Origin of the sequence: Streptosporangium longisporum, from assembly GCF_039534895.1 — a bacterium.
Classification (GTDB): domain Bacteria; phylum Actinomycetota; class Actinomycetes; order Streptosporangiales; family Streptosporangiaceae; genus Streptosporangium; species Streptosporangium longisporum.
This window is the reverse complement of record NZ_BAAAWD010000014.1, coordinates 402,404-517,746: the sequence shown is the minus strand read 5'-3', so window position 1 is coordinate 517,746 and position 115,343 is coordinate 402,404. Positions and strand designations below refer to the sequence as shown.

86 protein-coding genes, 3 rRNA genes and 1 riboswitch (2 of these 90 running past the window's edge) are annotated in these 115,343 nt (G+C 71.4%); of the genes, 44 read left to right on the top strand and 45 right to left on the bottom strand.

Annotated elements, in window-relative coordinates:
• On the bottom strand, nucleotides 1-1,303 hold the 5' portion of the coding sequence (locus ABD832_RS25640) for an acyl-CoA dehydrogenase (protein WP_344899762.1). The gene continues 548 nt to the left of window position 1, outside the view; 1,303 of the gene's 1,851 nt are visible here — the first part of the coding sequence; the start codon lies at nucleotides 1,301-1,303; its stop codon lies off the left edge, out of view.
• 189 nt (nucleotides 1,304-1,492) lie between these two features.
• On the opposite strand from ABD832_RS25640, the gene ABD832_RS25635 reads away from it, so the two are divergent.
• Both ABD832_RS25635 and ABD832_RS25630 read left to right on the top strand, forming a co-directional pair.
• A complete protein-coding gene (locus ABD832_RS25635; protein ID WP_344899760.1) occupies nucleotides 1,493-2,296 on the top strand; it encodes a class I SAM-dependent methyltransferase in 804 nt (267 codons plus the stop codon).
• 52 nt (nucleotides 2,297-2,348) lie between these two features.
• Entirely contained in the window at nucleotides 2,349-2,723 is a 375-nt protein-coding gene (locus tag ABD832_RS25630) for a VOC family protein (protein WP_344899758.1), read from the top strand.
• A gap of 151 nt (nucleotides 2,724-2,874) precedes the next feature.
• On the opposite strand, the gene ABD832_RS25625 is transcribed toward ABD832_RS25630, so the two are convergent.
• Complete coding sequence (locus ABD832_RS25625) at nucleotides 2,875-3,339, bottom strand: hypothetical protein (RefSeq protein ID WP_344899756.1); 465 nt, start codon at nucleotides 3,337-3,339, stop codon at nucleotides 2,875-2,877.
• 235 nt (nucleotides 3,340-3,574) lie between these two features.
• On the opposite strand from ABD832_RS25625, the gene ABD832_RS25620 reads away from it, so the two are divergent.
• A complete protein-coding gene (locus ABD832_RS25620) occupies nucleotides 3,575-4,024 on the top strand; it encodes a GNAT family N-acetyltransferase (protein WP_344899754.1) in 450 nt (149 codons plus the stop codon).
• Between the two features lie 154 nt (nucleotides 4,025-4,178).
• Here the strand turns inward: ABD832_RS25620 and ABD832_RS25615 are convergent, their stop codons facing one another.
• The gene (locus ABD832_RS25615) at nucleotides 4,179-6,194 is read right to left on the bottom strand and encodes a molybdopterin-containing oxidoreductase family protein (RefSeq protein ID WP_344899752.1); all 2,016 of its coding nucleotides are present in this window, start codon (nucleotides 6,192-6,194) and stop codon (nucleotides 4,179-4,181) included.
• 37 nt (nucleotides 6,195-6,231) lie between these two features.
• Nucleotides 6,232-7,986: a M20/M25/M40 family metallo-hydrolase gene (locus ABD832_RS25610; RefSeq protein ID WP_344899750.1), complete on the bottom strand. Its 1,755-nt coding sequence runs from the start codon at nucleotides 7,984-7,986 to the stop codon at nucleotides 6,232-6,234.
• A gap of 1,055 nt (nucleotides 7,987-9,041) precedes the next feature.
• Here ABD832_RS25610 and ABD832_RS25605 point away from each other — a divergent pair.
• Nucleotides 9,042-11,468, top strand: coding sequence for a lysylphosphatidylglycerol synthase transmembrane domain-containing protein (locus tag ABD832_RS25605; protein WP_344899748.1), 2,427 nt, complete (start codon nucleotides 9,042-9,044; stop codon nucleotides 11,466-11,468).
• A gap of 107 nt (nucleotides 11,469-11,575) precedes the next feature.
• On the opposite strand, the gene mgrA is transcribed toward ABD832_RS25605, so the two are convergent.
• Together mgrA and ABD832_RS25595 are read right to left on the bottom strand one after the other, a co-directional pair.
• The gene (gene mgrA / locus ABD832_RS25600; protein ID WP_344899746.1) at nucleotides 11,576-12,604 is read right to left on the bottom strand and encodes an L-glyceraldehyde 3-phosphate reductase; all 1,029 of its coding nucleotides are present in this window, start codon (nucleotides 12,602-12,604) and stop codon (nucleotides 11,576-11,578) included.
• Nucleotides 12,601-14,661 carry a S9 family peptidase gene (locus ABD832_RS25595; RefSeq protein WP_344899744.1) on the bottom strand — a complete coding sequence of 687 codons (2,061 nt, stop codon included), beginning with the start codon at nucleotides 14,659-14,661 and terminating at the stop codon, nucleotides 12,601-12,603. The genes mgrA and ABD832_RS25595 overlap by 4 nt, the downstream gene beginning before the upstream one ends.
• 933 nt (nucleotides 14,662-15,594) lie before the next feature.
• Between ABD832_RS25595 and ABD832_RS25590 the strand changes: the two genes are divergently transcribed.
• From ABD832_RS25590 to rrf, 3 genes are all read left to right on the top strand, one after another.
• Nucleotides 15,595-17,119: ribosomal RNA gene (locus ABD832_RS25590) — 16S ribosomal RNA — on the top strand.
• A gap of 410 nt (nucleotides 17,120-17,529) precedes the next feature.
• Nucleotides 17,530-20,660 (top strand): 23S ribosomal RNA (locus ABD832_RS25585).
• Nucleotides 20,661-20,727: 67 nt separating this feature from the next.
• A 5S ribosomal RNA gene (gene rrf, locus ABD832_RS25580) occupies nucleotides 20,728-20,844 on the top strand.
• The 16S, 23S and 5S rRNA genes sit together here, the layout of an rRNA operon.
• A 404-nt stretch (nucleotides 20,845-21,248) precedes the next feature.
• Here the strand turns inward: rrf and ABD832_RS25575 are convergent.
• Nucleotides 21,249-22,043, bottom strand: coding sequence for a PhzF family phenazine biosynthesis protein (locus ABD832_RS25575; RefSeq protein WP_344899742.1), 795 nt, complete (start codon nucleotides 22,041-22,043; stop codon nucleotides 21,249-21,251).
• 206 nt (nucleotides 22,044-22,249) lie between these two features.
• Here ABD832_RS25575 and ABD832_RS25570 point away from each other — a divergent pair, with 206 nt between their 5' ends.
• Nucleotides 22,250-22,642 carry a cell division protein SepF gene (locus ABD832_RS25570; protein WP_344899740.1) on the top strand — a complete coding sequence of 131 codons (393 nt, stop codon included), beginning with the start codon at nucleotides 22,250-22,252 and terminating at the stop codon, nucleotides 22,640-22,642.
• A 180-nt stretch (nucleotides 22,643-22,822) separates the two neighbouring features.
• Here the strand turns inward: ABD832_RS25570 and ABD832_RS25565 are convergent, their stop codons facing one another.
• From ABD832_RS25565 to ABD832_RS25525, 9 genes are all read right to left on the bottom strand, one after another.
• Complete coding sequence (locus tag ABD832_RS25565) at nucleotides 22,823-24,352, bottom strand: hypothetical protein (protein WP_344899738.1); 1,530 nt, start codon at nucleotides 24,350-24,352, stop codon at nucleotides 22,823-22,825.
• Between the two features lie 143 nt (nucleotides 24,353-24,495).
• Complete coding sequence (gene argS / locus ABD832_RS25560) at nucleotides 24,496-26,250, bottom strand: arginine--tRNA ligase (protein ID WP_344899736.1); 1,755 nt, start codon at nucleotides 26,248-26,250, stop codon at nucleotides 24,496-24,498.
• Between the two features lie 43 nt (nucleotides 26,251-26,293).
• A complete protein-coding gene (locus ABD832_RS25555; RefSeq protein ID WP_344899733.1) occupies nucleotides 26,294-28,627 on the bottom strand; it encodes an HAD-IC family P-type ATPase in 2,334 nt (777 codons plus the stop codon).
• 233 nt (nucleotides 28,628-28,860) lie between these two features.
• Nucleotides 28,861-29,868, bottom strand: coding sequence for a phosphate acyltransferase PlsX (gene plsX, locus ABD832_RS25550; RefSeq protein ID WP_344900080.1), 1,008 nt, complete (start codon nucleotides 29,866-29,868; stop codon nucleotides 28,861-28,863).
• A gap of 99 nt (nucleotides 29,869-29,967) precedes the next feature.
• Nucleotides 29,968-30,633, bottom strand: a complete 666-nt coding sequence (locus ABD832_RS25545) for a DUF1707 SHOCT-like domain-containing protein (RefSeq protein WP_344899731.1) — start codon at nucleotides 30,631-30,633, stop codon at nucleotides 29,968-29,970.
• Between the two features lie 268 nt (nucleotides 30,634-30,901).
• On the bottom strand, nucleotides 30,902-31,081 hold the full coding sequence (locus ABD832_RS25540; RefSeq protein WP_344899729.1) for a hypothetical protein: 180 nt from the start codon (nucleotides 31,079-31,081) through the stop codon (nucleotides 30,902-30,904).
• A 365-nt stretch (nucleotides 31,082-31,446) separates the two neighbouring features.
• Nucleotides 31,447-31,968, bottom strand: a complete 522-nt coding sequence (locus ABD832_RS25535) for a YbhB/YbcL family Raf kinase inhibitor-like protein (protein ID WP_344899727.1) — start codon at nucleotides 31,966-31,968, stop codon at nucleotides 31,447-31,449.
• 162 nt (nucleotides 31,969-32,130) lie between these two features.
• Nucleotides 32,131-32,994: an ABC transporter ATP-binding protein gene (locus ABD832_RS25530; protein ID WP_344899725.1), complete on the bottom strand. Its 864-nt coding sequence runs from the start codon at nucleotides 32,992-32,994 to the stop codon at nucleotides 32,131-32,133.
• The gene (locus ABD832_RS25525) at nucleotides 32,987-33,928 is read right to left on the bottom strand and encodes an ABC transporter permease (protein ID WP_344899723.1); all 942 of its coding nucleotides are present in this window, start codon (nucleotides 33,926-33,928) and stop codon (nucleotides 32,987-32,989) included. The genes ABD832_RS25530 and ABD832_RS25525 overlap by 8 nt, the downstream gene beginning before the upstream one ends.
• 502 nt (nucleotides 33,929-34,430) lie before the next feature.
• Here ABD832_RS25525 and ABD832_RS25520 point away from each other — a divergent pair.
• The 5 genes from ABD832_RS25520 to ABD832_RS25500 all read left to right on the top strand — a co-directional run bounded on the left by ABD832_RS25520 (nucleotide 34,431) and on the right by ABD832_RS25500 (nucleotide 40,147).
• Nucleotides 34,431-36,065, top strand: coding sequence for a peptide ABC transporter substrate-binding protein (locus tag ABD832_RS25520; RefSeq protein ID WP_344899721.1), 1,635 nt, complete (start codon nucleotides 34,431-34,433; stop codon nucleotides 36,063-36,065).
• A 112-nt stretch (nucleotides 36,066-36,177) separates the two neighbouring features.
• Complete coding sequence (locus tag ABD832_RS25515) at nucleotides 36,178-37,116, top strand: ABC transporter permease (RefSeq protein WP_344899719.1); 939 nt, start codon at nucleotides 36,178-36,180, stop codon at nucleotides 37,114-37,116.
• The gene (locus ABD832_RS25510; RefSeq protein WP_344899717.1) at nucleotides 37,109-38,041 is read left to right on the top strand and encodes an ABC transporter permease; all 933 of its coding nucleotides are present in this window, start codon (nucleotides 37,109-37,111) and stop codon (nucleotides 38,039-38,041) included. Before ABD832_RS25515 ends, ABD832_RS25510 begins: the two co-directional genes overlap by 8 nt.
• A 95-nt stretch (nucleotides 38,042-38,136) precedes the next feature.
• Nucleotides 38,137-39,150 carry an ABC transporter ATP-binding protein gene (locus ABD832_RS25505; RefSeq protein ID WP_344900078.1) on the top strand — a complete coding sequence of 338 codons (1,014 nt, stop codon included), beginning with the start codon at nucleotides 38,137-38,139 and terminating at the stop codon, nucleotides 39,148-39,150.
• Nucleotides 39,134-40,147: an ABC transporter ATP-binding protein gene (locus ABD832_RS25500; RefSeq protein ID WP_344899715.1), complete on the top strand. Its 1,014-nt coding sequence runs from the start codon at nucleotides 39,134-39,136 to the stop codon at nucleotides 40,145-40,147. The genes ABD832_RS25505 and ABD832_RS25500 overlap by 17 nt, the downstream gene beginning before the upstream one ends.
• 295 nt (nucleotides 40,148-40,442) lie before the next feature.
• On the opposite strand, the gene ABD832_RS25495 is transcribed toward ABD832_RS25500, so the two are convergent.
• The 3 genes from ABD832_RS25495 to ABD832_RS25485 form a co-directional block, all read right to left on the bottom strand.
• Nucleotides 40,443-40,988 carry a hypothetical protein gene (locus ABD832_RS25495; protein WP_344899713.1) on the bottom strand — a complete coding sequence of 182 codons (546 nt, stop codon included), beginning with the start codon at nucleotides 40,986-40,988 and terminating at the stop codon, nucleotides 40,443-40,445.
• Nucleotides 40,989-41,406: 418 nt separating this feature from the next.
• Complete coding sequence (locus tag ABD832_RS25490; RefSeq protein ID WP_344899711.1) at nucleotides 41,407-42,081, bottom strand: hypothetical protein; 675 nt, start codon at nucleotides 42,079-42,081, stop codon at nucleotides 41,407-41,409.
• Between the two features lie 359 nt (nucleotides 42,082-42,440).
• Complete coding sequence (locus tag ABD832_RS25485) at nucleotides 42,441-43,256, bottom strand: SAM hydrolase/SAM-dependent halogenase family protein (protein WP_344899709.1); 816 nt, start codon at nucleotides 43,254-43,256, stop codon at nucleotides 42,441-42,443.
• Between the two features lie 114 nt (nucleotides 43,257-43,370).
• Between ABD832_RS25485 and ABD832_RS25480 the strand changes: the two genes are divergently transcribed.
• Together ABD832_RS25480 and otsB are read left to right on the top strand one after the other, a co-directional pair.
• Nucleotides 43,371-43,673: a DUF3263 domain-containing protein gene (locus tag ABD832_RS25480; RefSeq protein WP_344899707.1), complete on the top strand. Its 303-nt coding sequence runs from the start codon at nucleotides 43,371-43,373 to the stop codon at nucleotides 43,671-43,673.
• A 137-nt stretch (nucleotides 43,674-43,810) separates the two neighbouring features.
• Nucleotides 43,811-44,596 (top strand): trehalose-phosphatase, encoded by a 786-nt coding sequence (otsB, locus tag ABD832_RS25475; RefSeq protein WP_344899705.1) that lies wholly within the window; start codon nucleotides 43,811-43,813, stop codon nucleotides 44,594-44,596.
• Here otsB and ABD832_RS25470 read toward each other — a convergent pair.
• Both ABD832_RS25470 and ABD832_RS25465 read right to left on the bottom strand, forming a co-directional pair.
• Nucleotides 44,553-45,812 (bottom strand): MFS transporter, encoded by a 1,260-nt coding sequence (locus tag ABD832_RS25470; RefSeq protein WP_344899703.1) that lies wholly within the window; start codon nucleotides 45,810-45,812, stop codon nucleotides 44,553-44,555. The two genes, otsB and ABD832_RS25470, sit on opposite strands and share 44 nt — an antisense overlap.
• Before the next feature lie 73 nt (nucleotides 45,813-45,885).
• The gene (locus ABD832_RS25465; protein WP_413224614.1) at nucleotides 45,886-47,310 is read right to left on the bottom strand and encodes an alpha,alpha-trehalose-phosphate synthase (UDP-forming); all 1,425 of its coding nucleotides are present in this window, start codon (nucleotides 47,308-47,310) and stop codon (nucleotides 45,886-45,888) included.
• Between the two features lie 234 nt (nucleotides 47,311-47,544).
• Between ABD832_RS25465 and ABD832_RS25460 the strand changes: the two genes are divergently transcribed.
• The 6 genes from ABD832_RS25460 to groL all read left to right on the top strand — a co-directional run bounded on the left by ABD832_RS25460 (nucleotide 47,545) and on the right by groL (nucleotide 54,883).
• On the top strand, nucleotides 47,545-48,102 hold the full coding sequence (locus tag ABD832_RS25460; RefSeq protein WP_344899701.1) for an RNA polymerase sigma factor: 558 nt from the start codon (nucleotides 47,545-47,547) through the stop codon (nucleotides 48,100-48,102).
• 252 nt (nucleotides 48,103-48,354) lie between these two features.
• Nucleotides 48,355-49,974, top strand: a complete 1,620-nt coding sequence (locus tag ABD832_RS25455; RefSeq protein WP_344899699.1) for a S1 family peptidase — start codon at nucleotides 48,355-48,357, stop codon at nucleotides 49,972-49,974.
• Nucleotides 49,975-50,208: 234 nt separating this feature from the next.
• Nucleotides 50,209-50,349: riboswitch (SAM riboswitch) on the top strand.
• A gap of 14 nt (nucleotides 50,350-50,363) precedes the next feature.
• Nucleotides 50,364-51,647, top strand: coding sequence for a threonine synthase (gene thrC, locus ABD832_RS25450; RefSeq protein ID WP_344899697.1), 1,284 nt, complete (start codon nucleotides 50,364-50,366; stop codon nucleotides 51,645-51,647).
• 22 nt (nucleotides 51,648-51,669) lie between these two features.
• A complete protein-coding gene (locus ABD832_RS25445) occupies nucleotides 51,670-51,945 on the top strand; it encodes a MoaD/ThiS family protein (RefSeq protein ID WP_344899695.1) in 276 nt (91 codons plus the stop codon).
• Between the two features lie 426 nt (nucleotides 51,946-52,371).
• Nucleotides 52,372-52,572, top strand: coding sequence for a cold-shock protein (locus ABD832_RS25440; RefSeq protein ID WP_344899693.1), 201 nt, complete (start codon nucleotides 52,372-52,374; stop codon nucleotides 52,570-52,572).
• Nucleotides 52,573-53,254: 682 nt separating this feature from the next.
• Complete coding sequence (gene groL, locus ABD832_RS25435) at nucleotides 53,255-54,883, top strand: chaperonin GroEL (protein WP_344899691.1); 1,629 nt, start codon at nucleotides 53,255-53,257, stop codon at nucleotides 54,881-54,883.
• Between the two features lie 112 nt (nucleotides 54,884-54,995).
• Here groL and ABD832_RS25430 read toward each other — a convergent pair whose 3' ends face one another.
• From ABD832_RS25430 to ABD832_RS25415, 4 genes are all read right to left on the bottom strand, one after another.
• Entirely contained in the window at nucleotides 54,996-57,017 is a 2,022-nt protein-coding gene (locus ABD832_RS25430; protein WP_344899689.1) for a HelD family protein, read from the bottom strand.
• Nucleotides 57,018-57,464: 447 nt separating this feature from the next.
• On the bottom strand, nucleotides 57,465-59,108 hold the full coding sequence (locus ABD832_RS25425; RefSeq protein ID WP_344899687.1) for a DNA repair helicase XPB: 1,644 nt from the start codon (nucleotides 59,106-59,108) through the stop codon (nucleotides 57,465-57,467).
• Between the two features lie 410 nt (nucleotides 59,109-59,518).
• Nucleotides 59,519-60,202, bottom strand: a complete 684-nt coding sequence (locus ABD832_RS25420) for a hypothetical protein (protein ID WP_344899685.1) — start codon at nucleotides 60,200-60,202, stop codon at nucleotides 59,519-59,521.
• A 291-nt stretch (nucleotides 60,203-60,493) separates the two neighbouring features.
• Complete coding sequence (locus ABD832_RS25415) at nucleotides 60,494-62,986, bottom strand: helicase-associated domain-containing protein (RefSeq protein ID WP_344899683.1); 2,493 nt, start codon at nucleotides 62,984-62,986, stop codon at nucleotides 60,494-60,496.
• A gap of 144 nt (nucleotides 62,987-63,130) precedes the next feature.
• Here ABD832_RS25415 and ABD832_RS25410 point away from each other — a divergent pair, with 144 nt between their 5' ends.
• Entirely contained in the window at nucleotides 63,131-64,576 is a 1,446-nt protein-coding gene (locus ABD832_RS25410) for a hypothetical protein (protein WP_344899681.1), read from the top strand.
• 8 nt (nucleotides 64,577-64,584) lie between these two features.
• On the opposite strand, the gene ABD832_RS25405 is transcribed toward ABD832_RS25410, so the two are convergent.
• Nucleotides 64,585-65,208, bottom strand: a complete 624-nt coding sequence (locus ABD832_RS25405) for a TetR/AcrR family transcriptional regulator (protein ID WP_344899679.1) — start codon at nucleotides 65,206-65,208, stop codon at nucleotides 64,585-64,587.
• A gap of 375 nt (nucleotides 65,209-65,583) precedes the next feature.
• Here ABD832_RS25405 and ABD832_RS25400 point away from each other — a divergent pair, with 375 nt between their 5' ends.
• Together ABD832_RS25400 and ABD832_RS25395 are read left to right on the top strand one after the other, a co-directional pair.
• Complete coding sequence (locus ABD832_RS25400; RefSeq protein WP_344899677.1) at nucleotides 65,584-66,213, top strand: HAD family hydrolase; 630 nt, start codon at nucleotides 65,584-65,586, stop codon at nucleotides 66,211-66,213.
• Between the two features lie 90 nt (nucleotides 66,214-66,303).
• The gene (locus tag ABD832_RS25395) at nucleotides 66,304-66,702 is read left to right on the top strand and encodes a cold-shock protein (RefSeq protein ID WP_344899675.1); all 399 of its coding nucleotides are present in this window, start codon (nucleotides 66,304-66,306) and stop codon (nucleotides 66,700-66,702) included.
• Nucleotides 66,703-66,755: 53 nt separating this feature from the next.
• On the opposite strand, the gene ABD832_RS25390 is transcribed toward ABD832_RS25395, so the two are convergent.
• Nucleotides 66,756-68,348: an MFS transporter gene (locus tag ABD832_RS25390; protein WP_344899673.1), complete on the bottom strand. Its 1,593-nt coding sequence runs from the start codon at nucleotides 68,346-68,348 to the stop codon at nucleotides 66,756-66,758.
• Nucleotides 68,349-68,529: 181 nt separating this feature from the next.
• Here ABD832_RS25390 and ABD832_RS25385 point away from each other — a divergent pair, with 181 nt between their 5' ends.
• Both ABD832_RS25385 and ABD832_RS25380 read left to right on the top strand, forming a co-directional pair.
• Nucleotides 68,530-69,348, top strand: coding sequence for a DUF3027 domain-containing protein (locus ABD832_RS25385; RefSeq protein ID WP_344899671.1), 819 nt, complete (start codon nucleotides 68,530-68,532; stop codon nucleotides 69,346-69,348).
• A gap of 294 nt (nucleotides 69,349-69,642) precedes the next feature.
• Nucleotides 69,643-72,915: a sacsin N-terminal ATP-binding-like domain-containing protein gene (locus ABD832_RS25380; RefSeq protein WP_344899669.1), complete on the top strand. Its 3,273-nt coding sequence runs from the start codon at nucleotides 69,643-69,645 to the stop codon at nucleotides 72,913-72,915.
• Between the two features lie 107 nt (nucleotides 72,916-73,022).
• Here the strand turns inward: ABD832_RS25380 and ABD832_RS25375 are convergent, their stop codons facing one another.
• The gene (locus ABD832_RS25375; RefSeq protein WP_344899666.1) at nucleotides 73,023-73,283 is read right to left on the bottom strand and encodes a DUF2530 domain-containing protein; all 261 of its coding nucleotides are present in this window, start codon (nucleotides 73,281-73,283) and stop codon (nucleotides 73,023-73,025) included.
• 215 nt (nucleotides 73,284-73,498) lie between these two features.
• On the opposite strand from ABD832_RS25375, the gene ABD832_RS25370 reads away from it, so the two are divergent.
• Nucleotides 73,499-74,884, top strand: coding sequence for an NCS2 family permease (locus ABD832_RS25370; protein ID WP_344899664.1), 1,386 nt, complete (start codon nucleotides 73,499-73,501; stop codon nucleotides 74,882-74,884).
• A gap of 72 nt (nucleotides 74,885-74,956) precedes the next feature.
• Here the strand turns inward: ABD832_RS25370 and ABD832_RS25365 are convergent, their stop codons facing one another.
• On the bottom strand, nucleotides 74,957-75,829 hold the full coding sequence (locus tag ABD832_RS25365; RefSeq protein ID WP_344899663.1) for a hypothetical protein: 873 nt from the start codon (nucleotides 75,827-75,829) through the stop codon (nucleotides 74,957-74,959).
• A gap of 107 nt (nucleotides 75,830-75,936) precedes the next feature.
• Nucleotides 75,937-76,221: a hypothetical protein gene (locus ABD832_RS25360; protein ID WP_344899661.1), complete on the bottom strand. Its 285-nt coding sequence runs from the start codon at nucleotides 76,219-76,221 to the stop codon at nucleotides 75,937-75,939.
• Between the two features lie 285 nt (nucleotides 76,222-76,506).
• Here ABD832_RS25360 and ABD832_RS25355 point away from each other — a divergent pair, with 285 nt between their 5' ends.
• Genes ABD832_RS25355 through thpR form a run of 3 tightly spaced genes read left to right on the top strand, consistent with a single transcriptional unit; the run spans nucleotide 76,507 to nucleotide 78,990 of the window.
• Nucleotides 76,507-76,968: a MarR family winged helix-turn-helix transcriptional regulator gene (locus ABD832_RS25355; protein ID WP_344899659.1), complete on the top strand. Its 462-nt coding sequence runs from the start codon at nucleotides 76,507-76,509 to the stop codon at nucleotides 76,966-76,968.
• 44 nt (nucleotides 76,969-77,012) lie between these two features.
• A complete protein-coding gene (locus ABD832_RS25350) occupies nucleotides 77,013-78,416 on the top strand; it encodes an MFS transporter (protein ID WP_344899657.1) in 1,404 nt (467 codons plus the stop codon).
• Nucleotides 78,373-78,990 carry an RNA 2',3'-cyclic phosphodiesterase gene (gene thpR / locus ABD832_RS25345; RefSeq protein ID WP_344899655.1) on the top strand — a complete coding sequence of 206 codons (618 nt, stop codon included), beginning with the start codon at nucleotides 78,373-78,375 and terminating at the stop codon, nucleotides 78,988-78,990. The genes ABD832_RS25350 and thpR overlap by 44 nt, the downstream gene beginning before the upstream one ends.
• 149 nt (nucleotides 78,991-79,139) lie before the next feature.
• Here thpR and ABD832_RS25340 read toward each other — a convergent pair whose 3' ends face one another.
• Nucleotides 79,140-80,108, bottom strand: a complete 969-nt coding sequence (locus tag ABD832_RS25340; protein ID WP_344899653.1) for an aldo/keto reductase — start codon at nucleotides 80,106-80,108, stop codon at nucleotides 79,140-79,142.
• A gap of 116 nt (nucleotides 80,109-80,224) precedes the next feature.
• On the opposite strand from ABD832_RS25340, the gene ABD832_RS25335 reads away from it, so the two are divergent.
• Entirely contained in the window at nucleotides 80,225-81,385 is a 1,161-nt protein-coding gene (locus tag ABD832_RS25335; protein ID WP_344899651.1) for a hypothetical protein, read from the top strand.
• Between the two features lie 70 nt (nucleotides 81,386-81,455).
• Entirely contained in the window at nucleotides 81,456-85,079 is a 3,624-nt protein-coding gene (locus ABD832_RS25330; protein WP_344899649.1) for an SCO7613 C-terminal domain-containing membrane protein, read from the top strand.
• A 73-nt stretch (nucleotides 85,080-85,152) separates the two neighbouring features.
• Here the strand turns inward: ABD832_RS25330 and ABD832_RS25325 are convergent, their stop codons facing one another.
• Entirely contained in the window at nucleotides 85,153-85,518 is a 366-nt protein-coding gene (locus ABD832_RS25325) for an STAS domain-containing protein (RefSeq protein WP_344899647.1), read from the bottom strand.
• Nucleotides 85,519-85,867: 349 nt separating this feature from the next.
• Here ABD832_RS25325 and ABD832_RS25320 point away from each other — a divergent pair, with 349 nt between their 5' ends.
• The 9 genes from ABD832_RS25320 to ABD832_RS25280 all read left to right on the top strand — a co-directional run bounded on the left by ABD832_RS25320 (nucleotide 85,868) and on the right by ABD832_RS25280 (nucleotide 97,987).
• Entirely contained in the window at nucleotides 85,868-86,893 is a 1,026-nt protein-coding gene (locus ABD832_RS25320) for an NAD-dependent epimerase/dehydratase family protein (protein WP_344899645.1), read from the top strand.
• A 95-nt stretch (nucleotides 86,894-86,988) separates the two neighbouring features.
• A complete protein-coding gene (gene lhgO, locus ABD832_RS25315; protein ID WP_344899643.1) occupies nucleotides 86,989-88,179 on the top strand; it encodes an L-2-hydroxyglutarate oxidase in 1,191 nt (396 codons plus the stop codon).
• A 34-nt stretch (nucleotides 88,180-88,213) separates the two neighbouring features.
• On the top strand, nucleotides 88,214-88,921 hold the full coding sequence (locus ABD832_RS25310) for a response regulator transcription factor (protein WP_344899641.1): 708 nt from the start codon (nucleotides 88,214-88,216) through the stop codon (nucleotides 88,919-88,921).
• The gene (locus ABD832_RS25305; RefSeq protein ID WP_344899639.1) at nucleotides 88,921-90,300 is read left to right on the top strand and encodes a sensor histidine kinase; all 1,380 of its coding nucleotides are present in this window, start codon (nucleotides 88,921-88,923) and stop codon (nucleotides 90,298-90,300) included. The genes ABD832_RS25310 and ABD832_RS25305 overlap by 1 nt, the downstream gene beginning before the upstream one ends.
• 129 nt (nucleotides 90,301-90,429) lie before the next feature.
• On the top strand, nucleotides 90,430-91,116 hold the full coding sequence (locus ABD832_RS25300; protein ID WP_344899637.1) for a response regulator transcription factor: 687 nt from the start codon (nucleotides 90,430-90,432) through the stop codon (nucleotides 91,114-91,116).
• 260 nt (nucleotides 91,117-91,376) lie between these two features.
• Nucleotides 91,377-93,365, top strand: a complete 1,989-nt coding sequence (locus tag ABD832_RS25295) for a GTPase family protein (protein WP_344899635.1) — start codon at nucleotides 91,377-91,379, stop codon at nucleotides 93,363-93,365.
• Entirely contained in the window at nucleotides 93,362-95,224 is a 1,863-nt protein-coding gene (locus ABD832_RS25290; protein WP_344899633.1) for a GTPase family protein, read from the top strand. The genes ABD832_RS25295 and ABD832_RS25290 overlap by 4 nt, the downstream gene beginning before the upstream one ends.
• A 214-nt stretch (nucleotides 95,225-95,438) precedes the next feature.
• Complete coding sequence (locus ABD832_RS25285) at nucleotides 95,439-96,194, top strand: ABC transporter ATP-binding protein (RefSeq protein ID WP_344899631.1); 756 nt, start codon at nucleotides 95,439-95,441, stop codon at nucleotides 96,192-96,194.
• Nucleotides 96,179-97,987, top strand: a complete 1,809-nt coding sequence (locus ABD832_RS25280; RefSeq protein WP_344899629.1) for a hypothetical protein — start codon at nucleotides 96,179-96,181, stop codon at nucleotides 97,985-97,987. The genes ABD832_RS25285 and ABD832_RS25280 overlap by 16 nt, the downstream gene beginning before the upstream one ends.
• A gap of 145 nt (nucleotides 97,988-98,132) precedes the next feature.
• Here the strand turns inward: ABD832_RS25280 and ABD832_RS25275 are convergent, their stop codons facing one another.
• Both ABD832_RS25275 and ABD832_RS25270 read right to left on the bottom strand, forming a co-directional pair.
• The gene (locus ABD832_RS25275; protein WP_344899627.1) at nucleotides 98,133-98,477 is read right to left on the bottom strand and encodes a DUF1036 domain-containing protein; all 345 of its coding nucleotides are present in this window, start codon (nucleotides 98,475-98,477) and stop codon (nucleotides 98,133-98,135) included.
• A 2-nt stretch (nucleotides 98,478-98,479) separates the two neighbouring features.
• On the bottom strand, nucleotides 98,480-98,695 hold the full coding sequence (locus tag ABD832_RS25270; protein ID WP_344899625.1) for a hypothetical protein: 216 nt from the start codon (nucleotides 98,693-98,695) through the stop codon (nucleotides 98,480-98,482).
• Between the two features lie 175 nt (nucleotides 98,696-98,870).
• On the opposite strand from ABD832_RS25270, the gene ABD832_RS25265 reads away from it, so the two are divergent.
• A complete protein-coding gene (locus ABD832_RS25265; protein WP_344899623.1) occupies nucleotides 98,871-100,313 on the top strand; it encodes an MFS transporter in 1,443 nt (480 codons plus the stop codon).
• Here the strand turns inward: ABD832_RS25265 and ABD832_RS25260 are convergent.
• The 5 genes from ABD832_RS25260 to ABD832_RS25240 form a co-directional block, all read right to left on the bottom strand.
• Nucleotides 100,298-101,767, bottom strand: a complete 1,470-nt coding sequence (locus tag ABD832_RS25260; protein ID WP_344899621.1) for an AAA family ATPase — start codon at nucleotides 101,765-101,767, stop codon at nucleotides 100,298-100,300. The two genes, ABD832_RS25265 and ABD832_RS25260, sit on opposite strands and share 16 nt — an antisense overlap.
• 174 nt (nucleotides 101,768-101,941) lie before the next feature.
• Nucleotides 101,942-102,856, bottom strand: coding sequence for a LysR family transcriptional regulator (locus ABD832_RS25255; RefSeq protein ID WP_344899619.1), 915 nt, complete (start codon nucleotides 102,854-102,856; stop codon nucleotides 101,942-101,944).
• 83 nt (nucleotides 102,857-102,939) lie between these two features.
• Complete coding sequence (locus ABD832_RS25250) at nucleotides 102,940-104,112, bottom strand: glycine C-acetyltransferase (protein WP_344899617.1); 1,173 nt, start codon at nucleotides 104,110-104,112, stop codon at nucleotides 102,940-102,942.
• Nucleotides 104,112-105,140, bottom strand: a complete 1,029-nt coding sequence (tdh, locus tag ABD832_RS25245; RefSeq protein ID WP_344899615.1) for an L-threonine 3-dehydrogenase — start codon at nucleotides 105,138-105,140, stop codon at nucleotides 104,112-104,114. The genes ABD832_RS25250 and tdh overlap by 1 nt, the downstream gene beginning before the upstream one ends.
• Before the next feature lie 171 nt (nucleotides 105,141-105,311).
• Entirely contained in the window at nucleotides 105,312-106,373 is a 1,062-nt protein-coding gene (locus tag ABD832_RS25240; RefSeq protein WP_344899613.1) for a TetR/AcrR family transcriptional regulator C-terminal domain-containing protein, read from the bottom strand.
• 152 nt (nucleotides 106,374-106,525) lie between these two features.
• Between ABD832_RS25240 and ABD832_RS25235 the strand changes: the two genes are divergently transcribed.
• Nucleotides 106,526-107,668, top strand: a complete 1,143-nt coding sequence (locus ABD832_RS25235; RefSeq protein ID WP_344899611.1) for an FAD-dependent monooxygenase — start codon at nucleotides 106,526-106,528, stop codon at nucleotides 107,666-107,668.
• Nucleotides 107,669-107,755: 87 nt separating this feature from the next.
• Here ABD832_RS25235 and ABD832_RS25230 read toward each other — a convergent pair whose 3' ends face one another.
• The 6 genes from ABD832_RS25230 to ABD832_RS25205 form a co-directional block, all read right to left on the bottom strand.
• Nucleotides 107,756-108,898 (bottom strand): SPFH domain-containing protein, encoded by a 1,143-nt coding sequence (locus ABD832_RS25230; protein WP_344899609.1) that lies wholly within the window; start codon nucleotides 108,896-108,898, stop codon nucleotides 107,756-107,758.
• Between the two features lie 3 nt (nucleotides 108,899-108,901).
• Nucleotides 108,902-109,336, bottom strand: a complete 435-nt coding sequence (locus ABD832_RS25225) for an NfeD family protein (RefSeq protein WP_344899607.1) — start codon at nucleotides 109,334-109,336, stop codon at nucleotides 108,902-108,904.
• Nucleotides 109,337-109,497: 161 nt separating this feature from the next.
• Nucleotides 109,498-110,634 carry a fumarylacetoacetase gene (gene fahA, locus ABD832_RS25220; RefSeq protein WP_344899605.1) on the bottom strand — a complete coding sequence of 379 codons (1,137 nt, stop codon included), beginning with the start codon at nucleotides 110,632-110,634 and terminating at the stop codon, nucleotides 109,498-109,500.
• Entirely contained in the window at nucleotides 110,634-111,542 is a 909-nt protein-coding gene (locus ABD832_RS25215; protein ID WP_344899603.1) for a hypothetical protein, read from the bottom strand. The genes fahA and ABD832_RS25215 overlap by 1 nt, the downstream gene beginning before the upstream one ends.
• A gap of 154 nt (nucleotides 111,543-111,696) precedes the next feature.
• Complete coding sequence (locus tag ABD832_RS25210; protein ID WP_344899601.1) at nucleotides 111,697-112,866, bottom strand: homogentisate 1,2-dioxygenase; 1,170 nt, start codon at nucleotides 112,864-112,866, stop codon at nucleotides 111,697-111,699.
• 266 nt (nucleotides 112,867-113,132) lie between these two features.
• Nucleotides 113,133-114,545, bottom strand: a complete 1,413-nt coding sequence (locus tag ABD832_RS25205; protein WP_344899599.1) for an amidase — start codon at nucleotides 114,543-114,545, stop codon at nucleotides 113,133-113,135.
• A 270-nt stretch (nucleotides 114,546-114,815) separates the two neighbouring features.
• Between ABD832_RS25205 and ABD832_RS25200 the strand changes: the two genes are divergently transcribed.
• Nucleotides 114,816-115,343, top strand: partial view of a helix-turn-helix transcriptional regulator gene (locus ABD832_RS25200; RefSeq protein WP_344899597.1) — the 5' end (the start) only. It continues 2,577 nt past the right edge of the window; 528 of the gene's 3,105 nt are visible here — the first part of the coding sequence; the start codon lies at nucleotides 114,816-114,818; the stop codon falls past the right edge of the window.

Genomic DNA, 115,343 nt, shown 5'->3' with positions numbered 1-115,343 from the left:
TGTACTGCTCGATCGGGTAGTCCTGCAGGTAGCCCGAGCCGCCCAGGGTCTGCAGCGACCGCGACAGCATCTCGTACGAGCGCTCCGAGCCCACGCCCTTGACCAGCGGCAGCAGCAGGTCGTTCATGGCCTCGGCGTGCGGGTCCCTGCGGCCCTCGTGCTCGGCGATCAGCACGTCGTCCTGGTAGGTGGCGGTGAGCATGACCAGGGCCCGCATGCCCTCGGCGTAGGACTTCTGGAGCATCAGCTCCCGGCGTACGTCCGGGTGGTGGGTGATGGTCACCCGCGGGGCGGCCTTGTCGGCCATCTGGGTGAGGTCGGAACCCTGCACCCGCTCCTTGGCGTAGGCCAGCGCGTTGAGGTACCCGGTGGAGAGGGTGGCGATCGCCTTGGAGCCGACCATCATCCGGGCGTGCTCGATGATCATGAACATCTGCTTGATGCCCTCGTGCACCTCGCCGACCAGCGTGCCCACCGCCGGGTGCTCGCCGCCGAAGGTGAGCTCGCAGGTCGTGGAGACCTTCAGGCCCATCTTCTTCTCGACGTTGGTGACGTAGACGCCGTTGCGCTCGCCGAGCTCGCCGGTCTCCAGGTCCACGTGGTACTTCGAGACCAGGAACATCGACAGCCCCTTGGTGCCGACGCCGTGCCCCTCGGGGCGGGCCAGCACCAGGTGGAAGATGTTGTCGGCCATGTCGTGCTCGGCGCTGGTGATGAAGCGCTTGACGCCCTCGATGTGCCAGGTGCCGTCGTCCTGCCGTACGGCCTTGGCGCGCCCGGCGCCCACGTCGGAACCGGCGTCGGGCTCGGTGAGCACCATGGTGGCGCCCCACTGGTTCTCGATGGCCAGCTCGGCGTAGCGCCTCTGCTCCTCGGTGCCGATGGTGTGCAGCACGTGGGCGAAGGCCGGGCCGCTGGAGTACATCCACACGGCGGGGTTGGCGCCGAGGACCATCTCGGCCAGGGCCCAGTTCACGCTGCTGGGCAGGCCGGGGCCGCCCAGCTCGGCGGGGAGCCCGAGGTTGGTCCAACCGGCGTCGCGGTAGGCGGCGAAGGACTTCTTGAAGCCCTCCGGCATCGTCACCGTCGCGGTCTTGGGGTCGAACACGGGAGGCGTGCGGTCGCCCTCCTCGAAGGAGTCGGCGAGCACCCCGGTGGCGAGGCGGTCGACCTCCTTCAGGATGCTCCGCACCACGTCCTCGTCCAGGTCGGCGAACAGGCCGGTGCCCAGAACGTCCCGGCGCCCGAAGACCTCGAAGAGGTTGAACTCCAGGTCACGGACATTGCTCTTGTAGTGGCCCATGGGGTCTTCTCCTTGAAACCGGGGGAACCGGAACTCACGTACTCACCGGTAACGTTACCGGTAATGCTACCCGCGAGTAACCCCTAGAAAACAGTCCAAGGTAGGACGTGCATCACGTCATTTTCCGAAAATCTCCGTGGCGGCCCGGGCGGGGCCGCGGTCCCCGCCGCGTTCTCGTAGGCTCCCCGCATGGACGAGCGGTGGCGGGCCGACCTGGAGCGGTGGGGCATCCCCGAGGAGATCGCGGCCAGGGCTCCGGCCGACCCCTGGGGGCACTCGGCGGCCCGGTTCGCCGGGCGTACCGACCGTGCCCTCGCGGCCCCCGGGGGGCCGACCCTGGCCAGGGCGGGCGAGGCGCTGCCGCCGGGCGGGAGCGTGCTGGACGTGGGCGCCGGAACCGGCGCGGCCTCGCTGCCGCTCGCCCCCGCGCCGGGCGAGCTGATCGCGGTCGACGTCTCCGCCGAGATGCTCGCCGACCTGACCTCCCGGGCCGCCGCGCTGGGCGTCCCGCTGCGGACCGTACGGGGCCGCTGGCCCGACGTCGCGGACCGGACCCCGGTGGCGGACGTCGCCGTCGCCGCCCACGTCGTCTACAACGTGCCGGACCTGGCCGCCTTCCTGACGGCGCTCACCGGTCACGCCCGCCACCGGGTGGTGCTGGAGCTCACCGAACGGCACCCGATGAGCTGGCTCAACCCGCTGTGGCGGCGTTTCCACGGCATCACCCGCCCGCTGCGGCCCACGGCCCACGACGTGATCGCCATCGCCGAGGGGCTCGGCCACCGGGTCCGCCACGAGTCGCGCCCGGCCCCGCTGCCCCGCTTCGACCGGCTGGAGGATCTCGCCGAGAGTGCCTGCCGGAGGCTCTGTCTCGGCCGCGAGCGCGCCGGCGAGGTCATCGCCGCGGTCGTCGAGCTGGACATGTGGCCGGTCCCCCGCGACCGGTGGTTCACCCTCTGGTGGGAGCCTGCGTCCGGTCCGGACCCCCGGTAGAGCAGGCGAAAACCTGCTTGACGGCTTTGGTGGTGACGGCTTGGGTGGGCCCATGATTGAGGTTCACTACGTGACATTCGACTGTGCCCGGCCCTACGAGGTGGCGACCTTCTGGCGCGACGCCCTCGGCCTGCGGTTCCACCCCGAGACGGACAAGGACGAGGACGACGAGTTCCTCCTCCAGGGCGACACCCTGAATCTTCTGTTCATGACGGTCCCCGAGGGCAAGACGGTCAAGAACCGCCTTCACCTGGACGTCACGGCCTCGCCGGACAGCACCCGCGAGAAGGAGGTCGAACGCCTGCTCGGACTCGGCGCCACGATCTTCGACGACCTGCGCAAGCCCGACGGCAGCGGCTGGGTCACGATGCTCGACCCCGAGGGCAACGAGTTCTGCGTCTGCCGCGCCGAACACGAGAGGAAATAGCGCCGGGCACCACGCGACCGGCACCGAGGACCACGGGAACCCGCACCGGGCACCGGACAGGGGCGCCGAGGGCCCACGACCGGGCGTGCCGCGGGACCCCGCGGGCCCCGAGGGGCCGCGCGGGTCACCACCGGGGCCGCGGCCGTACGGTTCATCGACCGTCCGGCAGCGACCGCTGGCCGCGTCCCTTGAGGGCGACGGCCAGGACCGCCGTGATCAGGTAGACCGCCAGGCCGCCCTGGAGGGCGTCCAGCGCCGCGCCGAACACGCCCTCGCCGTCGAGGATGAGCTGCACCGGGTACAGGAGCGTCGCGGCGCCGAGCGCGGGGTAGAGCGAGAATCTCCAGGGGTGGCGCAGCGCCCACAGGCGGGCCTGCCGGGTCACCCGGTCCCCGATCTCGGGCTTGCTGATCGCGCCGATGGCCGCGATCAGCGAGAACACGCCGATGCCGACCGCCAGGGACCAGGCCAGGCTGTCCCCTCCGCCCAATATGCTCACCCCGAAGCTGGTGACCGCCAGCGCGCCACCGGCCACCGCGGCGGTCTTCCAGGGAGCGCCGCGCAGCGCCGCTCCGGCGAGGGACATCTCGTCACGTCGAGTCAGTTCGTCGTTCATGTCATCAGCGTGCCTGTCGTGCCCCTGTGTTCACATCGGGGAGCGACCCTGGTTGTTCCCGGGGTCACCGTGCCGGGGACGCCGCTCGTACCGGTGACGTGACCGGTACGTTCGCGCGGCAAGCGAGGACGTGTCCGAGGTGCCCGCGCGGGAGCCGGGATGTGACCCGGGCGCCGCGCGGGAGGCGGACGCCCCGGGTACGGGAGGCTCCGCCGTTCCGGATAGTTTGATCGTCATGCCGGTGGAGTTCCGTATCGCCCGTGCCGAGGACGTCCCGATCATCGTGGCCATGCTCGCCGACGACGTCGTCGCGGCCGGTCGCCAGGGCGATTTCGGCGACGAGCACCGCGCCGCCTTCGAGCTCGTCGACGCCGACCCCGGCAACGAGCTGATCGTCGCCGAGCTGGACGGCGAGGTCGTGGGCACCATGCAGCTCACCTACATCCCCGGCATCTCCCGTCGCGGCGCGCTCCGGATGCAGATCGAGGCGGTCAGGATCGCCTCCGGCCTGCGAGGACGGGGACTGGGCCGCACGATGATGGAGTGGGCCCTCGACCGCGCTCGCGCCCGTGGCTGCACCCTGGTCCAGCTCACCACCGACAAGAGCCGCACGGACGCCCACCGCTTCTACGACTCCCTCGGCTTCGTGGCCTCCCACGAGGGGTACAAGCTCTCCCTGACCTGACCCCGGGGACGCCCCGGCCGTGATCCCCCGGGCTCGCGGAGCCCGCGGCCGTGCTTCGAGGGCCGTGATCCCCGCGGCCGTGCCGTGACGGTCGTGCCCCCCGCACCCCGGGGCCTGCGGACATCACCGACACCCCTGCCGGGACGCGGTGCCGTCACCCCGCGTCGCAGGGGCCGATCTCGACGAGGTTGTCGTGGTAGACGGCGCCGCGTCCCATGTCGGCGTCGCGCGCGCCCACCACGGCGTTCGCCGTGGCACCCCCCGGGCTCAGCTTGCGCCAGTGCCCCTTGGTGGACGCGACCACGCCGGGCCGTACCTTCTCGCTGATCTCGACGACCGCCTCGAACGCGCCCGCGTCGTTGAAGACCCGGGCCCGCTGCCCGTCGCTCAGCCCCCGCGGCGAGGCATCCTCGGGGTTGACCAGGACCCGCGGGCCCTTCGAGCGCCGCAGCAGCTCCGGGTTGTTGCCGAACGTGGAGTTGAGGAACGTGTGCGAGGCGGGCGTGACGAGCGCCAGCGGGTACGGCCCGAGTGCGGCCGAGGCCGTCCGCGGGGGGACGTAGGCCGGTCCCGGGGCGAACCGCATCCGGCCCGAGGGCGTCGGGAAGCCGTCGGCGAACGGCGCGAAGGGCCGGGGCACGTTGAGCCGGACCCAGCCCTCCTTGCGCAGCCGGTCGACCGTGATCCCGTCCAGCGACGGGTGGCCCGAGGAGAGCAGCTGCTCGGCCAGCTCCAGGTCGGAGTCGTACAGGGACGGCTCGGTGAGCCCCATGTGCCGCGCCAGGCGGCGGAACGTCTCGGTGGTGGACAGGCACTCGCCCGGCGGCGCGACCGCGGGCTCGTTCCACGCCAGGTACATGTGGCCGTAACCCGCGTGCAGGTCGGCGTGCTCGATCTGCATGGTGGCCGGGAGCACGATGTCGGCGTGGTCGACGGTGTCGGTCGGGAACTGCTCCATCACCACCGTGAACAGGTCCTCGCGCAGCAGCCTCTCGCGGATCCGGTTCTGGTCGGGGGAGGAGGACATCGGGTTGGCCGCGTACACCCACAGGCACTTCACCGACTCGTCCAGCTCGTCGGCCAGCCGCGTCATGGTGAGCGTGCGGACCGGCCGGGCCAGCAGGTCCTCGCGGGTGTCGATGTTCAGGTGCAGGTGCCCGCTGGTGGAGTACGCGATCCCGCCGCCCGGACGGCGCCAGTCGCCGGTCACGCCGGGGATGGAGGCGATCGTGCGCACGGCCGTGCCGCCGCCCGCGTGCCGCTGTATCCCCATGGTGGCCCGGATGCCGGTGGGCCGGGTGTGGGCCAGCCGCAGGCCCAGGGCCCGGATGTCGGCCTCGTCCAGCCCGGTGATCCCCGCCACCCGCGCCGGGGGGTGGCGGAGGATCTCCGCGCGGAAGTCCTCCCAGCCGCTGGTGTGGTTCTCCAGGAAGTCGCGGTCCTCGGCGCCCTCGGCCAGGACCACGTTCAGCAGTCCCAGGGCGAGGGCCGCGTCGGTGCCCGGCCGGATCGGCAGGTGCTCGTCGGCCTGCTCCGCGGTACGGGTGCGGATCGGGTCGATCGCCACCACGTACGCCCCGGCCGCGCGGCCGTCCTGGATGAACTTCCACAGGTGGTGCCCGCTGGTCAGCGTGTTCGTGCCCCACAGCAGGATCAGCCGGGAGTCGGCGAACGTCTCCGGGTCCATGCCGCCGGGCGTGCCGTAGACCTGCTCCAGCCCGGTGTTGCCGGCCGAGGAGCAGATGTTCAGGTAGTGCCTGGAGGCCCCCAGCACGTTCCACAGGCGCCGGCCCGCGATCCCCTCCGTCCCCTGGAGGTAGCCCAGCGTGCCGGTGCCCGCGTAGGGCCAGATGGCCTCGCCGCCGTGGCGCTCGACGATGTCGCGCAGCCGTACGGAGATCTCCTCCAGGGCCTCGTCCCAGCCGATCCGCTCGAACCTGCCGGAGCCCTTGGGGCCGATCCGCCGCATCGGGTACAGGATGCGGTCGGACGCCGCGGCGTGCTCCAGGTAGCGGTTCACCTTCACGCAGAGCGCGCCGCGGGTGTAGGGATGCTCGGCGTTGCCGCGCAACGTGACGGCCCGGCCGTCCCGGACGGTCACCACCCAGGAACAGGTGTCGGGGCAGTCCAGCGGGCACGCCCCCAGCACTCGCAATTCGCCTGACGACATGTCCCGACTGTAACGCCGCCGCCCGGGACGGCACACGTCACCCCAGAACGCCAGCGTGGGCGTGGGTGTCGTGGTCGTGGGCGTGGCCGTCCCTCAGCCCGCCGCCGCCCGTCCTCGGCCCGCCCGGCAGCCGGCCACCCCACCACCACTCGCCGATCCTGTCGCCACCGGCTCTGCCGGCACCGATCCTCGGTCCGCTCGTCCTCGGTCCGTCCGTCCCGGGCTCGCCTGTCCTCGGCGCGCTCGTCCTCGGCCCGCCGGTCCCGAAGGAGCCGGCCGTGTCCCCGCCGGGCAGGTCGCCGGCGTAGGCGTAGCTGAACGCCGCGGCCGCGATCGCGCCGGTGTTCACCGCCAGCGCCAGGTCGCCGATGTTGGCGATGGTGTCGCACGCCTGGTGGTAGCACTTGTCGTAGGCCGTGCCCGCGACGCCGCCGAACTTCGCCGCCTCCTCGGGAGACTTGATGCCCTCGGCGCCGGTGAAGAGCCCGCCCGACGGGATGCCGACCGCGATGAACGGGCCGTAGTCGGACCGGCCGGTGAACTCGGAGTCCTGGTACGGCTGCCCGATCGCCTTGAAGTACGCCTCGAAGAGCTGCTCGATCTGGGCCGACCCCGCGGGCGGCCTCGACTCGCTGTCCGGGTCCGAGGAGTCCCCGTCGTAGATCCCGAAGACGTGGTTCGGTGAGGCGATCATGTCGAAGTTCAGGTAGAGCCTGATCTTCGCCCTCTCCGCGGGCGGGAGGGCGGCCACGTAGTGCTTCGACCCCAGCAGCCCCAGCTCCTCGGCGCCCCAGAAGGCGAAGCGCAGCCGGTTCCGCGTCCGCAGCGGGGCCGCCGCCAGCGCCGTCTCCAGCACGGCCGCGCTGCCGGAGCCGTTGTCGTTGATGCCCGGGCCCGCCGCGACGCTGTCCAGGTGCGCGCCGAGCATGACCACCCTGTCCGGGTCACCGTGACGGGACTCGGCGATGACGTTGCGGGTCCTGCGGTCGGGGGCGCTGTCGGCGTCCACCGAGAGCGACACGGTCGTGCCGCGCGCCGCCAGCGCCGCGCCCGTGGCGAAGTCGGCGCCGAGCGCCGGGATGGTCACCGACGAGGCGTTGAGCGAGCCGTTGATCAGCGGCCTGCGGTCGGCGGTGCCCTCGCCGATCTGGCCCTCGTTGAAGATGATCACCGCGGAGGCGCCGGCCGCCTGGGCCAGCTCCGCCTTGACCTCGAAGCTGCAGGTACCGCGCTGCATCAGCGCGATGTGGCCCCGGACGAACCCGGCGAAGTCGCTCGCCTCGCACCCGGAGGTCGAGCTCGGCGTCCTGCTCGGCGGCAGGGTCAGGTCGACCCCCTGCACCGGCGCGGTCACCTTCCCCGAGCCGGAGTACGTCATGGTCCTGAACTGGACACCGGGCTCGTACGTCGTGGCGGTGGGCGAGACCCGGCGCAGCACGGGCGGCGTCCGCTCCTGGAAGAAGGAGATCTTGAACTCCTGCATGGTCACCCGGTAACCGGCGGCGCGCAACCGGTCCGCGACGTAGTCGGCCGAGGCGTCGTACCCGGGCGTGGCCGCGGCCCGGATGCCGCCGGCGGCGTCGGCGATGCTCTGGAACCTCTCCAGGTGCCGCCGGACGGACGCGATCTTGATCGATTTCCCGAACGTCTCCGCGTCCGGCGGAAGGGGCGTCGCGGCGGGTGCCGGGACGGCGGGCGCCGCGACGGCGGGTACGGCGGAGACGGTGGACAGGGCCATGACCGCGGCCGCGAGGATCGCGACCGGCATCCCCCCGGGGGCACGTGCGCTCATGCGGAACTCCTCTGCGTGGAACGAGCGGCCGCCCTTCCCCGGCCCGGCGGGGCGGAGTCACGACGGGAGCCCTCGCTCCACGGGCGAGGGGGGACACGGCCGCGAAGGGGAGTTCCCGTCCCTTGGACACGCCCGCACGGGCCGTCGGCGGGCGACGGAACAGACCGTCAGCCTTTCAGGCCGTCACCCGTTAAATCCAGCGTTTCCGCAGCTAGGAGGGTCAATTCTCCATCTGTGACAGGTACGCTGTGTTCGTCTGGTCTTCCTCGCCCGAGCTCTGAGCCCCGAGCCCCGAGCCCCGAGCTTTAGATCCTGAACCCTGAGCCGCGGGCTCACAGCCGGAGCGCGGAACTCGGTGCTCAGGAACCAGGGCTCGGGATCCGAGGCTCGGGCCTGCGTGAACCGGACGGCCGGCCCTGTCGCCGGAAAGGGCGGGGGACAACCGTAGACCGATCACCGGCACGCCGACGGTGTTCCCTGGCCTTCCCTGATGTTCCGGCGGCCTTCCCGGGGGTTCCCTGGTGCTCCGCCGGCCTCGCCCGGGGGTTTCCTGGTGTTCCGGTGGCGTTCCGGCGCCTCCCGGCCACCGCGGCCGAGCCCGCGCGGGGTGCCGCCCGCGCACCCGGCCCGACCGGCCACCGCTCCACCGGCACGACGCCACCCTCCGACGACCCGGCCACCCTCCGACCCGGCCACCGTCTCGTCGTTCATCGCGTCGTCGTCCACTGTTCCCCCGTTCGCCGTGACCGGAGTCTCAGCGGCGCGCGACCCTTGCTCCACGGTCCCCGGGGCCGCCTTCCCGCCGTCCGCACGGCCGGCCCCGCCCGGCCCCGCCCGGTCGCCGGCCGGAGCGACGATCGGGGCGACGACCGGGGCGAGGACCGGCATCGCGGCACGACGCGTTTTCCGATCACGGGGCCCAGGATGGAGGCGGGGACGTTCACGGCCGACGCGGGTCCTCGGAGGCCACTGCGACGCGCAAGGCCACGATTGTGGACACTGAAGGAGTAGATCGGTGACGCACCTGTGATGCGGACCATGCAGAATCGCTGGCGGTGACGGAAATCAAGGAGCTGGGCGAGACGACGTCCACCGGCGGGACACCGCCGGTGCCGGACGGCGATACCGTCGTGCGCGTGGTCGAGCCGCTGCTCCCGCAGCGGATCCGGCGGCCCTCGGACCTGCTGCGCTTCCTGGCGACCCTGCTCGCGCTCGTCGCGGTGATCCTGCTCGCCCTGGTCGCCAAGAAGACCCTGAACGGGCTGGAGGGCGACGTCGCCGACGGCACCAACCGGGCGCCCTTCCTGCTCAGCGGCCTGGCCGGGGTGCTGAGCGCCTCGGCGATGCTGGGCGTCCCCGTGGCCTTCGCCATCGAACGGGTGTTCCACCGTGACGGGCTCCGGGTGGCCGAGGGACTCTTCGCCGCCATCGCCGCCATGGTGCTCTCGTACGTGCTCGGCGAGTGGATCGTCAACGCCGGCCCCGAGGACCTGCGGCTGCTGCTGACCGGCAACCGGGAGGGCGTGGAGCCGGTCGACACGCTGCTGACCCCGATCATCGCCTACGTCACCGCGGTGAGGATCTCCCGCCGTCCCACCTGGCGCGCGGCCCTGTGGAGCGCGGTCGCGCTCAACGCCGTCGCCCTGTTCGCCGGGCTCGCCGCGACCATCCTGGGCATCGTTGTCTCCATCCTGGTCGGCCTGGCCGTCGGCTACGCCACCCTGTACGGCGTGGGCAGTCCCAACACCCGCCCCCCGGGCAGCGCGGTCGTCTCCGCGCTCCGCAAGCTGGGCTTCTCCCCGGTCAGGGCCCACCGGCTCGACGACGACCACCAGAGCAGCCGCCGCTACGCCGTCGAGCTGAAGAACGGCAGCCGCCTCGACGTCACCGTCCTGGACCGGGACCGCCAGGTCGCCGGGGTCCTCTACCGCCTCTGGCGGCGCATCCGCCTCAACTCCGAGACCCGCCGCAAGGCCATCCGCTCGCTCCGCGCCGAGCTGGAGCGCGAGGCCCTCATGGCGTACGCGGCGCAGGCCGCCGGGGCGAGCACCCCCCGGCTGCTGGGCACCAGCGAGATCGGCAGCGAGGCCGCGCTGCTCGCCTACGAGCACACCCCCACCCGCGCGCTCGACGACATCCCCGACGACGAGATCGACGACAACCTGCTGGCCCAGATCTGGGAGCAGGTCCTGCTGCTCCAGGTCCAGCGGCTCGCCCACCGCCGGCTGACCGGCGACAGCATCCACGTCGACGCCGAGGGCCGGGTCGTCCTGATGGACGCCCGCAGCGGTGAGATCGCCGCGGGTGACCTGCTGCTCCGTCTCGACATCGCCCAGCTGCTCACCTACCTCAGCCTCCGGGTCGGAGCCCGCAGGGCCGTCGAGGCCGCCGCGGCCGGGGCCGGTCCCGGCGTGCTCGCCGACGCGCTCCCGCTGCTCCAGCGGATCGCGCTGACCCGCGAGACCAGGACCGCGCTCAACAAGAACAGGGGGCTGCTCACCGAGATCCGCGAGCAGATCGTCGAGCTCAGGCCGAGAGCCGAGGCCGACGAGGTCCGCCTGGAGCGCTTCCGCCCCCGGACGCTGATCACCATCATCGCCACCGCGTTCGCCGCGTACTTCCTGGTCTACTACCTGACGCAGATCAACCTCAACATGATCACGTCGGCCAAGTGGAGCTGGACCGGGGTGGCGCTGGTCGCCGCGCTGCTGAGCTACGTCGCCGCCGCCCTGATGCTCAAGGGCTTCGTCCCGGAGAAGCTGCCCCTCGGCCGTACCGTGCTGGTCCAGTTCGCCGGGTCGTTCGTGAAGCTCGTCGCGCCCGCGGCGGTGAGCGGTGTCGCGATCAACAGCCGCTACCTGCAGAAACGCGGCATCCCGCTCGGGCAGGCGGTGGCCAGCGTGGGCGCCTCCCAGCTCATCGGGCTGGTCTTCCACATCATGCTGCTCCTGCTGTTCGCCTACATCACCGGTTCCAACACGGCCTCGTCGTTCACCCCGTCGCGCACGCTCGTGATCGCGTTGCTCGCGGTGGCCGTGCTGGTGGTGGCCGTGGTGAGCGTGCCGCGCCTGCGCCGCCTGATCACCTCGCGGCTCCGCTCGCTGTTCTCCGGCGTCATCCCGCGCCTGCTGGACGTCCTGCAGTCGCCCGCGAAGATCGCCGAGGGCTTCGGCGGCACCCTGCTGCTCACCCTGTTCTTCGTGATCTGCCTGGACGCCTCGGTACGCGCCTTCGGCGGCTCCCTCAACATCGCCGCCGTCGCCATCGTCTTCCTGGCCGGGAACGCCATCGGCTCGGCCGCCCCCACCCCGGGCGGCCTCGGCGCCGTCGAGTTCTCCCTCTCGGTCGGCCTGACCCTCTCCGGCCTGCCCGCCGAGGTCGCCACCCCGGCCGTGCTGCTGTTCCGGCTGCTGACCTTCTGGCTGCCGGTGCTGCCGGGCTGGGCCTCCTTCACCTACCTGCAACGGCACGGGGCCCTGTGACCCCGCCTCGCTGACCTCGGGCGGGCCGTACGGGTCCGGCGGGCCTTGAGGACCGCGAACCCATGCGTACCCCGGCGGCCTGTACGGACCGCCGGGGTACCGGGGGATCAGGCCTCGCTGGACCTGGCCCAGAGGTTGACGCCCGCATCGACCGCGTCCTTGTCGATGGCCGCCAGCTCGTCGGCCTCGAACGAGAGGTTCTCCACCGCCGCCAGGCTGTCCTCCAGCTGGGTGACGCTGCTCGCGCCGATCAGCACCGACGTGACGCGCCGGTCGCGCAGCGCCCACGCCAGCGCCATCTGCGCCAGCGACTGACCGCGTCCGCCCGCGATCCCGTTCAGGGTGCGGACGTGCCGCATCGTCTCCTCGGTGAGCATCTCCGGGGTGAGGAAACGTCCCAGCGAGGCCCGCGACCCCTCGGGGACGCCGTTCAGGTAACGATCGGTCAGCATGCCCTGCGCCAGCGGGGAGAACGCGATGCAGCCCACGCCCTCCTCCTCCAGCACGTCGAGCAGCCCGCCCTCGATCCAGCGGTTCAGCATCGAGTACGACGGCTGGTGGATCAGCAGCGGCGTGCCCATCTCCCGCAGCAGCCGCGCCGCCTCGGCGGTGTGCTCGGGCGAGTACGACGAGATGCCCGCGTAGAGCGCCTTGCCGGACCGGACCGCGTGGTCCAGTGCCCCCATCGTCTCCTCCAGCGGCGTGTCCGGATCGAACCGGTGGCTGTAGAAGATGTCGACGTAGTCCAGGCCCATCCGCTGCAGCGACCGGTCCAGGCTGGAGAGCAGGTACTTGCGCGACCCCCACTCGCCGTACGGGCCGGGCCACATGTCGTAGCCCGCCTTGGTGGAGATGACCAGCTCGTCCCGGTACGGCGCGAAGTCCTCGCGCAGGTGCCGGCCGAAGTTGGTCTCGGCCGACCCGGGAGGCGGGCCGTAGTTGTTGGCCAGGTCGAAGTGGGTCACCCCCAGGTCGAAGGCCCTGCGCAGGATGTCCCGCTGGGTCTCGAAGGGCTTGTCGTCGCCGAAGTTGTGCCAGAGCCCCAGGGAGACGGCCGGGAGCTTGAGCCCGCTCTTGCCGACCCTGTTGTACGGCTGCCGGTCGTCGTACCTGTCGTCCGCCGCGATGTAGGTCATCGGTCCGCCTTCGCCGTGTCGAGGATCCAGGAGAGGGTGAACGCCTCTTCGCGCCAGGCGTCGTACCTGCCGCTCCGGCCGCCGTGCCCGGCGCCCATCTCCGTCTTGAGCAGGAACGGCCCGCCGCGCGCGACATCGCGGAGCTTCGCGATCCACTTGGCGGGCTCGTGGTAGAACACCCGGGTGTCGTTGAGGCTGGTGATCGCCAGGATGGGCGGGTAGACCCGGTCGTCGACGTTCTCGTACGGCGTGTACGACCTCATGTACGCGTACACCTCGGGATCGTGCAGCGGGTCGCCCCACTCGTCCCACTCGATCACGGTCAGCGGCAGCGACGGGTCCAGGATCGTGTTCAGCGCGTCCACGAACGGCACCTCCGCCACCACCCCGGCGAACGTCTCCGGCGCCAGGTTGGCGACCGCGCCCATCAGCAGCCCGCCCGCCGAGCCGCCCCTGGCGACCACGGGCCCGGACCAGCCCGACGCCTTGAGGTGCTCGGCGGCGGCGACGAAGTCGGTGAAGGTGTTCTTCTTCTTGGTGAACTTGCCGTTCTCGTACCAGTGACGGCCCATCTCGCCGCCACCCCTGACGTGCGCGACGGCGAAGACGAGGCCCCGGTCGAGCAGGCTGAGCCGGGCGATCGAGAACGAGGGGTCGATCGAGATCTCGTAGCTGCCGTAGCCGTAGAGCACGGTGGGGGCCGGACGCTCGGTGCCCTTCCTGAGGACGATCGAGATCGGCACCTGGGTGCCGTCCGGAGCGGTCGCCCACTCACGGAACTGCTCGTAGTCGTCGGGGTCGTACCCGCCGAGCACGGCCTTGCGCTTCAGCAGGACCAGCTCGCCCGCGCCGAGGTCGTAGTCGTAGACCGACGGCGGGGTGATCATGCTGGTGTAGCCGAGCCGCAGCCGCCCGGTGACGAACTCCGCGTTGCCCGACGGGGCCACGTCGTAGATCGGCTCGGGGAAGGGGATCTCGTACGGCTCCCCGGAGCGGGGCAGGATCCGGATGCCGGTCTGGCCGTTGCGGCGGAAGTGCACGACGGTGTGGCCCTCGAAGGCGTCCACGTCGAGCAGCCGGGTGTCGGTCCGGTGCGGGATCAGCGGCGTCCAGTCGCCCGGGGCGTCGAGCGGCGCGGTGGCCAGCTCGAAGTTCTCCGCATCCCGGTTGTGCAGGACCAGGAAGTGGTCGCCCGCGTGATCCACGCCGTACTCCACGCCGGTCTCCCGGGGACGTACGACACGGAACTCCCCGGCAGGGTCGTCGGCCTCCAGCAGGCGCACCTCACTGGTGATCTTGCTTCCGGCGGAGAGGATCAGGTAGTGCTCGCTGCGGCTGAGCCCGATGCCGACCCAGAACCGCTCGTCGATCTCCTCGTGGACGAGGACGTCGTCGGCGGCCGGGCTCCCGATCGCGTGCCGGTGGACCTGGTTGGGCCGCCACGCCTCGTCGACCGTCGTGTAGAAGAAGCTCGTGCCGTCGGCCGACCAGGCTCCGCCGTAGAAGATGCCGGGGATCTCGTCGGGCAGCGTCTCACCGGTGAGGAGGTTCTTCACCCTGAGGGTGAAGCGCTCGTCGCCGGTGAAGTTGGTGGAGTACGCCATCAGGGTGCCGTCGGGGCTGACCGAGCTGGTCCCGATCGAGAAGAAGTCGGAGTCGCCGGCGAGCTCGTTGCCGTCGAGCAGGATCTCCTCGCCCGGAAGGGGCTCGTCCGCCTTGAGCTCCGGAGGGGTCTCACCGTCCGCCGCCACCCGGCACTGGATGCCGTACTGCTTGCCCTCCTCGGTACGGGAGTAGTACCACCAGCCGCCCTTGCGGGTGGGGACCGAGAGGTCCGTCTCCAGGGTGCGCCCCTTGATCTCCTGGAAGAGCGTCTCCTGAAGGGGCTTGAGGTGGGCGGTCGCCTCCTGCGTGTAGGCGTTCTCCGCCTCCAGGTAGGCCACCACATCCGGGTCGTCCTTGACCGTCAGCCACGCGTAGTCGTCGACCACGGTGTCTCCGTGGTGCACGCGCTCGCTGGGAACCTTTTTCGCCGTCGGCGGCATCTGGCTGCTCACCCGGCCGAGTCTATGTTTCCGCCGGTGCCTGTTCGGGTCCGTCCGCCCAGCCGGCCCGTCCTGCCCGGAGGATCGATCGTGCGGTACGTCCGCCCCTCGGTGTGAGGACCGGGGAGCCGGGGACGAGGGTCAGCGTCCTCGGTGCTCGCGATCCTGGGCCGAAGGGTTCAGGGCCGCCGTCCCTGTCGGGGGAATACGGTCGTGGAGTCGGCCGTTGGACCTGGAGCGACCGGCGAGGGCTGTCAGGTGAGACTCGGTCCGGTCCTCTGTTCGAGGAATACGGTTGCGAGGCCGGTCGTTGTACAGGGAGCGGCTGGCGAGGGCCGCGGATGCGACCGAGCCGGGTCCTCCGACCGGGGAATACGGACGTGAGGTTCGGCGTTACGTCTCGAGCGGTCCGTGAGGGCTGCTAATCTTTTGATGTCGGCGGGGTCCGGCGCAAACCACTCAAATCACTTCGGTGACTTCCGTATGGCTTGTGTCGTGTCCATCGTCCCTCCCTTTGAAACCCATGGTTCCAGAGCCGGTTCGCAGAGCCGCTCGGAGGCTGGTAAGTTCAAGGGGTGGCTCCGGAAACGGAGCGGCCGGAATTCCAGAAGCACCGCGAGATCGAATCGACCGACTTGAAACGGGCCGGTTTGACACGAAAAAGCGGGGCTGAAAGAATAAAGGCACAACGAAAGAACAAAAAGAATACCAAATGGAACGCCTCTGGTGGTCGGCCGGTTGTTCGGTCGGGGACCGGGTGTACGCGTCCGTTTCTTGAGAACTCAACAGTGTGTTAAAAGCCAGTGCATGAAGCACAACCCTGTCCTAACCACTCCTTTGCGGGGTGGGGGACGGATTCCTTTGGTTGAACATCCATCGCGTTCCCGGGCCTTGTGTTCCGGGGATGGTGGTGGGCTTTCAGCCGGGTAAGGACTGTTCAGACATTGTTTGGAGAGTTTGATCCTGGCTCAGGACGAACGCTGGCGGCGTGCTTAACACATGCAAGTCGAGCGGAAAGGCCCTTCGGGGTACTCGAGCGGCGAACGGGTGAGTAACACGTGAGTAACCTGCCCCTGACTCTGGGATAAGCCCGGGAAACTGGGTCTAATACCGGATATGACACATGTCGGCATCGATGGTGTGTGGAAAGTTTTTTCGGTTGGGGATGGACTCGCGGCCTATCAGCTTGTTGGTGGGGTAATGGCCTACCAAGGCGACGACGGGTAGCCGGCCTGAGAGGGCGACCGGCCACACTGGGACTGAGACACGGCCCAGACTCCTACGGGAGGCAGCAGTGGGGAATATTGCGCAATGGGCGAAAGCCTGACGCAGCGACGCCGCGTGGGGGATGACGGCCTTCGGGTTGTAAACCTCTTTCAGCAGGGACGAAGTTGACGTGTACCTGCAGAAGAAGCGCCGGCTAACTACGTGCCAGCAGCCGCGGTAATACGTAGGGCGCAAGCGTTGTCCGGAATTATTGGGCGTAAAGAGCTCGTAGGTGGCTTGTCACGTCGGGTGTGAAAGCTTGGGGCTTAACTCCAGGTCTGCATTCGATACGGGCTGGCTAGAGGTAGGTAGGGGAGAACGGAATTCCTGGTGTAGCGGTGAAATGCGCAGATATCAGGAGGAACACCGGTGGCGAAGGCGGTTCTCTGGGCCTTACCTGACGCTGAGGAGCGAAAGCGTGGGGAGCGAACAGGATTAGATACCCTGGTAGTCCACGCTGTAAACGTTGGGCGCTAGGTGTGGGGACCTTCCACGGTTTCCGCGCCGTAGCTAACGCATTAAGCGCCCCGCCTGGGGAGTACGGCCGCAAGGCTAAAACTCAAAGGAATTGACGGGGGCCCGCACAAGCGGCGGAGCATGTTGCTTAATTCGACGCAACGCGAAGAACCTTACCAAGGCTTGACATCGCCCGGAAAGCTTCAGAGATGGAGCCCTCTTCGGACTGGGTGACAGGTGGTGCATGGCTGTCGTCAGCTCGTGTCGTGAGATGTTGGGTTAAGTCCCGCAACGAGCGCAACCCTTGTTCAATGTTGCCAGCAACATCCTTCGGGGTGGTTGGGGACTCATTGGAGACTGCCGGGGTCAACTCGGAGGAAGGTGGGGACGACGTCAAGTCATCATGCCCCTTATGTCTTGGGCTGCAAACATGCTACAATGGCCGGTACAGAGGGTTGCGATACCGCAAGGTGGAGCGAATCCCTAAAAGCCGGTCTCAGTTCGGATTGGGGTCTGCAACTCGACCCCATGAAGTCGGAGTCGCTAGTAATCGCAGATCAGCAACGCTGCGGTGAATACGTTCCCGGGCCTTGTACACACCGCCCGTCACGTCACGAAAGTCGGCAACACCCGAAGCCCGTGGCCCAACCAGCTTGTCTGGGGGGAGCGGTCGAAGGTGGGGCTGGCGATTGGGACGAAGTCGTAACAAGGTAGCCGTACCGGAAGGTGCGGCTGGATCACCTCCTTTCTAAGGAGCACCGGCCCTTCCACCGATCCCTTCGGGATGGTGGGGGTCCAACGTCACGATCAGGGACGCCTGTTTCCTGCGTGACACGCTCATTAGTGGAGCACTGGCTACTCAACCGGGCCTGATCGGCCGGATCTTGCTAGTACCGCCCTTGGTTCGCCGAGGGAGTGGGAGCGTGAGAGTCGGGGGTCGTCCTGGTTGAACACACTGTTGGGTCCTGAGGAAACGGACACCAGGTGAGCCCGCTGAGGCGGGCTTGCTGTCTGTTTGACCCTCATGCAGGACCGATCATCTGCCAGACCAGCTTGCCTGTTGCTGCCTTTCGAGGCGGTGGGGTGGGTGTTGGTGGCAGGGGTGGTGGGTTGCTGTTTGTTGTTTGAGATTTGCATAGTGGACGCGAGCATCTTTGTGGCCAAGTTTTTTAGGGCACACGGTGGATGCCTTGGCATCAGGAGCCGATGAAGGACGTGGGAGGCTGCGTTAAGCCCCGGGGAGTCGCCAACCAGACTTTGATCCGGGGATGTCCGAATGGGGAAACCTAGCACCAGTCATGTGGTGTTGCCTCCGCCTGAATGTATAGGGCGGTTGGTGGTAACGCGGGGAAGTGAAACATCTCAGTACCCGTAGGAAGAGAAAACAAATAGTGATTCCGTGAGTAGTGGTGAGCGAAAGCGGATCAGGCTAAACCGTAGGCGTGTGATAGCCGGCAGGCGTTGCGTTTACGGGGTTGTGGGACCCTCTTACGGTTTCTGCCGAGACCGTGAACAGTAAGAAATCCTTCCGATAGCTGAAGCTTCTGGGAAGTGGCGCCGTAGACCGTGAGAGTCGGGTAGGCGAAATTGGTTGGACTGTTGGAGGGGATCCCAAGTAGCACGGGGCCCGAGAAATCCTGTGTGAATCTGCCAGGACCACCTGGTAAGCCTAAATACTCCCTGATGACCGATAGTGAACAAGTACCGTGAGGGAAAGGTGAAAAGCGCCCCGGTGAGGGGTCGTGAAATAGTACCTGAAACCGTGTGCCTACAAGCCGTAGGAGCGTAAACACTTTTCGGAGTGTTTGTGATGTGACTGCGTGCCTTTTGAAGAATGAGCCTGCGAGTTATGGTGTGTGGCGAGGTTAACCCGTGTGGGGGAGCCGTAGCGAAAGCGAGTCTGAAGAGGGCGTTTGAGTCGCATGCTGTAGACCCGAAGCGGAGTGATCTAGGCATGGGCAGGTTGAAGCGCGGGTAAGACCGCGTGGAGGACCGAACCCACCAGGGTTGAAAACCTGGGGGATGACCTGTGTTTAGGGGTGAAAGGCCAATCAAACTCCGTGATAGCTGGTTCTCCCCGAAATGCATTTAGGTGCAGCGTCGCGTGTTTCTTGCCGGAGGTAGAGCACTGGATGGCTAATGGGCCCGACAAGGTTACTGACGTCAGCCAAACTCCGAATGCCGGTAAGTGAGAGCGTGGCAGTGAGACTGCGGGGGATAAGCTCCGTAGTCGAGAGGGAAACAGCCCAGACCACCGACTAAGGCCCCTAAGCGTGTGCTAAGTGGGAAAGGATGTGGAGTCGCAGTGACAACCAGGAGGTTGGCTTAGAAGCAGCCACCCTTGAAAGAGTGCGTAATAGCTCACTGGTCAAGTGATTCCGCGCCGACAATGTAGCGGGGCTCAAGTACACCGCCGAAGTCGTGGCATTCACACTTTTAGTCTGGCAGCTTGTCTGTCTAGGTGTGTGGATGGGTAGGGGAGCGTCGTGCGGCCGGGGAAGCAGCGGAGTGATCCAGCTGTGGAGGCCGTGCGAGTGAGAATGCAGGCATGAGTAGCGAATCAGAAGTGAGAAACTTCTGCGCCGGATGACCAAGGGTTCCTGGGGCAGGCTAATCCGCCCAGGGTAAGTCGGGACCTAAGGCGAGGCCGACAGGCGTAGTCGATGGACAACGGGTTGATATTCCCGTACCCGCTACGATGCGCCAATACTGAATCCAGTGATACTAAGGGTCCTTAAGTCCCCTGTTGGCCTTCGGGCTTGGGGTGAGGCTGAACGCCTGGCCTGAACTGGTAGTAGGTAAGCGATGGGGTGACGCAGGAAGGTAGCCCAGCCCAGGCGATGGTTGTCCTGGGGTAAGCATGTAGGACGTGTTGTAGGCAAATCCGCAACGCATTAAGTCTGAGATGTGATGCCGAGCCGATTGTGGCGAAGTGGGTGATCCTATGCTGCCGAGAAAAGCCTCTAGTGAGTGTCGTGGCGGCCCGTACCCTAAACCGACTCAGGTGGTCAGGTAGAGAATACTAAGGCGATCGGGTGAACTGTGGTTAAGGAACTCGGCAAATTGCCCCCGTAACTTCGGGAGAAGGGGGGCCTTCGCTGGTGATCACACTTGCTGTGTGAGCTGGTGGGGGTCGCAGAGGCCAGGGGGAAGCGACTGTTTACTAAAAACACAGGTCCGTGCGAAGTCGTAAGACGATGTATACGGACTGACGCCTGCCCGGTGCTGGAACGTTAAGGGGACCGGTTAGTGGGGTTTACTCCGCGAAGCTGAGAACTTAAGCGCCAGTAAACGGCGGTGGTAACTATAACCATCCTAAGGTAGCGAAATTCCTTGTCGGGTAAGTTCCGACCTGCACGAATGGCGTAACGACTTCCCCGCTGTCTCAACCGCAGACCCGGCGAAATTGCACTACGAGTAAAGATGCTCGTTACGCGCAGCAGGACGGAAAGACCCCGGGACCTTCACTATAGCTTGACATTGGCGTTTGGAACGTCTTGTGTAGGATAGGTGGGAGACTGTGAAGCTGTCACGCTAGTGGTGGTGGAGTCATTGGTGAAATACCACTCTGGTCGTTTTGAACGTCTAACTTCGGTCCGTGATCCGGATCAGGGACAGTGTCTGGTGGGTAGTTTAACTGGGGCGGTTGCCTCCTAAAGAGTAACGGAGGCGCCCAAAGGTTCCCTCAGCCTGGTTGGCAATCAGGTGTCGAGTGTAAGTGCACAAGGGAGCTTGACTGTGAGACCGACGGGTCGAGCAGGAGCGAAAGCTGGGACTAGTGATCCGGCGGTGGCATGTGGAAGCGCCGTCGCTCAACGGCTAAAAGGTACCCCGGGGATAACAGGCTGATCTTCCCCAAGAGTCCATATCGACGGGATGGTTTGGCACCTCGATGTCGGCTCGTCGCATCCTGGGGCTGGAGTAGGTCCCAAGGGTTGGGCTGTTCGCCCATTAAAGCGGTACGCGAGCTGGGTTTAGAACGTCGCGAGACAGTTCGGTCCCTATCCGCTGCGCGCGCAGGAGACTTGAAAGGAGCTGTCCCTAGTACGAGAGGACCGGGACGGACGAACCTCTGGTGTGCCAGTTGTTCCGCCAGGAGCACGGCTGGTTGGCTACGTTCGGAAGGGATAACCGCTGAAAGCATCTAAGCGGGAAGCTCGCCTTGAGATGAGGTCTCCCACCACGAGAGTGGGTAAGGCTCCCGGGAGACGACCGGGTTGATAGGCTGGAAGTGGAAGCGCAGTAATGTGTGGAGCTGACCAGTACTAATAGGCCGAGGACTTGACCACAAAGCATATGCTCGCGTCCACTAGGCAATTCTGAGACAGCAAACAGTGTTTGTGTGTTTCATAGGGTTACGGCGGTTATGGCGAAGGGGAAACACCCGGTTACATTCCGAACCCGGAAGTTAAGCTCTTCAGCGCCGATGGTACTGCACCGGGGACGGTGTGGGAGAGTAGGTCACCGCCGGACAATCTTTTTGAAGGCCCCCACCGTTGGTGGGGGCCTTCGTATTTCCAGGGGTCTCCAATCCCCCTGCAATTCCCTTCCAAGCCGTCCGTGGCAGTCTTACGGATGTGACAGATACGTCAGCTACCGGCCCTGTGGACAGGGATCGCAGTGCTCCGGCCCGAAACCCGTGGCGAAGCCGTCGCGGCGGACCGGCCGTGATGGGCGCTCGTCACGATCGGTCCACCGCGCCGGCTTCGAGACGCTCGCGGGACGACCGGGAGAACGGCCGGTGGGGCGTCCACCACGATGTCCGTCGTGACGGTCATCAAGCCGGCCCGCACGACGACCGATCCTTCCGCTGTCCGGGAACACCGGTCCACGGAACCGCCGGCGCACGTTCCGTCGCCGTACCGGTGACCGGGGTTCTAGGCGTGCAGCTCGCCGGAGAGTACCGTTACCGCGCGTCCTGCCAGCTCGACCCGGTCACCCCGCACGGTCGTTCGGACGACACCGCCGCGCTGGGAGAGCTGCGCTCCCACCAGGGTGTCGGATCCCAGCTTGGACGCCCAGTACGGCGCGAGCGCGCAGTGCGCGGAACCCGTCACCGGGTCCTCCGGAACCCCGACCTTGGGGGCGAAGAACCGGGAGACGTAGTCGACGCCGGTCCGCGAGCCCTTGGCGCGGGCCGTGACGATGACTCCCCGCGCCTCGACCTGCTCCAGGGCCCGGAAGTCGGGAGCCGCCTCCACCACGGCGTCCTCGGACTCGACCTCCACGAGGTAGTCCCAAACATTTTTTCCGGCCCAAACAGGTTTAACCCCGAGCGCAGCGATCAGGGGAGGGGGAGGACCCACCTCTTGGAGTAGTTTTGCCGGGAAATCCATGTTGATTAATCCGGATTTATCCCTGGTCACGGACAGGATTCCACTCTTCGTTGAGAATTCGAGGGTTTCTCGGACCGTTCCCGTGGAATACAGCACATGCGCCGCGGCCAGGGTCGCATGCCCACAGAGGGCCACCTCGGTCACCGGTGTGAACCAGCGGAGCGAGTACGGACTCCCGTCCTCGCCTCCGAGCAGGAAGGCCGTCTCGGAGTGCCTCATCTCCGCCGCCACGGACTGCATCCAGGCGTCGGGGACCGGATTGCCGAGTACGCAGACCCCGGCGGGGTTACCCTTGAAAAATTCATCGGTAAACGAATCGACCGTGTAGACGAGCATGTCCCCGATCGTAGGGGCGCCGAAGATATCGGTTGAAGACGGGGCAGGAGATCAGGCACAGTCGGGATCAGGCAAACCAGTGCGGTAGCCGTACAAAGTGGAAATAAGCGCTGGGCGTGTCGCACGGCGAACTTCTGGTCGTCGGTTACCGTCCAAGGTGTAAGGACAGGCCGGACACGGCATGGTCCTGGCGAAAGGACGAGCCGATGGGGGCAGTGCGCAAGGTGGCGACCTACCTTGGCCTGGGCGGGGCAGAGCATTACGACGAGGCCTACGACTACGAGGACGAGGTCGAGGGCGAGGAGGAGGACTGGCAGTCCGCCTCCGAGCGGGCGGCCAAGCGCTGGCACGCCATGAACGAGCCCTCGCGGATCGTGATGCTGACGCCGATGAAGTACAACGACGCACCGGTCATCGGGCAGCACTTCCGCGATGGTCAGACCGTCATCATGGACGTCAGCGGTATGAGCACCGCCGAGGCCACCCGCATGGTCGACTTCGTCGCGGGACTGGCGTACGGGTGCGAAGGCCGTATCGAGCGGATCGCGGAGAAGGTCTTCCTGCTGGCCCCCGCCGAGGTGGAGATCACCAACGGCTGATCCCCGCGACGACGCGGCCGTCCCGGAACGGTCCCAAGGACCCGGGACGACCTCGACGATCAGGATGAACCAGACGATCTAGGACGAGCCTGACGATCCAGAACGGTTCCGAGGACCCGATGCACCCCCCGAGCATCCGGCCGGTCCTCACGGACCTTCCCGGCGCGTCACTCCCGGTCGTCAACCGGCCCGGGGACCACGGCGGAGCAGGCGGGTGAGTTCGGCGAGATCGGAACCGGCCGTCGTGATGCGCTCCTCCGACTCGCGGGCGTACTCGTGCAGAGCCCATACCGCCCCCTGGGCCAGTTCCCTGAGCTCGGCGAGCCGCCTGACGACGCGTTCGGCGTTCTCCCGCTCGCGCCTGCGCCTGCGCCACAGCCGGTAGCCGCCCCCCACGGCCGGCAGCGGTGCCAGGGCCGCGAGTGGGAGGAGGGGGATCAGGAGGGCCACCACCAGGATCACCGGGGCGAGGGCAAGAAGCAGGTAGGCACCCCAGGGACGGCCGAGCGGCGGGGCTCCCTCGGTGGTGACCCGCTTCTCGGCCGCCTCCAGCGACTCGGGATCGGGTCCCTCCGGGCGTAGCGTCAGCTCGTGGCCGAGGATCGGCACGGTGACCGACTCCGGGGCCTCGGCGCGGGTGGCGTCGGCTAGGTTCCCGGCCGCCGCCCGCACGATGGGAGCGGCCACGTGCAGCGCGATGGCGGCCAGGTAGGGGTGGGAGCCGGGGCGCAGGTCGCTGAGCAGGTGGGTGGTGAGCGACCGGGCCGGACGTTCGGAGGCACCCGACCCCACCAGCCGGCGGAGCACGGTCAGCGGCTCGTCCTCGCTCCACACCACGGTCGTCTCGTCCGAGTGGTCGGTCTGCGCCGCGGTGAGGAGCGCGATGCCTCCCGGCCCGTCCGAGGTCCCGTTCTCGCGTCCGGACGCCTTCGCGGCGCCGGGCGCTTCCACGACATCGGACGGCCGGGTGCCGACGACGGCGTCCGTGCCCGTGCTCGTGCTCGTGCTCGTGGAGCCGACGGCACCCTCGCCGGTGTCCGTGGTCGCGGTGTCGCCGCCCCTGCTCTCGCGGGCCGAGGTGATCTCGGCGCAGCGGTCGCGCAGGTGGGCCAGGCGGGCCGCGGCCTGGACGGGGGCGGCCAGTTCGGGAAGCTCGGCGAGCACCGTGAACCCGGCCAGGGCCGGGGAGACCATCGTCGAGGGTTCGTCCGGGACCAGGGCGCGGAGCCAGCGGTCGGGCTCGGACGCGGGGGACGCTGCCACCGCGTCGAGCCTGCGGAGAACGAAGATCTTGCCCGCAGGCCCGTACGCCCCGCGTGCGGCGGCGAGCCAGAGCGCCCGCTGGCCGTGGGTCACCGGACGGTCCAGGGACAGCTCCCCGAAGGCGGTGCCGAGCCACGAGGCGTGGATGCGGTCGCCCTGACCGGCGACGGCCAGGGCGAGACACAGGAAGAGCGCGGTCCGCCGCTCGTCACGCTGGGCGGCGCGGGCGAGGGGCTCCAGCGAGTCCTCGCCGCGCATGATCAGCACGAGCGCCTCGACGGCCGGTGCCAGCCAGTGGCCGGACGACTCGGCGAGGTCCGCCGGCACCCCGGTGGGGACGACGCCGGCGGCCAGGTCGTCGAGAAGGGCATCGGCACGGCGGCGCAGCTCGGCCTCGGTGTGCGGATCGGCCTCGGCGTGCGGATTCGCGGTCAGGTCCGTGCTCAAGGCAGAGAACTCCCCGAAGTTGTGACCGATGACCGCGCCAGCGTATTGCGCTTCGGACATCCCCGCGGGGAGGCGCGCCGAACATGACTTTGCCAGACGATCGCCTCGATTTTCGCAATAAAGACGATCATCTGGTGGACAGGTTACATGCGCTCGGGCACCGGGACGCCGAGAAGGGTCAGGCCGGTCTCCAGGATCCTCAGGGTGAGCGCGCACAGGGCGAGCCGGGAGGCGCGTACGGCCGCGTCGACGTCGTCCCTGAGCACCGGGCAGTTCTCGAAGAACGTGGTGAAGGCGCTCGCGGTGTCGAAGAGGTACGAGGCCAGCTTGTGCGGCGCCGAGTGCTCCGCCATCTCCTCCACGACCGAGCCGAACCGCAGGAGCTGCAGGGCCAGGGCGCGTTCGGCCGGGTGGCCGAGCGCGATGGGCCCGGTCGCCTCGGCCGGGGAGACGCCGCCCCTGCGGAAGATCGAACGGATGCGGGCCTGCGCGTACTGCAGGTACGGGCCGGTGTTTCCGGTGAGGGCGAGCATGCGGTCGAAGTCGAAGACGTACTCGCTGTCGTGGCTGACCGACAGGTCGGCGTACTTGACCGCACCCATGCCGACGGCGTGCGCGATCCGGGCCCGCTCGGTGTCGTCGTAGTCCCGGTCCTTGATCACCTCTCCGGCCCTGGTCTCGGCCTCGTCGAGCAGCTCCAGGAGCTTGATCGACTTTCCGCTCCTGGTCTTGAACATCTTGCCGTCGGAGCCCAGCACGCTGCCGATCTGGACGTGCTCGGCCCTGACGTGCTCGGGCAGCCAGCCCGCGAGCCGGGCGGAGTCGAAGAGCATCGACATGTGCAGCGCCTGGGTGGCGCCGATCACGTAGAGGATCCGGTCGGCCTTGAGGTCGTCGACCCGGTAGCGGATCGTGGCCATGTCGGTGGTGGCGTAGCCGTAGGCGCCGTCACTCTTGCGGATCATGAAGGGGAGGGGCTGGTCCTCGCGGCCGGTGTAGCCGGGCGGGAAGACGCAGAGCGCGCCGTCGCTCAGCACGGCGATGCCGCGTTCCTGGAGCTCGTCGCAGACCCGGGCGAGCATTGGGTTGTACATGCTCTCGCCGGCGATGTCCTCGTCGGTCAGCGTCACCTCGAGCTGCCGGTAGACCTTGTTGAAGTAGCGCAGGGTGGCGTCCATGAAGATGTGCCAGAGGCGCATCGTCTCGGGTTCCTCGGCCTGCAGGGTGACGACCCGGGCACGGGCACGGGCGTTGAACGCGGGGTCGGCGTCGAACTTCGCGCGGGCCGTCTGGTAGTAGGCGTTGCCCTCACCGGCCTCCAGCTGGGCGACGGCGGCCTCCTCGCCGATGTCGAGCAGGTGCTCGATGAGCATGCCGAACGGCGTGCCCCAGTCGCCGAGGTGGTTCTGCCGGACGACCTTGTTCCCCAGGTGTTCGTGGACCCGGGCCAGGGCGTCACCGACGATCGTGGTCCGCAGGTGCCCGACGTGCATCTCCTTGGCCGCGTTGGGCGCGGAGTAGTCGACCACGACGGTCTGCGGCGGGGTGATCAGGCCCACGCCGGCGCGCGGGTCGGCCAGCACCTCCGAGGCCTGTTCGGCGATCCAGGTGTCGGAGAGGGTCAGGTTGAGGAAACCGGGGCCGCTGACCTCGACGGTGCCGGGGAACGGGTCGTCCGTGGCCTGCGCGGCCGGGCCGGTGAGCCGGTCGGCGATCTCCTGGGCGACCTCCCGCGGGGCGCGTCGCAGTCGCTTGCTCAGGCTCATCGCCACGTTCGCCTGGTAGTCGGCGAACTGCGAGGGACGGATCAGCGGGTCTGCGTCGGCGTACTCCGTGCCGAAGGCGTCGGCCAGCGCCTGCTGGACGCGCCCGGTGAGTTCGAGTTGCGGGTCGGTCATGCCCCCAAGGGTATCGGCTGGCCGATCCTGCTCCGAGGGGATATCACCCCGCGGACGGCCTGCCCCCGCGGGCCCGTACGACCGCGAAGACGCCCGTCAGCACGACCCCCGCAGCGGCGCCGAGACCGGCGGCGGTGAGCCCCGCGGCCGGATCGGCGAGGGTGAGTGCGAAGAACTCCCGGGCGAACGGGACGGCGAGGGCGAGGGCGAACAGCCCGGCCATGGAGGCCACCAGCGCCACCCGCCACCAGACGTACGGTCGGGCGACCAGGGCCAGCACCCACCAGGCGGCGACGAAGAGCGTGACGACCGCCGAGGTGCGGCTCTCGGCGAGGGACAGGCCCCCGCTCTGGGCGATCCAGTACGACAGGTAGACGGCGGCGGCGCAGACGATCCCGGAGGGGACCGCCAGGCGGAGCACGCGGGGCACGAAGCCGCCCCGGGCGCGCTCGTTGCTGGGCGCCAGTGCCAGGAAGAACGCGGGGATCCCGATGGTCAGCGCGTTGATCAGCGTGGAGTGCCGGGGGGCGAACGGGAAGGCGAGCCCGATCACCCCGGTCAGCAGGGAGAGCACGATCGCGTAGAAGGTCTTGGTGAGGAAGAGGCCGGCGACCCGTTCGATGTTGGCCAGCACCCGTCTGCCCTCGCCGACCACCGACGGCAGGCCGGCGAAGCTGTCGTCCATCAGCACGATCTGGGCGACCGCCCGGGTGGCGCCGCTGCCGGAGCCCATCGCCACGCCCAGGTCGGCGTCCTTGAGGGCGAGCACGTCGTTGACGCCGTCGCCGGTCATCGCGACGGTGTGGCCGCGTGACTGGAGCGCGCCGACGAAGAGCCGTTTCTGGTGCGGGCTGACCCGGCCGAAGACGGTGTTGGCGTCCATGATCTCGGCGAGCTTCTCGGGGTCGTCCTCGGGCAGGGTACGGGCGTCGACCGCGCGGTCCCCGCCGGGGATGCCGAGCGTGGTGGCGATGGCCGACACCGACTCGGGGTTGTCGCCCGAGATGACCTTGACGGCGACGTGCTGCCCGGCGAAGTAGGCGAGGGTGTCGGCCGCCTCGGGGCGGAGCCGCTGCTTGAGCACGACGATGGCCGCGGCCTCGATGTCGCCGAGGTCGTCGGGGTCGCGCAGCGAGGCGACCCGGCCCAGGACGAGCACCCGCAGACCGGTGGCGGCCAGGGCCCCGGCCTCGGTGTACGCGGGGGTGCCGGGCGGCAGCAGGACGTCGGGGGCGCCCAGGACCCAGCCGCCGTGGCCGTCGAACTCGGCGCCGCTCCACTTCCTGGCCGAGGAGAAGGCGACCTTGGCGGTGGCCGTCCAGCCGGGCGAGTCGGGGTAACGGACCTGGACGGCGCGGGCGGTGGGGTTGGGGTCGGGGTCGAGGTTGGCGAGCGCGCCCAGGGCCTCGTCCACGGGCAGGTCCCCGCCGAGTGGGCGGACCTCGCCGAGCTCCATGCCGCCGGAGGTGAGGGTGCCGGTCTTGTCGAGGCAGAGCACGTCGACCCGGGCCAGGATCTCGATCGCGGGAAGCTCCTGCACCAGGCAGCGCCGCCTGCCCAGCCGGATCACCCCGACGGCGAAGGCGATGCTGGTCATCAGGACCAGGCCCTCGGGGATCATGGTGACGATGCCCGCGACCGTGCCGGTGACGGCCTCGCCGATCTCGGTCTGCCTGCTGACCTGGCTCCAGGTGAGCAGGGCGCCGATCGGGACGACCAGCCAGGTGACGTACTTGATGAACCGGGTGACGCCCTCGCGCAGCTCGGAGTGGGCCAGGCTGAACGCGCTGGCCTCCTCGGCGAGCCTGGCCGCGTAGGCGTCGCCGCCCACCCGGGTCGCGACGTAGCGGCCCCGGCCGGCGACCACGAAGCTGCCCGACAGGACCTCGTCGCCCGGGAGCTTGTGCACCGGGTCGGCCTCGCCGGTGAGCAGTGACTCGTCGATCTCCAGGCCGTCGGCGTCCAGCACCTCGCCGTCGACCAGCAGCTGGTCGCCCGAGGCGAGGAGGACCAGGTCGCCGAGGACGACCTGCCGGGGCGCGACCTCGGTGTCGGTCCCGTCTCTGCGGACCCTGACGGGGGCCTCGTTGACGATGGCGAGCCGGTCGAGGGTGCGCTTGGCGCGGAGCTCCTGGACGATGCCGATGGCCGCGTTCGCCACGATCACCAGGCCGAAGAGCCCGTCCTGCCACTCGCCGAAGATCATGATCAGCACCCAGAGCACGGCGATCACCCCGTTGAACAGGGTGAGGACGTTGGCCCTGACGATCGCGGCGACCGTTCTGCTGGACCGGCGCCGGACGGCGTTGACCTGTCCCGCGGCCACCCGTTCGGCCACCTGCGCCGAGGTCAGCCCCGGTTCCGTCACCTGCTGCACACGCTCCCCCGTTGATCGACTGGGACTCAGGGTACGCGGGGCCGGTGAACGCGGTAGGGGATGTGACCCGATGTGCCGTGAGTATCACGTTAGTCGGATGCGGGCGGTCGGTGCCCGGCAGGGGGCCGGTACGGGCTCCGGTGCGCGCGGGACGGGGAGCCGGGCTCTGGTGCACCCGGGACGGGCGCCGGGGCGGGGGGCCGGTCACCAGAGGCGGTAGAGGCGGTGCGGGGTCACCAGAGGCGGTGGGGGCGGTGCGTCGAGGAGAGACGCTCGCCGACGCGGTTCACCACGCCCTCGTGGGCGAGCGTGGCGGCGAGCACGCAGGCGGCGCTGATCCCCCTGGCGCGCGAGGAGCCGTGGGCGATGACCACGGTGCCGTTGAGGCCCAGCAGCACGGCGCCGCCGTGGACCTCGGGGTCGAGCCGGCGGTGGAGCTCCCTGATGCGCCTCTTCTGGAGCAGGCCGCCCATCCGGGCCGTCCGGCTCTCCTTGATCGTCTCGCGGAGCTCGGAGAAGGCGTAGCGGACGCTGCCCTCCATGGTCTTGAGCGCCACGTTGCCGGTGAAGCCGTCGGTGACGATGACGTCGACGGTCTGGGTGAGCAGGTCGTGCCCCTCGACGTTGCCGGCGAAGTCGAGGCCCGGTGCGGCCGACAGCAGCTCGTGGGCCCGTTTGACGAGCCTGTTGCCCTTCTCCGGCTCGCTGCCGATGGTCAGCAGGCCGATCCTGGGGGTCTCCACGCCCAGCGCGGTCTCCGCGTAGGCGGCGCCGAGGTGGGCGAACTGGACCAGCATCTCCGGTTTGACCTCGGCGTTCGCCCCGGCGTCCAGCAGCACGGTCGGGCGGGGCCGGGTCGGCAGGGCCACCGCGATGGCGGGCCTGAGCACTCCGGGCCGACTGCGGAGCCTGAGCTTGCCGGTGGCCACGATCCCGGCGGTGGATCCGGCCGAGACCACCGCGCAGGCGTCGCCGCGCCGTACCAGGTGACAGGCGACGGCGATGCTGGAGCGGGGACGGCGCAGGCTGGCGAGGGCCCCCTCGTCCATGGCCAGGGCCTCCTCGGCCCGGACGATGGGGATCTCGGTGGTGGCGTCGTGCCGGGAGAGGGCCTCGGCCAGGGGACCGGGGGCGCCGACGAGCACGATGGAGATCCCGTGCTCGCGCGACGCCTGCACGGCACCCGCCACGATCTCATCGGGGGCGTGGTCGCCGCCCATCGCGTCCAGGGCGATCGGCATGGTGCCGGGAGCGTCGATCTCAGGCAAGCGGTCACCTCGTGCGCGATGGTCTGTCCGCATCGTAGGCGGGTGCCGGGGCCGGTCGCGCCGCGGGGGTGATCAGAAGGTGACGGGGAGGTTCGCGTCGGTCCTCTCCCGGGAGACGACGACCTTCCCGAACGCGACCCGGCCGACGACCCTGATGACCGGGCCGCCCTCGCCCGCCGGGCCGTCCGTGCCGCCGGAGACGGAGCGCTTGGCGAACAGCGCGCCGACCTCGTCGATGACGTGGGCGTTCTCGGGCACCCTGACGATCAGCTTGCCGAAGTGGCAGTCGACCTCCAGGGTGATCTCCCGGCCGGGGAGCACCGCGTCGGACAGGTCGGCGATCAGGGCGCCGAAGGAGACGCTCAGCGCGGTGTGCCGCCCGGCGACCCAGCGCCCGCTCCGGACGACCTTGCTGAAGACGGCGGCGACGCGCTGCCGCTCGGTGGCGGGGCTCTGGCCGTGGGCGGTGAGGCCGGGCAGGTCCCGGGTGAGGGGGACGAGGTCGCCGGTGGTGACGGCGGAGTAGGCCGCGTCCAGGCGGTCGGCGTGCTCGACGCTGGTCAGGCGGCCGGTGGCGAGCCCCTCCGCCAGCACCGAGGCCACCCGGTCACGGTCGGCGTCGGAGGCGCGCAGGGCGGTCTCGGACCCCCGCGGAGCGGCAGCGAGGGCGTGCGGGACGGCCTCGGGGGTGTGCGGGGCGGTGCCGGAGGCGTGCGGGACGGGGACGGGGGACGTCATACCCGCGATTCTACGGCGATTCGCGATATATCGCGAGGCTTCCCGGCCGGGAATCACGTGCTGAACATCGTCGTCGACGGGGGGAGCGGGCGTCCGGCGTGGGACGCGGGCCGTGCCGCGTCGCTCTTCGTGCCCGCCCGGTGCCGTCCCCGGTGGTGACGGCGCGGACGCGGACACGGCGCGGACGCGGAACGCTCCGCCGTGACGAGGGGGTGGAGCGGTGGGGCGGGGACGGTGCGCACCGTCCCCGCCCCACCGCTCCACCGCCTCAGCGCCCCGGGCGCCGCACGGAGGTGCGGCGGGCGATCTCGGCCTGGAGCCTGGCCATCTGCCAGTGCAGCTCGATGAGCTGCTCGGTGAGCTGGAGACGCGGAATCTCGGACGGGTCCTCGACGGACAGGTGGTCGATCGCGGTGGACAGGTCTCGCATCGCGCGCCCCCACTCCATGACGGCTTCCTCGGATCGAAACAACGTTCGAATCATACCGGAACACCGAACACGCTGTCAGTTCATTGCCTCCCGTGTCACATCCCCGCCCCCGCTTGATGTTCCGACTCGATGTCCCGCCCTGATGTTCGTCCGGGAACGTCCCCGGGTGCCCGTACCCGTCCACCGGTCTCCGTTCGCGGAGAGGGGCTTGGTGCGTCTATTCACCGGTCCGGGGACGGGCCCGCGAGGGAGTCGGGTGAGGGGCGGAGCCGTGGAGCATCGTGGGTCCGTGGCGACGTCTGCGGTGCCCCGCGGACTGTGCAGGGCCGTTCGGGGCCGCGCGCCGGGTCCGGACGGCCGGACCGCGACGCGTCGGCGCCGTGTCAGTTCTGGTACTCGGGAACGATGTAGCCGCGGGCCAGGGTGTGGGCGGTGATGTTGAAGCCCACCACGGCGGGGGAGGCGTCGGCGTCGACGCCGAGCTTCTCCACGTCGAGGGCGTGCACCGCGAAGATGTAGCGGTGCGGGGGGCCGGGCGGCGGGGCGGCGCCGCCGTAGGCGAGCGTGCCGTAGTCGTTGCGGCCGTGCACGCCCACGCTCGTGTCGGCGGTGCCCGCGCCCGAGGGCAGCTCGGTCGTGCCGGCGGGGATGTCGAACAGCAGCCAGTGCCAGAACCCGCTGCCGGTGGGCGCGTCGGGGTCGAAGCACGTCACGGCGTAGCTGAGGGTGCCCTCGGGGCCGCCGGACCAGCGCAGGTGCGGGGAGACGTTCTGGCCGGTGGCCCCCCAGTCGTCGAACACGTGGGTATCGGCCAGGCGCTCGCCGTCGCGAACGTCGTCGCTCTCGACGGTCAGGGCCGGGACCGGGGGAAGCAGGTCATATGGAATCGGTGGCCGCGTGGACACGATTCACCTCCGATGGGAGCGTCTTGTCGGTCGCCCCTCATCCTGCCCGCGATCGGATCCCGTGGCGACCGGAGGCCACGACGATCGGATCCCGTGACCGCGGGGGCCGGCCCTGTCGGAGCGATCGCCACGGCCGGACCCGTGGCGATCGCCTCCGTGCGGTCAGCCCTTGTTGTAGGCGGCCAGGACCGTCTGCGGGTCGCCGTCCATCTTGATCTTGCCCTTGTGCAGCCAGATGACCCGGTTGCAGGTCTCCTCGATGACGTCCAGGTTGTGCGCGACCAGGAAGACGGTGCCGGCCTGGTCGCGCATCTTCTTGATGCGGTCCTGGCTCTTGCGCCGGAACTCACGGTCGCCGGTGGCCAGGGCCTCGTCGATGAGCAGCACGTCGTGGGACTTGGCCGAGGCGATGGCGAAGCGGAGCCTGGCGCCCATGCCGGAGGAGTAGGTCGACATGGGGAACTGCACGAACTCCCCGATGCCGGAGAAGTCGACGATGTCGTCGTAGGTCTCCTTGACCTGGGCGGGGTTCATGCCCATCGCGTAGCAGCCGAGGACGATGTTGCGCTCACCGGTGAGCTCGCGCATCAGCGCGGCGTTGACGCCGAGCAGGGAGGGCTGGCCGTCGGTGTAGACCGCGCCGGAGTGCGGGGGCAGCAGGCCGGCGATGGCGCGCAGCAGCGTGGACTTGCCGGAGCCGTTGCGGCCCACGATGCCGATGGCGTCACCGTGGCGGGCCACGAAGGACACGCCGCGGACGGCGTGCACCTCCTTCATCTGCGGTCGTCCCTGGCGCTTGACGAGGCGCATGAGGGCGTTGACCGCGTTGCCCTTCTCGGTGTCGCTGGCCGCCCCGTACACGCGGTAGATGATGTGCAGGTCGTCGACGATGACCGTCGGGTCGCCCTCGGGGGTGGTGGTGCCGCCTGCGGCGGGTTCCGGGGCGGGGTGCACCCTGACGTCCGTGCTGGGCACGGCCGGCTCCTCGGCCTTCACTCCGGACAGCTCCTCGGTCAACTCAGCCACGGCCGTACTTCTCCTCGGCTCGCCAGAAGTACCAGAAGCCGCCGAGCAGAGCGAACACCGCCCAGAATACGCAGACGCCCCAGATGTAGGGGCGGGGCTCGTGCGTCTGCATCAGCAGGTCCCGCATGAGCTCGATGTACGCGGCCGCCGGGTTGAAGTACATGACGTCGGCGACCCACTGGGGCAGGCCGGCGCCGTCGGGCCCCACGACCTTGTCCTCGATGGAGAAGAACACGCCGGAGGCGTACAGCCAGGTGCGCATGATGAAGGGCAGGAGCTGGTTCAGGTCGCGGGCGGTGGCGCCGACGCGGGCCAGGACCAGGCTGGCGCCGATGTTGAACATCGTCTGCAGCGCCAGGGCGACCGGGATGAGCAGCCAGTACAGGGTGAGCGGCTCCTTGGTGAGCAGCACCAGGCCGAACAGCACGCCCATGGAGATCAGCAGCTGCTGGAACTCCTGGATCGTGTAGGCCAGCGGGAGCGCGGCCCGGGGGAAGTGCAGGGCGCGGATCAGCGACAGGTTGCCGGAGATCGCCCTGGCGCCACCGCTCACCGAGCGCTGGGTGTAGGTGAAGACGAACATCCCGGTGATGAGGAAGGCCGGGTAGTTCTCGATGTCCTTGTTCGCGCCGAGGATCAGGCCGAACATCAGGAAGTAGATCGCGGCGTTCAGCAGCGGTGTGACGACCTGCCACAGCTGACCCAGGGCGGAGTTGCTGTACTTCGAGACGTTGCGGGAGGTGGCGTACGTCGTGATGAAGTGACGTCGTTCCCACAGCTGACGCAGGTAGACGGGCAGACTGGGGCGTGCGATGGCACGCCGAAGTCCGTAACGCGCGGCGAGCTTGGCCAGCGGCTCTTGCCCCTCTGGGGGGTTGCCGTTCTTCGGGCCACCCGCCTGGGCGTCCGCGATCGCGGATTCCGGCTGGCTCATGGCAAGGACTCTATTGGATGCGAGTGGATGAAGTGCCTGCGGCGGTCTGCCGCCGCACACATTGGACGGGTTGCCCGGGCCGGAGGTTCCACGGCAATTGTGAAGTTCGTCGGTGGCCGCCCCTCGGGACCGGGGAAGGGTCGGCGCGGTCCCCGCCGGGGGTCATGACCGAGTAACGGACATGGGGATCCCGGCCACAGGGGATTTTGACATGACCGTTGACGTCTGATGTAGGGGCTGATGTCGGATTTGTAGAAACCTGCCAAGAGGGATTCGCCGAGGTAGCGGGCTTATGACGCGGAATCGGCATATGCGTGACCTAACTGCAACATCGCAGATACAAGCCGATGCGGACCGGTGAGGAATAGTCGCGACCGATCGGTGTGGCGTCAGCACCCGAACCGGAACCAGCGGGAAGCAGGAACCACAAGATCCTCCTTCGCGGTGCCCGGTTAACGGATCTCAGTGCCGGCGCAAGCCTGCAAAGGGAGGATTTACCGCAATGCTGCGTGTTACCAAGGGTGCGCGGGCTGCCGCCGGCACCGCGCTACTCGCCCTCGCGCTGGCCGCCTGCGGCAGCACGGAAACCCCGGGCGGAGGGTCGGCCGCCGCCGACCTGCCGGTGCGGATGGAGCTGGGTGAGCCGCAGAAGCTCTTCTACCCCGGCGACACCACCGAGTCCGAGGGTGCCGAGGCGATGGCGGCCATGTTCTCGGGGCTGGTCAGCTACGACGAGCAGAAGCAGGTCGTCAACGAGGCCGCCGAGTCGATCGAGACGACCGACAACAAGGTGTGGACGATCAAGCTCAAGCCCGGCTACACCTGGCACAACGGCGAGAAGGTGATCGCGCAGAACTACGTCGACGCCTGGAACTACGCGGCAAACCAGGACAACGCTCAGGGCGCCAACGGCTTCTTCAGCCGTATCGACGGCTGGGCCGACCTGAACCCCGGCGAGGGCAAGACCGTCTCCGTCAAGGAGATGAAGGGCCTGAAGGTCGTCGACGAGTCGACCTTCACCGTCACGCTGAGCCAGCCGTTCTCCCAGTTCAAGACGATGCTCGGGTACACCTCGTTCTATCCGCTGCCCAAGGCCGCCTTCGGCCCCGACGGCAAGATCACCGAGGAGTACGCCAAGAAGCCGATCGGCCAGGGCTACTTCCAGATCGACAAGCCCTACAACAAGGGCACCGACCAGACGATCGACCTCACCCGGTACGACAAGTTCCCCGGGGAGAAGCCGAAGTTCGCCAAGCTCCAGTTCAAGCTCTACACGAGCCAGGAGACGGCGTTCAACGACCTGGCCGCCGAGAACCTCGACCTGCACGACTCGCTGCCCCCCTCGGCGATCTCCCGCGCCAAGTCGGAGTTCGGCGAGCGCTACATCGACGAGCCGGACGCGGGCATCGGCTACATCGGCTTCCCGCTGCAGTACAACAAGACGTACGCGGACGTGAGGGTCCGCGAGGCCGTCTCCATGGCGATCGACCGCAAGACCATCTCCGAGACGGTCTTCTCCGGCACCCGCGCGCCCGCGGACGACTTCATCAACCCGCTGCTGCAGGGCCACCGCCCCGGCGCCTGCGCGGTCTGCGCCTACGACCCGGCCAAGGCCAAGGCGCAGTACGCCGAGGCGGGCGGCCCCAAGACGCTGGAGCTGGGCTACAACTCCGACGGCCCGCACAAGGAGTGGATCGAGGCCGTCGCCAACAACCTCCGCGCCAACCTGGGCATCGAGGTCACGGTCAAGCCCTTCGAGAAGTTCGCCTCGATCCTCGACGAGCTCGACAAGAAGACCTACGGCGGGCTGTTCCGGATGGGCTGGGCGATCGACTACCCGTCGGCGGAGAACTACCTCACCCCGATCTTCTCCACCGTCGCGATCAAGACCGGTTCCAACTACGCCGGCTGGTCGAACAAGGAGTTCGACGAGCTCCTCGCCAAGGGCGACACCGCGGCGACGATGGAGGAGAGCCTGAAGTTCTACCAGCAGGCCGACGACGTGCTGATCAAGGAACTGCCGTACATCCCGGTCTACTTCTACCGGATGAACGCGGCCCACTCCCAGAAGGTCAAGAACGTCAGGGTCAACCTTCTCAACCAGATCGAGTGGTCCGAGTTGGAGAAGACCGGCTGACGAAGGGCCGAGCGCCGGGCGAGGGCCCGGCCTCACTGGCCGCCCGGGCCGGTCCCGCGCACCGCGATCCGCCGGTGCGCGGGACCGTCCCGGGCACGTACGGGAGACTTGAATGGGCCGCTACATCCTCCGACGCCTGATCCAGGCGATACCTGTCCTGGTGGGCGCGACCCTGCTCATCTACGCCATCGTCTTCGCGCTGCCCGGTGACCCCATCGCGGCGCTGGCGGGCGAGAAGCGCATCGACCCCAACATCGTCAACATCCTGCGCGAGCAGTACCACCTGAACGATCCGTTCCTGGTGCAGTACTGGTACTACGTCACCGGCCTGTTCACCGGTGACCTGGGCACCACCTTCAGCGGGGTGCGGGTGAGCGACATCCTGGCGGGCAAGTTCCAGGTGACGATCAACCTGGCGATGACCGCCCTGGTGCTGGAGGCGGTCATCGGCATCGGCCTGGGCACGTACGCGGCCCTGCGCCGCGGCCGTCCCCTGGACTCGATGATCCTGGCCTCCACCCTGGTGCTCATCTCGGTCCCCACCCTGGTGACCGGGTTCGTGCTGCAGCTGCTGCTGGGCGTGAAGCTCAAGCAGGCCGGGATCGACCTGTTCCCGGTCGCGGGCGTGTCGGAGGGCTGGCGCAGCTACCTGCTGCCCGGGTTCGTGCTCGCGGGGACGTCGATCGCCTACCTCACCCGGCTCACCCGGGGCAGCCTGGTGGAGATCCTGCGCGCCGACTACATCCGCACCGCGGTGGCCAAGGGCCTGCCGCGCCGGCGGGTCGTCGGGCGGCACGCGCTGCGCAACGCGCTGATCCCGCTGGTCACCTACCTGGGCGCGGACCTGGGCCAGCTGATGGGCGGCGCGGTGATCACCGAGACGATCTTCAACCTGCCGGGCATCGGACAGCAGCTGTTCAGCTCCGTCTACCTGCGGGAACAACCCGTCGTCGTGGGCATCGTGACCATGCTGGTGCTGATCTACATCCTGGCCAACCTGATCGTCGACCTGCTGTACGCCGTGCTCGACCCGAGGATCCGCTATGAGTGACACCCTCATCCCGGCCGGTGGGGAGACCGGGTCCCCCAGGCGCTTCCGCCGGGGAAGGGGCTCCGGTCCCAAGGCCGCGAGCCTGTGGAACGACGCCTGGTACGACCTGCGCCGCCGGCCGCTGTTCATCGGGGCGTCCTTCCTGATCGGCATCCTGGTCACGATGGCGATCGTCCCCTCGCTCTTCACCTCGGTGAACCCGTTCGACGCCACGACCTGCCAGCTGTCCGACGCCCGCAAGGGCATGAGCGAGCTCCACTGGTTCGGCACCGACAACCTCGGCTGCGACGTCTACGCCCGCACCGTCCACGGAGCCCGCAACTCGATCGTGGTCGGGCTGTCCACCACGATCGTCACCGCGCTGGCGGGCGGCCTGCTCGGCCTGCTCGGCGGGTACGCAGGAGGCTGGGTGGACTCCGGGTTCTCCCGGGTGGCGGAGATCTTCTTCGCGATCCCGTCGATCCTGGGCGCCCTGCTCATCCTGGCGGTCTTCCGGACCGGCAACGTGTGGACGGTCATGCTCGCGCTGGCGGTGCTGACCTGGCCGATGACGTACCGGATCATGCGGGCCGCGGTGATCACGGCCAAGAGCCAGGACTACGTGCTCGCGGCGCGGGCGCTCGGCGCCTCCACACCGAGGATCATGTTCCGGCACATCCTGCCGAACGCGGTCGCCTCGGTGATCGTGGTCGCCACCATCAACCTGGGGTACTTCATCGCCGCCGAGGCCGGGCTCTCCTTCCTCGGCGTGGGCCTGCGCTCGCCCGACATCTCCTGGGGACTCATGATCTCCGATGCCCGGGAACGCTTCCTGGAGGCTCCGTGGGCGCTGCTGTTCCCGGCGCTCTTCCTGAGCCTGACGGTGCTGGCCTTCATCATGCTGGGTGACGCCGTCCGCGACGCCCTCGACCCGAAGCTGCGGTAGGGGGACCTGTGAAGAGAACTGTGACCCCGGCGACCCCGGCGACCCCGGCGACCCCGGCGACCCCGGTGAGCCCGGCGGCCCGGGCGACCTCGCCGGTGCCGGACGGGAACGTGGTGGGCGGCGAGCCGCTGCTCGTCGTCGACGACCTGCACGTGGAGTTCGTGACCAGGCAGGGCGTGCTGAGAGCCGTCAACGGGGTCAGCTACTCACTGAGCCCGGGGGAGACGCTCGCCGTGCTGGGCGAGTCCGGTTCGGGCAAGTCGGTGACCGCGCAGGCGATCATGGGCCTGCTCGACATGCCGCCGGCCCGCATCCCCCGGGGCGAGGTGCGCTTCCGCGGCACCGACCTGCTCAGCCTGTCGGAGGAGGCCCGTTCCCAGATCCGCGGCCGGAGGATCGCGATGATCTTCCAGGACGCGCTCTCCGCGCTGAACCCGGTGTTCACCGTCGGCGCCCAGATCGGGGAGATGTTCCGGGTGCACCGCGGCATGTCCCGGCGCGACGCCCACAAGAAGGCGATCGAGCTGATGGACCGGGTCCGCATCCCGGCGGCGGCGCAGCGGGTGAACGACTACCCGCACCAGTTCTCCGGGGGGATGCGCCAGCGCATCATGATCGCGATGTCGATCGCGCTCGACCCGGAGGTGCTGATCGCCGACGAGCCGACCACCGCGCTCGACGTGACCGTGCAGGCCCAGATCATGGAGCTGCTGGCCGAGCTGCGCCGGGAGAGCGACATGGGCCTGATCCTGATCACCCACGACCTCGGGGTGGTGGCCGACGTCGCCGACCGGATCGCGGTGATGTACGCCGGGCGGATCGTGGAGCACGCTCCGGTGCACGACATCTACCGGGCCCCCGCGCACCCGTACGCCAAGGGGCTGCTCGACTCGATCCCCCGGGTCGACCAGAAGGGGCAGGAGCTGTACGCCATCAAGGGCATGCCGCCGAACCTGCTCGACATGCCCTCGGGCTGTTCCTTCCATCCCCGGTGCCCGTACCGTCAGGACGACTGCGTCACCGACCCGCCACCGCTGTACGAGATCGACCCGGCGCGGAGCAGCGCGTGCCACTACTGGAGGGAGGTCCTCGATGGCAGCCACGGGTGATCCGATCCTTGAGGTGCGCGACCTGGTCAAGCACTTCCCGCTGACCCAGGGCGTCATCCTGCGCAAGCAGGTCGGCGCGATCAAGGCCGTCGACGGGGTCTCGTTCGACCTGCGCCGGGGCGAGACGCTGGGCATCGTCGGCGAGTCCGGCTGCGGCAAGTCCACGCTGGCCAGGCTCCTGATGGCGCTGGAGCGGCCGACCTCGGGCTCGGTACGGATCAACGGCCAGGAGATCGCCCGCGCCAGGGGCGGCGCCCTGAAGCGGGTCCGCCGCAACATCCAGATGGTGATGCAGGACCCCTACACCTCGCTGAACCCCCGGATGACCGTGGGCGACATCATCGGGGAGCCGTTCGAGATCCACGGCGAGGTCGCCCCCAAGGGGGACCGGCGCCGCAGGGTGCAGGAACTGCTGGAGGTGGTGGGCCTGGACCCCCAGCACATCCACCGCTACCCGCACCAGTTCTCCGGCGGCCAGCGCCAGCGCATCGGCATCGCCCGCGGGCTGGCGCTCCAGCCGGAGATCATCGTCTGCGACGAGCCGGTCTCCGCGCTGGACGTATCGATCCAGGCGCAGGTCGTCAACCTGCTGGAACGGCTGCAGGACGAGTTCGGGCTGGCGTACGTCTTCATCGCCCACGACCTGTCGGTGGTCCGGCACATCTCCGACCGGGTCGGGGTGATGTACCTGGGCAAGATCGTCGAGCTGGGCAAGGACACCGAGATCTACGACCGGCCCGCCCACCCCTACACCCAGGCGCTGCTGTCGGCCGTGCCGGTGCCCGACCCCGAGGGACGCGAGCGGCGCGAGCGGATCATCCTTCACGGGGACCCGCCCTCCCCGGCCGATCCGCCGTCGGGCTGCCGGTTCCGCACCCGGTGCTGGAAGGCCGAGGAGATCTGCGCCACCGAGGAGCCCGCGCTGGTGGTCAGGCCCGGCACCGCGCACGCGAGCGCATGTCACTTCGCCGAGACGCACGACGTCGTGCACATCTGACGTCGTGCGCATCTGATGTCCTGAACGTCCGGCGTCGTGCGTGGCCGGCGTCCCGTGCGGTCGGGGTCACGTGCGTCCGGCGTGCCGGGCGCGCGGGACGAGGGAGCGACGTGGGTGCGCGGCCCGGCGGGGCCCGGCGGGGTCCGGGACGTGCGGCCCTGCGGGGCCCGGGACGTGACGGGCCCGCGCAGGACGGACCGGTGACGCGAAGAGGCGCGGCCCCCACCCGTGACGGATGGGGGCCGCGCCCCGTCTGACCTACCGCATGATCCTCGACGTGCTAGAGGACGGCGTACTAGAGGATGTCGACGCCGACGCCGCCGATGCCGACGAGGCCGCCGATGCCGACACCGTGGCCGACACCGCTGCCGCTGCTGATGATGTTGCCGCCGCCGCCGATGTTGTTGCCGCCACGGCCGAAGCCGCCGTGGTGGCCGTGGCCGCCACCGAAGCCGCCACCGTAGACGCCCCCGCCGTACACGCCGCCACCGTAGACGCCGCCGCCATAGACGCCGCCACCGTAGACGCCCCCGCCGTAGACGCCGCCGCCGTAGACGCCGCCGCCGCCGTAGACGCCGCCGCAGCCACCGGCCGCGTAGACGGTGGGAACCGCGACGACGGTCGGGCAGGCGACCGTGGTGGGGACGACGACCGGGGTGCTGACGACGCCGACGCCGCAGCAGTCGGCCTTGGACTTGGCGGCCTTGGCGACCTTGGCCTGCGCCACCGAGGTGACGGCGGCCTTGGAAGCGGTGGAGGAGGTGGCGGCGGACGCGGCCGCGGCCGGTGCGATGACGGCGATACCGACGCACGCGGAGGTGATGAGAAGACGACGAATCATTGTTGGTTCCCCCTGGAAGGAAATCGTCGCGGCAGTGTTCTGGGCCCTTTTGAACGGACCGTCTGCACGCGGCTACTCAAAGTAACGAGAGTGAGGCTATCCAGCGACATGCTTTCTGGAGGGTCAAGAATGGTCAGGTTGTGGCAATGATCGCGGAGCCGTGTCCGAACGGGCCCTGGTCGATCGCCGACCCGATTCGTGCCCTCCGCATCCGGTGCGCGCTCGCCGTCCCTTTTGGCTGCCAGGCCGGCTCGCGCACCCGGGCGACGGCCTGGATCGGCACGGCCTGGGCCGGCGCAGCCTGGGTCGTTGCGGCCTCGCCGGAGGGGTTCGCCGGGATCCGGCCGCCGAGGGCGGTGTCTCCGGTGTCCCCGGCGTCCCCGGGTGCGGTCGTGGACCGATAGCCCACAAGTGCTTGCTAGGGAGCATCCTCTCCTGGAAGGGCCGGGCCGGACCTGCGGCGCATGGACACCGCGCGCCCCGCCAGGGCCAGGGCGAGCAGGACCAGCGAGACGTAGGTGTCGCGGGCCGCGCCGGGCGGGGAGGCCGCGCCGGGCGGGGAGGCCGCGGTCGGCTTCCGGCCGGAGGGGGGAGCGGGGGTCCCCGGTCCGGTGGCCGGTGACGATGGCCGAGGCCCGTCCGGAACGCGGGTGCCCGCGGGGCCGGTCTCGCGCGTCACCTCGTACGCGGACCGGGGGGCGGGGGGCGCCTCGCGGGCACTCCGGTCGGGGCGAGCCGCTCCGGTCGCGTCGCGGGTGTCGCGGGCCGGTTCGCGTCCGTTCCGGAGGTCGTGGACGGGCCCGCGCCGCCCGCGCGGGTCACGGAGCTCGCGGACGTCGCGGAGGTCGCGGACGTCGCGGAGGTCGCGTGCCGGTTCATCGGGGCGGCAGGCGATCGAGGCCGGGTCGTGCGGGTGGCGGGCGGTCCGGGCCGCGACGGCGGTGCGCAGGAGGGCCGGGGCGGTGGCCACCGCCGTCGCCGGGACCCGGCCGGAGACGAGGCGTACGGTGTCGGGCTGCGGGACGGACGTGACGCTCAGGGTCGCCGCCACCACGCAGAACGGGGCGGCGGTGAGCGCCACCGTGCCCCTCACCGCGCGACCCCCGGACGGCGGGCGGGCAGGGCGCTCGACGGGGGACCGGGCGGACTACCGGGTGGACCACCGGGCAGAGGGCCGGACAGGGCGACGGATGGGCCGCAGGGCGGAGGGCCGGACAGGGTGCCGGGGGGACCGCCGGGCGGAGCGGGGGGCGGGAACGCGTGGGAGGCGGGTGCTCGGCCACGCGGGAACGCCGGGGGGAGCGGGAAGGGGAACACGGTGACCTCGTCGGGAGGGGGCGGGGTTACACGTCACCGGGATTCTGACACGGGCCCTTCCAGGGAGGATGACGCTTCAGTAAACAGACCGATACATACAGTGATTACCTTTAGATGCCTCTATTGGGCACGTAGTCACATATGGCGGGACCCCAGGGAGAGCCGGACGTGGGCCCCCGGCGGCAGGCCCAGCCTCTGCGAGGCGTCACCGGCGTTGACGCCCAGCGCGACCAGCCCGGCCGAATCGGTGAACGCCACCACGTCGCCCGGCGGGACCGCCGTGAACGTCTCCCTGAACGGCACCGACAGCCGCCGCCTGCCCAGCCAGACCACCAGCGTGTCGCCCGGCGTGATGCCCAGGCTCACCAGGTCGCCCGAACCGATCGAGAGCTGGGCGTTGCCGTACCGGTCGATCGAGAGCACCTCCCCCTCGGCGTACCCCTCCTGCACGGTCGAGGTGGGCGCGGGCAGCGAGACCAGGCGGCCCAGCGGGATCTCCGGGCCCAGCTCGGCCGGCCGGCGCCCGATCGCCAGGTGCGCCGCCACCGGCGCGAACAGGTCGCGCCCGTGGAAGGTCGGCGAGACCGGCTTGAGGAAGAGATCGCCGTTGGACAGCTCGTAGGCGGCCCGCGCGCCCCCGCTCGCGTTGATCGCCCACGACAGCAGCCCGTTGTCGGGCCCCAGGAACACGTGCTCCCCGGCCTCGACCGCCACGGCCCTGCGCGCTCCGCCGACACCCGGGTCCACCACGGCGACGTGCACGCCCGGCGGGAGGTAGGCGATCGTCTGGGCCAGGATCGCCGCCCCGCGCCGTACGTCACCCGGCGGCACCAGATGGCACACGTCGATGATCCGCGACTCCGGCGAGATTCCGACGATCACGCCGTGACAGGCGGCGATGTAGCCGTCCTCCAGGCCGTAGTCGGTGAGAAGGCTGATGACAGAGGTCACACCTGGTGACTGTACGTCTCCACATCCGTCATGAACAGCGCGAAATTCCGGACTATCCTGACTTCTGGTCGCGCACGCGGTGCGATCCCCGCCCGTCCGGCCGAGGAGGAAGCAATGGATCCCGCGCCGACCCCCGGCGACGGCGCCGCAGCCGGGCCCCCGTCACGGGCGCTCACCGAACAGGAGCGGGAACTGCTCGCCTTCGAACGGCGGTGGTGGCGTCACGCGGGCGCCAAGGAGCAGGAGATCCGCCAGGTCTTCGACCTGTCCGCGACGCGCTACTACCAGCTGCTCAGCGAGATCATCGAGTTGCCGGCGGCGCTCGCCCACGATCCGATGCTGGTCAAACGCCTGCGCCGGCTCCGCGAGACCCGCCGCCAGGAACGCGCCGCCCGAAAGAGGGGCTTGCGTCCCTGATGGTGGGGTACGACCGCTCGGGCGGGCGCTCGCGCCGGGGTCTCCCGGGTGGGCGCCGCGCGGACGGACCGGAGCCGGGCGGCATGACGGCGAGGGCACGACATGACGGCGAAGACACTCGACGGGCTGAGGCGGGCATGAGGGCGAACACCACCGACGGACTGAAGGCGATCGTCGCCGACCCCGCGGGGGCGGTGATCGGGCTCGACTTCGACGGCACGCTCTCCCCGATCGTCGCCGACCCGGCCGCGGCCAGGATCGCCCCCGGCGGGGCCGAGGTGCTGACCAGGCTCGGCGGTCTCATCGGCTCCCTGGTGATCGTGACCGGCCGGCCGGCCGCCGTCGCGGTCGAGTACGGCTCCCTGGCCGCGGTGCCCGGCCTGGTGGTGCTCGGTCACTACGGCCTCGAACGCTGGGAGGCGGGCGCGCTGGCCGCGCCGCCCGTGCACCCGGGCCTGGACGAGGCCAGGGCCGGCCTGCTCGCCCTGGTCGCGGGACTGGACGGGGTCAGGATCGAGGACAAGGAACGGGCGGTCGCCGTGCACACCCGCCAGGCCTCCGACCCGTGGGCCACCCTGGAGGCGCTGGCCGAGCCGGTGGCCGCGCTGGCCGCCTCGGCCGGTCTGACCGTGGAGCCCGGCAAGCTCGTGCTGGAGCTGCGCCCGCCGGGGATCGACAAGGGGGTGGCGCTGGACGCCTTCCTGCGCGAGCGGGCCGCCCGGTCGGTGCTGTTCGCCGGGGACGACCTGGGGGACCTGCCGGCGTTCGCGGCCGTGCGCGGCTCGGGGCTGCCGGGGGTGACGGTGTTCAGCGGGTCGCCCGAGATCGAGGTGGAGGCCGACCTGGTGGTGGACGGGCCCACGGGGGTGCTGGAGCTCCTCAGCTCGATCGCCGACGCGATCGAGAAGGAGACGGCCGGCTGAGGGCGGGCGCGTCCCCGGCGGTACCGATCAGCAGCCCGGCCAGGGCCGCCCCGATCAGCGTCGGCACCAGGAGGAACGCGGTCCGGATGCCGAACCCGTCGGCCAGCGCGCCCAGCACGAACGGGCCCAGTCCCAGGGCGACGCTCGTGATGATCGAGGCGATCGCGGCCGCCTGGTTCCGCCGTCCCCCGGAGACGGCCAGCAGCCGGGAGAGCGCCATCGGGAAGTGCAGCGCCACGCCCACCCCGGAGAGCGCCAGCCCCGCGTACGAGAAGGCGGGTTCCGTGCTCAGCCAGAAGACCCCCCAGCCGGTGGCCGCGACCAGCAGCGCCCCGGTGAACAGGACCGTCGGCGCGATCCGCAGGGCCAGCCACCCTCCCGCCAGCCGCCCGGCCGCCATCCCGGCGGTGAACGCCGCGACCGCGGTCGCGGCCACCGCCGGGGACAGGCCGGTCCGGTCGGCGAACAGCTTGGCCGCCCACAGGTTGAAGCAGAACTCCGCGGCGACGCAGCAGAACAGCACGATCCCGGCCAGACGGAAGCGCCGTCCCAGACGCGCGCCGTCCCCGGGTGAGGTGTCCACCCCGGGTGAGGCGTCCACCCGGGGCGGGACCGGCCCCGCCTCGGCCGCTGCCGGGCGCTCGGGGACGCGGACGCGTCCCATGAACAGCGCGAGCAGCACGGTCAGCACGGTGGGCACCACCAGCGCCGCCCGCCAGCCCAGCGTGCTCTGCGCCGCGACGCTGACCACGAACGGCACCCCGATGCCGACGATCACGCAGACCGCGTTGGCCTCGCTGATCGCCGCCGGGCCCGCCGGGCCGTGGCGGTCGTCGAGCGACGCCATGCCCGTGTACATGGTGAGCGAGGCCATCCCGCTGGCGACGCCGTAGCCGAGCAGGGTGGCGGGCAGAAAGGTGGGGGCCGCCGCCACCAGGAACGTCCCGGCGCTCATCCCGGCCATCCCGGTCCAGACCACGGCGTGGCGGCCGATCCGGGCGGTCAGCCGTGGGAGCGCGAGGCCGGTGAGGATGCCGCCGACCGCCATCGAGGTGCCGTGCAGCCCGGCGACCGCCTGGGAGAGGCCCTGGTCGATCCGCAGCAGCGGGAGCGCGGCGCTGAGGCCGTACAGGTAGGTGGCGAAGACGCCGAGCTGGAGGTAGACCAGCCAGGTCGAACGGTCGCGGACCAGCCGGACGGGCACGGTCGCGGTCACCTGGTCTCCTCCGGAGATCGAAAAAACTGAAACGGCCCCGGAAACTATCTCATAGTGGTCTGAAACTCCGCGCTCAGGCGAGGGCGTCGAGCTGCTCGGCGAACCACCGGTGCGGGGGGAGGGCGGTCGCCGCCGCGGCCAGCAGGCCGCCCCTGCGGGACCGTTCGCCCTCGGGCATGGTCAGGCCCTCGTGCAGCGCGGCGGCCGTGGCCGAGACGTCGTAGGGATTGACCGTCAGCGCGTGCTCGCCCAGCTCGGCCGCGGCGCCCGCCTCCCGCGAGAGCACCAGCGCGCTGCCCGGCGACAGGATCGGCCCCTCCTTGGCGACCAGGTTCATCCCGTCCCGGATCGGGTTGACCAGCAGCACGTCGGCCAGCCGGTAGGCGGCCAGCGACCGCGGGTAGTCGTCGTCGACGTTGAGGATCAGCGGGTCCCAGTCCTCGGTGGCGTACTCGTCCTCGATCTCCTTGGCGCAGCGCTGCACCGCCGCGGTGTACTCGCGGTACTCGGGCAGGTCGTGCCGGGAGGGGTAGGCGAAGGCCAGGTGCGTGACCCGGCCGTGCCACTCCGGATGGGCCGCCAGGAACTCCCGGTAGGCGATCAGGCCCCTGACGATGTTCTTCGACAGCTCGGTCCGGTCGATCCGCACGATCAGCCTGCGGTCGCCCACCTGGGCGCGTAGCGCGGCCATGTGCGACTCCACGTCCGGCTCCCCGGCGCGGGCCCAGAGCGCCTTGCCGTCCACACCCAGGCTGTGCGTGCCGATCCGGGTGGTCCTGCCCGCGTGGGTCACCGTACGGGCGCCGGGGTCGACCGAGGCGCCGAGCACGGTCCGGCAGCAGTCCATGAACGCGGTGCCCCAGCGCTCGGTCAGGAAGCCCGCGTGGTCGGAGCCCAGGATGCCCTCGAGCAGCTCGGCCGCCACGTCGTCGGGCAGCAGGGCGAAGTACTCCGGCGGGGCCCACGGCGTGTGCGAGAAGTGCGCCACCCGCAGGTCGGGCCGCTCGCCCCGGAGCATGGCCGGGACCAGGCTGAGGTGGTAGTCCTGCACCATCACCCGCGCCTCGTGCGGGGCCTCCTCGGCCAGCGCCATGGCGAACGCCTCGTTGTAGGCCTGGTACGACTCCCACTCCCGGCGGAACCTGGCGTCGAAGTGCGGCCTGTTGGGGGTGTCGTAGAGGAGGTGGTGGACGAACCAGAGGGTGGAGTTGGCCACCGCGTTGTAGGCGCGGTGGAAGGTCGCCGGGGGGATGTCGAGCATCCGCAGAGCCCCGGTGTCGTAGCCCGCCTGGTCGAGCCGGCCGCCGGGCGCCAGCCGCACCGCGCCCCGGTCGCCGTCGGACAGCGCCGCGCAGACCCACAGGGCGCCCATGTCCCTGGCGACCGCCGACAGCCCCGACACCAGGCCGCCGCCTCCCCTGCGCATGGACAGGGAGCCGTCCTCGGAGAGGGTGAAGGAGACGGGGCCCCGGTTGGAGGCCACCAGGATCGCTTTCATCAGATCCCTTCACTGGCTGGGACACGCCTGTCCTGAAGGTTAACCGGCACCTTCCCGGGACGCCTCCCCTTCCGGGGACGGAAGAATGGCGTTCGTCGGATTGTGTCAGCTCTTGTCAGCCGGTCGGTTTGTGTTCATTGGTTTTACCCGCTTTTATGGCGCGATCGACGGTGAACGTCTGTCATCTACGACCGTAAGATGTCCAGCGACCGTGACCGCTGATGGGGGCCCGTGATGGCGCTGGACGAGACGACCGAGGAACTGGCCCGGCAGGCCGCCCTCGGTGACCACCGCGCGCTCGGCGAGCTGCTGAAGCGCATCGAGCCCGCCGTGCTGCGGCACTGCGGCCGCATCCTCCCCTACCGCCAGGACGCCGAGGAGGCCTGCCAGGACACCCTGCTGGCGGTGGCCCGCAACATCGGCCGCTTCGAGGGGCGCGCCCGGTTCAGCACCTGGCTGCACATCGTGACCGCCAACTGCGCCAGGACCACCTACCGCTCGCTGAAGCGCCGCGCCGCCGAGCAGAGCTCGGACGAGCTCCCCCTGCAGAAGCCGGACGTCGCCCGGGTGAGCGTGATCGCCGGATCCCGGCTCGACCTGCTCGACGCGATGGAGGCGCTGGAGGCCGAGAAGCCCGACCTGGCGCAGGCTCTGGTGCTGCGCGACATCTGTCAGCTCGACTACAACGAGGTGGCCGAGCAGCTCGGCATCCCGCTGGGCACCGCCAAGTCGCGGATCCACCAGGCCCGCAAGTACGTCCAGGGCGCCCTGGGCGAGGCCTACGGTCTCTGACCCGCTCCTGTTCGACCGGCTCCTTCGGGGCCGGCCGGCCTTCTCCGGCCGGATCCCTCCGACCGGCCACCTCCGGCCCGTCACCGAGCGTCGTCCGCGTGGCGTGCGGCTTCTGGGGCCTTGACCGGTGACGGCTGGATTAGGGTGGCCTCGTCCGCGTCATCCGGCCCGGTGCCCGCGTCATCAGGCCGTCGGTGACATGGGGCGATCTCCCCCCTCAGCTCCGGAAGCCGAGGTCGAGGAGAGACCCACATGTCCCGCAGACACGCCGTCACCGCCGGATGCGTCCTGGCGATCACCGCGCTCACCCTGGCCGCCGCTCCGGCGGACGCCGACCTCCGGACGGGCGGGCCCGGGGCGGCCGAGCCGCTCGTGCCCGCCGTGCTGAGCGCGACGAAGACACCGGGAACGCCTTCCGGGGCCGGGACGCCGGGTGTGACGGTTCCCGGGGGTGCGAGGGCCGTGGCGCCGCCACCGGGCATGCTCGAGGCGCTCCAGCGTGACCTGGGCCTGACCCGGGCCGAGGCCGAGGCCCGGCTGCTCAACGAGGCCCGGCTGATCCCGGTCGCCGAGCAGATGAGCAGGAGGCTCGGTGTCCGCTTCGGCGGCGCCTGGCTGCGGGCCAAGACCGCGCACACCCTGGTGGTGGCCAGCACCGCGGCCGCCGACATCCCCCAGATCGTGGCCGCGGGCGCGCAGGCCGAGGTCGTGGCCACGTCGCTGGCGGAGCTGTCCGCCGTCAAGGCGAAGCTCGACGCCACCCTGCCGCCGCAGCCGCTGGTGTCCAGCGTCCGCTACGTCGACGTCAAGCGGAACAAGGTGGTCGTGCTGGCCCCGCGGCCCGACCAGACCGAGAACATCATCGAGTCCTCCGGTCTCGACCAGGCCGCCGTGATCGTGCTGCCCTCCACCGAGGCGCCGTTGCCGCTGTACGACCTGCTCGGCGGCAACGCCTACTACATCAACACCGTCAACCGCTGCTCGGTCGGCTTCTCCGTCCTCAAGGGGACCCAGCAGGGGTTCGTCACCGCCGGTCACTGCGGCAGGCAGGGTGCGCCCACCCTGGGGTTCAACCGCCTGGCCCAGGGGATCTTCCAGGGGTCGGTCTTCCCGGGCAGCGACTACGCCTGGGTGGCCACCAACGCCGCCTGGACGGCCGTCCCCGGTGTGGACAACGGCGAGGGCGGCACGGTGCCCGTCGCCGGGGCCCGGGTCGCCATCGAGGGGGCCTCGGTCTGCCGTTCGGGCTCCACCACCGACTGGTACTGCGGTCTCATCCAGCAGCGTGACGCCAGCGTCACCTACCCCCAGGGCGCCGTCTTCCAGCTGACCCGTACCAGCGTCTGCGCCGAGCCCGGGGACTCCGGCGGACCGTTCATCGCCATCGACCAGGCCCAGGGCGTCACCTCCGGGGGATCGGGCGACTGCGCCGTCGGCGGCGTCACCTACTTCCAGCCGGTCGGCGAGATCCTCACCGCCTACGGCCTGGCCCTGAGGACCACGGCGGGCAATCCGCCGCCGCCGACCACCGGCACCTGCACCGGCTACCCCACCACCTACACCGGCGCGCTGGCCGCGGGGAGGTCCGTCTACCACCCCAGGAGCGTCTACTACCGGGCGGGCATCCCCGGGAACCACTTCGGGTGCCTGGACGGCCCCGCCGGTGCGGACTTCGACCTGTACCTGCAGAAGTGGAGCCGCTCCGCCTGGCGGGTCGTCGCCTCCTCCAGGAGCGCCGGCCCCGACGAGAAGATCACCTACAACGGGACGCCCGGTTTCTACCGTTACCGGGTGGTGAGCGTGGCCGGTTCCGGTGCCTACACCATAGGGCTCAGGGCGCCGTCCCCGCTCTCGGTCCGCAGCGGGTCCTGACCTCCGGCGGCCGCCTCCGGGCGGTCCGGTCCCCGGTCCGGTGTTCCCGCACGGTTCCGGCACGGTTCCGGCCCGGCCCCGGACCGGTGTCAGGGCCGGTGCCCCCGGCCGCCGCCGATGTCCGTGTCCGGCAGGTAACACGACGTGTCTCATACGGTGAGACGGCTTGCCGGGACGGCGGGGTGGCGAGGTAGAGTGCTGGAGACCTGCGCATCAGGTCGACAACTGAATACGTGCTCATCCAGAGGGGTGGAGGGACCGGCCCTGCGAAGCCCCGGCAACCCTCCCGGTTCAAGACTCGTGATCTGACGAGGTCGGCCGGGACAGGTGCCAATTCCGGTCTGTGACCAGGGTGGTCGCAGACGAAGATGAGGGAAAGGCCTCGCTTCATGGCGCTCGCAACCACTGAGAACATCACCTCGCTCGCCCACCAGGACGCGGGTGGGAGCTTCGGCCCCGCCGTGGCCCTGTCCTGTCGCGAGTGCGGTGCCCGCTACGACCTCGGCCCGAGCTTCGCGTGCATCGAATGTTTCGGGCCCCTCGAGATCGCCTACGACTTCGGGCGCGTGACCCGGGAGCAGATCGCCGAGGGGCCGGCCAACATCTGGCGTTACCGCTCACTGCTGCCCGTCCCGGCCGACGTGGCCACCAAGCCCAACATGGCACCCGGCTGGACCAAGCTCGTGAACGCCCGGAACCTGGCGCGCGAGCTCGGTATCCGCTCGCTGCACGTGAAGGACGACTCGGGCAACCCCACGCACTCCTTCAAGGACCGCGTGGTGGCCATCGCCGTGGAGGCGGCCCGCACCTTCGGCTTCCACACCCTGTCCTGCTCCTCCACCGGCAACCTGGCCGGTGCCGTGGCCGCCGCCGCCGCGCGGGCCGGGCTGGACTCCTGCGTGTTCATCCCCTCGAACCTGGAGCAGGCCAAGATCGTCATGGCCTCCGTGTACGGCGGCAGGCTGGTGGGCATCGAGGGCACCTACGACGACGTGAACCGTTTCTGCTCCGAGCTCATCGGCGACGAGCTGGGCGAGAAGTGGGGCTTCGTCAACGTCAACCTGCGGCCGTACTACGCCGAGGGCTCCAAGACGCTGGCCTACGAGATCGCCGAGCAGCTCGGCTGGCGCATCCCCGACCAGATCATCGTCCCGGTGGCCTCGGGCTCCCAGCTCACGAAGATCGACAAGGGGTTCAAGGAGCTGATCAGGCTCGGGCTCGTCGAGGACACCCCGTACAAGATCTTCGCCGCCCAGGCCGAGGGGTGCTCGCCGGTCTCGGCGGCCTACAAGGCCGGCCACGACGTGATCCGCCCGGTCAAGCCGGACACCATCGCCAAGTCGCTGGCGATCGGCAACCCGGCCGACGGCCCCTACGTCCTGGACATCGCCCGCCGTACCGGTGGCGCGGTCGAGGACGTGACCGACGCCGAGATCGTCGACGCGATCCGGCTGCTGGCCAGGACCGAGGGCGTCTTCGCCGAGACCGCCGGTGGCGTCACCGTCGGCGTGCTCCGCAAGCTGGTCGCCTCGGGCACGCTCGACCCCGACGCGGAGACCGTGGTGCTCAACACCGGGGACGGCCTCAAGACCCTGGACGCGGTGGCCTCCGAGGCGCGTCCCACCGCGGTCATCCGGCCCTCGCTCGACGCATTCCGTGCGGCCATCGCCTAAAAATCGTGAAAGGTACCGAACTATGAGCGTTTCTGTGCGGATTCCGACGATTCTCCGGACGTACACCGGTGGTGCCGCCGAGGTGAGCGCGGAGGGGGAGACCCTGCGCGATGTTCTGCAGAAGCTGGACGCGGACTTCCCGGGAATCGGTGCCCGGATTCTTGATGAGACAGGCAAGATTCGCCGTTTTGTCAATGTCTACGTTGGTGACGAGGACGTCCGCTTCGCCGAGAACCTGGACACGGCCACCCCCTCGGGCGCGCAGATCTCCATCATCCCGGCGGTGGCCGGGGGCTGAGCCTCCGCCCGCCCGGCGCCCGGCCCCGGCGCTCCCGCGCCGTCGCGTCGTCCCCGGCCCGCCCCCGGGCCGCTCCTGGGCCGCCCGGATCGCCGGTGGGCCCGGGGCCCCGGCCCCCGTCCGCCATCGACATCTCCCCACGACACCCGCACGGCTCAGGCCGCGCGGGTGTCTTTTTTATGACCCGGACTCATATTTCTTGCGCATGAAGAGATCGTACAAATTTAAACTAACTACTAGTGATAGTCAAACTATGTTCTCGTACGAAAAACTCGCGTAAACGGGCAGTTTGGTGCTTGACTCTGTTGCTCGACCACTTCTCACAGGTATGGTCGAGGGCGATCGACGTGGCGAAGTTCGCCCGGAGATTGAGGACTTCGCGAGAGGAATGGGCGTCGTCCTAAAGACCAGTAAGAGGAGTCACAAGTGGCGCAGGGCACCGTCAAATGGTTCAACGCGGACAAGGGCTACGGCTTCATCGCGGTAGACGGTGGTAAGGATGTGTTCGTCCATTACTCCGCGATCATGATGGACGGCTACCGGGCACTGGAGCAGGGCCAGCGGGTGGAGTTCGAGATCACCCAGGGTCAGAAGGGCCCCCAGGCCGAAGCCGTCCGGACGGTCTGACCCGGCCGTCCCCGACCTCTCCGGGCGGGCGGCGGATCCCGCGGAGTCCCGCACAGTCTCGCGGAGCACCGCGGAACCCCGCGGAGCCCCGCGGATCGCGGCCTGTCCGACCGCTCCGCACGCCCGCCCCGACGTCCGGTCCGGTCCGGCCGGTCCGTCCGGTTCGAGCCCGGTTCACCCCGGGCCGACGTGATCCGGTCTGGTCCGGCCTGTCCGGCCTGTCCGGCCTGTCCGGCCCGATCCGGCTTGGTCCGGCTTGGTCCGGCTTGGTTCGAGCGATTCGTTTCGTCGGGCCCGGGTCCGTCCCCGCGGGGACGGACCCGGGCCTTCGCTCTGCGCGGAACGGTCCCGCCGTCGTCGAACGGCGAAGGACGCCCCGCGCCACGGCGGGCCGGGTGTCGCGCCCGGTGGATCGCCCCTGACGTGCCACGAGACGGCCGGTGCCGTACCCCTGACGCGCCGTCGTGAAGGCGTGACGTCCCCTGGTGCGACGCAGGTCAGGCGATCGCGGCTTGCACTCGGCAGGGTAGAGTGCTAAACAGTTTGTTGGCACTCGCACATGAGGAGTGCCAACCTGGATCGAGGCGATGGGGCCCGCCGAACGGAGTCGTGGGCCCACATGCCGTCGCGGGCGTCGGCTCGGTCCGGAGCAAGCCACCCTGTATCTGGGAGGTCTAGCCGTATGGCAGCCAAGATGATCGCGTTTAACGAGGACGCCAGGCGCGGTCTCGAGCGTGGCATGAACCAGCTCGCGGACGCCGTGAAGGTGACCCTCGGCCCCAAGGGCCGTAATGTCGTTCTGGAGAAGAAGTGGGGAGCCCCCACCATCACCAACGATGGTGTCTCCATTGCGAAGGAGATCGAGCTCGAGGACCCGTGGGAGAAGATCGGGGCAGAGCTCGTCAAGGAAGTCGCCAAGAAGACCGACGACGTCGCGGGTGACGGCACCACCACCGCCACCGTGCTCGCTCAGGCTCTCGTACGTGAGGGTCTCCGCAACGTCGCCGCCGGCGCCAACCCGATGGCCCTGAAGAAGGGCATCGAGGCCGCCGTCGAGCGCGTGTCGGAGGAGCTGTCCAAGCTCGCCAAGGACGTGGAGACGAAGGCGCAGATCGCCTCCACCGCCTCGATCTCCGCGGGCGACCCGCAGATCGGCGAGATGATCGCCGAGGCGATGGACAAGGTCGGCAAGGAAGGCGTCATCACCGTCGAGGAGAGCAACACCTTCGGTCTCGAGCTCGAGCTCACCGAGGGCATGCGCTTCGACAAGGGCCTCACCTCGATGTACTTCGTGACCGACCCGGAGCGGATGGAGGCCGTCCTCGACGACCCCTACATCCTGGTCGTCAACTCCAAGGTGTCCGCCAACAAGGACCTGCTCCCCGTTCTCGACAAGGTCGTGCAGGCCGGCAAGCCGCTGCTGATCATCGCCGAGGACGTCGAGGGCGAGGCCCTGGCCACCCTGGTCGTGAACAAGATCCGCGGTCTCTTCCGCTCGGTCGCCGTCAAGGCGCCCGGCTTCGGTGACCGCCGCAAGGCCATGCTGGGCGACATCGGCATCCTGACCGGTGCCCAGGTCATCAGCGAGGACCTCGGCCTCAAGCTGGAGTCCACCACGCTGGACCAGCTCGGCCGGGCCCGCCAGGTCATCGTCACCAAGGACGAGACCACCATCGTCGACGGTGCCGGCGACGCCGAGCAGATCGCCGGACGGGTCAACCAGATCCGCGCCGAGATCGAGAACACCGACTCCGACTACGACCGCGAGAAGCTCCAGGAGCGTCTCGCCAAGCTGGCCGGCGGCGTGGCCGTCATCAAGGCCGGCGCGGCGACCGAGGTCGAGCTCAAGGAGCGCAAGCACCGCATCGAGGACGCCGTTCGCAACGCGAAGGCGGCCGTCGAGGAGGGCATCGTCCCCGGCGGTGGCGTGGCCCTGCTGCAGGCCGGCGCCAAGGCGTTCGACAAGCTGGAGCTCTCCGGCGACGAGGCCACCGGTGCCGCGATCGTGAGGAAGGCTCTTGAGGAGCCTCTGAAGCAGATCGCCGTGAACGCCGGCCTCGAGGGTGGCGTCGTGGTCGAGAAGGTGCGCAACCTTCCCGCGGGTGAGGGCCTCAACGCCGCCACCGGCGAGTACGTCAACATGTTCGAATCGGGCATCATCGACCCGGCCAAGGTGACGCGTTCCGCTCTGCAGAACGCGGCGTCCATCGCGGCGCTGTTCCTCACCACCGAGGCCGTCATCGCCGAGAAGCCCGAGAAGGCCGGTGCCGCTCCCGCCATGCCCGGCGGCGGTGGCGACATGGACTTCTAGTCCATACGCTTTCGAAAAAGAGGCGACCCCCGTCGGGGCCGCCTCTTTTTGTCGTTCACCGTCCGGTGCGGCCGTGTGGCCGTCCTGGCCGTGCGGCCGTGCGGCCGTGTGGTCAGCCGAGCTGGTCGGGGAGAGGCCGGGCGTGCAGCACGGTCAGCGAGGTGACCGCGCGGGTCAGCACCACGTACAGGCGGGCCAGGCCCCGGGGTTCGGCGGCGACGATGTCGGCCGGCTCGGTCACGATCACGTGGTCGTACTCCAGGCCCTTGGCCAGGGTGGCCGGGACGACCAGCAGGCGGTGGTCGGCGACCGTGTCGGGGCTCAGCACGCGGTGATCCAGGTGGGACAGGGCCGCGGAGGCCGCGTCCACCGAGGCGTCGGGGACGATGACGCCGATCGACCCCTCGCGGGCGAGCGCCTCCTCGGCGGCGCCGGACAGCGCCGTGTCCAGGTCCGTCACCCGCCGTACCGACAGGGAGCCCGCGCCCGGCCGCAGCGACCGGGGGGCGGCCAGGCCCGGAGCCACCGAGGGCAGCAGCCTGGCCGCGTAGTCGAGGACCTCGCGAGGCACCCGGAAACCCAGGGTGAGCTCGGTGACGCTGCCGTCCTCGAAGCCCAGGTGGGTCAGCACCTCGGTCCAGGAGCGCGCGGACCAGGGCGTGGTGCCCTGGGCGAGGTCGCCCAGCACGGTGGCCGACCCGGTACGGCAGCGCCGCCCGAGCGCCCGCAGCTGCATCGCCGACAGGTCCTGGGCCTCGTCCACGACCAGGTGGCCCAGCGGTACGGTCCGCTCGATCATGTCGCCCAGCTCGTCCATCAGCGCGGCGTCGGCCGCCGACCACTTCGCCGAGCGGAAGGACTTGGCGGGCTTGGCCCAGAGCAGCAGGGCCTGCTCCTCGGGCGTGAGGTCGTTCTTGGCCGCGGCGGCCAGGAAGGCGGGGTCGCTGAACAGCCGGTACAGCACCTGCTGCGGGGTCAGCTTGGGCCAGACCGCGTCCACCAGCCGCTTGACCGGCGCGGACCGGGCCACCGCCTCCTGCACCCGGTCGTCGGGCGACTCGCCGCGCTGCTCCATCCGGACGAGCACCAGGTGGGCGAGGCGCTGGGCGAGCGTCGCGCGGCCGGGCCCGTAGCGGACGGTGCCGCGCAGGGCGGCGACGATCTCGCGTACCTCGTGGTCGGCGACCCGGTAGCGGTTGATCCCCTTGGTGTACAGCACGCCCTCGGTGGGCTTGACGACGTGCATCCACAGGGCGCGCCTGAGCACCCCGACGATCCTGGCGTCGCCCTTGACGGTGCCGGCCGCCGCCTCCTCGGGCGCGGAGTGGTCGCCGAGGATCCCCGCGACCGTGGTCTGGTCGACCTTGACCTCGCCCAGGGCGGGCAGCACCGAGGAGATGTAGGAGAGGAAGGCCCGGTTCGGGCCGACGATCATGACGCCCGACCGGGCGAGCCGTTCGCGGTGGGTGAAGAGCAGGTAGGCCGCCCGGTGCAGGCCGACCGCGGTCTTCCCGGTGCCGGGGGCGCCCTGGACGCACACGGTGCGGGTCAGCTCGGAGCGGACGATCTCGTCCTGGTCGGGCTGGATCGTCGCGACGATGTCGCGCATCGGCCCCGAGCGGGGGCGCTCGATCTCCTCGGTGAGGATCCTGCTCTGCGCGACGGCGGTGCCGCCCTGGTCGAGACGCTCGTCCTCGTAGGCGGTCAGGTCGCCGCCGTGGTAGCCGAACCGGCGGCGCCGTACGACGTTCATCGGCTCGGACGGGCTGGCCTGGTAGAAGGCCCGGGAGACCGGGGCCCGCCAGTCGATGACCAGGGGGCGGCTGCGGTCGTCGTGGACGTGCCTGCGCCCGACGTGGATCGTCCCGGGCAGGTCGTCGCCGGCCTCCCGGTCGAGCCGGCCGAAGAACAGGGGGGTGCCGGAGTGGTCGGCGAGCGCCGCGACCCGCTGGTCCAGCAGCCCCTGCAGGACCTGCTGGGAGACCCAGTCCCCGGCGGCGTCGGAGGACAGGGAGGCGGCGTGCTCGCGCATCGCGCGCAGCGCCGCCCTGGAGACGGCCAGGTGTTCACGTTCGGCGGCGAGGATCCGGGCGGGATCGGAGGATATGTCGGGGGCCAGTTGGTGTGCGGGCACGCTGAAGCGCCTCCCATTCATGAACGGAGGTGGTGGTCATCGGGCAGCGAATCGACCAGCCTAGCGGCGACGCTCACGCGCCTCAAAGGGATTAGGGCCGGGTGCGGAGCGGCGCCCCGGGACCTCGGGCGGGCACGCGTCCTTCCGGGCGGCCCGCCCCCGTATGAATCGTCGTGACGACGCCTTCATCGATCATCGGATCGTCATTCAACGGCCATCGCGGTCATTGTCCGGGCCGACGTCGAGACCGTTCCGTAATCACTCTGGTACTCTGGGTAATTCCGTGCGGAAATGATGAAAAAGGCAGCCGAACATGGTGACTCGCGCAGATCATGGGGGTATGTCGCCAGTGGCCGCAGAGGCCTAGCGAGGGGGTGGTCTGTTTGTCGAAAGCCCGAGGGATTTCGTGGGCCTGACACACACCGACGACGTGTTCGCCAGGTGGAGTCATTCTCCGGCGAGCACGTCGTCCGCGTCGATGATCTGGTAGGCGTAACCCTGCTCGGCCAGGAAGCGCTGCCGGTGCGCGGCGAAGTCCTGGTCGACCGTGTCACGGCTGACCACCGAGTAGAACCGGGCCCCGCCGCCGTCGGCCTTCGGCCGCAGCACCCGTCCCAGCCGCTGTGCCTCCTCCTGCCGTGACCCGAAGGTGCCCGACACCTGGATGGCCACCGCAGCCTCGGGCAGGTCGATGGAGAAGTTGGCGACCTTGGAGACGACCAGGACCTGGATCTCCTTGTCGCGGAACGCCTGGAAGAGCCGCTCCCGCTCCTTGACCTTCGTCTCACCCTTGATCACCGGCGCGTTCAGGTGCTCGCCCAGCTCGTCCAGCTGGTCGATGTACTGCCCGATGACCAGCACCTGCTCGTCCAGGTGCCGCCGGACCAGCGCCTCGGTCACCCGCGTCTTGGACGGGGTGGTCGCGCAGAACCGGTAGCGCTCCTCGGACTCGGACATCGCGTACGCCAGCCGCTCCTCGTCGGTGAGCGTCACCCGCACCTCGACGCAGTCGGCCGGGGCGATCCAGCCCTGGTTCTCCATCTCCTTCCACGGCGCGTCGTACCGCTTGGGGCCGATCAGGGAGAACACGTCGCCCTCCCGGCCGTCCTCGCGCACCAGCGTCGCGGTCAGCCCGACCCGCCGCCTGGCCTGCAGGTCGGCGGTCATCCGGAAGATCGGCGCGGGCAGCAGGTGCACCTCGTCGTAGACGACCAGACCCCAGTCGCGGGCGTCGAACAGCTCCAGGTGCCGGTAGACGCCCTGCCTGCGGGTCGTCATCACCTGGTACGTGGCGATGGTGACCGGCCGGATCTCCTTCTTCGTACCGGTGTACTCGCCGATCTCGTCCTCGGTCAGCGAGGTCCGCTTGAGCAGTTCCTGCTTCCACTGGTGGGCCGAGACCGTGTTGGTCACCAGGATCAGCGTGGTCGCCTTGGCCTGGGCCATCGCCGCGGCGCCCACGATCGTCTTGCCCGCCCCGCACGGGAGCACCACCACGCCGGAGCCGCCGTGCCAGAACGCCTCGGCGGCCTCGCGCTGGTAGGTGCGCAGCTCCCAGCCGTCCTCGGTGAGCTCGATCGGGTGGTGCTCGCCGTCGACGTACCCGGCCAGGTCCTCGGCGGGCCAGCCCAGCTTGAGCAGGTGCTGCTTGATGTTGCCGCGCTCGCTCGGGTGCACGGCCACGCCGTCGCCCAGGCGCTCGCCCAGCAGCGGCTGGATCTTCCGGGAGCGCAGCACCTCCTCCAGCACGGCCCTGTCGGTGCTGGTCAGCACGAGCCCGTGCACGGGGTGCTTCTCCAGGCGCAGCCTGCCGTAGCGCGCCATCGTCTCGGCGACGTCGACCAGCAGCGCGTGCGGCACCGGGTAGCGGCTGTAGGCGATCAGGGCGTCGATCACCTGCTCGGCGTCGTGCCCGGCGGCCCGCGCGTTCCACAGCGCCAGCGGCGTGACCCGGTAGGTGTGCACGTGCTCGGGAGCGCGTTCCAGCTCGGCGAAGGGCGCGATCGCCTTGCGGCACTCCCCGGCCTTCTCGTGGTCGACCTCGAGGAGCAGGGTCTTGTCCGATTGGACGATCAATGGTCCGTCAGTCACAGACGTCTCCCTCGGTTACCGCGGGTTGGGCGGCTCGGCTCTTGGTCGGACCCGGCGGGCGCCCGCCGACCGTCTGCTGCCCCACGTTCCCCGGGTGCAACGGACGGGGACGCGTGGGCAGTCCCGCGCGACCCGTCGATGCGAGCGATCTCACATCCCCGGCCGGCACGCGTACGTACGCACCGTGCCCGGACACCGAGAGTACGGGGTCGCCGGGGATGCGGGCGCCGGGCGCGCGGGGCTCCACGACCGGGGTGGGGACGCTCCCGGTGGTTGCGAGGGTCCCGGGGGTCGGGGTGGTCCCCACGGCCCCTGCGGTCGGGATGGTCCGGGCGCTCCCGGTGGTCACGGCGCTTCCGGCGGCCGCGGTGATCGCGGGCGTCTCGCCGGTCCCGGTGCGTCCGGCATGGTCAGGCGCTGAAGGCGTCGTTGAGCCCGGCGACGATGAAGGCGGCCACCCCCAGGACGAGCAGCCCGACGTTGACGCCGATGCTGATCCAGGCCCATCGGAGCAGGCCCCTGGCCCCCCGGGCGTCGGAGTCGACCTTGCCCAGCGCGATGCCCGACAGGACGGCGCTGACGAGACCGCCGATGCTCAGGAAGCAGCTCAGCGAGAGCACGATGCCGACGGCCAGGACGATGATCGCGTGCGTCCTGACCCCCTCGGCGTTCCGGGACGCCACGGGGTCGTGACCGGCTCCGTAGGGCTGCGCGACATAACCCTGGCCGTATCCGCCCGGGTAGGAGCCGTGATCCGGCCGGGTGTACCCCCCGTCGCCGTACCCGCTCGCCTGGCCGTGGCCGGTGTACGCCTGGTCGGTGTACGCCTGGCCGGGGTGGCCCTGGCCGTATCCCTGATCGGCACGCTCGTGAGCGCCGTACCCCTGGTCGGCGTAGGCCGGCGCGCCGTACCCCTGGCCGGTGTGGGCCGGGTCGCCGAGATCCCGGTCGTGGCCGGACGAGTACCCCTGGGAGGACCGTTCCCGGTCGTAGGCGAGCCGGTCGTCGCCGGAGGCCGGGCCGGGGCCCGTGCCGTAGGGGCTCTTCCAGTCGTCCGGGTTGGTGCTGGGGCCTTCGGAATGACCGCTGCTCACCGTGGATCTCTCGCTTCCGTGGAGCTCGGGACATCAACAGATATCACGATATGAGCCGTGAACCGTGTGCCACGGACGAATGGGTCGGTCTCCGCTCCGGCGGCCGGATCCCGGGTGAGACCGGGAAGGACCCCGCTCCGCGCGGCGACGTGCCTCGGCGACCCGGCGGCCGGCCTCGGGGCGGTCCGTTCCGGAACCGACATTACCCCGTGGCCCTCCCCGGTACACCGCGACCGTGCGGCCGTTCTCGATCCCCTGTCGCGCAGGTGTGATGCCGGTGCCGTGGAGGCGTCAGGCGATGTCGGCGATGCCGGTGATGCGGTGCAGGGCGAAACGGTGCACGGCCGCTCGTGTCTCGTCGTAGGCGGTGAGGTAGCCGCCCTCCATCCGGGCCGGTTCGAGGATCCGGCTGGTCGCGTTGCCCTGCGAGTCGAGGTACCCGATCCAGACCTGCGAGCCCTGCCGGATGGCCTCGCGCAGCGCGGTGATCGTGGCGGTGGCCGGGGAACGCGGCACCTGGCCGCCGGGTGCCGCCACCGGGGGACGACGGGCCAGATGGGCGGCGTCCCCGGCACGCACGGCGCGGACGGCCGCGGCCACCACGTCGGCCTCCGGGCCGCCGAACGTGACCGGCGCGCGGGACGCCGGCGTGCCCTCGGTCCGGCGCACGTCGAGCTGGGTGATGATCACGTCTCCGTCCAGCGACTCGGCCGCGGGGGCGTACCCCATCGCGCGCAACGCGTCGACCAGCACGGGCCGGGAGGACTTGGAGGCGATCACCGTGGGGGCGAGCCGGCGCAGCCGCAGCGGGATCGCCCGCTTGTCGGCCATGACCTCGTCCAGCAGCGAGGAGTCGTCGCAGCGCACGTACGCGCTCGCCGTGCCCACGCGCATCCGGCCGTGCCTGCGGGCCACGTCGGCGATCAGGTACCCGAGCGGCTGCGGGACGGGCGTGGACGAGTGGCGCTCCAGCATGGCGAGCAGCTCGTCGGCGCCCTGCCCGGCGTCCAGCGCCCGCCGGATCGACCGCTCGTCGAACCGGTAGACCGTGGCGCCGCCGGTGGACTCCACCTCGGCCGCCAGTGCCAGCCACCGCCTCAGCTCGCCGGTGAGCGGCCCGGGGGCGACGGCGGTCAGGTCGGCCTGCAGCAGGACGTGGTCGAGCGGCTCGGGCAGCAGCGGGAGCAGCAGCCGCGCGGCGGCATGGGCGCCGGACCCCCCGGAACCCCCGGAACCGGTGGGACTCCCGGACGCGGCGGAGCCTCCGGGCCCGGTGGACCCGCCGGAGGCACCGGACTTCTTGGAGGCGCCGGACCCCTCGCAGGCGCCCGGGTCGCCGGAGGTGTCGGGGAGCAGGGCACGGCCGTGGGCGGAGAGCGCGCCCAGCCCGGTGACGCCGATCTGCTCGGCCTCCCGCAGGGTGAACTCCACCAGCTGGTCGCGGTGGCCGCCCCGGCGGCGCGGCTGCTCCCAGGCCAGGCGGTCGCGTACCGCCTCCAGGGTGGGGGCCGTCCCCGGCGCGGAGGCGAGCACGCCCAGGGTGGCGGCGCGGACCTCGGCCGCGGACGGGCGGCGCAGGTCGGGATGGAGGGCGTTGAGCAGCCGGTCGCGCTCGTCCCGGTCGCCGATCACCCCCGGCAGCCGGTCCATGGTGAGCCAGGTCGTGGCCAGCGCCGTCCAGCGGTCCTCGGTGGCCTTCACCCGCCAGCCGTCGTAGCCGGGCGTGGGCATCCAGTCGCCGTCGACCGCGCCGCTCGCCGCCACCAGCCCCGCCGCGTACGCCACCTCGATGATGAGCCCCGTCACCCACTCGGGCAGGTCGAGCAGGGCGGCGGTCCGCTTGAGGTCGCGCACGGCCAGGCCGCCGCTGCGGAGCACGCCGGGCGGATCGGCGCTCCAGCGCTCGCACAGCTCCTCCACCGCGCGGACGAAGGTGAACGCCTGCCCGGCCGCCGTGCGGTCGGCGAGCCCCTGGTCGCGCTCGGTGCCCTCGGTCACCGGCGGGAAGGGGGAAAGATCACGGTGGACGCGGCCGCCGCGCAGGAACAGGCCGACCTCGCGGGGAAGCACCACGCTCTCCTCGCCGGTGGCGGCCAGCAGCGCGCGGGAGAGCAACTGGTCGATCGGGGACTGCGCGGTGGCGGCGCGCACCTCGCGCCGGGCGTTCGGCACCCGGCCGCTGGCCGGGCCCCAGGCCAGCTCGTTGAGCGCCGACCGGGCCTGCGGGGAGACCTCCTCGACCAGCCGCCCGACGACCTCCGGGTCGGCGAGCAGCGCGGCCAGGGCCTCCTTGGTGTCACCGTCCCCGCCCCCGGCGTCCCGCACCAGCTCGGCCAGGCGCTCGGCGGGATGGTGCCGGAACGCTTCTGCGGCGGGCGGGCCGAGCCCGGCGGGGCCGTCCAGCACCTCGCGCACGCCGGGAGCCGTGGCCAGCGCCTTGTCGGGCCCGTAGACCAGGGCCATGGTGCGCAGCCGCTCGACCGTCTCCTTGAGCGCGTTCTGGAACGCCGGATCGGCCGCTCCGGGCAGGGCACGGGCCATCTGGGCACGGAGCGACCGGTAGGGGACGGGGCCGGGGAGCACGACCAGCGTCTCCACGACCGCGAGGGCGAACCGGTCGAGCCGGTCGAGGGCCCTGCCCACCGCCGACGGGCTGCTCGCCCGTCCGGCCAGGCCCTCCAGATGGGCGGGCACGGGCGTGATGAGCTCGGGACGCGCGGAGACGAGCGCCCGCAACCGGTCGTCGCTGCGGCCGCGCAGCCACTCGGTGAACTCCGTGCTCATTCCGCCAATGGTAGGAGGCTTGACCGACATCGCGCGGCCTGGGGGAATTCCACGATCACGCGGAGGGCCCTGATCGATCACTTGATGGGCGGTGAATGAGGGAAGAGGCTCCCGTACGAGGCGATGTCGAGAGAGGATGGCAGTGTGATCGAGCGCACCGACCAGCTCGTCCTGGACTACGTCGCCAAGGTGGCCGACGCCGCCCACGGGGTGCTGCCACCGAGACAACGCATCGACTTCGTCACGGGCCTGCGCAGGCGGATCGACGCCGAGCGGACGGGGACGGACGACCCGGCCGCCGTGGCCAGGATGCTGGCCGGATTCGGCGACCCCGTCGAGCTGGTCGGGCAGGAGCTGCGCCGGCTGGGCAGGCAGGAGGCGTCCCGGCTGCCCGGGGTCCCCGCCCACGCCTCACCCGCCCACGCCTCACCGGCCCTCGCGTCACCGTCGTCCGCGTCACCGGCCTCCGCGGTGGCCTCCGCGGCATCGGCCTACGCGTCGTCGGACGTCGTGCCGGCCCCGGCGTCGCCCCTCGCCGCGCCCACGTCCCGCGATCCCGGCGACCCCGACGGCCCCGACAACGACGGTGACGACGCCGGCGTCCCCGCCCCCCGCCGGCCCGTACGCGGGCATCCCTACGCCTCGTCGTCCCCCTCGGACCCGTCGGTCTCCCCGGACCGGGCGTCCGTCCCGGGCCGGCGGTCCGAGGACGAGTGGGACGACGCGGTGGAGGGGGATCCGCCGACCGAGGAGATTCCGCCCGTGCCGCCCGCCCCCCTGACACCCCCGGCCCCCGACCCGTCGGCGCCGCCCGTGCCCGATCCCCTGGCACCTCCCGTGCCGAACCCGGTCGCACCGCCCGCCCCCGACCCGCTGGCGCCGTCCGTACCGGACCCTCTCGCGCCGTCCGTGCCCGATCCGCTCGCGCCGTCCGTACCGGATCCCCTGGCGCCGCCGGTGCCGGGGCCCGTGCCGCAGACGGAGCCGGGGGAGGAGGGGGAGCCGCGGGGGAAGGGCCCGGGGAACGGGGACGCGCCCGGGAAAGGGTCCGTCCGTCCGGGGATGCCGCCCGGCGTGGCCAGGGGCGTCCGGGAGGCGGAGGAGCGGCTGGCCAAGAAGCAGGCGCGCGCCCGTCCCGGCCTGCTGCGCCGGAATCGTCCGCCCCGGTCGCGCGAGGACATCGTGCCGGGCACCCAGGACGCCCGGACGATCCTGCTGGGCCACCGGCTGGAGACGGTCGGCATGGCCCTGCTCACCCTGGCCGGGCTGCTGATCCCGTTCCCGTTCGCCACGATTGCGATCTTCACCGTCCCGGTGCTGGTCTGGGCCGTGGGCGCGGTCGTGGTCGTCGCCTGCCAGGCGTGGCTCCCCGCCGACAAGGTGATCGGGATCGTCTCCCCGATGCTCAGTTACACCCTGGGCGGCGGCCTGGTCGCCCTGGTCCGTGCCCGGGGCGACATCGGCAGGGTGGTGGAGGAGTTCTTCACCATCAGCGGGCTGATGTTCCTGCTGGGCACGGCGTGGGGGGTCTTCTGGCTGACCTACCGCCTGCTCAACCCGGTGATCCAGCCGGGCCGGGGACGGCGGTGACGCCCGTCTCAGACGACCGGCTGGACCGCCGGGTGGGGGAGCAGGCCGAGCGCGAGCCGTACCCAGGCGGAGACGAAGCGATCGCGTTCGGCGCGGCCGGGCGGCTCGCCCACGGTCTCCTGGAACAGCCGGTAGTGCACGACCGCCCCGCCGAGCACGGCCCCGATGGCGTGCCAGTCGGCCTCGACACCGGCGTACTCGGGCTGGGCGTGGAACCACGTGGTGATCGCGTCGAACATGGGCTGCAGCAGGCCCTCGCGCACGGTCGCGACCAGTTCGGGGAACTGGCTCAGGTCGCGGAAGAAGACGCGGGTCAGCTCCCGCTCCTCGCTGACCTTGGCCAGGCCCGCCCTGCACAGGTGGGCCAGCCGCTCCTCGATGCCGGACGAGGTGTCGACGACACCGAACTCGGCCAGGGTCTCGGCGATCTGCACCCGTGTCCGGGCGGCGTGCTCGTTCATCGCCGCGGCCAGCACCTCGTACTTGGACTTGAAGTGGCGATAGAGGCCACCGGCGCCCGGCGACAGCCCCGAGGCGGCCTCGATCTCGGCCACCGAGGTCGCCGCGTAACCTCGTTCGGCGAACAGGCGCAGGGACTCGTCGATGATCCGCTCGCGCGTCGATCTGGTCATTTCTCTGCCGATACCTCCACGGTGACCTTATCCAGTGCCGGGAACCGGTGCGGAGCACGCCCGGCCGCGCCGCGCCGGTCCGAGCCGGTCCGGCCGCGCGAAGGCGGAACGTCCGCGTGGAGACGGACCACCTGTGCGCAGGCGGATCCCCCGCACGGAGACGGACCGCCCGCGTGGAGACGGATCCCTCGTGCGCAGGCGGACCTCCCGTGCACCTCGGGAAGAGCGCGCCGCCTTCCGCATAAGTAAACACTTTCCCGCGGAGTGCCACGACGGGGGCGTCGGCAGCGGGATTTGAGTTAGCCATATTTAAGGTGATTTGGCATTCTCTGAGGGGTTATAGCGGAATCGTCTCCGCGTAGTCGAGAAGGAACGGTGAGTGACCCGATGAACTCGGTGGGGTTCGACCTCGATCTGACGCTCGCGGACACGCGTGCCGGTATCGCCGCGACCTTCGACGAGGTGTCGGCGCGTATCGGCGTCCCCATCGACACCGCCGTCGTGCTGAGCAGGCTGGGGCCACCGCTGGAGTGGGAGCTGGCCCACTGGATGCCCGCGGAGGAGGTCCCCGCCGTCGCGAGCCTCTACCGGGAGCTGTACGCGTCGATCGCCGTCCCCGTCACCACCCCCATGCCCGGTGCCCGCGAGGCCGTGAAGGCCGTGCGCCGGGCGGGGGGCAGGGTCATCGTGGTGACGGCGAAGAACGTCCACGACGCGACGCGCACGGTCGAGTTCCTCGGCCTGGAGGTGGACGAGGTCGCCGGTTCGGTCTTCGGGGCGGCCAAGGGAACGGCCCTCGCGGCGTTCGGCGCCGCCGCCTATGTCGGGGACCACGTCGCGGACATCGACGCGGCGCGGTCAGGAGGGACCTTCAGCGTGGCGGTGGCGACGGGTCCCTGCTCGGCGGGGGAGTTGCGCGATCACGGAGCCGACGTGATCCTGAAAGATCTGACCGAGTTCGCCGAATGGTTCGAAGGCTGGAGAACCGTCGTCGTTCCCGCGTAATTCGGGGCTCGATATGCGGTCGCTCCCGGCGCCCGCTGGGCATAACCTACATCCATTCCTTTTCACGACAGTCTGAACGAGGTCACCCCTGTGCCGAGTGGCAAGGTCAAGTGGTACGACGCCGACAAGGGATTCGGCTTCCTCACCCGCGACGACGGCGGTGAGGTCTTCGTGCATTCTTCCGCGCTGCCCTCCGGCGTGGAATCCCTCAAGCCGGGCCAGAAGGTCGAGTTCGGCGTGGCCGAGGGACGCCGCGGCCAGCAGGCCCTGTCGGTCCGGGTGATCGACCAGCCCCCGACGCTCGCGAAGACCGCCAAGCCGAAGGGCAAGCGCAAGAAGCCCGACGAGATGGTCGTCATCGTGGAGGACCTGATCAAGCTCCTCGACACGGTCTCCACGTCGTACCAGAAGGGCAAGCAGCCCGAGGCCGCGCACGCGAAGAAGATCGCGGCCGTCCTGCGGGCCGTGGCCGACGACCTGGACGACTGACACCCCGCCCGGCCGTCCTGGACGGCCGGGACCCGCCCCGGCCCGGGGACGGCTCAGCCGTGCGGGTTGGTCAGCGGCCTGGTCCGCTTCTCGGCCGGGGGGTCGGCGTGCCGCACCACCGCGGTGGTCGTCCCGCCCGGCCACGGCCTGCCCCACGCGTCCTGGGGCGAGGAGCCTCCCGCGGGGGCCGGGACGTCGTCCGGGGAGGACGTCCCCCGGGCGGCCTCCACCCGGGCCTCCACGTCGCGGACCCGTCCGCGACGCCGGACCAGCAGCCAGCCGAGCGAACCCGCCAGCACCGCGGACATCGCGGCGAGCCCGGCCGACCCGGAGGCGAACAGCGAGAGCCAGAGCCCGACCAGGCCGCCCAGCACCCAGGCGATCTGCAGGAACGCCTCCACCACGCCGAACGTGGAGGAGCGCACCTCCTCGCCGATCTCGCGCTGCACGACCGCGTCCAGCGCGAGCTTGCCCAGGCCCTGGGCGAACGCCGCCACCAGGGCGACCGCGACCGCGCTCCACATCTGGAAGACGACCGCCGCCAGCACGGTGATCGCGGTCGTCACCGCCAGCGTGGCCAGCACGATGACCTGCGGGGAGTGGTTGCGCACCCAGGAGGCCACCGCCGTGCCCGCCAGCCCTCCGGCTCCGGCGGCCACGGCCAGCACGCCGATCGCCACCGTGGGCGGCAGGCCGGGCAGGTTCCTGTCCTGGACCAGGAACAGCAGGTAGAACAGCAGGAAACCGGAGAAGACGCGGACGGCCACGTTGGCGTACATCGCCTCGGCCACCACCGGCCCCACGTTGAGCATGGTGCGCCAGCGGTGCGGCCGGTCCTCGCCCTGCTCGTCCAGGCCCTCCAGGTCGGGGGAGTCGACGTGCCGGGGGAGCCGTACCGCCAGCACGCCCTGGAGCAGGAAGAGCACGGTCGCGGCGCGCAGCACCCACTCGGCGCCCAGCCAGGCGCTGGCACCGGCGCCGATCGGCACCGCGATGCCCGCGCTGACCAGCGCGAACAGGGCCACCCTGGCGTTGGCCGTGACCAGCGCGATGTCGGCGGGCAGCACGCTCGGCATGATCGCCGCCCGGGAGACGTTGTAGGCCTTCGACAGCACCAGCACGGCCAGCGCGGCCGGGAAGATCGTGAACACGTCGCCCGGGACGATCGCCGCGGCCATGGCGAAGCAGAGCAGGCCGCGGCCGAAGAGGGTGCCGGCCATCACGAAGCGCCGCCCCGAGCGGAACCGGTCCAGGACCGGGCCGACGAACGGCGCCACCACCACGAACGGGATCATCGTGATCAGCAGGTAGAGGGCGACCTGGCCGCGCGCCTCGTTGACCGGGAGCTTGAACAGCGTCCCGGCCAGGGCGGCGGTGACCAGGGCGTCACCCGCGCTGTGCGCCGCGGTCAGCTCGATCAGCTGGCCCAGCCCGGTGCGGTCCGCCCCCTGGGCGTGGGTCAGCCGCCGCGCGGCCCGGCCCATCCGCCGGGTGCCGCCGACCGCGCCACGGCCCGCCCGCGCCGCCGTACGGCCGGTGCCCCGCCCGGCCCGCACGCCCGCGCGCCCGGCCGCGGACACCGACCGGCCCACCTGCCGGGAGGCCTCACCCGCCGCCTGCCGCACCCGCTCCCACCCCGCTGCCACGTATCCAGTCATACCCGAAGGGCGGGTGAGTTGTCCGGTGCGGTTGGTCACTCACAGGGTGATCGGCGGTCCGCGGTGCCGTTCGCTCCGGTCATGGGTGAGAATGAACTGTGAGTGAGCGCAGCGAGCGAGCCAGTAGGGACAGCAGCCGTGGTGCTGCGAGGCTGACGGGAGACGACTCGTGAGCCGGACTCGATCCCGCGCCGTGGTCCTCGACCAGGCGTGCGTCGCGGCCGTCGACCTTGCCCGCAGGGCGGTCGAGGAGAACGTCAAGCCCGAGCAGGTGGGCGAGCACCTCGGGGTGGAGGGCGAGGGCGACCGCGTCGTCACCCATTACTTCGCCTGCCTGGACCCCGCCTACCGGGGCTGGCGCTGGGCCGTCACCGTGGCCCGCGCCTCCCGCGCGCGCAACGTGACGGTCAGCGAGGTCGTGCTCCTGCCCGGGACGGGCGCGCTGATGCCGCCGCAGTGGGTGCCGTGGAGCGAGCGGCTGCGCCCCGGCGACCTCGGCGTGGGCGACCTGCTGCCCACCTCCGACGACGACGACCGGCTCGCGCCCGGTTTCACCGAGACCGACGACGAGACCGACCATCAGATGATCTTCGAGTACGGTCTCGGCCGTGCCCGGGTGCTCTCCCCGATCGGCCGTGACCGCGCCGTGCGCCGCTGGCACTCCGGCGAGTCCGGGCCGCACACCCCGCTCGCGCACGCCGCCCCGGCCCAGTGCTCCACCTGCGGCTTCTACTGGCCGCTCGCGGGCGCGCTGCGCACCGGCTTCGGCGTCTGCGCCAACGAGTACGCCCCCGACGACGGGCGGGTGGTGGCCGCCGACCACGGGTGCGGCGCGCACTCCGAGGCCGCGGTGCTGCCGCACCAGGTCGAGCCGGCCTCGCCGATCCTCGACGACCTCTCCTACGACACCGCCGAGAACCCGGAGAGCGGGCCCGAGCTGGCCGGTTCGGTGGACGAGACCGCCTCCGAGCCGCTCGGCCACTCCTGACCGGGGACGCCGCCCGGCCCCTTCCGACGCAAAGAACCCGGGACCGCCCGTGACCGGGCGGTCCCGGGGGTTCTCCTCCGGCGGCCCCCTCCGGGCCGCCCCGCCGCCGACCCGCCCGGTCGCCGCCGGCCGGCCACGCTCCCGGTGGCGTCCCGGCCGTCCGGTCCGGCTCCGGGCACCGGGCGGCGCGGCGTGCGCCCCCGGACGGGCACGCACGCCGGATGATCGTGTACGCCCGGACGATCGGACGCGACAGACGGCCCACGGGGGCCCCGACCTTTGGAAAGCATCGCCTTGACTGACATCTTCGGTACCGAACGCCTGCGCTCCGCCGTCCTGGCCGCCTGGACCGCCTCGCCCGCGCGTTTCCGCGAGGACGCCAACGCCGAGGAGGACTTCGCGCTCGGCGGCTACCGCGACCGGCTGATCGTCGAGCTCGCCCAGAACGCCGCGGACGCGGCACTGCGCGCGGGCGTCCCCGGGCGGCTGCGCCTCTCGCTGCGCGAGGGCGTGCTCTCGGCCGCCAACACCGGCGCCCCCGTGGACAGGGCCGGGATCGAGGGCCTGTCCACGCTGCGCGTCTCCGCCAAGCGGGACGAGACCCGCGCGGCCGGCCGGTTCGGCGTCGGGTTCGCGGCCGTGGTGTCGGTCTGCGACGAGCCGGTGATCGGCTCCCTGGGCTCGGGGGTCGTGCGCTGGTCCCGTGACCGGACCGCGGCCCTGGTGGCCGCCGAGCCCGTGCTGGCCAAGGAGCTCGCCGAGCGCGGCGGGCACGTCCCGCTGCTGCGCCTGCCCTTCCCGTCCGGGTCGGTCGAGATCCCCGCCGGGTTCGACACGCTCGTACGGCTGCCGCTCCGCGACGAGGCCGCCGTGGACGCCGTACGGGCGATGCTCCGCCAGACCAGCCCCGCGCTGCTGCTGGGCCTGCCCGCGCTGGAGTCGATCGAGATCGACCTGGACGGGGAGACCAGGACGGTCACCGCGGAGGGCTGGAAGGTCGTCTCCGCCTCCGGGACGTTCACCCCCGAGCAGGTGGCCGGGCTCTTCGCCGACCGGCCGACCGAGGAGCGCTCCCGGCCGTACTGGCTGGTCCGCTGGGCGGTGCCCGTCGCGGGCACGGCCCTCGCCCCCGAGCCCGTCTCCGGCCCCGCGCCGGGCTCCGCGTCTGGCTCCGTGCCCGCGTCCCTCGCCGTCTCCGTCTCCGGGACGCCGGACGGGGAGCCGGTGCCGCTGCCCGCCCTGGTGCCGCCCGTGGTGCACGCGCCCACACCGAGCGACGAGCCGCTGGACCTGCCCGCCCTGCTGATCGCCTCGTTCCCGATGGCCACCGACCGCAGGCACGTGGCACCGGGCCCGCTGGCCGACTTCCTGGTCGAGCGCGCGGCCGACACCTACCTGGAGCTGCTCGCGCGGCTGCCCCGCACGCCCCGGCTCCTCGACCTCGTCCCGGGCCTGATGGGCAAGGGCGAGCTCGACGCCCGCATCCGCCGGGCCATCCTGCGCAGGCTCCCGGACGCGCCGCTGCTGCCGGCCCTGTCCCCGCCCGCGGACCCCGCGGCCTCCTCGGGCTCCTCGGCCTCCTCGGCGTTCGCGGACTTCGGCCTCGTCGACCCCGGCACGCCCGAGGCCCCGGTTCCGGCCTCCCCCGCCACCTCCTCGGCCGCCCCCGTACCCGGTGAGGACCTCGTCGTCTCCGGGCGGCAGGCCTCCGTGGTGGCGGCGCCTGCGGAGCTGCTGGACAGGGTCGCCCCGATGATCCCGGGCCTGCTGCCCGCGGGGTGGCCGTCCCGGCATCCGGCGATCACCGCCCTCGGTGTCAGGAAGGTACAGCTCTCCGACATCGTGGACATGCTCTCCGGCGACGCCGTCAAGGACAGGGACCCGGCCTGGTGGCGGTCGCTGTACGAGGTGCTGCCCGCCGACGACCCCGAGGCGCTCGGCGCGCTGCCCGTCCCGCTCGCCGACGGCCGCCTGGTCAGGGGACCGCGCGGCACCCTGCTGCTCACCGGCGGCACCGGCGGCACCGGCTCCGGCGACTCGGCGCTGGACCCCGCCGTCCTGGCGCCCCTGGGACTGCGCGTGGTGCACCCGGACGCCGCCCACCCCCTTCTGCTGCGGCTCGGCGCGGGCGAGGCGACCCCCCGCACGGTCCTGGAGGACCCGCTGACCCGCTCGGCCGTGTCGGAGTCGCTGGAGCGCCCCGACCCCGAACCGGTGGCCCGGGCGGTGCTCGCGCTGGTCGACGCCGCCGGGCTGACCCCGGGGGAGGAGCCCTGGCTGGCGGAGCTGGCGCTGCGCGGCGCCGACGGCGAGCTGTACCCGGCGGGCGAGCTGCTGCTGGCCGACGGCGCGCTGGCCGGGCTGCTCGACGCCGAGACGCACTTCGGCACGGCCGCGCCCGAGCTGGTGGAGCGCTACGGCCCCAGGGTTCTCGCCGCGACCGGCGTGCTCGACGGCTTCGCGGTGGTCAACGACACCGACGTCATGATCGATCCGGACGAGTGCGACCACGACCTGGACCGCGAGGACGAGTGGCTGGAGACCGTCCTCGACCTGCTGCCCGAGATGGACGTCCCGCCGATCGCCCGGGAGTTCTCCGCCGTCCGCGACCTGGAGTACGTCGCCGACTGGCCGGCCGCCCTCGCCCTGCTGTCGCGCCCGCCGCTGCGCTCGGTCCTGCACCCGCTGCGGATCCTGGTGACGGGGGAGGTCGTGGAGGTGCCCTCCTACACCGCGTGGTGGCTCTCCACGCACCCCGTGCTGGGCGGCAGGCGTCCCACGCAGCTGCGGCTCCCGGCGGGCGACCCGCTGCTGTTCGGCCTGTACGGGGACGCCCCGGCGGTCGTGGACGAGGCGGCGCTGGCGATGATCGGCGTCCGGAGCACCCTGGCCGAGCTGCTGGCCTCGCACGGCGGCCCCGACGAGCTGCTCGACCTGCTCGGCGACCCGTCCGTGGAGGTCGACCGGGCCCAGCTGCGCTCCCTGTGGGTGGCCCTGGCGGCCGTCGACCCGTCCCGTGTCGCACCCCCGCGCTCGGTACGCGCCGTCCTCGGGGGCGAGGTCGTCGTGGTGGACGCGGAGGACGGCCGTACGCTGTCCGCCGACGGCCGGGGCGAGACGGACGGGCCGGGCGAGCCGGTCGTGGTCGAGGCCCCGGACCTGCTGCCGCTCGTCGCCGGCCGGCCGCTGATCCTGGCCCCGTTCGACCTGGCCGAGGCGCTGTCGGAGCTGCTGGACCTGCCGCTGGCCGGTGAGGAGGCGGCCGGGGAGGTGACGTCCTCGGGCGAGGTCCGCGACGTCCCGCCCGCGGTGCGATCGCTGCTGCCCACCGCGCCCGCGCGCTACGTGGCGCACGAGAACCTGCTGGTGGACGGCGTCCCCGCCGCCTGGCGCTTCTTCGAGGGCACGGTGCACGCCTCGGGCGTGGAGGGGCTGGCGCGCGGGCTCGCCTGGGCGTCCGGCCAGTGGGGCGACCGTCTCGCGGTGGCCGCGCTGCTGCGGGATCCGGCGGCGGTGCCGCTGCTGCTGGCCGAGGCCGACCTGGACAGCTGGACCGCCTCCACCTAGGCGGGGCCTCCGCGGGGCCGTCGGCGGCGCTGCCCGTCCGTACCGTGATCCGGGCGGGCGGCCCCGTGCGGGTCCGCGTCCGATGGGCCCGGGCCGGGGCGGCGGCCCTACAGGATCGCCGTGGTCGGCTCGATCGGCTCCTCGTCCGGAGGCAGCCGGCGCCGGTCACGGCGGCGGACGAACCACATGCCGAACAGGCCCCCGCAGATGCCGGAGACGCACGTCCAGATCCACCAGCGCTGCCCGGGATCGGGCTGCACGAGCAGGAGCACCACCAGGGCGACGGCCCACAGAACCGTGCCCACGAGGATCGTGAGCGTGTCGTTGGTCTTCAACGGCTGCAGATCCGGAGGGCGTGGCTGGTTCACGCGCTCCAGACTAGGTGATGGCATCCCACTGTTCGCAAAACGGATTACGACAAGGCGCGAATCCGTCTCGAAACCATCACCATCGGTGGCCGGTACTTCCCTGGAGGGGAGGTCAATGTCACTCTGCGTGAGTGAAAGATGTCATACCTTCCCGAAGCAGTGGACTTGACCGGTTCTTTTTCATCTCCGACCGGGGCTCCACCGTCGGCCGAGAGGTGCGCGGCGGGTTCGCCACGTTCTTCACGATGGCCTACATCGTCGTGCTCAACCCTCTGATCATCGCGACCGTGAAGGACGCCGAGGGGCAGTTCATCGGCGACGGAAGCGCTCCCAACATCCCGCTCGTCGCGGCCGGTACCGCCCTGGTGGCGGGCCTGCTCAGCATCCTGATGGGGGTCATCGGCAAGGTTCCCTTCGCGATGGCCGCCGGTCTCGGCCTGAACGCCTTCGTCACCTACGGCATCGCCACCCAGATGTCCTGGGAGTCGGCGATGGGGCTGGTGTTCCTGGAAGGTGTGATCATCGCGATCCTGGTGCTGACCGGGTTCCGCACCGCCGTGTTCAACGCCATCCCGTCGCAGCTCAAGACCGCCATCAGCGTCGGCATCGGACTGTTCATCGCCCTGATCGGCTTCGTGGACGCCGGTTTCGTCCGCCGCGTCGCGGCCGGGCCGCCGCTGGAGCTGGGCATCGCGGGCTCGCTGACGAGCTGGCCGATCTTCGTCTTCGTGGTCGGCCTGCTGCTGATCGTGGTGCTGGTGGCGCGCAGGACCAGGGGCGCCATCCTGATCGGCATCCTGGCCACCACCGTGCTCGCGATCGTCGTGGAGGCCATCGCCAAGGTCGGCGCCTCGACGGTGCCGGGCAAGGCCCCCAACCCCGCGGGCTGGCAGCTCGTCGTCCCCCGGCTGCCCGAGCAGGTCTTCGGGTTCAACAACCCGCTGGTGCTGTTCCGCGAGTTCGACCCCTTCGGCGCCTTCGGCTCCGTCTCGGCCATCCTGGCGCTGCTGCTCATCTTCAGCCTGCTGATCACCGACTTCTTCGACACCATGGGCACGATCGTGGGCGTCGGCGGGCAGGCCGGGCTGCTGCGCGAGGACGGCACCCTGCCCAGGACCCGGGAGATCCTCCTCGTCGACTCGATCGGCGCGGCGGCCGGAGGCGCGGCCTCGGTCTCCTCCAACACCACCTACATCGAGTCGGCCGCCGGTGTCGGCGAGGGCGCGCGCACCGGCCTGGCGAGCGTCGTCACCGGCGTGCTCTTCCTGCTGGCGATCTTCATCTCGCCGCTGGTCGCGGTGGTCCCGTACGAGGCCGCCGCCCCCGCGCTGGTCGTGGTCGGCTTCCTGATGATGACCGCGATCCGCGAGATCGACTTCACCGACTACGGGATCTCCATCCCGGCGTTCCTGACGATCGTCCTCATGCCGTTCACGTACTCGATCGCGACCGGCATCGGGGCGGGCTTCGTCACCTACGTCCTGATCAAGGCCGTCACCGGCAAGGCCCGCGAGGTGCACCCGCTGATGTGGACGGTCGCCGGGCTGTTCGTGATCTACTTCGCCCTCGGCCCGATCAAGACCCTGCTCGGCCTGGGCTGAGCGGTACGCCCGAGGCCGTCATGGCGACTGCTTCCACCGTCGCCATGACGGCCTTCGCCCACGCCGGGGCGATCACCCCTCGCACCTGCCGTAGGCGGTGAGCACCTGCAGGGCGCGCAGGGTCTCGACGCCCCGGTACTCGAGGGTGGCGGCGGCGCCCGGTGGCTCCCAGGTGATGGCCCACCCCCCGTCCGGCTGCCGGTCCTTCGTCAGCCGGTCGAGATGGCCCTCGATCACGTCGTCGGGGAACAGCCGGCGCCAGTGGCTTTCGGGGGTGGGGGCGAGGTGCAGCGGGGTGACGCCGTAGCCCGGGTCCGCGGGATCGGCACGGTACCAGCTCAGCTCGGGAAGCCACGCTCCCACCCGCTCGGCGGCGGATTCGGCCCGGTCGCGGTCGGGGACGTGCTCGAGGAAGACCATCGTCTCGGACATGGCGTGCGCGTCCTTCGGAAAGCCCTTCTCCAGTTCCGCCCAGCAGCCCTCGGTGGCCCGGGTGAGCCAGGGGTGCTCCACCCCCATCCGGTGGAGCAGCCCGGCCAGCCCTGCGGTGGGATTCAGCCCCGGCGCGTACGTCCAGTCGGACCAGTGCCCGGCCCTCGGGTAGCCCTCCATGACCGGCAGGGACAGGGGCACCAGCCCGTCCGGCGCGGCGACCGTGGCCAGCCAGTCGCACGCGCGCGACACCATCTGCCCGCCGGCCGGGGAGCCGGCCGTCACCAGTGTCTGGAAGGCGGTCTCCACGTCGATGGGCAGGCTGGCGGGGCAGCGCTTGTCGGGTTCGAGACCGTGGCCGAAGCCGCCGTCGGGGTTCTGGTAGCCGCGCAGGGAGTCCACGACCCCGTCGGCGGATGCCCCCTCGAAAAGGGTGGCGAACAGGCGCCGTTCGAGCAGGCGCCCCTCGCGGAGCAGGAAGTCGCGCGCGCTGCCGAAGATGTCATCGCTCATGGCGTCCATGCTGGCCGGGCACCGGTCCGATCGTCTTGAACGAATCGGACACGGTGCCGCGCGGGTTCCGGCGATCCGGCCGGGGACGGCCCGGGGTGACGGGCGGGTCAGGCGACGAAGTCGCTGCCCATCTTGATCTCCTCGTTGCCGATCAGCAGGTGGTAGTGGGTGCGCACGCCCTGTTCGACCCGGACCTTGAAGGTCCTGCCGTCGGGAAGGGTGCCGTCGAGGTGGTCGCCCAGGAAGGTCGTCTCGGCGTCCTGCGCCTCGCCGTCGACGAACAGGCGGTGGTGGTTGCCGACCCCGCGGCCGGTCTTGCTCTCCACGGCGATGGTGTGACCGTCGTAGACCACTTCGGCGCGTCCCTGGAAGAGGGTCTCCTTGATTCCCATGTCGGTCGTCCTTTCCCGTTCGGTGGCAGTGGCCGGGCGACTACCCCGTCGCCAGGGATATAAGCGGACCAAAACCCCCGCGCCTCGGCAGGGGCCCGGCGGAGGGGACGTGGCCCCACGGCCTGCCCGAGGCGTCTTCCGGGGCCGTCCCGGGCCGGTGCGGGCGCTTCGGGCCGGGGTTCGACGAACCCCCGGCCGTCTGGGACGCTGTACGGCCCGCGCCGAGCAGGACCCCCGTGGAGGGAATCCCGTGCACCCCTATATAGTTAGCAAAGGTAATGACTTATGCTAACGAATCTTCCCAAGAAGGACCACGCCGCCAGCCTGCGCAGCGACGCCGGTCTGGCCTCGGCGTTGCGCGTGTCCATGGCGCGGCTGAACAGGCGCCTGCGCAGGCAGGCCGCGGTGCACTCGCTGACGCCCACCCACCTCGCGACGCTCGCCACGGTGGAGCGAAATCCCGGGATAACCCCCGGCGAGCTGGCCGACCTCGAGAAGGTGCAACCGCCCTCGATGACCCGCGTGATCGCCGCGCTGGCCGAGCGGGGGCTGGTGTCACGTACGCCGCATCCGACCGACCGGCGCCAGGTGAGCGTGAGCCTGACCGAGGAGGGCTCGACCCTGCTCGGGGAGGAGCGGCGGCTCAAGGAGGCGTGGCTGACGCAGCGGCTGAAGGAGCTGGCCCCCGAGGAGAGGGCGGTGCTCCGGCAGGCGGCTCCGATCCTGGAGAAGCTCAGCCGGATCTAGCCGACCCCGAGGAACCCGGGAGTCCCGCGGTCCCGGTCCCCGCGGTGACCGCGGACGTCCAGAAGGCTCCGGAGGTCCGGAAGACTCCGGAGGTCCAGGAGGTCCAGGAGGTCCAGGAGGTCCAGGAGGTCCAGGAGGCCCCGGACCTCGGGAAGACCCCGGACGCCCCGGCGGCCTCGGGGGACGCGCCCGGGACGCGGGGCGGGATGTTCCGCTCGCTGCGCATCCACAACTACCGGCTGTTCGCCGCCGGAGGGGTGGTCTCCAACGTCGGCACCTGGATGCAGCGCACCGCCCAGGACTGGCTGGTGCTCGACCTGACGAACGGCAGCGCCTCCGCGCTGGGCCTGACCGTCGCGCTGCAGTTCCTGCCGCTGCTGCTGTTCGGCCTCTGGGGCGGCGTGCTCGCCGACCGCTATCCCAAGCGTCCGCTGCTGCTGGCCGCCCAGTCCCTCATGGGCCTGCTGGCGCTCACCATGGGCGTGCTCACGGTGACCGGCTCGGCGCAGGTCTGGCAGGTGTACGTGATGGCGTTCTCGGTGGGCCTGCTGGCCTGCGTCGAGGTGCCGACCCGCCAGGCGTTCGTGGTGGAGATCGTGGGCCGCGAGGACCTGCCCAACGCGATCGCGCTGAACTCCTCCAGCTTCAACCTGGCCCGCGTGGTCGGCCCGGCCGTCGCCGGTGTCCTGATCCACGCGCTCGGCGGCACCGGCCCGATCTTCATGATCAACGCGCTGTCGTTCGTCGCCGTGATCGGCGGGCTGCTGCTGATGCGCAGGGGCGAGCTGGTCGCCTCCGAGCCGGTGCCCCGGGGCAAGGGGCAGCTGCGTGAGGGGGTGCGTTACGTCATGGCCCGGCCCGAGCTGCTCATGCCGATCCTGCTGCTCGGCTTCGTCTCGCTGTTCACCCAGTCGTTCTCGATGTCGATCGCGCTCATGTCCAAGGAGGTCTTCCGGGCGGGCGCGTCCTCGTTCGGGCTCGCCTCCAGCATGTTCGCGGTGGGAGCGCTGGCCGGGGGACTCATGGCGGCCCGCCGGGTACGGCCCAGCAGGCGGCTGCTGATCGGCGGGGCGGTCTCGTTCGGCCTGTTCCAGATCGCCAGCGGGCTGGCCCTCTGGTACCCCCTCTACCTGGTGCTGCTGGTGCCCGCGGGGATGGCGCTGATCTCGGTGAACACCGCGGCCAACGCGAGCGTGCAGATGGCCACCTCACCGGAGATGCGCGGCCGGGTGATGGGCATATACGTGCTCGTCTTCACCGGCGGGGCCCCGCTGGGCGCGCCGCTGCTCGGCTGGATCTCCGAGCTGGGCGGCCCGCGCGCCGGGGTCGCGGTCGGCGGGGTGCTCACCCTGCTGGGCGTCGGCGCGGCGATGACACTGACGAAGGTGATCAGCAGGAGGACCCGTGCGGTTGTTCGTGGGGCTGACACCGCCCCCGCCGGCGCGTGACGAGCTCGCCCGCGCCCTCGCGTCCTCGCGGGAGCGGCGGCCCGCGCTGCGCTGGCTGGACCCGGCGAACTGGCACGTGACGCTGGCGTTCCTGGGGGAGGTGCCCGGCCGGGCGCTGCCCGGGCTGCGGTCGCGGCTGGGGGACGCCGCCGCGGGCCACGGGCCGATGACGCTCGCGTTCGCCGGGGCCGGGGCGTTCCCGTCGGCGGACGGGGCCCGGGTCCTCTGGACCGGGGTGACCGGCGACCTCCCGCGGCTCGCGCGCCTGGCCGGATCCGTACGGGACGGGGCGCGCGCCGCGCTGGAGGATGCCGCAGGGTCCGCGACGGGCCGGGCGGGCGGGGCCGACCGGCGGTTCGTCCCCCACCTCAGCCTGGCCCGGTGCCGTCCCGGTACGGACGTGCGCGGGCTGGTCGAGGAGTTCGCGCCGTTCTCCGGCGCCTCCTGGGAGGCCGCGAGCGTCCACCTGATGCGCAGCGACGCCGGGACCGCGGCCTCCCGCGGGGGCCGGGTCCGCTACGAGAGCGTCGCGGAATGGCGCCTGGAGGCACGGGCACCCCGTGGGCAGGGCTAGGCTCCAGGGCGTGGATCGTCCCAGTCGCTGGCTTCTGCCCACGGTGCTCGTACTGCTCGTGCTCCTCGTGGTGGTCGGCGCCCTCGTCTCCTAGCCGGTCGACGCCGGTGGGTGCCGGCGGGTGCCGGCCGGCGCCGTCCGGCCACGGGTCACCAGGCGTAGTGCTCGGGCGCCGTCCTGAACCCGGGGAAGATCTCGTCCAGCCGGGCCAGCGCCTTCTCGTCCAGCTCGACCTCCAGCGCCCTGACGGTGCCGTCGAGCTGGTCGATCGTCCGCGGGCCGATGATCGGCGCGGTGACGACCTTCTGGTGGAGCAGCCAGGCCAGCGCCAGGTGGGCCGGGTCCACGCCGAGCTCGTCGGCGAACGCCTCGTAGGCCTCCACCTTGTCGCGGTGCTTCTCCAGCTCCGAGGCCATCTGCGGGGTGGCCGAGCGGCCCTTGTCGATCTTCCGCAGGATGCCGCCGAGCAGGCCGCCCGCGAGCGGGCTCCACGGGATCAGCCCGAGGCCGTAGTCCTCGGCCGCCGGGATCACCTCGAGCTCGGGAGCCCTGACCAGCAGGTTGTAGTGGGACTGCTCCGAGACCAGGCCGAGGGTGTTGCGGCGCCTGGCCTCCTCCTGGGCCTTGGCGATGTGCCAGCCCGCGAAGTTGGACGACCCCACGTACAGGATCTTGCCCTGCTGCTTGAGGACGTCCATCGCCTCCCAGAACTCCTCGAACGGGGTGTTCCGGTCGACGTGGTGTGCCTGGTAGAGGTCGATGTAGTCGGTCTGCATCCGCTTCAGCGACGCGTCGGCCGCCCGGCGGATGTTGAGCGCGGAGAGCCGTCCGTCGTTGGGCCAGTCGCCCATGTCGCCGTAGAGCTTCGTGGCGATCACCGTCTTCTCGCGGCGCCCGCCCCCCTGGGCGAACCATCGGCCGATGATGTTCTCGGTGATGCCCTCGCCCTTCTTCCAGCCGTAGACGTTGGCCGTGTCGAAGAAGTTGATCCCCAGCTCGTGGGCATGATCCATGATCGCGAAGGAGTCGTCCTCCGTGGTCTGGGGGCCGAAGTTCATCGTGCCCAGGCAGAGGCGGCTGACCTTCAGGCCGGTACGGCCGAGCTGCGTGTAATCCATGCGACCCACACTAGGTACCTGGAGTGCACTCTAGGCGAGCGGGGGCGGCGGGAAATCCACGCCGGGGCCCGCCGCGTCTGCGACGCCCACCGGTGCCGCCGGGGCATGATGGCTGCATGCTGAACAAGCCGGGGGATGTCGTGGTGCGCGTGCTCGCGGTGGCCGGCGTGACCGCTGCCGTGGTCCTCACCGGACAGGGCGCCTCGGCCGGTACGGGCCAGGAGGCACGGGCCGCGAGGGGGCAGGAGACGCGAGCCGGTACGGTGCGCGACCCCGGGCAGGGCCCGTCCGGGGACGACGGGGGACGGATCCTCTTCCGTTTCAAGGACGAGCGGATCACCGAGTCGAGCGGCCTGGCGGTCTCGCCCACCCGTGACGGCGTCTACTACACCCACAACGACAGCTCCGCGGGCCCGGTCTTCTTCGCGGTCGGCCCCGACGGGCGGACCCGCGCGACCTTCACGCTGCGGGGGGCGGCCTCCCGCGACTGGGAGGGCATGGCCGCCTCCACGGACCCGCGTACCGGACGGGGGGTGCTCTGGTTCGCCGACATCGGCGACAACTTCGAGGGGGCCTGGCCCGACGTGTCGGTGTACCGGGTGGAGGAGCCCGCGACGCTCGCCGACGCCGTCGTCCCCGCCGTGCGCTACCGGTTCCGCTACGACGACGGCGGGCACAACGCCGAGGGGATCATGGTCCACCCCCGTACCGGGCGCCTGCTCGTCGTGACCAAGCAGTTCTCCGGGGCCGTCTACCAGGCGCCGAAGCGGCTTCGGACCGACCGGGTCAACGTGCTCCGCAAGGTCGGTTCCGCCCCCATCATGGCCACCGACGCCGCCTACGCCCCCGACGGGTCGAGTTTCGTGATCCGCACCTACTTCTCCGCCACGGTCTACCGCGCGCCCGACGAGCAGATCGCCCGCGTGACCATGCCGGACCTGGAGCAGGCCGAGTCGATCGCCTACACGCGCGACGGCAGGAGCCTGCTGACCGGCACCGAGGGGAACCACAGCCCGGTCTACCGGGTGCCGTTGCCCGCGACGGTCCTCGCCGCCGCGGCCCCCGAGCCCACACCGGCCCCGCGACGGGCCGCTCCCGCGACGACGCCCGGCGCCGCCGACCCGGGCACCACACCGGTGGCCGGGGCCAGGGACGTCGACGCCGCCGCCGAGAACGACGCCGACGCGGGCGTGCCGACCTCGGCCGTGCTCCTGTGGCTGGCCATCGCGGCGGGTGCCACCGGTGTGATCACGCTGATCGCCCGCCACACCCGCTGAGGGGTACTCAGACATGATTGAGTAATCCGGCGCAAGCGGACCGCAAGCCGTCACCGTCATCCTGTGGGGCATGCATGACGAGATCCCGGCACCCCCGCCCGGCCGGCCGCCGATGCCGGTGACCTGCCCCGAGTGCGACGCCCCCCTGGCCGGGACGTACGAGCGCTGCCCGCGCTGCGCGCTGCTCCTGCGGGGGCCGGTCGCGGCCGAGCTGTGGCGGCTCGACCGGGATCTGGCCGGGCTGCGGGCCCGCGAGGCCGGGCTCCTCGCCCGCCGTACCCACCTGCTCGGCCTGCTCGGTTCCGAGCGGACCCGCGCGGGAGCGACCGGTCCGGCTGCGCCCGCATCGGGTCCGTCCCCGGACGCGACGTCCGGTTCCGGTCCTCGGGCGGGGGCCGTGCCGGGAGCCGGTTCCGCGCCCGTGGCCGGGCCCGTGCCGGGACCCGCGTCCGTGCCGGGACCCGGGTTCGCGGCCGGACCCGCGTCCGCGCGGGGACCCCGGTCCGCGGCCGGACCCGGGGGCGTGCCGGGTCCGGGACCCGCACCCGTCCCCGTACCGAAGAAGGAGGTCTCGCCCCGGGCGGTGCAGAACCTGCTCCTCGGTCTGGGCGGCCTGTTGCTGGTCGTCGCCGCCGTGGTGTTCACGGTGGTCAGCTGGGGGAGCATGGGCATCGGCGGGAGGGCGGCGGTCCTGGCCGGGGTGACCGGGCTGGCCTTCGCCGCGCCGGTCCCGCTGGTGAGACGCGGCCTCGTCACCACCGCCGAGACCATGGCGATGTTCGGCGTCGCGCTTTTGTTCCTGGACGGCTACGCGGCCCGGCACACGGGTCTGGCGGGGGCCGACGACCTGACCGGGCCCCACTACGCCGCGCTGCTGTTCACGCTGGTCGCCCTCGCCGTGGTGGGGTACTCGCGGCTGCTCCCGCTGCGGCTGCCGCTGCCCGTCGCGGTCGTCGTGGCCCAGTTCCCGCTCTCGTTCCTCGCCTTCGACGAGTCGGCGTCGTGGATCACCGCGGCCCTCGCCGCCACGGCCGCCGCCGACGCGGCCTTCCTGATCCTCACCGCCCGCCGCGGCCCCGAGCCCGTCCCCGCTCCAGAGCCCACACCCGAGCCCGGTCCCGGCCGTGACACGGCCTCAGGCCCCGTTCCCGAGCCCGTCCCCGCGTCCATCTCCCGGACCGGGCTGAGAGCGACGGTGGGGGTCTGCTTCGGCGTGGTCTGGGGCCTGGGCGTGTGCCACGGCATCCTGGCCGTCCTCCTGCAGCAGGTGCTCGGCGACGGCCTGGGCGACGGCGTCGCGGCCTCCGCGGCCAAGGGCGCCGTGCTGATCGCGATGGCCGTGACCGGGCTGGCGGTCGCGCGCCGGGTGCGGCACGACGGCCGTCTCGGGGTCACCACCGCCGTCTCCGCGCTCACCCTGACCGTGGGGCTGGCGGCGCCGTTCCGGCCGCTGTTCCCGAGCGCCTGGGAGGTCGTCCTCTACACCCTGGCGGCCCTGGCCACCGTGGTGGTCATGCTCCGCGCGCCCGGCCTGGACGAGCCGCGGCTCCGCTCGACCGGAGCCCTCTCCGGCGCGGTGCTGGCCGCGGTCACCACGCTCCCGTTCGTGGACGTGGTGCCCTTCGCCCTGCTCAACCGGGGCGAGTACGCCCGCCTGGACGCCGCGGGGAGCCTCGATGCCGTGTGGCCGATCGCGTCCTTCCCGCAGTTCCCGGTCTTGGCCGGGCTGCTGGCCCTGGCCGCGACGGTGGCGGCCCTGCGGGGCCGGCCCCTCCTGGGGTTCGCCGCGCTCGCCGCGGGGACGCTCACCGTGGCCGTCGCCCCCGTCGCCTTCGGCTGGGGCCACCGGGTGGACCTGGCGGTCCTGTCGGCGCTGGCCGTCGCGCTCGTGGCGGCCCTGGCCCGGGCCGCGCGACCGCGGTGGGCGTGGGCCTTCGCGGTGGCGGCCGGGACGGTGTCGGCCGAGGCGCTGGCGGTCGGGCTCGCCACCCGGACGACCACGTACGTCGTGCTCACCGTCCTGCTCGTCGCCTGGGGGGTGGCCGCGTACACCGCCCGGGTGCGAGCGGTGGCGGCGCTGTCGCTGGTCGTGGGCGTGCTCTCGGCGATCGGTCTGGGCTGGACGTTCCTCAGCGGATTCGGATGGGCGGCCGAGGGGGAAGGGCTGTCCCTCGCGCTGGCGGCCGGGGCCGTGCTCGCCGCCCTGCTCGTCCTGCCCGCCCTCATGCCCTCCGCCCTCCCGTCGTCCGCGGCTCCGCCTTCCACGGCCCCGCCTTCCGTGATCCCGCCTTCCGTGATCCCGCCTTCCGCGGCCCCGCCTTCCGTGACCCCGGCTTCCACACCCCCGCCTTCCGCGGCCTCGGCGGGTGACCCGCGACGTCTCACCGGGCTGGTGCTGAGCGGGACGCTGGCCCTCCTCGCGGTCCTCACCGCCACCCCGGCCCTGATGGCGATCGGCCGTTTCCACCGGCCCCTCCTGCGGCCCTGGACGGCTCCGGCCTGGCCGGGGGTCGTCCATCCGGTGCTCGCGGCCGTGGTGGTCCTCGCCGCGACGGCGGCGGTGCTGGTCTCCTGGCAGGTGGCGCGCCGCCCGGGCGCGGTCAGGACGGCCCTGCTGGCCTGGCCCCTGGTCCTGGTGTCCCTGCCGGTCTCGGTCGCCCTGCCGTACGGGACGGAGGTGGCGATGTTCGTCGCCGGGGTGGTCCCGCCGGCGTGGGCGGCGGCGCGCAGCCGTGCGGCCTGGGCCTTCGGCGGGGTGGCCGCGATCTGGACCGCCTTCGTGGCGATCTCCTGGGCCCTGGCGAGCGAGACCGCCACCCTGGTCGTCCTTCCGGTGCTGGCCGTCCTCGCCGCGGCGGTCGCCCTACGGGGCCGGGTGGCCGGGGTGGCGCCGGTCGCGGCCGGGCTGGCGACGCTGCTCGCGGGCGGCGAGGCGCTGGCCGCGGGTCTGGCGCTGGACTGGCCGGTGCGGTACGCGGCGTTCGGCCCGCTCGCCGTGGCCTGCGCCGCCGCCGTCCTGGCGGGCCGGTTCAGGCGGTCGCCGTTCGCGGCCGGGGTGGAGGCGGCCGGGTACGCGCTGGTGGGCGTGGGCCTGCCGCTCGCCTCGGCCGATCTGCCGACGGCGAGCCTGGCCTGCGCCGTCGCGGGCGTGCTGATGGCCGGGACCGCGCTGCGGCCCGACCGGCGGAGGTGGGCCGGGTACGTGGGGACGGGGTTCCTGCTCGCGGCCTCCTGGCTGCGGCTGCTCGCCTCCGACGTCACCGTGGTCGAGGCCTACACGGTGCCGTTCTCGGTGGTGCTGCTGGTGATCGGTCTCCTGCGGGTGCGGCGCGGGCCGACCTCGTCCTGGGTGGCCTACGGCCCCGGGCTCGCCTCCAGCCTGCTGCCCTCCCTGCTGGCGCTCCTGGGCGGCTCGGGCACGCTCCGGCCGCTGCTGCTCGGCGTGGCCGCGCTGGCCGTGCTGCTGGCCGGTGCCCGGTTCCGGAGCCAGGCCCCGGTCGTGCTCGGCGGGCTGACCCTGGCGGCCGTGGCCCTGCACGAGCTGACGCCGTGGGTCGCGCAGCTGGCCGCGCTGGTGCCCCGGTGGGTGCCGATGGCGCTGGGCGGGCTGCTGCTGGTGGCCGTCGGCGCGACCTACGAGGCGCGCCTGCGGGACGTACGGCGCCTGCGCGCGGCCGTGGGCCGGATGCACTGACCGTGCCCGCCGATCGTCCCCCGACGCCGCGGTGGCCACCCGGACGCCCAGGGGCCGGGGGCGGGGGCCGGGGCTACAGGCTCCGGCCGCGGGCGTGGCCCAGGGAGGCGATCACGTCGGCGTCGACCGGGAACCAGCCGTAGAGGTCGGTCATCCGCAGCAGGCGTTCGAGGACGCCGGAGACCCCGGCCAGGCGGAGCCAGCCGCCCGCCTCCGAGGTCACGCGTATGCCGCTGAGGAGCGCCCGCAGGCCGGTGGAGTCGCAGAAGCTGATGTCCTCGGCGTCGATGACGATCCGGGTGTGCCGGTCGGAGACCAGCCGCTCGATGGTCGCCCTCAGCAGCCCGCTGGAGTTACGGTCGATGTCGCCGGTGACGGTGATCACGGTGCAGCCGGTGTGCTCGTGGTGGTCGACGCCGATGGAGAGTTCTCTGCTCATCGCCTCGCATCTCCACCCGGGAACGGTCGACACGGGCCGCCGTCCGGCCCGATCAAGGTATACCCCGCCCGGACACCGGCGTGGGCGACGGACCGGAGACATGTGCGTAACGGCGCGTGTACCCAGCGGTGACCCCACCGGCCGGGACCGGCCCGGGGACGGCCTGGAGGGATCGGCGTGCAACACGTTCTCATGCCGAAGGTGAATGACCGCATCGCGATTTACTGACCGGACATATTCGCGTATTCCTTGACCGTGCCGTACGGATATCCCGCAATGAACAATGACGATTAAGAACGGTGCCGCTTATCCCTTCTCTTCCGGTGAGGATTGCCGCTAACTTGCGAGCATGCGCGTTCTGGTAACGGGAGCATCAGGTTTCGTCGGCTCGCACGCCGTCCCCGGCCTTCTCGCCGACGGGCACGAGCCGCTGCTCCTCGTGCGCGATCCAGGGAAAACGCGCCGGGTGCTGGCCCACCTCGGGGTGAACGAGCCTATTTCTCTGCATAAGGCCGATATCCGAGACGCCGCGGCCGTACGGGACGCGCTGGAGGGCTGCGACACGGTCATTCACGCCGCCGCGGAAATCGGGGTCACCGGCCGCGCCGACGATCTGGACGGTACGAATGTGACGGGGGCGAAGAACGTCCTCGGCCAGGCCGTCGAGCTCGGTCTCGACCCCGTCGTGCACGTCTCCACCATCGGCGTCTTCGTCCCCCCGTCCGGGCCGGTGATCACGACCGAGAGCCCGCTCTCCACACCGAGGAACGAGTACGGCAGGACCAAGATCTCCGCCGAGCGGTACGCCCGGGGCCTCCAGGAGCAGGGGATGCCGGTCACGATCGTCTACCCGTCCGGGGTCGCCGGGCCGTGCCAGCCCTCGCTGGACGCGCTGATGGAGGGCCTGCGCGCCGGCCTGGAGCAGGGCTGGCCGATCACCGAGGGCGGCGTCAACATCGTCGACGTGCGGGACCTGGCCGTCGTGCTCGCCCGCTGCCTCGAACCCGGGCGGGGCCCGCGCCGGTTCATGCTGGGCGGGCACTACCTCACCTGGTCGCAGCTCGCCGACGTCTGCGACGAGGTGACCGGCAGCCGCTGCCGCAGGTTCAGGATCCACCGGGCGGTGCTGCGCGGCGCGGCGGCCGTGGGGGACGCGATGAAGCTGATCAAGGAGATCGACTACCCGCTCACCCGGGACGCCGTCGAGATGATGGTCACGATGGTCCGCACCTACGACACCCCTACCCTGGAGGCGCTCGGCGTGGGCCTGCGCCCGGTGCACGAGACCGTCGCCGACGCGCTGCGCTGGCTGGCGCAGGAGGGACACCTCGACGCGGGCAGGGTCGGCAGGCTGGCGGACAGCGTCGCCCGGTGACGCCCCCTCGGGCGGCCGGGCGGTGGCGGGCGTCACAGAAAACCATGACGAGCGTCACGGGAAGCGGTGGTGGGCTTCACGGGAAGGGGACCGCGATGGACGTCGGGATCGTCGGAGGGGGGATCGTCGGGCTGGCCGTGGCCAGGCAGGCGGCGCTGACCCACGGGGCCAGGGTGACCGTCCTGGACAAGGAGGACCGCGTCGGTGCCCACCAGACCGGGCACAACAGCGGCGTCGTGCACGCCGGGATCTACTACCGGCCGGGCTCGCTCAAGGCCCGCCTGTGCCGGGAGGGCGTGGCACTGCTGCGGGAGTACTGCGCCGAGCACCGCCTCCCCTACGCCGAGGCCGGCAAGCTCGTCGTGGCCTCCACCGCGGCCGAGCGGCCCGCGCTGCGCGAGATCGCCGTTCGGGCCCGCGCGAACGGGGTGCCCGGCATCGCGGAGCTGGACGCGCTGGCGCTGCGCGAGATCGAGCCGCACGTCGTCGGCACCGGGGCGGTGCACTCCCCGCGTACCGCGATCGCCGACTTCCCCGCCGTCGCCCGCCGCCTGGCCGAGGACGTACGGCAGGGCGGCGGGTCGGTGCTGCTCTCCCACCCGGTGCGGTCGGTCCGGGAGACCGCGGGAGGGGTGCGCGTCGTGGCCGGCGAGCGGACCCTGACGTTCGACCGGCTGATCGTCTGCGCAGGGCTCGGCACCGACGCGGTCGCGCGGATGGCCGGGGCGCCCGGCGACGTGCGGATCGTCCCGTTCCGCGGGGAGTACTACGCGCTGGCCGGTACGGCGAGGGACCTGGTCCGCGGGCTCGTCTACCCCGTCCCCGACCCCCGCTACCCCTTCCTGGGCGTGCACCTGACCCGCAGGATCGACGGGGAGGTGCTGGTCGGGCCCAACGCGGTCATGGCCCTGGCGCTGGAGGGCTACTCCTGGCGGGACCTCGCCCCGGCCGAGCTGGCCCGGATCCTGGCCTGGCCGGGCACCCGCAGGATGGCCGCCCGGCACTGGCGGACCGGCGTGAAGGAGGTGGCCGGGTCGATCGGCAGGCGGTCGTTCCTGAGGGCCGCGCGCCGCTACGTGCCCGCCCTGACCGCCGGTGATCTGGTCAGGACCACCGGGGGCGTGCGCGCCCAGGCGGTGGACGCCCGCGGCGGCATGCTGGACGACTTCTCGATCGACGTGCACGGCCGCGTCGTCCTGGTACGGAACGCCCCCTCGCCCGCGGCGACCTCCAGCCTGGCGATCGCCAGGCATATTGTGGGGATAACCTCAACATTGACCAGTTGACTGTTTTCTCATATGGGCCGGTAAGGATAGAGCGGTGACCGATTCGCCCGAGGCCCGCCTGCTGATCGTCGAGGACGAGCCGAACATTCTCGAACTTCTCGCGGCGAGCCTGAGGTTCGCCGGGTTCGGCGTCAACACGGCGAGCAACGGCACGGACGCCGTCGCGGCCGTGCAACGCCACCGCCCCGACCTCATCGTGCTCGACGTGATGCTGCCCGACATGGACGGCTTCGACGTCGTACGGCGCCTGCGCGGTGGCGGCAGCGACACCCCGGTGGTCTTCCTCACCGCCCGCGACGGCACCGAGGACAAGATCCGCGGGCTGACCATGGGCGGCGACGACTACGTGACCAAGCCCTTCAGCCTGGAGGAGGTCGTGGCCCGGATCCGGGCCGTGCTGCGCCGTACCTCCGCCGGTGACCTGCCGCCCCGGCCGCCCCGGCTGACCTTCGCCGACATCGAGCTGGACGAGGAGAGCCACGAGGTCTGGCGCGAGGGCAGGGTGGTGGCGCTGTCGCCGACCGAGTTCAAGCTGCTGCGCCACTTCATGGCGAACGCCGGGCGGGTGCTGTCCAAGGCGCAGATCCTCGACCACGTGTGGGACTACGACTTCCGGGGCGACGTCGGGATCGTGGAGTCCTACGTCTCGGTCCTCCGTCGCAAGATCGACAACGTCGACCCCCGGCTGATCCACACGCTGCGCGGGGTCGGATACGTGCTGCGCCTGCCTCCGGGGCCGTGATGCTGGACACGACCCCGCTCCGGGTGAAGCTGATCGCGATCATCCTGATCCTGCTCACGATCGCGCTGACGCTCATCGGGATCGGCAGTGTCTCGATCATGCGCGGCTACCTGATCGACCGCGTCGACGGCCAGATCGGCATGATCGTCGACACCGCGCTGCGCCGGATGCACCGGGGGGCCACGCCCATCGGCAGGCCGCTCTCCCCGGACGCGAAGCTGGAGCTGCGCAACCACGCCGGTGAGGTCTTCGCCGCGTTCAGCGGGGCCGACGTGGAGGACAGGCCGGGGCCGGGCGTCCCGGCGGGCCAGGGTGCGCTGCCGTTCGACAGCGGCGACTGGCGGGTCCGTACGGTGCCGACGCAGGACGGGAGCCTCGTCGTGGCCGTGGACATGGGCGAGGTGCACCAGATCGTCGGCCAGCTCGCCCTGGTGGAGGTGCTCGGCGGGAGCGGCCTGGTGCTGATGCTCGCCGGGGCCGGGGTGCTGATCATCCGCAGGAGCCTGCGCCCGCTGGAGGAGATCGAGCGCACCGCCGAGGCCATCGCCGCCGGGGACCTGAGCCGCCGCGTCCCCGACGCCGACCCGCGTACCGAGGTGGGCCGCCTGGGCCGCTCGCTCAACGGGATGCTCGCCCAGATCGAGGCGGCCTTCCAGGCCCGGTCGGAGTCGGAGGCCTCGGCCCGCAGGTCGGAGGAGCGCATGCGCAGGTTCGTCGCGGACGCCTCGCACGAGCTCCGTACCCCGCTGACCTCGATCCGCGGTTTCGCGGAGTTCTACCGGCAGGCGCCCGGCATCGACGCCGCGCCGCTGATGCGCAGGGTGGAGTCGGAGGCGGTCCGGATGGGCCTGCTGGTCGACGACCTGCTGATGCTCGCCCGGATGGACCAGCAGCGGCCGATGGTCATGCGCCCGGTCGACCTGCTGGCCATCGCCGCCGACGCCGTCCACGACGCCCGCATCCTCGCCCCCGAGCGCGAGATCGGGCTCTCGGTGGACGGCTCCGCGCTCATCGTCTCCGGCGACGAGGTACGGCTCCGCCAGGTCGTGGGCAACCTCATGACCAACGCGCTCACCCACACCCCCGCCGGCACCCCGGTGCGGGTGTCGCTCTCCGGCGAGAACGACATGGCGCTCATCGAGGTCGCCGACGAGGGGCCCGGCCTGACCGCCGAGCAGCGCGAGCGGGTCTTCGAGCGCTTCTACCGCGCCGACTCGGCCCGGGGCCGGCGCGCCCCCGAGGACGGCGGGAGCGGGCTCGGGCTGTCCATCGTGGCCGCGATGGTCGAGGCGCACGGCGGCGACGTCGCGGTGGAGTCGGAGCCGGGCAAGGGTGCGACGTTCCAGGTCTTCCTCCCCCTGGCGTCGGAGTCCGACTGACCCCGCCGTCCCGGACGGCCCGGGTCCCGACGTCCTGTTCCTGTCGATGAGACTCCTCCCAGCAAACCTTCAGCCCCGCCTGAGCGGCGTTCCAGCGAGGTGGGCGAACCTCGGGGTGTGCCGGACAGAATGGAAGCCCGTCTGCTGGTCGTGGACGACGAACCGAACATCAGGGAGCTGCTCTCGGCGAGCCTGCGCATGTCCGGGTTCGAGGTGATGACCGCGGCGGACGGCCGGGAGGCCGTGCACTTCGCCGAACGCCTCCGCCCCGACCTCGTCGTGCTGGACGTGATGCTCCCCGACATGGACGGCTTCACCGTGGCCGGACGGCTCAGGGAGACGAACGGGCAGGTCCCCGTGCTCTTCCTGACCGCGCGGGACGGCACGGACGACAAGGTCACCGGGCTGCGCGTGGCCGACGACTACGTGACCAAGCCGTTCAGCCTGGAGGAGCTCCTCGCCCGGATCAGGGCCGTTCTCCGCCGTACCCGGGGGGATCTCGACCTGCCCACCCGGTTGCAGGTCGGCGACCTGGAGCTGGACGAGGAGGCGCATCAGGTCTGGCGCTCCGGGGTGCCGGTGCGGCTGTCGCCGACCGAGTTCAAGCTGCTGCACTACTTCATGGTCAACAGCGGCAGGGTGCTGTCCAAGGCGCAGATCCTCGACCACGTCTGGAACTACGACTTCGGCGGCGACGCCGGGGTGGTCGAGTCCTACGTCTCCTACCTCCGCCGCAAGGTCGACACGGCCGAACCGAGGCTCATCCACACCCTCCGCGGGGTGGGTTACGTCCTGCGACCGCCCCAGAGTGATTGAATTTTCAGCCGATATTCAGCTCCGACTGACCCGATTCGCAGTTTTGTGTGTTCAAATAGACGAAGCACGACCCCCGATCACCTCGGAACCGTCCGAGAGGCTCGGGTTCGCCTCCAGCTGCGGGGGAGACGAACCCTGTACGGCCTCCGGACGAGATCCGAGGGCAGGGCCCCACCGCTTTACCGAGTTCGCCCCCGTAACCCGGTCGAGCGGTGGGGCCAAACGCGTCTAGAGGGGTCCCCGCAGGGCAGGACGACCGTATGGGTGACAACGACGGTCTTCTGGAGACGCTGCGGGAGCTGCGGCGGCATCTCGGCCGCGAGCTGTTCCCCCTCGCGATCGGCGACGTGACGGCCGACCGCCGCGCGGCGCGCGAGCTGTCCGGGCAGCTCGACGACTACCTCATTCCCCGGCTGACCTCCATCGACGCCCCGCTGCTCGCCGTCGTCGGCGGCTCCACCGGGGCGGGCAAGTCCACGCTGGTGAACTCCCTGGTGGGCGCGGACGTCTCCGAGCCCGGGGTGCTGCGGCCCACGACCATGGCCCCGACCCTGGTCACCTCCTCGGCCGACCGGGAGTGGTTCACCGCCCAGAACGTGCTGCCCGGCCTGTCCCGCGTCACCGGTGGCGGCCGGGGCCAGCCGGGAACGATCCGGATCGTCACCGCCTCGGCCGTCCCGCCGGGCCTGGCACTGCTCGACGCCCCGGACATCGACTCGATCGTCACCGCCAACCGCGAGCTGGCCGCGCAGCTGCTGTCGGCCGCCGACCTGTGGCTGTTCACCACCACCGCCTCCCGCTACGCGGACGAGGTCCCCTGGAGCTTCCTGCGTACGGCCAGGGAGCGCAGCACGGCGCTGGCCATCGTGCTGTCCCGGGTCCCGCCCGAGGCCCTGGGCGTGGTGCGCAAGGACCTGACCCGGCTGCTGGAGGCCAACGGGCTGGGCGGCACCCGGCTGTTCGAGGTGCCCGAGCTGGTCCTGCCCGAGGAGAACGCCCGGCTGCCCCGCCAGGCCGTCCAGCCGGTCGCCGACTGGCTCCTGGCGCTCGCCGCCGACTCCCGGTCCCGGGCCGAGGTGGTGCGCCAGACCCTGTCGGGCGCGCTGGAGAGCCTGGCCACCCGGGTGCCCGCCCTCGCCGCCGCGGTCGAACGCCAGCACGCCGGGGCCGCGGAGCTGCGCTCGATGGCGGACGGGGCCTACGCGGTGGGGCTGTCCACCTTCGACGAGGGCATGCGGGACGGGACGCTGCTGCGCGGGGAGGTGCTGGCCCGCTGGCAGGATTTCATCGGGACCGGCGACCTGATGCGCTCCCTGGAGAGCCGGGTCGGCCGGTTCAGGGACCGGCTCGTGGCGCTCGTCATGGGGCGTCCCGCGCCCGAGAACGAGCTGCGGGTCGCGCTGGAGAGCGGGGTGGAGTCGCTGATCAGGGCCTCGGCCGACGGCGCCGCCGAGCGCCTGATGGAGTCGTGGTCGTCGCACCCGGCCGGGCGGGCGCTGCTGCAGGACGCCGGGGTGGAGGTCACCTCCCGTCTCGGCAGGGCCTCGGCCGACCTGCCCGCCAGAGCGCAGGAGGCCGTCAGGGGATGGCAGTCCTACGTGCTCGACCTGGTCCGGCAGGAGGGGGCCGACAAGCGGACCACCGCGCGGATCACCTCCTACGGCCTGAACGGGGCCGGCCTGCTGCTCATGATCGCGGTGTTCGCCTCGACCGGCGGGCTGACCGGCATCGAGGTCGGCATCGCCGGAGGCACCAGCGTGCTCAGCCAGAAGGTCCTGGAGGCCGTCTTCGGCGACCAGGCCGTCCGTACCCTCACGGTCAAGGCCCGCTCCGACCTACGGGCCCGCGTGGCGATCCTGCTGGGCCAGGAGGCCGACCGCTTCACCGACCTGCTGGACGCCGTCCAGCCCCCGGACGAGACCGCCCCGGCCCTGCGCGGCACCGCCGACGCCGTACGCGAGCACCTGCGCGAGCTCCCCGTCGCGAACCGTCGGGCCGCGCTCCCCGCGAGCTCCGCGAGCGCTGCGAGCTCCGCGGTAGCGGGCTCGGCGCGGCAGGTGGGCTCCGCGCCCGGGACGCCCGGGACGCCCGGGACGCCCGGGACGCCCGGGACGCCCGAGACGACGGGGACGCCCGGGACGCCCGGGATCGCTCCCCGGGTGAACGGTGATCCCGGCGGCCCGCCGGGGGCGCACGACGGTCCTGCCGGGGTGCCCCGGGTGAACGGTACAGAGGGGGGCGAGGCGTGAAACTGCTGCGACGTACGAAGACGGTGTCGCTGGACGACCGGCTGGAGGCGCTGGCACGGGCCGCCGACCTCGCGGACGGACGGCTGGACGCCGACGCGGTGGCCGCCGCGCGGTCGGTGGTCTCCCGCGCCGGGGTACGGGCGAGCCTGTCGGTCGACCACACCGCGGTCGCGCTGGCCGGTGCCACCGGCAGCGGCAAGTCCTCGCTGTTCAACCTGCTCTCGGGCACCTCGCTCGCCACGGTCGGGGTCACCAGGCCGACCACCTCCACCGCCCAGGCGGCCCTGTGGGAGGGGAGCGGCGCGGGCCCCCTGCTCGACTGGCTGGAGATCCCCCGCCGCCACGAGCTGGTGAACGCCGAGGGTGCCGGGGACCGTACGGGCCGGGCGGACCGGATGGCCTGGCCGAAGGATGACGACGCCCTCGATCCCGGCCCGGACGCCGTCCTGCGGCCGTCAGGGACGGCCACGGGGTCCGGTACGGCGTCCCGGCCGTCCGGCACGGCGCTCCAGACGTCCGGTGCGGCCGGGCAGGCGTTCGGGACGGACGGGGAGGCCGCGGGGCTGATCCTGCTGGACCTGCCCGACCACGACTCGATCGAGCCCTCGCACCGGATGGAGGTGGACCGCCTCGTCGAGCTGGTCGACCTGCTGGTCTGGGTGCTCGACCCGCAGAAGTACGCCGACGCGGCCGTTCACGACGGCTACCTGAGGCCGCTGGCCCGCCACCGCGACGTCATGGTCGTCGTCCTCAACCAGATCGACCGGCTCTCCCCGGCAGCCGCCGAGCGGTGCATGAAGGATCTGCGCCGGCTCCTGGACGAGGACGGCCTGACCGGGGTGCCGGTGGTCGGGATCTCCACCCGGACCGGCGCGGGCGTTCCCGAGCTGCGCTCCCTGCTCGTCTCGCGGGTCGCCGACCGGCGCTCCTGGGCCGCCCGCCTCGCCGCCGACGCGGGCATGGCCGCCGACGAGCTGCTGCGCGCGTCCGGCGCCGCCCCCGGCGAGACGCTCTCCGCCGACGCCGGGACCAGGCCCGAGGGGCTGGTGCGGTCGCTGCGGGACGCGCTCTCGGAGGCGGCCGGGGTGCCGGTGGTCGTGCAGGCCGTGGCCAGGTCGCACCGGCACCGCTCGATCGCCGCCACCGGCTGGCCGCCGACCCGGTGGATCCGGCGCCTGCGCCCGGACCCGCTCCGGCGCCTGCGCCTGGACGCGGCGAGCCGGACCCCGGCCGGTACGCGCGACGGCGGTGACGCCGACGGGAGCGAGATCGTCGGCCGGACGTCGATCCCGGCCGCGACCGTCGTCCAGCGCTCGCGGATGGACACCGCGATCCGGGAGGCGGCCGCAACCGCCTCGGCCGGGCTGCCCGCGCCGTGGGCGGCGGCCGTGCGCCTGGCGGCGAGGTCGCGCGGGGACGAGCTGGAGGACGGCCTGGACCGGGCGGTGGCGACCACCTCGCTCGGGGTGTCGCGGCGGCCCCTGTGGTGGCGGCTGGCCGGGGTGGCGCAGTGGCTGGCGCTCGCGACCGTGCTTGCCGGGGCGATCTGGCTGGTCGTCCTGGTGGCCCTGGACTACCTGAGGCTCCCGCAGCTCTACCTGCCGACCGCGGGGGAGCTGCCCTGGCCCAGCGCGCTGCTGATCGGAGGGGTCCTGCTCGGTCTGCTGATCGCGCTGCTCTCCCGGGTGGCCGCCTGGCTGGGCGGCCGTCGCCGCGCGCGCAAGGCGGCCCGGTCACTGCGCGAGAGCGTCGAACGGGTCGGCCGTCAGCTGGTGCTGGAGCCGGTGGAGGAGGAGCTGACGCGCTACCGGAGTTTCACCGAGGCGATCGCGGTGGCCGGGGACGGCGCCCGGAGCTGACAGGACGTCCGGAGCTGATGGGACGTCCGGAGTGCCAGGAGCGCCGGACCTGACGGGACCCTCGGAGCCGACGGGAGGCCCCGGGTTTTCGGACATGGGGGATTTAACGTTCAGTCGAGGCTGTAACGTCTCTAGCGCGTATTTTCGCTGATCCACCACCCGGCCACCTCGCACGCGAACCGGCCGGTCTCCCCCCGCCATCCGGAGTCGTCAAATGCCCGCAGCACTTGAGATCCACGGCCTGTGCAAGACCTTCGGTGAGAAGGTAGCCGTCGATCACGTGAACCTGACCATCCCCCAGGGCTCCTTCTACGGGCTCGTCGGCCAGAACGGCGCCGGCAAGACCACCACCCTGTCCATGGCCGTCGGCCTGCTCCGCCCCGACGAGGGCCACGCGCGGATCTTCGGTGCCGACGTCTGGTCCGACCCGTCCACGGCCAAGACGCTGGTCGGCGTCCTGCCCGACGGGATGGCCATGCCCGAACGGCTCACCGGCCGCGAGGTGCTGACCTACCTCGGACTGCTCCGCGGGCTGCCGCGCGACGTCGTCGACCGGCGCGCCGACGAGCTGCTGTCCGTGCTGGAGCTGGACGTGGCCGAGAAGACGCTCGTCATCGAGTACTCCACCGGCATGCGCAAGAAGATCGGCCTGGCCACCGCCCTGCTGCACGCGCCGAGGCTGCTCGTGCTCGACGAGCCCTTCGAGGCGGTGGACCCCGTCTCCGCCGCGACGATCAAGACGATCCTGCGCGGTTTCGTGGCCGGGGGCGGGTCCATCGTGCTCTCCAGCCACGTCATGGCCCTGGTAGAGCAGCTCTGCGACCACGTCGGAGTGATCGACAAGGGCCGGGTCGCCGCCGCGGGGCCCCTGGACGAGGTCCGCGGCACCGGCTCCCTGGAGGACACCTTCGTCGAGCTGGTCGGCACCTCCGACGGCGGATCGAAGGAGCTGACATGGCTGTCGAGCTGACCATGGTCCGGATGAAGGTGGCCGTGCTCCGTCACTCGATGACGGGACAGCGGGCCGGCTTCGTCTTCATGGGCGCGCTGCTCGGCCTGACCCTCGCGGCCGGCACGATCATCGCGGCCCTGTCCGGGGCCGACCTGCTCGTGGCCGTCTACGCCGTCTGGATGCTGGGCTGGGTGCTCGGTCCCGTGTTCGCGGGCGGCGGCGACGAGACGCTCCGCCCGGAGTACTTCACCCTGCTCGGCCTGCGGCCGCGCCGCCTGGCCTCGGGACTGCTCATGGCGGCCTTCGTCGGGGTGGCGCCCGCGATCAGCCTGCTCGCCCTGACCGGCCTCGCGGTCCTCGGCGCGCGGCAGGGGGTCGTGGCCGCGCTCGTCTCGCTCCCCGCGATGCTGCTCCAGCTCGCCGTGTTCGTCCTGCTCTCCCGGGTCGCGGTCGCCGTGCTCGGCCTGGCCCTGCGCTCCCGCGTGGGCGCGATCGGCGCGGGCCTGGCCAACGGTGTGATCCTGGCGTTCCTGGGCCAGATCTGGGTCGTCTTCGTGGTGCTCGGGGAGACGGACGGCATCCCGCCGGTGGTGACGGACCTGGCCCGCCGGCTGCCCTCCGGCTGGGGGACGGTCGCGGTCGAGGCCGCCGGGTCCGCCGACTGGCCGCGGGTGCTCGCCGCCCTGGGCGGGATGGCGCTGCTGGTCGTCCTGCTGCTGGCCGCGTGGGCGGCGCTGCTCACCCGGCGGGCCGGGGCGTCCAGGGCGGCCACGAGGGGGCGGCGGCCGATCCGGGCCACCACCGCCTCCGGCGCCGTACTGGCCAAGGAGGCGCGTACCTGGTCGCGTGACCTGGTGCGCACCCACCAGCTGACCTTCGCCCTCGCCTACGGCGTGTGCTTCGCCGCGGCCCCGCTGCTGATGGGCTGGACCGGGATGCTGCCCTGGGCGGGACCGGTCTTCGTCGTGATGGCCGCGGCCATGTCGGCCAACCTCTACGGCACCGACGGCACGGCACTGTGGCTCACGCTCATGACCCCCGGCGCGAGCGACGTGCGCGGACGGCAGCACGCGTGGCTGCTGTCGGTCGCACCCCTCGCCGTCGTGCTGACGGCCGGCCTGGCCCTGGTCACCGGCGGGCCGTGGCCCATGCTGCTCGCCGTCCTGCCCGCACTGCTGGGCGGCGGTGCCGGGCTGGTCGCCCTGGTCTCGGTGTACGGGCTCATCCCCGGCACCGATCCGCACCGGCGCGGCGGCAACCCGCTGCGCTCCACCGACGACGACGGCGCGGTCACCGGCGTGGTGTACGCGGTGCTGATGCTGGCGATCCTCACCGCGGCCCCGGCGGCGATCGCGGCCGCGCTGCTCGGCTGGGCGGGCGTGGCCGTCGGCGTCCTGACCGGGATCCTCTGGTACTGGGGGCTGGGGCTGCTCGCCGAGCGGCGGTTGCTCGCGCAGGGGCCCGAACTGCTCAACATGATGCGCACCGGCCGCAGGTCGTCCTCCGGGCCGAGCGGCACGGCGGGCGTCCGGACCGGTTTCGAGGACCTGCCGCGCCACGAGCAGATCATCGTGGGGCTCTGCTTCACGGTCGGCGCGATCCCGCTGTTCCCGCAGGGGCTGGTGGCCGGATACCTCAAGGCGACGGGAAGCCCGACGCGCGCGTGGTTCCTGGCCCTCTACCTGCCGCCGTGGCTGCAGTGGCCGACGGTCGTGTTCATGGTCCTGCTGGGGGTGGCGATCTACGCGACGGGCGTGATCATCCCCTACCGCCGCAGAAAGCTCTCCCGGGCCGCGTCGACGCCGGGGTGACACGTGGGATCGAGCGCCTCCCGGTAAGGGGGGACGGCCCGGAAAGGGGATCGGTGGCCGTCTCCCGGGAGGCGCTCATCCGCGTCCGCCGTACCGTCGCACCGGACCGGCCGCTGCCGGGTGGCGCGTCAGGGGGCGGAGCGCGTCAGGCGGTGAGGTTCACGTAGTAGGTCGAGTAACCGTTCATGTCGACCAGGCGGGTGCCGACGAGCCTGGCGGCGGTGCTGCCGATGCCCAGGCAGGAGTCGAAGGCGTTCTGGTAGACGTACATCGGGCCGTACGGGCCGGTCCAGACGGCCCCGTTGGCGGCTTCGGCGTAGAAGGCGGCGTAGCGGTTGGTGGTGTTGAGGACGAACGCCTCACCGCCCGGGTCGATCGCCCACCAGCCCCGGGTGCCCCACTGGCCGTAGTCGCGGCAGCCGTCCGGGCTGTAGAACATGATCGCGACCCACACCTTGGAGCTGTAGCGGTTGCGGAAGCGCAGTTGCATGTCTACTCCTCCGATGCCGTTTCCGTGAAGCGCAGGGCCAGCGGTCTGTCGTCGAGCTCCTCGTCGGCCAGCGGGGGCAGGGGGTCGCCGCCCTTGGCGGCCACCGCGGTGCGGTCGGACACCCCGGGGCGCTGATCGGTCTGGCCCGTGTCGGCCGTCGTCAGGTCCGTGAAGGCCACCCGGGGGTCGGGAGGGATCTCCGTGCCGTTGTCCGGCATGTGCTCACCTACTTCCTGTCATGTCGAAGGGTGATCGAACGACAGCATAAAGTAGTCACCATGGTCATGTAAATAATCGTTTTCATTTTCGCGACGACGGAATGTCCGGCCTGACCTCACGAGATCGTCTCGCCGTACATTGCGTGCATATCGCAATCATCGTAATGTGTGCGATATGCACGCACCTCCTTCCGGCGGCACCGCCGTGCCCTCCCGGTCCTCCCGCGCGGCGCGGTCCGCCTTCGCCGCCCTGCTGGCGGGCATGTTCATGGCCCAGCTGGACGGCAACGTCGTGGTCGCCGCCCTCCCGGCCATGGCCGCCGACCTGCGATCGGGCGGCGCGATCGCCGCCGTCACCGCCGTCTACCTGCTCACCGTCACCGTCTCCACCCCCGTGCACGGCAAGCTCGGCGACCTGCTCGGCCGCCGCGCGGTCTTCCACGGCGCACTGGCGGCCTTCGCCGCCGGATCGCTGGCCTGCGCACTGGCACCCTCGCTGCCCGCCCTGATCGCCGCGCGGGCGGTCCAGGGCGTCGGCGGGGGCGGCCTGGTGGTCACCGCGATCAGCGCACTGGCGCAGATGTTCACCCGCGAGGAGCTGATCAGGCGCCAGGGGTACCTGATCGGCGTCATGGCGCTCTCCTCGCTGGCCGGGCCGCCCCTGGGCGGTCTGCTGGCGGCCGGACCCGGCTGGCGGTGGATCTTCACGATCAACCTCCCGCTCTGTGCCGTCGCCGCCCTCCTGGCGCTGCGCGGGCTCCCGGGAAGGCCGCCGGAGCGGGCCCGTACCCCGTTCGACCTGACGGGCGCCCTGCTCGTCACGGCCGTCGGCGGTGGGACGGTCGCGCTGGGAGCCTCCGAGTCCCTGGCCCGCAGCCCGCTCGGCGCCGGCGCCGTGGCCGCGGCCGTCGCCGTCTGCGCGGTCCTGTTCGTCCGGACCGAGCGCCGGGCCGCCGAGCCGCTGATCCCGCCGTCCCTCTTCGCCGATCGCGGCCTGGCCCGCGGCGTCGTCGCGACCGGCCTGGCCGGTGTCGCGCTGTTCGGCACCTTCGCCTTCGTCCCGATGGCCGTCCAGGAGGGGACCGGCGCGGACGGCGCGCGGACGGGCCTGTTGCTGCTGGCCCTGACCGGTGGCCAGCTCGCGGCCACCTCTGCCTTCTCGGTCCTGGCCCGCCGCCGGCCGGCCGTCACCGGCTGGGGCCGTCTCGCCCTCGTCATGGGCGTCGCCGGTACGGCGGCGCTGGCCCTGCTGCCCGCCCTGCACCAGGCCCCGCGCCCGCTGTCGGTCGCGATCGCCGTGCTCGGCATGGCCCTGGCGGGCGGCGCCCTGGGCCTGTCGATGCAGGCGTACACGCTGCTCGCCCAAGGGCGTGCCCGTCCCGAGCAGATCGGCGCGGCGATGGGCACCCTGACCTTCGCCCGCCAGCTCGGCGGCTCGCTCGGCACCGCCGCGTTCGGCTGGATCCTGCTGGTCGCGCCCGGGACGCGCACCGGCGTGACCCTCGTCCTCGCGACGGCCGCGGCCTGCCTGCTGGCCGCCCTGCTCGTGTCCCCCCGCACCGAGGACGACCCGGCGCCACGCCCTTCACAGGACGTGAGGGTTCAGGAACCCTCGTAGAGACGGGTCAGGTCGACGAGCTGAACGTCCACGCGGTCCCGTGCGGTCTCCCGCAGCTGGGGCATGAAGCCGGCGGCGCCGAACAACAGAAGCCGGGTGCCCGGGGTGGCGCGGTCGTCGCGACGGACGAGAAGTTCCCGGAGGCGCTCGAGGCGCTCAAGGTGACCACGGCCGATGACGTCGCCGTACTTCGCCTCACCGATCGCGAGGATGACCTCCCTGCCCTCGTCGTCGCGGCCGAAGACGACGACGTCGATCTCGTGGCTGCTCTTGGCGGCGGGGTCGGGCAGGACGCCGGAGGCGACACGGGTGCGCAGGCCGCCGAGGGTGTCGGCATGGGCGTACCAGCGCGCCCAGGTACGGGCCAGGTGCTCGACGTGCGGGCCGAGGACCTTGCTGCGGAACGCCGTCTGTGAACGGTGCCAGACCTGTTCGGCGTAACCGGGACGCTCCAGGTCGGTCCACTCCGGTCTCATGATCGCGTGGTAGAAGCCGAGGATGGGCTCGGTGATGCGGTAGGTGGAGCGTTTGCCGTGGAAGGCGTCCGGATCCCGGGTGATCATCCCGACGTCCTCCAGGAGCGTCAGGGAATGGCTCAGATCAGTGGACTTACGGCCGAGGTACCCGGCGATGCCGCCCCGGGTGTGGTTGCCGTTCGCTATCGCCGACAGGACACCGTGGTACAGGGCGACGTCCCGCAGTTCGGGCTCCTCGGCGAGGAGGAACCGGGCCTCGCGGAACAGGGGACGACCCGGGTTGAGCACGTTGCGCGTCACCCACGGCCCAAAGTCCTCGATCCCGGCGGGGACGTCGCCGAGGGTGAATTCGCGTCGGTAGGCGGGGGTACCGCCGACGACGGCGTTGACCAGCAACGCCAGGGCTGGATCGGCGATGCCCCAGAAATCCCTGGCCAGCCGGTAGTCAAGGGTGGGGACCACCAGCTCCAGGCTCGCACGACCACGGAGTGGTGCGGTTCCCGCGAGGAGTGAGCCCATGAAGGACAGGGCCGACCCGCACAGCAGGAGCCGTACCGCGCTGCCGTGGCGCTGCCCCTGGGGTCCGAGAGCCCGCTGGATCAGGGAGGGCAGGTGCGGGGAGGCCTTGGCCAGATAGGGAAACTCATCGATGACCACGGGAGTCGGTCCGGCGACGGCGATGGTCATGAGGAACTCGATGGCCTCGTCCCAGTTCGCGAACCTGCGAGGGACCGGCTCTCCGAGGTGACGGGCGAGCGCCGTGCCGAACTGCTGGAGAGATTCAGTCTCGGTCGCCTCGGTCGCGGCGAAGTAGAACCCGCCCGTGGCCCGGCAGACCGCGTCCAGGAGGAAGGTCTTCCCCTGGCGGCGGCGTCCGGACACCACGCCGAGCGTCGCCTCGGACCCCGGATAGCGGACGAAGCGTGACAGTTCCGACCATTCGTAGTCGCGGTCGAACATCTCCGCGGGTTTGTCCATGCGCATCTCCGTCAATGATAAGGACGTTTATTATAGGTCGACTCATCATTGAATCCGGGTATTCGGAAGAACGGGTACGGCTCGTGGGACGCGCTCGTGAACGACGGGCCCCACGCCTGCACGCCGTCCGGTGCCGGAAGCCCTGCCGGGATCACAGGCGAGGCCGTGGCCGTCCTACGCGGGCGCGGTACGGCGCAGGGCCGTCGCGGTGTCGCGCAGGACCTCCAGCAGCGGGACGAGCAGGGGATGGCGCTCCGCGCCCCGGCGTACGGCGGCGAAGACGCGGCGTTCGGGGCCCGCGACCTCGCGGACCGTCACGCCCGACAGGCCGATGCCGCGCAGGGCGAGGCGCGGCACCATCGCCACCCCGGCCCCGGCGGCGGCCAGCGCGACCACCGCGCTGAAGTCGTCGGAGGAGTGGGCGAACTCCGGGGTGAAGCCCGCGTGCTCGCAGGCCAGGGCGATCACGTCGTGGCAGGGATTGCCCGGGTAGGGGCCGATCCAGGTCTCGCCCGACAGGTCCGCGACCGTCACCTCGCTCCCGGACAGGCGGTGGTCCCTCGGGAGCACCACGTCGAAGGGCTCGGAGTACAGCGGGACGCGCGAGAGCCGCCGGTCGTCCTCGGCCGGGGCCCCGCGGTACTCCACGGCCACGGCCGCGTCCACCGCCCCGTCCAGGACCATGGTGAGGCTCTGGTCGCCCTCGGCGTCCAGGACGCGCACCCGGATGCCCGGCTCCCTGTCGCGCAGGACGCCGACCGCCGGGGCCACGACCAGGCCGATCGCGGTGGCGAAGGAGGCCACCGTCACCTCGCCCGCCGTACCGGCGGTGTGGGAGGCGATGTCGGCCCCGGCCCGCTCCAGCTGGGCGAGGACCTCGTTGGCGTGACCGAGCAGGATGCGGCCCACGGCGGTCAGCCGCACGCCCCGGCCGTCGCGGTCGAGCAGCCGGTGTCCCACCTCGTGCTCCAGGGCGAGGAGCTGCTGGGAGACCGCCGAGGGGGTCAGGTGCAGCGCCGCCGCGGCCGCGGTGACCGTACGGTGATCGGCGACCGCGCGCAGGGTCCTGAGCCGCCGCGTGTCTATCACGCCTGTATTGTCGCCGAGATCACCCGCGTCCCGTGCCCGGCCCCGCTCGCGGGACCGGCGGTCCGGGGGCGAGGGCGGAGGGCTCAGCCGCGGGCGGCGACGAACGCCTCGATCGCGTGGTCGACGTCCTCGGCCGAGTGGGCCGCCGAGAGCTGGACCCGGATCCGGGCCTGGCCGTGCGGGACCACCGGGTAGGAGAAGCCGATCACGTAGACGCCCCGCTCCAGCAGGCGCTCGGCCATCGCCCCGGCCTCGGCGGCGTCGCCGATCATCACCGGGACGATGGGGTGGTCGCCCGGCAGGATGTCGAATCCGGCCTCGGTCATGCCGGTGCGGAAGCGCGCGGTGTTGGCGCGCAGCCGCGTCCTGGCCTCGTCCGAACCGCTGATCAGGTCCAGGACGCGGAGCGAGGAGGCGGCGATCACCGGTGCCAGGGAGTTGGAGAACAGGTAGGGACGCGAGCGCTGGCGGAGCAGTTCGCAGATCTCCTTGCGCGCCGCGACGTAGCCGCCGCTGGCCCCGCCGAGCGCCTTGCCGAGCGTGCCGGTGAGGATGTCGACCCGGTCGCGTACGCCGTGCAGCTCGGGGGTGCCGCCGCCGTGGTCGCCGACGAAACCGACGGCGTGCGAGTCGTCGACCATCACCATGGCGTCGTAGCGGTCGGCCAGGTCGCAGATCTCCGCCAGCGGGGCGACGTAGCCGTCCATGGAGAAGACGCCGTCGGTGACGATCAGCCTGCGCCGGGCGTCGGAGGACTCCTTGAGCCGCGCCTCCAGCTCGGCCAGGTCGCGGTTGGCGTAGCGCAGCCGCCGCGCCTTGGACAGCCGGATGCCGTCGATGACGCTGGCGTGGTTGAGCGCGTCGGAGATGACCGCGTCCCGGTCGTCGAGCAGCGTCTCGAACACCCCGCCGTTGGCGTCGAAGCACGAGCTGTACAGGACCGTGTCCTCCTGGCCCAGGAAGGCCGACAGCCGCGCCTCCAGCTCCTTGTGCACCTCCTGGGTGCCGCAGATGAAGCGGACCGACGCCATGCCGAAGCCCCAGCGGTCCAGCGCCTCCTTGGCGGCGGCGACCACCTCGGGGTGGTCGGCCAGCCCGAGGTAGTTGTTGGCGCAGAAGTTGAGCACCCGCCCGCCCCCGGCGACCGCGATCCCGGCGCGCTGCGGGGTGGTGATGACCCGCTCGGGCTTGAGCAGGCCCGCCTCGGCGATCTCGTCCAGGGTGGTACGGAGGTCGTCGCGAACGTTGTCGAACATCAGGCCGTCCAATCCATGATGATCTTGCCGGTCTTGCCACCGGCGGCGGTGTCGAAGGCCGCGTCGAAGTCGCGGTAGGAGAAGCGGTCGGTGATCACGGGGGACAGGTCCAGGCCCTTCTCCAGCAGCACGGACATGGCGTACCAGGTCTCGTACATCTCCCGGCCGTAGATGCCCTTGAGGGTGATCATCGAGGTCACGACGGTCGCGAAGTCGACGGCGAACTCGGATGAGGGCAGGCCGAGCATGGCGATCTTCCCGCCGTGCGACATGTTGGCGATCATCTCGCGGAGCGCCCGGGGGTTGCCCGACATCTCCAGGCCCACGTCGAAGCCCTCGCGCATGCCCAGCTCGTGCATGCCCTCCTGGACGTGCGTCTCGGCGACGTTCAGCGCCAGCGTCACGCCGAGCTTGCGGGCCAGCTCCAGCCGTTCGGGGCTGACGTCGGTGATGACCACGTTGCGGGCGCCCACGTGCGTGGCCACCGCGGCGGCCATCAGCCCGATCGGCCCGGCACCGGTGATCAGCACGTCCTCGCCGACCATGGGGAAGGTCAGGGCGGTGTGCACGGCGTTGCCGAACGGGTCGAAGATCGCCGCGATGTCCGGGTCGACCGGCGTCCGGTGCACCCAGACGTTGGAGGCCGGGAGCGTCACGTACTCGGCGAAGGCGCCGTCGCGGTTCACCCCCAGGCCGATCGTGTTGCGGCACAGGTGCCGCCGGCCGGCCATGCAGTTGCGGCACTTGCCGCAGACGATGTGCCCCTCCCCGCTGACCAGGTCGCCGGGGGCGATGTCCTCCACCCCGGGCGCCACCTCGACCACCTGGCCGCAGAACTCGTGGCCGACGATCAGCGGTGTCCGCAGCGTCTGCCGGGCCCAGGCGTCGAAGCTCCGGATGTGCAGGTCGGTGCCGCAGATGCCGGTGCGCAGCACCTTGATCAGCACCTCCCCGGCGCCGATGGACGGCTCCGGCACGTCCGCCAGCCACAGGCCGGGCTCGGCCCGTTCCTTGACCAGTGCCTTCATCGCGGATCTCCCCTCGTTCCGACCCTACGCACTGTGCCCCGTGGCCTTCGGGGTGTCCATCGCGGTTTTCTTAACCCCACCGACGGCATTGCTTCACACCCGGTTCCCGAGTCCTAGAGGAGTACCCGGACATCCGACTGCAAACCAGGAGGTAGACGGCTCCCGCCCTGCTCAGCCGTCACCGGACCGGGCCTCGACGATCGCCGCGACGCCGTTGAGCAGCGGCCCGAGGCCGAACTCGAACAGCTCGTCCAGGTCGAGGTCGTAGCCGTCGACGGCCGCGGTGACCCGGGCGAAGGTCGGATAGCGGCCCGAGGCCAAGACGGCGGCGATGGCGGGCCCGTTGGCGTCCCACCACTGCTCGTCCGACAGCCCGCTGACGGCCTCGGCCTGGGTCTCCCGCTCCAGGTTGACCGCGATGCCCTGCACGTAGTTGTAGAGCAGGATGTGCAGGTCGAGCATGGTCGCCGGTTCGAGGCCGTGGCCGTCGAGGGCGCTCAGCACCCACTCGGCGTACACCAGCAGGCTCGGCACCGTCAGCGGCCGGTGCAGCGGGCCGATGTGCGCCAGCCAGGGATGGCGGCGGTACAGCGTCCACAGCGCCCGCGCGGCCATCTCCAGGCGGGGGCGCCAGTCGCCGGAGGTGCCGGGGCCGGGGGGGTGACCGAGGCGGCCGGGACCGCCGGGACCGCCGGGGTGGGTCTCCTCGCCGAACGCGGCGTCGGCCATCAGCAGGACGAGGTCGTCCTTGCCGTTCACGTGACGGTACGGCGACATGGTCGAGACGCCCAGCCGGGCCGCGACGCCGCGCATGGACAGCGCGGCCAGCCCCTCCTCGTCGGCGATCTCGATGGCGGCGCGGACGATCCGCTCGCGGGTCAGCTCACCGTCGGGACCCGGGGCCGCCACCCGGTGCCGGGGCCCGGAGATCGCGGACCCGGAGGTCGCGGACCCGGACGAGGCGGGCGCGGGAGGGGAGGCCGCGCTCGTACGGCGGCGTGCCCGTGCCGGTCCGGCGGCGACCACGGTGCCGACGCGGGGCCGGGTCTCCACCGTCCCCTCCTGGCGCAGGGTGGTCAGGGCCCTGGTGGCGGTGGCCAGCGCGACGCCCCACCGCGCGGCGATCTGCCGGGTCGAGGGCACCCGGTCACCGGGGGACAGCTCGCCGTCGGCGATCCGGCGCCTGATCTCGGCGACGATGCGCAGGTAGGGCGGGTCGATGTCCGCGGCCACGGCGCCTCCTTTTTTCTCTGTACTAGTACAGAGGCTAGCAGGGGAATCCCGGCCGCGCCCTTTCTGTCCTAGTACAGGAAGCTTCTCGGGCCACTTGGGAAGCCTCTGTGTACGATGTACATTCAGCCGTGTACACCGTATCTGGAGGATTCATGAAGACCGTGCTCATCTCCGGCGCGTGCGTCGCCGGACCCGCACTGGCGTACTGGCTGCACCGGGGCGGCTTCACCCCGACCGTCGTCGAGCGGGCACCCGCCCCGCGCACGGGCGGCCAGGCCGTCGACATCCGGGGGGTGGCCCTGGAGGTCGCCGAGCGGATGGGCATCGGGGCCCGGGTGCGTGAGGCCCGTACCCGCATGCGCGGCATGTCCGTGCTCGACCGCGACGGCAACGAGCTGTTCCGCTCCACCGAGGCGACCTTCAGCTCCGGACGGCTCGACGGTGACGACGTGGAACTGCTGCGCGAGGACCTCACCCTGCTGCTCCACGAGCGCACCCGCCACGACGTGGAGTACGTCTTCGACGACTCCGTCACCTCCCTGCAGGAGGACGAGGACGGCGTCCGGGTCACCTTCGAGCGCGGGCCGGCGCGCACCTTCGACCTGGTGGTCGGCGCCGACGGGCTGCACTCGAACGTGCGCCGGCTGGCCTTCGGCGCGGAGGAGCGCTTCCTCCACCACCTCGGCACCTACCTGGCGATCTACGGCACGGACAACTTCCTGGGCCTTGAGGACTGGCAGATCTGGTTCAGGGAGGGCGACGCCGGCTGCGGCCTTTACCCGGTACGCGGCAACACCGAGCTGAGGATCACCCTGGGCTTCGGGGCCGAGCCGTTCGCGATCGACCACCGCGACGCCGAGGGCCTCAGGAGGCTCGTCGCCGAACGGTTCGAGGGCCTGGGCTGGGAGGTCCCGGCGATGATCGAGCGCATGTGGCCGGCGTCCGACTTCTACTTCGACGCGATGGCGCAGGTCCGCATGGAGCGCTGGTCGGCCGGCAGGGTGGTGCTGCTCGGCGACGCCGGTTACTGCGCCTCACCGCTGTCCGGCCAGGGCACCAGCCTGGCCCTGGTCGGCGCCTACGTGCTCGCCGCCGAGCTCGGCTCGGCCGCGGGCGACCACCGTGCCGCGTTCGCCCGCTACGAGGAGCGCATGCGTCCGTTCGTCGAGCTCAACCAGGCCCTCGCCCTGGAGAACCCCGGCGGCCCGGCCGCCGAGGAGTCGATCGACCGGGCCAAGAACGCGATCACGCTCGACGACCCGCTTCCGCTTCCGGTGGGCCAGGCCGCCGGGTAGGTCCGGCGGGTGGCCCCGCGGGCGGGGCCTCCCGACGGGAGGGCGACCGGGCCGGGCCCTTCCTCCCCGGAAGCGGGGAGGGCGGGGTCACGGGGTGGGGGTGTGCCGCTCCTTCTGGGCGACGGGGTGCTCCTGACGTTCCTCCCGGCCGCCCGTGAGGCCGTCAGGGAGGCCTTCGGGGAGACCGTTCGTGAGGCCGTCACCGGGCAGGCGCGAGGGGCCGGCGCTGAGCTGGCGCGGGCCCAGGTCGGCCTCGGCCGCCTCGGCGACCGCGTCGGCCGCGGCCTGCTCGGCCAGCTTGCGCTCCGCGGCCGCGGCCTCGTTGACCCTGGGGGCCTCGCGGGTGGCCGACGACTGCGGCAGCGCCTCGGTGAACGCCTTGGAGACGCCCTGGATGGCGGAGGTGACCTCGCTGGGGATCACCCAGAACGTGTTGTTCGGGCCCTTGGCGAGCTCGGGCAGGACCTGGAGGTATTGGTAGGCCAGCAGCTTGGGGTCGGGGTCGTTGCGGTGCACCGCCTGGAAGACCTCGTCGATGGCCTGCGACTGGCCCTCGGCCTTGAGGATCGCGGCGCTCCGGTCACCCTCGGCCCGCAGGATCGCGCTCTGCTTGTCACCCTCGGCGGTGAGGATCTGCGACTGCCGCTGGCCCTCGGCGTTGAGGATCGCGGCGCGCTTGTCCCGCTCGGCGCGCATCTGCTTCTCCATCGCCTCCTTGATGCTCTTGGGCGGGTCGATGGCCTTGATCTCCACCCGGTTGACCCGGATGCCCCACTTGCCGGTCGCCTCGTCGAGCACGCCGCGCAGCTGGCTGTTGATCGTGTCACGCGAGGTCAGCGTCATCTCCAGGTCCAGCGAGCCGACCACGTTGCGCAGCGTGGTGACCGTGAGCTGCTCCACGGCCTGGATGTAGTTGGCGATCTCGTACGCCGCCGCACGCGGGTCGGTGACCTGGAAGTACAGAACGGTGTCGATCTCGACGACGAGGTTGTCCTCGGTGATCACCGGCTGGGGCTTGAAGGAGACGACCTGCTCACGCAGGTCGATCATCGGATAGACCCGGTCGATGTACGGGATCACGAAGTTCAGACCCGGCCCGAGGGTGCTGTGGTAGCGGCCGAGCCGTTCCACGTTGCGGGCCCGCGCCTGCGGGACGATGCGCACCGAACGGATCACGGTGAAGACCGCCAACAGGACGACGAGGAGTCCGGCTATGAGTAGAGCGTCCATGTGTCACTCCCGGGGATACACGAGCGCGGTCGCGCCCTCGATCTCGATCACGTCGACGGTCGCGCCGGCGGGGATCACCAGGGTCTCGTCGTAGGCCCTGGCCGACCACTCCTCACCGCCGATCCGCACCCGGCCGTCCCGGCCGGTCACCTCGCGGAGAACGTAGGCGGTCTTGCCCACGAGCGCCTGGATCCCGAACCGCTCCCCCCGGGGCCGCTGGGCCAGGTGCCGCTTGGCGATGGGCCGCACCACGGTCACCCCCGCGCCCAGGGCGATCGTGAAGGCCACCAGCTGGAGCGGCACCGGCAGCCCGAGGACGGCGGCGATGGAGCCGAAGAGGGCGGCGCCTCCGAGCAGGCCGAGGGCGGTGGTCAGGGTGAAGATCTCGGCGATCCCCAGAACGACGGCCACGATCAGCCAGATGACCCAGTAATCCATGCTCCGGCCCTCCTACTCGTACAACGGGACGGATGTCCGGGAGGTTCCTTCTCCACCGTATGTCTTCGTACGAATACTGTCAGGGGCCGCCTTTGTCCGGCCGCCGATGAGACGGCCGGGAAAGGCGTCAGGAAAAGGGGCCGGGAAAGACGTCCGGGGGCCTACCGCGCGGGCTCGATCCTCCCCGAGACCTCGCCCAGGGAGATCACGGCGCCGCCCGGCCCGGGAGCCGTGGCGGTGATCGTGACGACGTCCCCGTCCTCCAGGAAGCTCCGCGTCGAGCCGTCGGGGAGCTTGAACGGCTCGGTCCCGTTCCAGCTCAGCTCGATCAGCGAGCCACGTTCGGTCTGCTCGGCGCCGGAGACCGTGCCGCTGGCGTAGAGGTCGCCGGTACGCAGGGACGCGCCGTTGACGGTCATGTGGGCGAGCATCTGGTCGGGCGTCCAGTACATGTCCCGGTACGGCGGCCGGGAGACCACCTCGCCGTTCACCGCGACCTCCAGCCGCACGTCCAGCCCCCACGGATCCTGCCTGCTCAGGTAGGCGGGCGGCTCCGGGTCCTGGCTCCGTCCCTCGACGCGGGCCTCGGACAGGGCCGCGAGCGGGGTGACCCACGGGGAGACCGAGGTGGCGAAGGACTTGCCGAGGAAGGGGCCGAGGGGGACGTACTCCCAGGCCTGGATGTCGCGAGCGCTCCAGTCGTTCACCAGCGTCACGCCGAACACGTGGTCCTCGAACCGCCCGGCCCGCTCTCCCAGGGCCGTCGGGACGCCCACCACGAACCCCAGCTCCGCCTCGATGTCCAGCTTGGCGGACGGGCCGAAGACCCCGGCGCCGCGCTGCCCGACCGGCCGGACGATCGGGGTGCCGGAGGGGACGACCGTCCCGGCCCTGCCGTGGTAGCCGACCGGCAGGTGCCGCCAGTTGGGCATCAGCGGCTCGCCGTCCGGGCGGAACATCCGGCCCAGGTTGGAGGCGTGCTCCAGCGAGCAGTAGAAGTCGACGTAGTCGGCCACCTCGAACGGCAGGTGCAGGGTGACCTGGTCCAGCGGGACGAGGTGCCCCTCGGTCACCGCGCGGTCGGTGCTCAGCTTGTTCTGGATCAGCGTCCGGGTGGCCCGCCACGCGGCCGGGCCCCTGGACATGAAGGCGTTGAGCGAGCCGGTGGCGAACACCTCGTCGTGCAGGGCCTCGGCGAGGTCGAGAACGTGGTCGCCGTACCGGACGCCGACCCGGGGGGTCTGCCCCTCCTGGCGGGAGAAGACTCCGTAGGGCAGGTTCTCCGGACCCCAAGACATCACGCGATCTCCTCTGCTGTGTCGAACGTCGTACCGGGCACGGGGCCGGGGCCGGTCCCGGGGGAGGGCGGGCGGTGCGCGATCAGGCCCAGGGCGACCAGGTCGTCGATCGGGGTGCCCGTGCTGCACGACCCGTAGGAGACCAGCAGCTCCCGGGCGCGCGTGGCGACCTCCTCGGGCACGGCCTGGGCCGTCCGCACCAGCCCGCCGACGTCGGTCAGCTTCAGCACGGCCACCGGGTCGCGCCCCTGTACGGCCGCGCACACCGCGAGGACCAGGTTGAGGAAGCCGTGCCGGTCCACGCCCAGCGCGGGATCGAAGTGGCGGACCGCGTTGTGCAGCCCCGCCGTCGCCTTGAACGGCACGCCGTGCTCGGCGCAGTGCGCGATCAGGGCCCCCAGGTCCTCGGCGCGCGGGAAGGCGTCGGCGGCCGGTCCACCGCAGCGGACCTTCAGGCCGGGCCCGGAGGCGTCGCGCGGCAGGTTCGCCGGGTCGCCGGGGACGACCTCGACGAAGAGCCGGGCTCCGGCGGGCATCCGGCCGGCCAGCCGATCGGCCACGTCCCCGGGCGTCTCGCCCGGTCCCTGCCGTACCTCGACCAGCTCCACGGCGAGGTCGCCCAGCGGGGGGAGGTCGGGCACGTCCAGGATCAGGCCGAGCCGGATCGGGAAGGTCACCCGCTCCCGGAACTCGTCCAGGCGGCCGGCCGGGCAGAGGAACCGGTGGGTGAGCACCGGATCGCCGCCCGCCAGGTCGTTCCTGTGCCGTTCCAGCGCCTCGGACATCGGCAGTGCGGTCGGCGGGAAGAGCCCGGCGTCGTCGACGAGCCCGCGGAACAGGGGTGGGGTCCCGGCGCCCGTTCCCGTCCCCGTGGCCCCGCCGGCGTGCGTGCTCGCGTCTGCGCTCATGGCCTGTCCCTACCCAGCCGCGGGCGCGTGACCGTGCCCGCGGGTGTGACCGTGCTCGCGTTCGTCACGGTGCTCGCGGGTGTCACCGTGCTCGTGTTCACCGCCGGGCCGGTGCCGGTCGACGGGCCCCCGCTCGTACGGGGGCCCGCGTCCGTCACCGGGCCCATGTCCACGCGTAGCCGGGGTCCTCCACCGACAGCCCGGCCGGGCCCAGGTCGAGGGGGCGGAAGGTGTCGACCATCACGGCCAGCTCGGTCGTCTCCGTGTGCCCCTGCCGTACCGCCTCGATGACCGCCTCGACGGCACCCGGCTGCGGGCCGTGGGTGAACCCGGCGGGGTGCAGCGAGACCGAGCCGACGTCGATGCCCGAGCCCCGGCGCGCGGTGTAGTCGCCGCCCGCGTAGAACATCAGCTCGTCGGAGTCGACGTTGTGGTGGTTGTACGGGATCGGGATCGCGTCCGGGTGGAAGTCGAGCGGCCGGGGGCAGAACGAGCAGATCACGAAGTTCGGGCCCTCGAAGGTCTGGTGCACCGGCGGCGGGGCGTGGGTGCGCTTCACGATCGGCTCGAAGTCGTTGATGTTGAACGCGTACGGGTAGAGGCAGCCGTCCCAGCCGACCACGTCGAACGGGTGCTCGCGGTAGACCAGCCGGGTGAGGCCGCCGCGCGTGCGGACCAGCACCGGCACCTCCTCGCCCTCGACGACCAGCGGCTCCTGCGGGGTCCGCAGGTCGCGCTCGCAGTAGGGGGCGTGCTCCAGGAACTGACCGTACTTCGACAGGTAGCGCTTGGGGGGCCGGATGTGCCCGGACGCCTCGACGGTGAACGCGGTGACCCGGCCCTGCGGCACCCACCGGTGGATCGTCCCGGTGGGGACGACCACGTAGTCACCTTCCCCGGCCTCGATCACCCCGTACGTCGACTCGAACCTGACCCGCCCGCTCGCGATGTAGACGCACTCGTCGCCCATGGAGTTGCGGTAGAGGCCGCTGGCGACGTCGGTGGCGGCGTACGAGAGGCGGACGTCGGCGTTGCCCGCGAGCAGGCCGCGGCCGGTGACCAGGTCGCCCCCGTCGGGAAGGTCCTGGGTGCGCAGGTGGCGCGGGGAGAGCGGCAGGTTGGGCACCAGCCTGCCGGTCTCGTCGGGCGCGACGGCCTCGGCCTTGATGATCGCCGTGGGGAGGTGGCGGTGGTACAGCAGCGACGAGTCGCTGGAGAACCCCTCCTCACCCATCAGCTCCTCCGCGTACAGCCCGCCGTCGGGCCGCCGGAACTGCACGTGCCGCTTGCGGGGGATCTCTCCCACGACCCGGTAGTACGGCATCCGCTTCTCCCGCTCTGTCCGCTTATCGGACGCATACGTCCTCTATACGTACAACGATCGGTCAGGGCGGGAGAGATGTCAAACATGCCGGTAGGGGCCGTACCCGGGGGTGGACGCCCTCCCGGGACGTCCCGGTTTCTTAGGCCGGAGTCCCGGGCCGTCCCGGTTCCTCAGGCCCGAGTTCTGGGACGTCCCGGGCCGTCAGGTGGTGCGTCCCCGGCCGTCGGGCCGGGAAACCGGTTCCGTCGGGCGGGGACGCCGGTTCGTCAGGACGGGAGGGCGGGGGTCCGGTGCCTCCAGGGCATGGCCTCCTCCAGGTGGGAGGCCATGCGGAGCAGCAGGTCCTCGCGGCCGTAGGCGGCGACGAGCTGCACCCCGATCGGCAGCCCGCCCGTGCTCCGGCCCAGCGGCAGGCTGATCGCGGGCTGGCCCGAGATGTTGAACAGCGCGGTGAACGGGCCGTAGTCGAACATCGACTCCAGCCAGCTCGTCACGGTGTGCTCGGGGTCGTCGTAGCGCAGGGTGCCGTGCGGCGCGGGCAGCCGCCCCAGGGTGGGGGTGACCAGGACGTCGTGTCCGGTGAAGAACGCCCCCACCGACCGGCTCAGCCGGTTGTGCGTGTCGAAGGCGGCCATCAGGCGGCCGATGCCCAGCTCCTTCGCCTCCTCGAAGGCCCGCAGGGTGACGGCCTCCACCGTGGCCGAGTCCGGTGGCCGCAGGGCCGTGAGCAGGGGAGCGGCGACGGCGAGGACCGCGGTCGGCACCATGGCGCGCAGCACGGTCTCCCCGTCGACGGCCGGACCCGCCTCGGTGACGACGTGCCCGGCCTTCTCCAGGACCCGGCCCACCTCGACGGCCGCCGCTGCCACCTCGGGGTCCACCGCCGTACCCGACCAGGACCGCGAGGTCACGGCCACCCGCAGCACCCCCGGGTCGGCGCCGAGCTCGTCGGCGTACCGGCGTACGGGAGGCGGCGCGGTGTACTTGTCGCCGACGCCCGGCCCGTGGACGGCGTCCAGCAGGTGGGCGGTGTCGCGGACCGTCCGGGTCAGCGCGAACTCGCAGGCGAGCCCGAACAGCGCCTCACCCAGGTCGGGACCGCACGGGGTCCTGCCCCGGCTCGGCTTGAGGCCGACCAGCCCGCAGCAGGAGGCGGGGATCCTGAGGGAACCGGCGCCGTCGCTGCCGTGCGCGACGGGAACCGCCCCGGCCGCGACCATGGCGGCGGCACCGCCGCTCGACCCGCCCACACCCCGTTCCGGGTCCCAGGGGTTGAGGGTGGGCCCGTACCTGACCGACTCGGTGGAGAAACTGATCAGCATCTCCGGCACGGTGGTCATGCCCAGGGTGACCAGCCCTGCGGCGCGGAACCGCGCCATCATGTCGGTGTCGTGGTCGGCGACGATCCCCGGGATGCTCCGGCTCCCGCAGCAGAACGGCACCCCTTCCGCCACCGGCCCGTTGTCCTTGATCAGGAACGGAACCCCGGCGAGCGGGCCGTCGGCGGAGTGCGAGAGCGCTTCCTCGAACACCGGCAGCGCCAGGCCGTTCACCCGCGCGTCCGCCTCCCGCAGCGCCCGTCTGGCGACCGCCTCGACCTCGGCGGCGGTCACCTCCCCCGCCCTGATCAGGTCACGCAGTCCGACGGCGTCATGGCGGGCGTACTCGTGCAGCTCCATGGGTCTTCTCCTCCGTCTCCGAGGGCCGGGCGTTCACCCGGCCGGTAGGACGAGCGTCGGCCCGACGGGGGCCGGGGACATCAGGGGCAGTACTGAAAGGCGGTACCGATTCCGTGGTGACCGGTGTCCGTCGTGACCTGTGTCCGTGGGGATCGGCGTTCACCGCGATCGGTGTCCGTCGTGGACGGTTGACGGTGGGCGGCTCCGGGCGGTGGTCGGTCCCGGACATATGGGCAGGTGTTCCGCGTCCCGTGCTGGCAGACTCGAAGGGTGGACATCCGCCGTACCCCGGACGCCTTCGTCGGGCGCGAGCGCGAGACGGCGGTGCTGCGCGAGCGGATCACGGCCGCCCGCGAGGGCCGGGGCGGGGTCGTCCTGGTCTCCGGGCCGGCCGGGATCGGCAAGTCGCGCCTGGTGGAGGAGGCCGTCGCGGACGAGGCCGCGGTGGTGTGGGGCCGCTGCCCGGCGGGGGAGGGCGTCCCGCCGCTCTGGCCGTGGCTGCGCGTCACCGCCCGGCTGTCCGTCCTCACTCCCGCGGTGGGTTCCTTCGCTCTCGCGGACGGGGCCTTCGCGTCCGCCGTGGACGGGTTCGAGTCCGCCTCGGCGCGCTTCCGGATGCTCACGACGCTCACCGACGTTCTCACCGAGGCCGCGCGGGACGCCGGAGGGCTCGTCGTGGTCGTCGAGGACCTGCACGACGCCGACGAGGCGTCACTGGCCATGCTCGGTCACGTCGCCTTCGAGGCCGCGGACGCGCACCTGCTCGTCATCGCCACCTACCGGGACGTCGCGCTCGGG

Bases quoted from the DNA above. Each gene is read 5' to 3' on its own strand.
- argS (WP_344899736.1), bottom strand. From the start codon at position 26,250: ATGACCGACCCGCAACTCGAACTCACCGGGCGCGTCCAGCAGGCGCTG.
- fahA (WP_344899605.1), bottom strand. From the start codon at position 110,634: ATGTCTTGGGGTCCGGAGAACCTGCCCTACGGAGTCTTCTCCCGCCAG.
- ABD832_RS25270 (WP_344899625.1), bottom strand. From the start codon at position 98,695: ATGCCGGACAACGGCACGGAGATCCCTCCCGACCCCCGGGTGGCCTTC.
- ABD832_RS25325 (WP_344899647.1), bottom strand. From the start codon at position 85,518: ATGAGCAGAGAACTCTCCATCGGCGTCGACCACCACGAGCACACCGGC.
- ABD832_RS25295 (WP_344899635.1), top strand. From the start codon at position 91,377: ATGGGTGACAACGACGGTCTTCTGGAGACGCTGCGGGAGCTGCGGCGG.
- ABD832_RS25570 (WP_344899740.1), top strand. From the start codon at position 22,250: ATGGGGGCAGTGCGCAAGGTGGCGACCTACCTTGGCCTGGGCGGGGCA.
- ABD832_RS25465 (WP_413224614.1), bottom strand. From the start codon at position 47,310: ATGAAAGCGATCCTGGTGGCCTCCAACCGGGGCCCCGTCTCCTTCACC.
- thrC (WP_344899697.1), top strand. From the start codon at position 50,364: ATGGCGCTCGCAACCACTGAGAACATCACCTCGCTCGCCCACCAGGAC.
- ABD832_RS25265 (WP_344899623.1), top strand. From the start codon at position 98,871: ATGCACGCACCTCCTTCCGGCGGCACCGCCGTGCCCTCCCGGTCCTCC.
- lhgO (WP_344899643.1), top strand. From the start codon at position 86,989: ATGGACGTCGGGATCGTCGGAGGGGGGATCGTCGGGCTGGCCGTGGCC.
- ABD832_RS25305 (WP_344899639.1), top strand. From the start codon at position 88,921: ATGCTGGACACGACCCCGCTCCGGGTGAAGCTGATCGCGATCATCCTG.
- ABD832_RS25260 (WP_344899621.1), bottom strand. From the start codon at position 101,767: ATGGACAAACCCGCGGAGATGTTCGACCGCGACTACGAATGGTCGGAA.
- ABD832_RS25205 (WP_344899599.1), bottom strand. From the start codon at position 114,545: ATGGAGCTGCACGAGTACGCCCGCCATGACGCCGTCGGACTGCGTGAC.
- ABD832_RS25500 (WP_344899715.1), top strand. From the start codon at position 39,134: ATGGCAGCCACGGGTGATCCGATCCTTGAGGTGCGCGACCTGGTCAAG.
- otsB (WP_344899705.1), top strand. From the start codon at position 43,811: ATGAGGGCGAACACCACCGACGGACTGAAGGCGATCGTCGCCGACCCC.
- ABD832_RS25525 (WP_344899723.1), bottom strand. From the start codon at position 33,928: ATGAGCCAGCCGGAATCCGCGATCGCGGACGCCCAGGCGGGTGGCCCG.
- ABD832_RS25215 (WP_344899603.1), bottom strand. From the start codon at position 111,542: ATGAGCGCAGACGCGAGCACGCACGCCGGCGGGGCCACGGGGACGGGA.
- ABD832_RS25480 (WP_344899707.1), top strand. From the start codon at position 43,371: ATGGATCCCGCGCCGACCCCCGGCGACGGCGCCGCAGCCGGGCCCCCG.
- ABD832_RS25495 (WP_344899713.1), bottom strand. From the start codon at position 40,988: ATGATTCGTCGTCTTCTCATCACCTCCGCGTGCGTCGGTATCGCCGTC.
- ABD832_RS25625 (WP_344899756.1), bottom strand. From the start codon at position 3,339: ATGAACGACGAACTGACTCGACGTGACGAGATGTCCCTCGCCGGAGCG.
- ABD832_RS25280 (WP_344899629.1), top strand. From the start codon at position 96,179: ATGGCTGTCGAGCTGACCATGGTCCGGATGAAGGTGGCCGTGCTCCGT.
- ABD832_RS25520 (WP_344899721.1), top strand. From the start codon at position 34,431: ATGCTGCGTGTTACCAAGGGTGCGCGGGCTGCCGCCGGCACCGCGCTA.
- ABD832_RS25360 (WP_344899661.1), bottom strand. From the start codon at position 76,221: ATGGGAATCAAGGAGACCCTCTTCCAGGGACGCGCCGAAGTGGTCTAC.
- ABD832_RS25545 (WP_344899731.1), bottom strand. From the start codon at position 30,633: ATGACGTCCCCCGTCCCCGTCCCGCACGCCTCCGGCACCGCCCCGCAC.
- ABD832_RS25460 (WP_344899701.1), top strand. From the start codon at position 47,545: ATGGCGCTGGACGAGACGACCGAGGAACTGGCCCGGCAGGCCGCCCTC.
- ABD832_RS25330 (WP_344899649.1), top strand. From the start codon at position 81,456: ATGCATGACGAGATCCCGGCACCCCCGCCCGGCCGGCCGCCGATGCCG.
- ABD832_RS25515 (WP_344899719.1), top strand. From the start codon at position 36,178: ATGGGCCGCTACATCCTCCGACGCCTGATCCAGGCGATACCTGTCCTG.
- ABD832_RS25415 (WP_344899683.1), bottom strand. From the start codon at position 62,986: ATGAGCACGGAGTTCACCGAGTGGCTGCGCGGCCGCAGCGACGACCGG.
- ABD832_RS25225 (WP_344899607.1), bottom strand. From the start codon at position 109,336: ATGGATTACTGGGTCATCTGGCTGATCGTGGCCGTCGTTCTGGGGATC.
- tdh (WP_344899615.1), bottom strand. From the start codon at position 105,140: ATGAAGGCACTGGTCAAGGAACGGGCCGAGCCCGGCCTGTGGCTGGCG.
- ABD832_RS25235 (WP_344899611.1), top strand. From the start codon at position 106,526: ATGAAGACCGTGCTCATCTCCGGCGCGTGCGTCGCCGGACCCGCACTG.
- ABD832_RS25455 (WP_344899699.1), top strand. From the start codon at position 48,355: ATGTCCCGCAGACACGCCGTCACCGCCGGATGCGTCCTGGCGATCACC.
- ABD832_RS25355 (WP_344899659.1), top strand. From the start codon at position 76,507: ATGCTAACGAATCTTCCCAAGAAGGACCACGCCGCCAGCCTGCGCAGC.
- ABD832_RS25365 (WP_344899663.1), bottom strand. From the start codon at position 75,829: ATGAGCGATGACATCTTCGGCAGCGCGCGCGACTTCCTGCTCCGCGAG.
- ABD832_RS25575 (WP_344899742.1), bottom strand. From the start codon at position 22,043: ATGCTCGTCTACACGGTCGATTCGTTTACCGATGAATTTTTCAAGGGT.
- ABD832_RS25615 (WP_344899752.1), bottom strand. From the start codon at position 6,194: ATGTCGTCAGGCGAATTGCGAGTGCTGGGGGCGTGCCCGCTGGACTGC.
- ABD832_RS25320 (WP_344899645.1), top strand. From the start codon at position 85,868: ATGCGCGTTCTGGTAACGGGAGCATCAGGTTTCGTCGGCTCGCACGCC.
- groL (WP_344899691.1), top strand. From the start codon at position 53,255: ATGGCAGCCAAGATGATCGCGTTTAACGAGGACGCCAGGCGCGGTCTC.
- ABD832_RS25210 (WP_344899601.1), bottom strand. From the start codon at position 112,866: ATGCCGTACTACCGGGTCGTGGGAGAGATCCCCCGCAAGCGGCACGTG.
- ABD832_RS25340 (WP_344899653.1), bottom strand. From the start codon at position 80,108: ATGGATTACACGCAGCTCGGCCGTACCGGCCTGAAGGTCAGCCGCCTC.
- ABD832_RS25230 (WP_344899609.1), bottom strand. From the start codon at position 108,898: ATGGACGCTCTACTCATAGCCGGACTCCTCGTCGTCCTGTTGGCGGTC.
- ABD832_RS25335 (WP_344899651.1), top strand. From the start codon at position 80,225: ATGCTGAACAAGCCGGGGGATGTCGTGGTGCGCGTGCTCGCGGTGGCC.
- ABD832_RS25250 (WP_344899617.1), bottom strand. From the start codon at position 104,112: ATGTTCGACAACGTTCGCGACGACCTCCGTACCACCCTGGACGAGATC.
- ABD832_RS25540 (WP_344899729.1), bottom strand. From the start codon at position 31,081: ATGGAGTGGGGGCGCGCGATGCGAGACCTGTCCACCGCGATCGACCAC.
- ABD832_RS25285 (WP_344899631.1), top strand. From the start codon at position 95,439: ATGCCCGCAGCACTTGAGATCCACGGCCTGTGCAAGACCTTCGGTGAG.
- mgrA (WP_344899746.1), bottom strand. From the start codon at position 12,604: ATGACCTACATCGCGGCGGACGACAGGTACGACGACCGGCAGCCGTAC.
- plsX (WP_344900080.1), bottom strand. From the start codon at position 29,868: ATGCCGATCGCCCTGGACGCGATGGGCGGCGACCACGCCCCCGATGAG.
- ABD832_RS25635 (WP_344899760.1), top strand. From the start codon at position 1,493: ATGGACGAGCGGTGGCGGGCCGACCTGGAGCGGTGGGGCATCCCCGAG.
- ABD832_RS25275 (WP_344899627.1), bottom strand. From the start codon at position 98,477: ATGCAACTGCGCTTCCGCAACCGCTACAGCTCCAAGGTGTGGGTCGCG.
- ABD832_RS25610 (WP_344899750.1), bottom strand. From the start codon at position 7,986: ATGAGCGCACGTGCCCCCGGGGGGATGCCGGTCGCGATCCTCGCGGCC.
- ABD832_RS25630 (WP_344899758.1), top strand. From the start codon at position 2,349: ATGATTGAGGTTCACTACGTGACATTCGACTGTGCCCGGCCCTACGAG.
- ABD832_RS25620 (WP_344899754.1), top strand. From the start codon at position 3,575: ATGCCGGTGGAGTTCCGTATCGCCCGTGCCGAGGACGTCCCGATCATC.
- ABD832_RS25445 (WP_344899695.1), top strand. From the start codon at position 51,670: ATGAGCGTTTCTGTGCGGATTCCGACGATTCTCCGGACGTACACCGGT.
- ABD832_RS25405 (WP_344899679.1), bottom strand. From the start codon at position 65,208: ATGACCAGATCGACGCGCGAGCGGATCATCGACGAGTCCCTGCGCCTG.
- ABD832_RS25510 (WP_344899717.1), top strand. From the start codon at position 37,109: ATGAGTGACACCCTCATCCCGGCCGGTGGGGAGACCGGGTCCCCCAGG.
- ABD832_RS25300 (WP_344899637.1), top strand. From the start codon at position 90,430: ATGGAAGCCCGTCTGCTGGTCGTGGACGACGAACCGAACATCAGGGAG.